Origin of the sequence: Maritimibacter dapengensis, assembly GCF_019218265.1 — a bacterium.
Lineage (GTDB): Bacteria > Pseudomonadota > Alphaproteobacteria > Rhodobacterales > Rhodobacteraceae > Maritimibacter > Maritimibacter dapengensis.
In genome coordinates this window covers 958015-1069637 of the sequence record NZ_JAHUZE010000002.1, presented here as the reverse complement: position 1 = coordinate 1069637, position 111623 = coordinate 958015, and the positions used below count along the sequence as shown (strand labels likewise).

Here is a 111623-nt window from a genome sequence, read left to right as displayed (position 1 = left end):
CGATGCGGGCGCGCTGGCGGCCTATCTGAACCTGTCGAAACAGGCCAACGCGTTTCTGACCGAGGCGCAGCTTCGGCAGGCGCTGAGCCAGGGACAGACGCAGATTCAGCGGGGCCTGCGTGAAGCCTTCGTCATCGACGGCGATGCGGAAATCCGGGTGCGAGGCGACCGCTCTTACCTCTTTGACTACGAGCCGCCCGCGCCGGAAGACATCGAGCGGGCGCTCGATGGCGATACGGTGGTGATCGAGGATTGGGACATCAACGAGTTCCGAGCACTCGTCCATCTCGAGGCCTATCCGGATCATTTTCTCTATGTCAGCCGCTCGGTGGACGGCGAAGTTCTCAACCTCCTCGATGAGACACAGGAGACGGTGCTGTTCTACCAGCAGCTTGAGAACCAACGGGGCCGGGTGCTTTTCGAGTTCGGCCTGATTTATCTCGGCTTTGCCGCGATCCTGATCCTCGCGGCCACCTGGCTTGGCATGTGGTTCGCGGAACGGCTTGCGACCCCTGTCGGGCGGCTCGCCGGGGCCGCTCAACGGGTCGGTGAGGGCGATCTGGACGTGCGGGTTCTGGAAGAAGAAGGCGACGACGAAATCGCCACGCTGGGTCGTCAGTTCAACGCCATGACGCGCGAATTGCGGGGGCAGCGCGAGGCGCTTTTGGAAAACACCGAGCAGATCGAAGAGCGGCGGCGGCTGTTCGACAGCGTGCTATCCTCTGTCACGGCGGGCGTCGTGGGGTTGGACCCGGATGGCAAGGTGACCTTCCTCAACCGTGCCGCCGCGCGGCTTCTCGATCTTGCCGGGCCGGACCCGAGCCATGTGCCGCTCTCGCTTCTGATCCCGGAATTCCTGCCGCTCTTCGACCGTCTGCGTGACGCGGCCCGCAGTCAGGTGCAGGAGGAGTTGGGGCTTACCCGGATGGGCAAGGCCGAGCGGCTTCTGGTGCGCATCGCGCGGCGGTATTCCGACGATGGCGAGCTTGAGGGCTACGTGATCGCGTTTGACGACGTGACCGACCTCGTCTCGGCACAGCGCATGGCGGCCTGGGGCGACGTGGCGCGGCGGATCGCGCATGAGATCAAGAACCCGCTGACCCCGATCCAGCTGTCCGCCGAGCGCATAAAGCGGAAGTTCGGGCGCAAGTTGGAGGGCGAGGACGTCGAGGCGCTGGAGGCGCTGACCGGGGTCATCGTGCGCCAGACCGAGGATTTACGCCGGATCGTGGACGAGTTCTCGAAATTCGCCCGGATGCCCGAGCCGGAACGGCGGCCCACCGACCTCGCCAAACTCCTGCGCGACGCGGTGACGCTTCAGGAAGCCGGGCAGGAGAACGTGCGCTTCGTGGCCGACATCCCGAATGAGTCGATCCCGGCATCGCTGGATGAGACGATGATCGGTCAGGCGCTCACAAACCTGATGAAGAACGCGGGTGAAGCCATTGAAAGTCTGTATGAAAAGGGTGCGCCAGAAGATCACGTTCCGGAAATCCGCGTGACGCTCACCCAATCCGGCGACGAAGCCCATCTGACCATTTCGGATAATGGTGTCGGGCTTCCCGAAGACCGCGCGCGGCTGTTCGAGCCCTATGTCACGACGCGCGAAAAGGGCACCGGCCTTGGCCTGCCCATCGTGAAGAAGATCATCGAGGAACATGGCGGCACGCTGACCCTGACCGACGCCGAGGATTTCGGCTCCGGTCAGCGCGGCGCGCAGGCCAATATCACACTCCCCCTGCCACAAACCGCGGGCGAGACCCGCGCCGCGGAATGAGAAAGGCGACGACTACATGACCGATATCCTGATCGTTGACGACGAACGCGACATCCGGGAACTGATCTCGGATATTCTCGAGGACGAGGGCTACACGACGCGAAAAGCCGGCACGTCGGACGAGGCGATGGCGGCGGTCAAGTCGCAGCCCCCCGCGTTGATGATCCTCGATATCTGGCTGAAAGACAGCACGATGGACGGGATCGACATCCTGAAGGTCGTAAAGCGGGAATACCCGGAAGTGCCGGTCGTCATCATCTCGGGCCACGGCAACATCGAAATCGCTGTCGCGGCGATAAAACAGGGGGCCTACGACTTCATCGAAAAGCCGTTCAACATCGACCAGCTCATGGTGGTGATCTCCCGCGCGATGGAGACTTCGCGCCTGCGTCGCGAGAATGTGGAATTGAAGCGGCAGGGCACCGGGCCGGTCGAGATGATCGGGGCAAGCGCGTCCTTCAAGTCGTTGAAGAGCAATCTGGAAAAGGTGATGCGCTCGAACGGTCGGGTGCTTCTCACCGGGCCTGCCGGGTCGGGCAAGGAGCTTGCCGCGCGCACCATTCATGCGGGTTCGGACCGCGCCGGTGCGCCCTTCGTCATCGTCAATTCGGCGGCCGTCGAGCCGGACCAGATGGAGGATGTTCTGTTCGGGCGCGAAAGCTCGGACCGAGGGATCGAAGAGGGACTACTGGAAAAGGCCAATGGCGGCGTGATCTATTTCGACGAGGTGGCCGACATGCCACCCGGCACGCAATCGAAGATCCTGCGGGTTCTGGTCGAACAGAGCTTCACCCGCGTGGGCGGTAGCGACAAGATCGACGTGGACGTGCGGGTGATTTCGTCCACCACGCGCGATTTGCAGGCCGAGATCGCGGCCAAGCGGTTCCGCGAGGAACTCTATCACCGGCTGAACGTCGTCCCGATCGCGGTGCCGCCGCTGTCGGACCGTCGCGAAGATATTCCGGTTCTGGCGAGCTATTTCATCGAGGTGTTCAACGCCACGCAGGGCCTTCCGCTGCGCGACGTGTCCGAAGAAGCGGTCGCGATGCTTCAGGCCATGTCCTGGCCGGGAAATGTGCGTCAGTTGAAGAACGTCGTGGAGCGCGTGCTGATCCTTGGTGACGGGACCGGGCCGATCGAGGCGGGCGAACTTCCGGGTGCCGAGAGCGGCGGTGACGACGGCGCGGCCACGCCGGGGACCATCGCGCTGCCCACTGCGCTTGCCACGCTGCCGCTGCGCGAGGCGCGCGAGGCGTTCGAGCGCGAATACCTGATGACCCAGATCAACCGGTTCGGCGGCAATATCTCACGCACCGCAAATTTCGTCGGGATGGAACGCTCGGCGCTGCACCGCAAGCTCAAGAGCCTCGGGATCGTGACCGGCAACAAGTCCGGTGCGCGGGTCGCTTACGTGGCCGAGGACGGGAGCGATCAGGCCGAAGCCTCCTGACCCCCGCCGATTGACGCCCGCGCGCCAAGGTGACAAGGGTTGAGCGACCACAACCGGAGAACATTGGATGAAGGTCATCATCTGCGGCGCGGGTCAGGTTGGCTGGCAGATCGCGCGCCACCTGTCGGGCGAGAATAACGACGTCACGGTCGTGGACAACAACCCGGACCTCGTCGCCCGTGCGACCGAGACCCTGGACGTCCAGGGGATCACGGGCTTCGCTTCCTACCCTGACGTGCTCGACCGGGCCGGGGCGCGTGATGCTGACATGGTGATTGCCGCGACCTATTCGGACGAGGTGAACATGGTGACCTGCCAGGTCGCGCATTCGGTCTTCGCCATTCCGCGCAAGATCGCGCGCCTCCGGGCGCAGAGCTACCTGAATGCGATCTACCGCGACCTTTATCGCCAGAACCACCTGCCGATCGACGTCGTCATCAGCCCCGAACGCGAGGTGGCCGAAGCCGCGCTGCGCCGGTTGCAGGCGCCCACCGCCTTTGACACCGAGCGGTTCCTGAACATGCGCGCGACCCTGCTCGGGATTGCCATCGACGACGATTGCCCGGTCGTGAACACGCCCTTGCGCCAGCTCACCGATCTGTTTTCGACCCTGAGCGCGCTCGTCGTCGGTGTGAGGCGTGAAGGGACCCTGTTCGCGCCGGACCCGAATGATCAGCTGTTTCCGGGCGACCAGATCTACGTTTTCTCGGAAACCAAGGACGTGAACCGGACGCTCGAGATTTTCGGCAAACAGGTGCGCCGCCAAGAGCGGGTCGTCATTCTGGGTGGCGGCAATGTGGGCCGGGCCGTGGCCGAGGCGCTGGAGGCGCGGACAGACCGGGTGCGCGCCAAGATCATCGAACTTGACCGGGGCGTGGCCGAACGCGCTGCCGACGCACTTGAACGCACCGTCGTGCTGCACGGCAACGGTATGGACCGGGAGCTTCTGAAAGAAGCCGGGATCAGCCGCGCCGACGCGATCCTCGCCGTGACGTCGGACGACAAGGTAAACATGCTGTCCTCGGTGCGCGCCCATGAGATGGGGTGCCCGATGTCGATCTGTCTTGTGAACGACCCGTCGCTCGTGCCGCTGATGGAGCCTTTGGGGATCGACGCCTATATCAACCCGCGCCAGACCACCGTGTCCTCGATCCTGCGCCACATCCGGCACGGTCGGGTGCGTGGGGTCTATTCCATCGGCGATGCCGAAGCCGAGGTGATCGAGGCGCAGGTCCTGTCGACATCGCCCATCGCGGGGCAGGCGGTGCGCGATATCGACTTCCCCGAGGGCGTGCTGATCGGCGGCGTGCTCAAGGGCGAGGATTACATCAAGCCCGCCGGCTCCACCCGGATCGAAGAGGACGACGTGGTCGTGATCTTCGCCATGGCGGGCGACGTGCCAGAGGTCGAGCGCCTGCTCCAGGTCTCGATCGACTATTTCTGAGGCCCGCCGGTGTTCGACCAGATCGCCAAACTGCCGCTGCTGGTGATCGTGATCGGCCTGTCGGCCATCGCCATGCTCTTGCCAGCCTCCCACGCCATGTCGGTCGGAAACGATTGGGTGGCCGGCACGTTCTTTCTGAGCGCCGTGCTCTCTGGCTTTCTTGGACTGTTTCTCGCCCTGGCGATGCTTGGACGCGAACGGTCCGACAGGCCGCGCCGGCACCTTCTGTCGCTGCTCGTGCTGTTCGTGGTCCTTCCCTTGCTCTACGCGGTCCCGTTCCACCAGGCCGTGCGGAATACGAGCTTTCTGAACGCCTATGTCGAGATGGTATCGTCGCTGACGACGACCGGCGCGACGCTGTTTCCCAATCCCGACCGCCTGCCGCCTTCGGTGCATCTGTGGCGCGCGACGGTGGGCTGGCTGGGGGGGCTTTTCGTCTGGATCAGCGCGATTGCGATCCTCGCGCCGATGGCGCTTGGCGGGTTCGAAGTGCGTGCGCGGCGCATCGCGACGCACGGCGCGCAGATCACCCAGATCGAGAAGGTGGCGGACCTGTCCGCGCGCCTGCGCAAATACGCCGCCCGCCTGTTTCCCCTCTACACCGGTTTGACGGGCATGCTCTGGCTCGGCCTGATCCTCGTCGGTGATCCGCCACTCGTCGCCCTCTGCCACGCCATGTCGACGCTATCGACCTCGGGGATCTCGCCCGTCGGCGGGTTGTCGGGCGACACGGCCGGGTTCGGGGGCGAAGTGATGGTCGCGGTCTTCCTGATCTTTGCCATCTCGCGGCTCGCGTTTTCGCGCGAAGGGCAGGGGTCCGAGATGACTGCGTTTCGAAACGACCCCGAAGTGCGGCTGGCGCTCGCGATCATTTCGGTCGTGCCGCTGTTTCTGTTCATGCGCCATTTCCTGGGCGCGTTCGAAGTGGACAGCGACATGACGCTCTGGTCGGGGCTCGGGGCGCTCTGGGGGTCGGTCTTCACGGTGTTGTCGTTCCTGACGACGACGGGGTTCGTCAGTGCGGCGTGGGAATCCTCGCAGGCCTGGTCGGGCCTGTCGACGCAGGGTCTTGTTCTCATGGGGCTGGCGCTTGTCGGGGGCGGGGTTGCGACCACGGCGGGGGGCGCGAAGCTTCTGCGCGTCTATGCGCTTTATCAGCATGGGCGGCGCGAACTCGACAAGCTGGTGCATCCGAACTCGGTCGCCGGGTCCGGCTCGGAAGCGCGTCACCTGCGGCGCGGGGGCGCCTACATGGCCTGGGTGTTCTTCATGCTCCAGACGCTTTCGGTCGCGCTCATCATGGCCGCGTTTTCGTTCACCGGCGAGACGTTCGAACAGGCAGTGGTGCTGACGGTGGCGGCGCTCACGACCACCGGCCCGCTGGCCGAGATCGCGGCCTCGGCCCCGATCAACTACGGCGATCTTTCGATTTCCGGCAAGGCGGTGCTCTCCGTCGCGATGGTGCTGGGTCGTCTTGAAATGCTCGCGATCATCGCGCTTCTCAGTCCCGACATCTGGCGGTCGCGTGGGCGACAACGCGCCTGAACCATGCATTTACAGAATCGCCCAAAATCGGGGCTTTAAATTCGGAAATTGTTAATTACTATCGGGTGTGTAAGGATTTCTGCCGGGGACGGCAGCTCGATAGAACAAGGGAAACAAGCGATGGCTGCCGACAGACAGAACCTGCAGGATGCATTCCTGAACCATGTGCGCAAGGCAAAGGTCCCCGTGACCATTTTTCTCATCAATGGCGTGAAGCTACAGGGCGTCATTTCGTGGTTCGACAATTTCTGCGTGCTGCTGAAGCGGGATGGTCAGAGCCAGCTCGTCTACAAGCATGCGATTTCCACGATCATGCCTTCTCAGCCGATCGACCTGTACAACGGTGACGATACCTAATTGGAACATGAGCTGGGGCCGGGGATTACCCGCGCCTATGTGATCCATCCAGAACTCACGGCGGACCGGGATCGGCGCGATGCCGGCCCTGCGCTGGAAGAGGCCGTCGCGCTTGCGGTCGCGCTCCCCGGACTTGAAGTCGCGGGGCAGGAGATCGTGCGGCTCGCCAAGCCGCATCCCGGCCACCTGTTCGGCACCGGCAAAACCGAGGAACTGGCCGAGCGGATCAAGGCGAACGAGGTCGAGCTGGTCCTCATCGACGGGCCGGTGAGCCCGGTTCAGCAGCGCAATCTGGAACGCGAATGGAAGGTGAAGATCCTCGACCGTACCGGGCTGATCCTCGAGATCTTCTCGGACCGGGCGGCAACCCGTGAAGGCGTGCTTCAGGTCGAGATGGCGGCGCTGTCCTATCAACGCACGCGGCTTGTGCGGGCCTGGACCCACCTTGAGCGGCAGCGGGGCGGGCTCGGTTTTGTCGGCGGCCCAGGTGAAACCCAGATCGAGGCGGACCGGCGTGCCATCGACGAACAGCTCACCCGGCTGCGCAAACAATTGTCCAAGGTCGTGAAGACCCGCGAATTGCACCGCGCCGCGCGCGCCAAGGTGCCGTTCCCGGTTGTCGCGCTGGTGGGATACACGAACGCAGGCAAATCGACGCTCTTCAATCGCATGACCGGCGCCGAGGTGATGGCAAAGGACATGCTCTTTGCCACGCTCGATCCGACCATGCGCTCGATCGACCTGCCGGGCGGGCGTCAGGTGATCCTCTCGGACACGGTGGGGTTCATCTCGGACCTGCCCACGCAACTCGTCGCCGCCTTCCGCGCGACCTTGGAAGAGGTGCTGGGCGCGGACCTCATCCTCCATGTGCGCGACATTTCCCATGACGAGACGCAGGAGCAGGCCGAGGACGTTCTGGCGATCCTGACCGAACTTGGCGTCGAGGACGACGTGCCTCTGATCGAGGTCTGGAACAAGATCGACCTTCTGGATGGTCCGGCGCATGACGCCCTTGTCACACAAGCCGACCGCACGGACGAAGTCGTCGCGATCTCGGCGCTGACGGGCGAGGGGCTTGATGCGCTTTATGCCGTGATCGACGAGGCTCTGTCGGTGGACACGAAGGATGAGACCCTGTCGCTGACCTTCGCCGAAGGCCGCAAGCGCGCCTGGCTGCACGAAGCCGGTGTCGTCGAAGCCGAACGCCAAAGCGAGACCGGATGGGATCTCGACCTGCGCTGGAGCGCGAAACAGGCGGCGCAGTTTTCAAAAGATTTCGGATGAAACGGGCATAGGTCGTTCCCCCGCAAGAGGGCACGAGCGGGCGAACGACCTACCACCGTGAGTGACGGCTGACCTCCAGGAGCAGGGCTCCTATGAGGCTGCGCTCCATATGCAGATGGTGAGGCTGTTTGGCTAGGGTGTTTCGAGCACGTTAATGATTGGCCGATAACGCGTATTTCGGGTAATTATTTGACCAAAAGGTAAAATATATCGACATTTCAAAGCGGTATCAGAGGCTTTGTTTTACAGGGACATTACAGTGACGTTACGTAATTATCATGATAAATATGGCGGGAATTCGCCGGGTTTTCTCAATTCCCTGCTGGGCGGAGAATCGTGGTGCCGACGGCGGCTGCGCGGGCAAGCTCGGGATCGAGTGACATGGGGATGTATTCGCCCCGCCGCCAGAGTTCTCCGAGGTCTTCGTAGTGGCGTGACAGGAAGTGTCCGGACTGCCCCGTCGAGGTCACGAAAAGCGAGCTGTCAGGGTCGGCGAAGTCATAGACGCCGCGATAGGTGGCGCCGTGGACATTGTTGAACGGCTCCGGCCCACGGCCCGACGTGCGACCGCGCAGAAGCGTGTTGTCGCCGCCCGATGTGGATTGCCGGATGTTCACGAACCATCTGAGCACCGGCACGTCGCCCAGAACCTGATGGTCATGGGTCGCCTGATGCGCGTCGCCCCAGCGCAACGCCTCGGTTTCACCGCCGTAATGCTCGTCGATCCACAAAAGCGCGTCGTCGAGCGCGACGCGGGCGATCTCGGTGCAGGTTTCGGTCGGGGCCGATTGGCGCACGTCGCACCACACGCTCGCGCCGTTCACGTCGCGGAAAACCCGCTCGATGAAGATCGGTTCGACATGGGTGAAGGCATTGGCCAGCGGGCCAAGCTCGTCACGGATCAGCCGGGTCTGAAGCGAGCGCATCCACGCCATGTAGATGAGCGGCTCCGGCAGATGCTCGGACATTTCGCCGTTCCAGTTGGCCAGAAGCTCCAGAGCGCGCTGGCGGGCGCGTTCGGGTGTGCCGTCGGGCGCGGCCTCGCCGGTGAACCACAGGTCCGCGCCTACCAGCGGAAGAAGATTGCGCGCGGTGATCGACACGGTGTCGAGCTGCGCTTCGATGAAACTCTCGCGGGTGTGGACTTCACGGTTCTGCATCAACGCCTGCCATCGCTGCACCCGTTGGCTGTCGCCCCAGTCCCAGCTGACGTGGAGCGGGAAGGGGCGTTCGAGGAGCTTGTTGTTGGTGTTGCCGACGATGCCGCCGGACGGGGCCACGAATTCGGGGTTCGCGGCGTAGCTTTCGCGCCCGAGCCAGATGTTTTCCTTGCGCCAGCCGGGAGCGGGCAGGCGGCCGAAGGTCATATGGTCGGCATCCCGGCGCGGCATGTGTCCGAAGGTCTTGAGCGCGATGGTTTCGCGGTCGATCATCGTGATGTTGAGGCTGGGAGCGACCGAGCCTTCGCCTGCCGCGATACCATCTTCGACCGACTTCGCCCGCATGAGCTTCATCGCGGCGGTCATCGAGGAATCGTCGGAGGTCAACAAGGTCCATTGCAGGGCTGCGAGGTGGCCGGGTGGCGTCACGGCGCCGAGGTTGTAGTGGTTGCCGGGAATGATCGGACCGTTCGGCGACCATTGCAGGGTCAGCGTGACGGGCGCACCGTCCTTCACCCGGATGATCGAGGGACGCTCGGTCAGGGTGGCCCAGCCGTCCGGGGTCTGGACCTGTTTCGGGTCGTCGGGGTTCTGGCGTTCGATCAGCACGTCCTGATCGTCCATGTAGGACGAGGTCGCGCCCCATGCGAAATCCGCCGACCGGCCGAGGATCAGCGCGGGAACGCCCGGAATCGACGCGCCGATCACGCCGCCTGAGGCGAGGTCGAGCCGCGCGAGATACCAGATCGTCGGGGCGGAGAGGCCAAGGTGCGGATCGTTCGCCATGAGCGTCGCCCCGGCCGCCGACCGGGTCGCATCCGCCGCCCAGGCGTTCGACGCGCCAGCCAATCCGCGCTCGGGGCTGGGATAAAGCATCGAGGGCGGGTCGGCGGGCCGCAGGGCCGCAAAATCGCGCTCCCGGTCGGCTTCTGGAAACATCGACGCGAAGTCCGGCAGGGCCGCGGTTCCGGATCCGGGTATGTCGGGGAGGATGTCCGCCACCCGCGCGTCTTCCAGCGCCAGCGAAACCTGGGCACGCAGCACTTCCTCGTTCAGATGGCCGGTAAGCTGCACACCCATGAGTTTGAGGATCGCGATGCTGTCCGCCGGGCTCCAGGGCGAAATGGAATTGTCGAACAGGAAAAACTCGGGCGCGCCGCGACCCAATGCCTCGGCATTGACCCGGTCGAGCCATGAATTCACGCCACGGGAATAGGCCTCCAGCGCGCGAATGGTATCGGCGTCCTGCGCCGAGACGGCGCCCTGCGCGAGCCGGTACAGGTCGAGCCTGCGCATCAGTTCGTCCGCTTTCAGCGTGCGTTCGCCGAACACTTCCGACAGCCGGCCCTGCACGGTGCGCCGCAGCATGGTCATCTGCCACAGCCGGTCCTGCGCGTGGGCGTAGCCCAGCCCGAAGAACACGTCCGCGTCGCTTTCACCGAAGATATGCGGCACGTTGGAATTGTTGCGAACGATCTCGACCTCGGCCTCGATCCCGAAAACCTCGCGTTCCGCGTCGTAATCGGGCAGGGACCGGGAGGCGAGATAATAGGTGAAAAGCAGCGCGAGCGCGGCGAGGATCAACACCGCGCTGACCGCGCGCACCAACCATTTGAAGAGAGACGACATGGGGCCCCTTTGTTGACCTGTCCGCTGAGGGTGTTCATTAAAGGCTCCAAAGAACAGGTGCAATCAAGGGAGTTCGGTCATGGCGAAATGTGCATTTCTGGGGCTGGGGGTCATGGGCTATCCGATGGCCGGGCATCTGGCCGCGAAAGGTCACGAAGTGACGGTCTACAACCGCACGTCGGCCAAGGCCGACGCCTGGGTGAAGGAACATGGCGGAGCCTCTGCGCCGACACCGCGCGAGGCGGCGGAGGGCGCGGAGTTCGTGATGGCCTGTGTCGGCAATGACGACGACCTGCGCGCGGTGGTGACCGGCGACGACGGTTCGCTGGCGGGCATGGCGAAGGGCGCGACTTTCATCGACCACACAACGGTTTCGGCCATGGTGACGCGCGACATGGCCGAGGCCGCGGGCAAGACCGGCGTCGCCTATATCGACGCCCCGGTCTCTGGCGGTCAGGCGGGTGCCGAGAACGGCGTGCTCGCGATCATGTGCGGTGGGGAAGAAGCGGCGTGGAACGCGGCTGTCCCGGTGATGGAAGCCTATGGCAAGTCGATCAAGCGGCTGGGCGAGGTCGGCGCGGGCCAGTTGACCAAGATGGTCAACCAGATCTGCATCGCCGGACTGGTGCAGGGGCTTTCCGAAGGGCTCGCGTTCGCACAGAAAGCAGGACTCGACGGGCGCGCGGTGATCGAGGCGATTTCGGGCGGAGCTGCGGGAAGCTGGCAGATGGTGAACCGGCACGAAACCATGCTGGACGACCATTTCGATCACGGTTTCGCGGTGGACTGGATGCGCAAGGACCTGGCCATATGCCTCGCAGAAGCCGAACAGACCGGCGCGGCGCTGCCGGTCACGGCCCTGGTCGACCAGTTCTACAAGGACGTTCAGAACATGGGCGGCAACCGCTGGGATACCTCGTCCCTCATAAAGCGGTTGAGATGAGGGCACCCGACCGGGGAACGACACACAGGATTGTTGCAACCTTTCAGAGGGCATGATCGTATCTCAAGAAAAGAAATACTGTTTGGGAGGGGTCTCATGTCCCGATTTCTGCTCGCCTTGCCTTTTGTGATGATCGCCTCGGCGGCCTTTGCGCATACGGATGGCGAAACCGGAGGGTTCATCTCCGGCTTCACGCATCCGATCCTCGGCTGGGACCACGTCATCGCGATGGTCGCGGTCGGCCTTTGGGGGGCCTTCCTTGGCAAGCCTGCGATCTGGATCCTGCCGGTTGTGTTCCCGCTGGTCATGGCGGTCGGCGGCGCGCTTGGCGTCATCGGCGTGCCGCTCCCGGCGGTCGAAGCGGGGATCGCACTCTCTGGTGTGATACTTGGCCTTCTGATCGCCTTCGCGGTGCGCGCGCCGCTTTGGGTTGCGGGCGTGATTGTCGGGGTCTTCGCGATTTTCCACGGCCACGCACATGGCACCGAGCTTCCGGAAGCGGCAAATCCTTTTGCCTACGGTATCGGCTTTGTCATCGGCACGGGTCTTCTGCACCTGATCGGCATCGCCTTCGGTCTCCTCGTCGGGAGCAGCACGGGCCGGATGGTCGTGCGCGGCATGGGCGTCGTGATCGCGGCTGTCGGCGGAGCGTTTCTGTTCGGTATCGCATGAGGCGGCTTGCGCTCGCGGCTCTGCCCGCACTTCTGGCCGGGCGTGCTCATGCGCATTCCTTCACCGCAGGTGCGGACGCCTATGGCGCATTTCTGGAGGGTGCCGGGGTGATCTTCGGCACGCCCGGTCTCATGCTTCCGCTGGTGGCTCTCGGCCTGCTCGTCGCGCTGTGGCAGATCGAAGGGCTGCTGACGGCATGGCCGATCTTTCTGGGGGGGCAGGTGGCCGGCATGATCGCAGCACCCCTGGTTGGACCTTCGGCGGCGCTTCTTCCGATCTCTTTCGGGCTGGTGCTGGGCGCACTGGCGGCATTGGTCCCGTTGAACCGTCTCGGGCGCGCGGTGCCCGTTCTTGCAGGTCTCATGGGTCTTGTCGTCATGCTCGCAGGTCTCGAGGGCCACGCGTGGGGTGAATTGACGATCCCGATCTATCTTGGGCTGCTGTTCGGCGCGAATGTGGCGGTGTCGGCCACTGCGGGGATCGTCCGGGTCTGTCGCGAGACCTGGCCGGGGGAGGCCACGCGCATAGGCGCTCGGATCATCGCGTCCTGGGTTGCCGCGATCCTCGTGCTCTATCTCGCTTTCGCCCTGAGCGGCACGCCGGCAGCTTGACACCTCAACGCGAAACGCCCGCAGGACAGGGTCCGGCGGGCGTTCCGTCGTCTGTTCGCGACCGTTATCAGGGGATGATGCGGGTGTATTTGGAGCCTTCGAGGCTCGCCCCGACGATCAGACCCGCCGTGCCGAAGACCATTGCGACGATGGGATTGCCGGTCGCGAAGGTATCGGCTGTGAACCGGTCGCCGTCGTTCAGCACCGCATATTTGATGTCCGCACCCGCCGACCAGCCGGAGGCATAACGGAACTCGCCCAGTGCGTCCTCGGTCATGAAGAACAACACATGCGCGTATTGCTGCGCGCCGATCTGAAGCCCGAAACTGGCCTTCGCCTGGCTGTAGTAATCCACCGTCGCGCCGCCGACGCGCAGGGCGCCGCGCCCATACGCGCCACCGACGCCGAACCCGGCCTCGGTCACCAGCGGCATGACGAGAATACCGTTGGCCTTGTCGGCGAGCGACCGGGCCTCGGGATATGTGGAATAGAGATAACGCAGAGTTTCATCGACCCGCGCGTCAATGGTCGCGCCGCCGCTTGACCCGATGCCGTTCGCGCATCCTGCGAGCCCGAGGGTCGCGCCCCCCGCTGCCACGATGAAACCTCGTCTGGAGTAATTTTGCATTGCCTGTGCCCCGCTTGCTGCTCGGCCGGGTCTTTGCCCGGTTCGCGGAAAGGATAAGCGAATCCCCGCTGCCTGTCACGAAGCGAATACCGGTGGGCGAAAACCCGCGCGGCGTGTCAGGGGATGCGGAGCACCATGAGGACGGCGGCGTAATGCGTCACGGCGGCGGCGAGCACATGGCCGTGCCAGATGGCGCGCGCGTAGGGCAGGGCCTTGTGATAGAAATACGTGCCTATCGTGTAGACGACGCCCCCGATCACCAAAAGCACCATCGCAGCGACCGGAAGCGCGGCCACGATCGGCCCGATGGCCGCGAGGCAGAGCCAGCCTTGCGCGATGTAGAGGATGAAGCCCAGTTTCTCGGCCCGGTCGAACCAGACGAGTTTCATCGCCACGCCGATGAGCGCGATCACCCAGCTTGCGGTGGCGAGCGCGATGCCCCAGCCGCCGCCAAGACCGACCAGCGCGACCGGTGTGTATGTGCCCGCGATCATCACGTAGATCGCGGCATGGTCGAACCGGCGCAGAACCGCGCGGATCGGGGCATGGAGCGTCATGTTATAGGCCGCCGAAAACGCGAAGGTGGCAATCAGCCCGAGGACATAGGGCACCGCTGCCGCGATGCGCGGCGCGTCGAGCGAGAGCGCGGCCCAGGTCACGAGCGCGGCCGCTGCTGCGACGGCGAACACCACGCCGATGACGTGCAACACGCCGTCGGCCACATGTTCGCGCCAGGTTTCTTCGAGGATGAAACGGGTCATGAGGTCCAGCTTACCGCAGGTTTCTTGCAAAGCCAGCATGACGTGGGGGCCTGTGCCTCTTGGCGCAACCTGTCGCCTACCAGCTTCCTGACGCCCCGCCGCCCGAAGACGACCCGCCGCCGAACGATCCGCCCGATGATGACGAGGATGTGACCAGCGGGATCACGAAGGGCGCGGTGGAATGGTAGCCGCAATGCGGGCAGTCGGTGGTCTTCTGGCCGTGACCTTTGCGCGAGCGGGTGGCACGTTGCAGGGTCTGGCGCGTCGTGTGGATGCCGCGTTCGCCACATTGCGGGCAGCGCGAGAAGCGGTCGCGGATGCGGTGCCAGAAAATCGCGAACACCGCCGCGATCACGCCAAAGATGCCAAGGGTCGCGCCGACCCCGACACCGACCGGATCGGTGCTCGAGCTTTCGGGCGGTGCGCCGCCCTCGGCGTGGACGCGCGCGATGCGCGAGATCACCGCATCGGTCCCGTCCTCGATCCCGTCGGCGTAATTGTCGTTTCGGAAATCCGGCAGGAACACCCGGTCGATGATGTCCTGTGCTTCGCGGTTGAAGCCTGACGGGTAGCCCGATCCGAGTTCGATCCGCATCTGGCGGTCATTTCGGAGCACCATGATGAGGATGCCGTCGTTGCGCGACGCGTCCCCGATGCCCCAATGGTTGAACAGGCCGGTGGCGAATTCTTCCATCGTCCCGGTCGGGGTGTAGCCCTGACGCGTCGGCAGGGTCAGAACCGTCGCCTCGACGCCCGTGTCCTCGCGCAGAACCTCGAGCGAGCGGGTGATGCGGGTTTCCACGTCATCGGGCAGGAGATTGGCGTAATCGTTGACAAAGGTCGACTCATAGATCGGCCAGGCTGCGCCGCCATCCTGCGCGACCGCCCAGCCGGGCAGGCAGAGAAGAACAAGGGCAAGAAGACGATGGGTCATAGGCTTTCGGAAATCTCTCGCAACACGTCGGGGACCATCATGACATCTTCGCGGGTCACGTCAAACTGGCCGACCTGCATCCGGATCACGAAGGCGCTGTCGTGGCTGGTCTGGGTGAGGTAGATACGCCCGTCGCGGTTGACCGCATCGAGCAGGCGTTCGGTCGTGGCGTCGTCGCGAAAGCGGAAGGTGAAGAGCGACAGGATGGGTTCGGTCACGATCTCGAAACCGGGAAGAGCGGCGATGGCGTCGCGGGCGTCGTGCGCCCAGGCCACGTGATTTCGGATGCGGGCGCGCAGGCCGGACAAGCCCTCGGCACGCAGAAGGAACCACAGCTTCAGCGCCCGGAACCTGCGGCCGAGCGGCAGGGTCCATTCGTTGAAGTTCGTCACCTCGTCGTCGCCCAGCGTTTGCAGGTAGGCGGGGCGCAGGCCCATCGTACGCACCTGCGGAGTCGGGTCGCGCAGAAACTGGATCGACAGGTCGAATTGTGCGCCAAGCCATTTGTGCGGATTGAAGACGACGCTGTCTGCCTGCTCGACGCCGGCCCAGAGATCGCGAAATTCCGGGCAGATCATCGCCGACCCGGCCCAGGCGGCGTCGACGTGGGTCGGCAGGTGGTGGTCCCTTGCCACCGCAATGGCGGCGTCGAGGTCGTCGCAGGCGCCAATCGCGGTGCCGCCCGTGGCGAGCACGACACCGATGGGGGTGTAACCTGCGGCCTTGTCTTCGCGGATCAGCCGGTCAAGCGCCGTGGGGTCCATCGAGAAATGCGGATCACCGCGCCGCCCCGGCACCTGAACGAGGTTCTCCGCGCCGATCCCGGTCAGCCGTGCGGCCTTCGTGACCGAGGAGTGGGTCTGCGCGGAGGCATAGAGGCGCAGGCGCGGCCCGCCGTGGAGCCCCTGCGTCACACCCTCATAATTCAGGGCCTGTTCGCGCATCGTGGCGACGGCGGAAAAGGTCGCGGTGGTTGCGCTGTCATGGATCGTGCCGGTGAAGCCTTCGGGCAGGCCGAGTGCCTCGCGCATCCAGTCGATCACCAGCTCTTCCATCTCGTTCGCCGCCGGGGCGGTCTGCCACAGCATCGCCTGCGCGGCCATGGCATTGGCGAGTTGCTCGGCCAGCATCGAGGCCGGCGCGGCATTGGCTGGGAAATAGGCGAAGAAGCGGGGGTGCTGCCAATGGGTCATCGCATCGGGCACGAGCCGGGTGAAATCGTCGAAGATCGTCTCGATCGGTTCAGGGTCTTCGGGGAGCGGAGCGTCGATCAGCGCGCGGAATTCACCGGGCGCAATGTTCGGGCGCACGGGTCGGTCGCGGAGCGTTGCGTGGTAGTCGCGTGCCCAGTCGGCGGCGCGTTTTGACCAATGGGCGAGGTCGTCATGATCCATGGGGCGGGCTCAGGATTTTTCGAGCGCGTCGATGATCGGCCCGAAATCCTCGGCCTTGAGCGATGCGCCACCGACCAGCGCGCCGTCCACGTTCGACACGCCGAAAATCTCGGCGGCGTTTCCGGGTTTGACCGAGCCGCCGTAAAGGATCGGCGTCGACCGCCCGACGCCCGCGCCGAACCTGCGCTCGAGCCGCGAGCGGATGAAATCGTGCACTTCGCCAATCTCGTCGAGCGTCGGGGTCTTGCCGGTCCCGATGGCCCAGATCGGCTCATAGGCGACGACGAGGGTCTGTCCGGTCACGAGGTCCGGGATCGACCCGGCGAGCTGACCCCCGATGATGTCGAGCGTATTGGCCGCCTCACGTTCTTCAAGGCTCTCGCCCACGCAGATGACGACGGTCAGACCCGCCGCGAGCGCGGCCTTGGCCTTGGCGCGGACGTTTTCGTCGGTTTCCTCGTGGTCCTCGCGCCGCTCAGAATGGCCCAGGATCACGTAAGTTCCGCCTGCATCGCGGATCATCTCGGCCGAAATGTCGCCGGTATGGGCGCCGAAGGCCTCGGCATGGCAATCCTGCCCGCCGATGGCGATCTTGTCGCCGGCAATGTCACGTGCGGCGGTCAGGAGCGTGGCGGGTGGGCAGATCAGCACATCCGTGTCGACATCACCGTGGCTTTGGACGAGCGTCTTCAATTCGTCCAGCGATGCCATCAGACCGTTCATCTTCCAGTTTCCCGCCGCGAGTTTGCGCGTCATTGCGATCTCCTTTTCTGCCGCAGGGAAAACCTAACGCGCCTGATCGGGAGGGCAAGGGGAATGGCGGTGGGGCGTGAGGCGATCGGGGTTCGACCGGGCTGACGCGCGAGGCAAAAAGGAGTGAAGACGGCGGCGCAATGCGCAGCGTTACGGGTTAAAGTGCCGCCAGCCCGCGTCTGGCCCAGTCACAGGCGAGCTCCGGGTCGTCCAGCGCGGCGTCGGGCAGGGTCCAGTAATTCATGCCACGCCCGTCCTCCATCTCGAACTTTTCGGCACCCTCGGCCGCCAGTTCGTCTGCAAAGGGGCCGGACGCTTTGAGAAACACGCGTCCCTCGGCCGATAGGATCGCGAAAATCTGGCCGTTGCAGTAGAACGACGCGCCGCCCATCATTTTCCGGTGTGACAGACCGCCGACATCATCGAACAGCTCATAGACCCGTTCGATGTCGCCGTCGGTGACGCTCATTCGCCTGCCGCGAGCTTCTCGTCGAACTTGATCGACTCACCGCAGCCGCATTCGTCGACCACGTTCGGGTTGCGGAACTTGAAGCCGCTTTCCAAGAGCGAGACCTCGTAGTCGATCTCGGTTCCGAAGAGGAACATTTGCGCCATGGGCGCGATCATCACGCGCGCGCCGTCCTGTTCGACGACCTCGTCGTTCTCGTCGACCGCATCGACATAATCCATCGTGTATTCCATGCCCGCGCAGCCGCCTTTCTTGACGCCGATCCGCAGGCCCTGATGCCCGTCCTTGTCCATCAGTTTCGCGATCTGAGCCGCGGCCCGATCGGTCATGGTGACAGCTTGTTTTCCGGGTATGCCAAACATGGGTCTCTCCTTCAGCTTCTACCTAAGCCTTTGGAGCCTATGCATCAAGAACCGAAGCGCGCCGGATCGGTGAGCAGATGCACGGGTGCATGCGTCTCTGCGCGCATCGGGAAGGACGCTCCCGACGCGTCGATGGGCGTGGCCGGATCAGCCGCCTATGGGTGGCAGCGCCCCGCGAAGGGCGATGATGCCGTATGCCACGAGGATCGCCCAGCCGAACGAGGCCAGCGTGCCGATGATCGTGTATTCCGCCACGCCCTGATGCTGGTCCTTCGAGGTGTCGAAGCGCAGGATGGATTTCGCGGCGATCAGGAAGCCGACGCCGCCGGGCTGTCCGACCAGCACGAGGAGATAGATCAGTCCCCGCTCCAGGTATCCGATCATCATGCCCCCGTTCTCCAAGCCTTCGGGCAGGTTGTCGGACGCGAATTCCGACATGAGTTTGCCGACCACGAAACCGCCCGTGCGGATCGTCAGGATCGCGCCCGCGGCTATGGCGAAAGCCTGCGGGATCCATGCGCCGTAGGGCGCCCAAAGCCCGTCGGCGTAGAGTGTGGGGGCATAGGCCGCGACCACACCGAGCGTGACGAGATGGGCGGATTGGTCGATCAGATGGGCACTTGCCCTGTCGAACTTGCCGAGTGTCTTAACCGCGTCGATGGCCAGATGCGCGGCGGTCAGGGCGGCGATTTCCCAGGCGTCCCAGCGGCCCAGCGCAAGGCCTGCCGTCACCAGGACGACGAGGCCGTGAAGCGTGAAGGCTGCGACCGATGCCTTGTGATCCACCATCCAGCGCGTCTGGGCCACGTAATCCGCGACCGCATGGGCAAGGAGGAGGGCGGTGAAAGTCTCGAACATCTGGGAGGCCCGTAAGCGGTTTTACTGTCATTCACGTTCGGGAAGCGTATCGGCTTGCAGAGCGGGTGTCACCCGTCCGCTTCGTAGGCGTCGAGCGCGCGGGCGATGTGATCGTAATCGGCCGCGGCAAGGGCCTGACTGACCGCCGAGCGCGATATGCCCAGCGCCTTCGCGACCTCTGCGTGGGTCGGCGGGTCCGGGGCAAGCATCGGGGCCAGCGCGCGGGCCTGTGCAGGCGTCCAGCCGAAGCTGAGCGCGTCGGCAAAGAGCGTGGCCGCGCCAAGTATGCCGCCGGAGGTGTGGACCATGGTGATCTCGTCTTCCATCGCGTCGAGCGCGTGTCCGGCCTTGGTGAACGCCGGACCGTGGGCACGGTTCAGGTCGCGCCCCGGCACCTCACCCTCGCCGCGCGCAATCGCGATGCGTGTCGCGAAGGTCTTGCCTTCGACACGCAGCACCGCCCGCATCGCAAGCGCTGCGCGCAGGTCCATTTCGGGGCGATGAAGCACCATCTGCCAGCCATCGCCACGATTGCGGGTATAGGCGGTCGACCCGCCCGACCAATCGGCGACCCGGTCGGCCTGCGCCGCGAGCGCGTGATGCGCGCGGTCCAGATCGCCGGGCGACCAATCGCCCGACCCGATGAAGTCTCCTGTGAGAACGGCAAGCATTAACAATTACCTCCGGTGAAGGTAAGTATATATGCTTACTTTTAAGAAAGGCAAGCGAAAACGCTTACGTCACATGAAGCCGAGTTCCAGCCGTGCTTCGTCCGACATCATGTCCATGCCCCAGGGCGGGTCCCAGACCAGTTCGACCTGCACGTCCTTGACGCCTTCGACCGGGCTGATCGCGTCGATGATCCAACCAGGCATCTCGCCTGCCACCGGGCATCCGGGCGCGGTCAGGGTCATGAGAACGAACACTTCGTTCTCGTCATTGATGTCGATCGTATAGACGAGGCCGAGATCGTAGATATTCACGGGAATTTCCGGGTCATAGACCGTGCGACAGCCCTCCACGATCTTCTCGTAGAGCGGGTGGTCGGTGCTGGAGGGTTTGATGAGGGGCGCGCCCTCCACCTTGTCCGGTTCGCTGTTCATCGCGGGCCTGTCCTTGTATTCCTGACTGAACATATAGGTTTTTCGAGAGATGAGGTCCAGAGGGGCGAGGAATCGTGAGATGATAAATTGCCGGCAAAGTGTCGCGGCGTCCGATCCCGTCCTGCGCGGGGTGGAATCTGCGCAGCTCGGTCAAAGGCAGAGTACGCGCGATAGGCGCGAAGGGACTTCACATGCAGATATGAACCTCTGCACCACTTGGATCGTTGAAACCTCACAACCAACATGAAGGGAGGGAAACCATGACGGATCTTGCAAGCAAATCCTGCGCCGATCTCGGCGAGTTGACGGCACTGAAGGGCGATGATGCCGAGAAGCTGCGCGCCGAACTGGCCGGCGGATGGAAAATATCGGGCGACACGCTCAAACGGCGGTACAAGACCAAGAGCTTCGCGCCGGCCCTGCGTATGGCGAATGTCGTGGGTTTCGTGGCCGAGAAGGAAGGGCACCACCCCGATATTTCGCTGGGCTGGGGGTATCTCGAGGTCGCGTTCACCACCCATGACGTCGGCGGTCTGTCGGAAAAGGATTTCATCTGCGCCGCGAAACTCGACGCGATGGAGCTCGGGTGACGTTCCCTCTCGCAGGCGCGACGGTCGCGCTTGCGACCTGCCTTTAGGCCGATTTCTTGCGCCGACGTTTTGGCTCCGGCCGGGCGCGCCGCTCGATCTCGTCAAAGAGCAGGCCGACGAGGTTCTTTTCGGTCGCCTTTTCGATGCCCTCGAAACCGGGCGATGAATTGACCTCGAGCACCTTGGGTCCGGTCTCGGATCGAAGCAGGTCCACGCCCGCGACAGACAGACCAAACGCCCGCGCTGCTCGGAGCGCCGTGCGCCGTTCCTCGGCGGAAATGCGGACCTTCGTGGCCGAGCCGCCCCGGTGCAGGTTCGAGCGAAAATCGCCGTCGGCCCCGGTGCGCTTCATCGCGGCGACGACCTTGGCCCCGATCACGAGACAACGAATATCTTCGCCCGCCGCTTCCTTGACGAAATGCTGCACGAGGAAGTTGGCCTTCAGCCCGCGAAACGCGTCGATCACGGATTCGGCGGCCTTGCGGGTCTCGGCCAGCACCACGCCGCGCCCCTGGGTCGATTCGAGCAGTTTCACGATCATTGGCGCGCCGCCCACCAGCCCGACGAGGTTTGCGTTGTCCTTGGGCGAGGCGGCGAAAGCGGTGTCCGGCATGCCGATCCCGGCCTTTGCCATCTGCTGATGCGCGAAAAGCTTGTCGCGCGAGCCGGAAATGCCGACCGAGCCGTTCAGGCAATAGGTGCCAATGGTTTCGAACTGCCGCACCACGGCGGTGCCGTAGGGCGTGATCGACGCGCCGATGCGCGGGATCACCGCGTCATAGACTGGCAAGCGTTGACCGTCGTAATGCACCTCGGGGGCAAGTGCGTTGATCGCCATGTAACAGCGCGTGGTGTCGATCACCTCGACCGCATGGCCGCGTCTTTCGCCTTCCTCGACGATGCGCCGGGTCGTGTAATTGTCTTCACGCGACAGCACACAGACCCGAAGCGCGCGTTTCGGCTGCGCCTTGGCCACGTCGGAGGTGTGGTAGATGTCATAGCCCAGTTCGGGCTGGATCAGCCGGTCATGGGCCGAGATCGAGATGTGATCCAGAAGCGCCTGACGCCCGACCAGCATTCGTGACGCCATGGTTTCGCGGTTGGTGAGCGTGACCTCGATCGGCCAGCTTTGTCCACCGACCGAGAGCGTCGTTTCGATCACCACGCGGTTCTCGCTCTCCCCATTGGAGGAGGTGACTTCGCGCCGGTCGACGACATTGGCGGAACAGGGGATCACGATGTCATCGCGCCCCGGCACGGGTCGCACGGTGAAGCGCACCTTCGGCTCCGACGCGGGCCCGAAGGTCTCGATATCGTCGGCATGTAGCGCCGATGTGCGCGCGCCGGTGTCGATCTTGGCCTTGACCGACGGGATGCCGAGGTCGGGCAGGGCGAGCCACTCTTCCCAGCCGAAATGAAGCGGTGTCGTGGTCATGCGTTTTACTCCCTGCCAGCCCCGGGCGATTCCCGCCTCTCGGATCACCAGCCATAGCACGTCCGGCGCGCTGCGCCACAACCGGTCCTTGCCCGTGAACCGTCCGGCGCGTAAAGGACGCGCCATGACAGAGCGTTTTTCCTTCACCCTCGAAGCCGCGGACGGTCGCGCCCGAAAAGGCGTGATTTCCACACCGCGCGGCGAGATCCGCACGCCCGCGTTCATGCCGGTCGGCACGGCGGCGACGGTCAAGGCGATGATGCCCGAAAGCGTCGCGGCGACCGGGGCGGATATCCTTCTGGGCAACACCTATCACCTGATGCTGAGGCCGGGCGCGGAGCGGATCGAACGTCTCGGTGGCCTGCATCGGTTCATGAACTGGTCTGGCCCGATCCTGACGGATTCCGGGGGGTTCCAGGTGATGAGCCTCGCCGAATTGCGCAAGCTGACCGAGGAGGGCGTGACCTTCCGCTCACACGTGGACGGATCGCGCCACATGCTTTCGCCCGAGACGTCGATGGACATTCAGCGCCAGCTTGGGTCGGACATCGTCATGTGTTTCGACGAATGCCCCGCGCTTCCAGCCGATCATGACCGGATTGCCGAGTCCATGCGCCTGTCGATGAGATGGGCCCAGCGCTCGCGCGATGCCTTCGGGGATCGTCCCGGCCACGCGCTCTTCGGCATCCAGCAGGGCGGGGACGTCGAGGATCTGCGCGGCGAAAGCGCCGAGGCGCTGCAAGAGATCGGGTTCGACGGATACGCCATCGGCGGGCTCGCCGTGGGCGAGGGGCAGAAGATCATGTTCCAGGTGCTCGACTACGCCCCCGGTATGCTGCCCGCCGATAAGCCGCGTTACCTGATGGGCGTTGGCAAGCCGGACGACATCGTGGGCGCGGTGAAACGCGGCGTCGACATGATGGATTGCGTTCTGCCGTCACGGTCCGGGCGCACCGGGCAGGCATGGACCCGCCGCGGGCAGGTCAACATCAAGAATGCGCGCCATGCCGACGACCCGAGGCCGCTTGACGAGGCCTGCACATGCCCTGCCTGCACGAACTACTCACGCGCCTATCTGCACCATGTGTTTCGGTCTGGCGAGATCATCTCGTCCATGCTGCTCACATGGCATAACCTGCATTATTATCAGGAGCTTATGGCCGAAATGCGTGACGCGATCTCGGCGGGGTCCTTCGACGCGTTCGAAGCGGATTTCAACGCCCAGCGCAGCGCGGGGGACATCGCGCCGCTTTAAACTTTCGCGGTGACGGCGGATCGTTCGGCCGGCTGACGACAGCGTTCCGGCCCTGTGTGTCGGTCCTGCTGTCGTGCCACCGTGTCGATGAGGTCGTTCAGGTCTTCGGGCGCCTGCCGCGCCTCATGGGATTTCGCCCTCGCCGCGGCCACCGCGCGCTCTACCAACCTCAGACGGTGGTCCATCACCCGCCCGAGCGTGTCGTCGACACAGGCGGTCATCATGCGCCTCAACGTCGGTCGATGCACGTCATGCGTCACCTCGATGCGGCGTCGGTGGCCTTCGTCGGACAGACGGAACGCCATGACGCCCGCATCCCTCGTCTGTCCACGCCCCTCAGGCTTTTCCAGCCGCAATCGCACCGAAACCATCGGGGTGATTTCCTCGATATGCAGCCATGTCACGGACGACAGCCTGTCCGGTTGCCAACTGACCACGCGGATGATCCGGCGCCCAGGATCGGCGAACTCGACCGAGATGATGTTGGGGTCGGGGCACTTGTCCATGTGACCCGGCATCGGAACCAGCCCGAACCAAAGTTGCTCGACCGTCAGGCTGGAATACGCCCTGGCGGTCTCGGTCATCGTGCCGGGCTTGCGAAAACGGTCCGACCACGACCCCCGGAGAAGGAGCGCCGAAAGCGCAATCACAACGAGATACAGCAACAGGGCTGAAAGCGGGTTCACAGCCGGATTGGCGAGGTTGAAGTTCAGGTTCGGAAAGAACCGGCCGATCGCGACGAAGACAAGGTTCGATATTGCGGCGAGTTCCACCGCATGGCGTTGCTTCGGGAACGTGCATGTCACCAGGGGCAGCGCAGCGATGATCGCAATCATGATCAGCGTCTCGGAGGGCAGGCTCGGCACCATATCGGGAACGAAGTCGTATCCGGCAAACGTTGCCAGCGCCACGAGCGCGGATGAAAACGCCAGCCTCCGGCGGTCGCGATACAGGGCGTTTCTGACTCGTTCGAACATGGAAGCCTCCTGAGGCTGCGCAGATGGGAGCGGATCTGGGCGAGAATAAGGCGAACTGCGTGCCGAATTATTAAATGGTTAACAACGGCCTAGGGCAGGAAGGTGAGAACGGGCCTGCGCTTGCCTATTCTGCGGCCAGCCTGTCGTGCTCTTGCCTGCGTTGCGCAGCGCGCCGGATACCTCCGACGTCGGGTATCCCGCCTTGATCAGCCTTCTTGCTCCGCGCGCGTGCAACGGCACGTTCCAGATGCGAGATCTTGGAATCCAGACGGCGGCCCAGCGCATCGTCCAGCCAGTCGAACAGCACATGGCGCGCTGCGCGGTCATGCCGGTATTCGGTTATGTAGACCACGCGCCTGTCGACGAGGTCGATGACCTTGATCGCACGGATGCCTTTTTCGATCCGCTCGGTCCCCTTGATCTCGTTCACGTAGGAATAGAGCACGTAAGTGTCCGAAAGCATGTCCTCGACCTGTATGTATTCTTCGTATTTCGGAAGCGGCGGGGTCCAGCGGATCACACGCACGCGCGTCCGGTCGCGATCCACCCAGTCGACAGAAAGCACGTCTGGGTCGTGCAGATCTTCTCGGCGCCCTGGCGTGGGGACGAGTCCATGCCAGAGCGCCTCGGCCTCGAGCAGTGAGGTGGCGCGTGCCGTCACCTTCGACCGCCCTGACCGAAACAGCCGATCCGTCCATCGCCCATAGAAGATGAGGTGAACGAAAAGGCCGGTCGTGATAAGGCCCGCGATGACGCGGACTCCGCCCTCGGTGATGGTCAACAACGAGAAGGCGGAGCCGGGAAACACCCGACCCAGAACAGCAGAACCGAAAAGCGTGAACGCAATCGGCGCGAACAGATGGCGCATGCTCGGAGCCGCGATGCCGATGCCGAGCATGAGCGATCCGACAAGGGTCATCAGCCCGAAGCCCGCGATGAACTCCAGCACACCGGGAGGGAAGACGTGGAATTTACCCCAGACCTCGATGCTTCCCGCGAGAAACAGCAAAACGAAAGCCACCGCGAACCTGCGGCGGTCTCGATTCAATCGTCTCAGAAGGCGGATCAGCATCCCCAGAGCCCTTGTCGTTTCATGGCGACCATGCGCGAACAAAAGGGCGTATATTGGGCAAATATTGCCGAATCTGCGGAAAAAACGGGGTGATTGTCGGGCGTTAGGCAACAGAAGCGGGTTTCTGATCGGTCTGTCGCGAACCGGGAAACGACCGAGAACTGCGAATCTCCCGCGATGCCGCTCAGATCCGGATCAAAGTGGCCAAATTGGGCCGCAGATAAAGAAATGTGTGGCCTTTGACGCAATCTCTTGTCGTTTGCATGTGCAGAAGGCACAATGTCTGGAATACGCCAAGCCGGCATGTGCGCTTGAAACCGCACCGTGGATTACCCACGTAAGATCGGCGAACAGGAGGCGGTTCGGGTCGCCGCAATTGGGGCCGACCGTCTGCCGCAGATAAGGACGAGACATGACCGAGCAAACACTCAAAATCCATCCGGTGCTTCCACTGCGTGACATCGTGGTGTTCCCGCACATGATCGTGCCGCTCTTCGTGGGGCGCGAGAAGAGCGTGAAGGCGCTGGAAGAGGTGATGGCGGACGACAAGCAGATCCTGCTGTCGAGCCAGATCGACCCGGCCGAGGACGATCCCACCGAAGACGGCATTTACCGCACCGGCGTTCTGGCGAACGTGCTTCAGCTTCTGAAGCTGCCCGACGGCACCGTGAAGGTGCTTGTCGAAGGTCAGGCGCGCGTGTCGATCCGGGAATTCATCGAGAACCCGGACTTCTTCGAAGCCGAAGCCGTGATCCTTGAAGAAAAGATCAACGATGAAGCCGCCGCGGAGGCGCTTCTGCGCTCGGTGGGCGAGGAGTTCGAGCGTTACGCCAAGGTGAAGAAGAACATCCCCGAAGAGGCGCTCGCCGCCGTTTCGGAAACCCGCGAACCGGCCAAGCTGGCCGACCTCGTCGCGGGGCATCTGGGCGTCGAGGTGGACCAGAAGCAGGAGCTTCTGGAAACGCTTCCGATCGACGAGCGGCTTGAGAAGGTCTTTGGCCTGATGCAGGGCGAAATGTCGGTGCTCCAGGTCGAGAAGAAGATCAAGACGCGTGTGAAATCGCAGATGGAGCGCACCCAGCGCGAGTATTATCTGAATGAGCAGATGAAAGCCATTCAGAAGGAACTGGGCGAAGACGGCGAAGGCCAGGACGAAGTGGCCGAACTGGAGCGCAAGATCGCCGAGACGAAGCTCTCGAAAGAGGCCCGCGAAAAGGCCGAGAACGAGGTCAAGAAGCTCAAGAACATGTCGCCTATGTCCGCAGAGGCGACCGTGGTGCGCAACTACCTTGATTGGATGCTGTCGATCCCGTGGGGCACGAAATCCCGCGTCAAAAAGGATCTGGGCAACGCCGAGAAGGTGCTCGATGCCGATCATTACGGGCTCGAGAAGGTCAAGGAACGCATCGTCGAATATCTCGCCGTGCAACAGCGCTCGAAGAAGCTGAAGGGGCCGATCATGTGCCTCGTCGGGCCTCCGGGCGTCGGTAAGACCTCGCTCGGCCAATCGGTCGCCAAGGCAACGGGGCGCGAATTCATCCGCATCTCGCTGGGCGGCGTGCGCGACGAGTCCGAGATCCGCGGTCACCGCCGGACCTATATCGGCTCCATGCCGGGCAAGATCATCCAGGCGCTGAAAAAGGCCAAGACGACGAACCCGCTCATCCTGCTCGATGAAATCGACAAGATGGGGCAGGATTTCCGGGGCGACCCGGCGTCGGCCATGCTCGAAGTGCTGGACCCGGAACAGAACTCGACCTTCGTGGACCACTATCTCGAAGTGGAATACGACCTGTCGAACGTCATGTTCCTGACCACGGCCAACAGCTACAACATGCCGGGGCCGCTGCTCGACCGGATGGAGATCATCCCGCTCGCGGGCTACACCGAGGACGAGAAGCGCGAGATCGCGAAACAGCACCTTGTCGCCAAGCAGATCAAGAACCACGGCCTCAAGAAGGGCGAGTTCGAGCTGACCGACGAGGCGCTGACCGACATGATCCGTTACTATACCCGCGAGGCGGGGGTGAGGAACCTGGAACGCGAGATTGCCAAGACGGCGCGCAAGGCCGTGACCCGCATCGTGCGAAAGCAGGATGAGAAGGTCGTGGTGGCGCCGGACAACCTCGAGGATTTCCTCGGCGTGAAGAAGCATCGCTACGGGCTGGCCGAGAAGGAAGACCAGATCGGCGTCGTCACCGGGCTTGCCTGGACGCAGGTCGGGGGCGATCTGCTTCAGATCGAAGCGCTCCGTCTTCCGGGCAAGGGTCGGATGAAGACCACCGGCAAGCTGGGCGACGTGATGAAGGAATCGATCGACGCGGCGAGTTCCTTCGTGCGCTCGGTCGCGCCCGACATCGGCGTGAAGCCTCCGCAGTTCGAGAAGTGGGATATCCACGTGCACGTGCCTGATGGGGCGACGCCGAAGGATGGCCCATCGGCCGGGCTTGCGATGGTGACCTCGATCGTGTCCGTGCTGACCCGTATCCCGGTGCGCAAGGATATCGCCATGACCGGCGAGGTTTCCCTGCGCGGCAACGCCATGCCCATCGGCGGGCTGAAGGAAAAGCTGCTCGCGGCGCTGCGCGGCGGGATCAAGACGGTCCTCATCCCCGAGGAAAACGTCAAGGATCTGGCCGACATACCGGACAATGTAAAGGAAGGGCTTGAGATCATTCCGGTCACCAATGTCCGCGACGTGCTCAAGCTGGCGCTGGTGGAACAGCCGGAGCCGGTGGAATGGGACGAAGCCGCCGAAGAGGCCGCCGCAGCGGCGATGAAAAAGGATGGCGAGGCCGCGCAGATCGCGCATTGACGCCACGCCAGACGTTGCAAGATATCGGGGCCGGGCACAGCATATTGTGTCCGGCCCTATACTTTGCCGAAACAATCCTTTCCGACCCCTTTATTTGTTAACTAATTGAAGATAAACTAGTGATAGGCGTCAAACCCGGAAGCGCCGGGACGCCACTTCATCAGAACCGGCCGCAGAAGCCGGGCTAGGACAGGCAAACCAATGGCTACGACCAAGTCATCGTCGAAATCGACGACGAAGAAAACGACGCGGAAAACCGCCGCGCGTTCCACGAGCAAGAGCATCAAACCCAAGACGAGCGAACCCGAATTCGAGCCGCAGGACGACGAGGTGTCGGCGTCGGAAGTCTCCGCTCTCGTCGCGCTGGACGTAGAGCCGGAGCAGGCCGCCGCACCGGTGCAGGGCGTGACCCGCGCCGTAACGGACGGGTCCGCATCCGCGGTCGACAAACTCGTCAAGAAGGATCTGGTGGACCGGGTCATCGCGCGGTCCGGCGTCAAACCTCGGCACGCCCGCCAGGTGACCGAGGCGCTTCTGACGGAACTCGGTGCGATGCTGGAAGAGGCGGAAACACTGCAACTTCAACCGCTTGGCAACCTCAAGGTGCAGCGGCGCAAGGATCTTGACGATGGCGAGGTCATCATCACCAAGCTACGGCGCAAAAAGCCCGAGACGGAGATCAAGGACCCTCTTGTGCCGGCGGCGGAGTGACGCTAAATAGCCTGCCAACGGGTGATTAGCTCAGTGGTAGAGCGCTTCGTTCACATCGAAGATGTCAGGAGTTCAAATCTCTTATCACCCACCATTCACCCCTCTTCATGAAGATTGAATGACAGGGCACAGGGCGCGGCGAAAGCCGCGCCTTTTGCGTTTCGGCCCTTGTGTCTCTCGGGCCGAACCATCACGACAGGCTCCTTGATCTGTCCGTTTGCGCAGGTTTGGCGGACCTCAGTCGACATGGCGCATTCGTAGCGCAAAGCAGGGGTTGTCAGCGCGTTCTCAACCCGCTAAATCCCCGCCTCACGGGTGGTTAGCTCAGTTGGTAGAGCGTCTCGTTTACACCGAGGATGTCGGGGGTTCGAGCCCCTCACCACCCACCATTTTCCCCAAAGACCCCGTCTGCAAACCGGCGCATCGTCCGGCCCATGCCGACATTGCAGGCCACTTCCGGAGCCGGGGAAAAAAATTCGGAAAATGCGCCAATCTCCCGCTTGACGAGGTCGGCCGACGCGCCTAGAAGCACCGGACGCAGCGGGCGGTTGTAGCTCAGTTGGTTAGAGTGCCGGCCTGTCACGCCGGAGGTCGCGGGTTCGAGCCCCGTCAACCGCGCCACTGCTGCAAAAAGGCTTCCTTCGGGAAGCCTTTTTTGTTGGCCAACGCACAGGGTGCGACCGCATGGCCCTGCGACCATATGCACCTCGCATCCGGCGCCATGCCGGACTTACGCTAAGCTCAAAGGAACAGGTGCGCCATGGCATTCCTCGACGACATACCACTGGGCTTCGTGCTGCTCTTCTGTGTGACGCTGGGGCTGGCCCCGTTCACGCCGCCGCATGTCTGGGAAAAGCTGAACATGCTCGTCGACGGGACGCTGGTCGCGCCGATCGACATCTTCGATTTCCTCATGCACGGCGCGCCATGGCTGGTCCTGATCGCGAAGCTCGCGCGGATGGTCTTCGTGCGGACACGAGGCTAGGGCAGGGCGTATCCCATCGCCTCTTCCAGCCGCGCATCGAGCGTGCTTGCGAAGAATGCGCGGTCGTCTTCGGAGATCTTTTCAGGCAGTGCAGGCCGGGTTTCGACATTCGGCAGGAACCGCGACCCGAGCCGCCGCGTGATCGGGCGGAACGCATCGGTCGCCGGAAGATCGAAGGCATCGCTCACGGCGGTGACGAAAGCTTCCGGGTCGGCCTGTACCGCTTCGAGCCGGCAGAGCACCAGATTGCAGCCCCTGTGGCGCATCCCCAGCAGATAGGCGGCCTTGGCGCTGCGCAGTGCTCCGAGATTGGCGAAGGGTTTGCCCGTGACAGGGTGACGATCCTGTTGAAGCAGGGTGCCGACGGTGCCTTGCGGCCCCGCGCCGGGGAAATACCGTTTCCGGTCGATGACCGTGGCCCATTCGGCGCGCAGGAAGGCCGAGAGATCCAACGCCTGCATCGCGGGCGGGCAATGCCACGGCTTGTCGTACATCGACCGTGCCCAGTCCAGGGGTTCGCGCACCACGCCGACGATCAAGCCGCGCGCACCGATTCCGGTCATCTGCGCGAAGCCATGTTTCCAGCCGTAGTGGTCCACCGGCGTGAGCGTCGTGTTCCGCTTCAGAAGCGTCTTGACGTAATTCGTACCGGACGAGCGTTCACCGAAAACCTGCACATGGTCCGGAGCGGGCCTGTGGCGGCGGTGTATCTCGATCCCCGAAGCGGCAAGTGTCATGCGCGCAATCTGCCCCGGCTTCGGGCGTGAATAAAGCCAATTCAACGCTTTGCCTGTGATGCGAAGCTTTCTATTCTCCCGACGGGAAAGACTGGGGACGGACGATGCAGGACATTGCCGCCGCGCTGACCATGGTGCGCGACGACGACTTTTTTCTCGAACGCTGGGTCGCGTATTATGGCGACCGGCTTGGGCGCGAGAATTGCACGATCATCAATCACGGCAATCAGGATGCGGTCAATCGCATCGGCGCGGGATGCAACATCATCGCGATTCCCGACAAATCCGAGAAGTTCGACCAGCGGCGGTGGCGCCTGTTCAACGGGATTCAGTCAGGGCTCCGCGGCTACTACAAATACGTCATCGTGGGAGACGTGGACGAATATGTCGTCGTCGATCCGGCGCTCGGCCTGGACCTCTTGGATTTTCTCGCGAAAGCGCCCCGGCGGAAGATCCTGACGCCCCTTGGTCTGGAGGTCCTGCACCGGATCAACGAAGAGACCGAGCCAATCACCGGTCCGATCCTCGGCCCGCGCCGTTACGCGCGGGTGAGCTACCATTATTCGAAGCCTTGCGTTCTGGGCGCGCCCGGCGAAGTGTCGCGCGGCGGCCATTTCGCCAAGTACGACCAGTTACACACACCCGAGGCGCTTTATCTCTTTCACATGAAATATTGCGATGTCGCGCAATACACCGGTTTGATGGACCGCCGGAACGCGAGCGTGGGAAAGTCCGGGCTGCAAAAGGGCGAGACCGGAATCGGCGGGCATTGGTTCCCCGAGGAACGCGGCGACGACAGGGCGCTCTTCGAGGGGTTCGTCTCGCGGCCCATCGTGCGCGGGTTCGAGATGTCGCAATACCGCGCCAAGATGCATGAGACCTTTGCCGAGCGCGGCCACGGCCTCTGGCATTTCCAGCGCGGCACCTATGCACTTAGTCACGAAGTGCCGGAGCGGTTCTTCGGCCTCGTCTAGCGCGCCCGGCGTCAGACCGCCCCGGACAGCGCCCCGAGGATACGCACCCAGCTTCGGATTCCCTTGTGGAAGCTTTCGACGTCGTATTTCTCGTTCGGGGAGTGGATCGCATCGTCATCCTTGGCGAAACCGATGAGCATCGCGTCCATGCCGAGGATGTCCTTGAAATGCCCGGCAACCGGGATCGAGCCGCCAGCCCCGACAAAAGCCGCTTCCATTCCCCATTCGTCCGAAAGCGCCTGTCGCGCGGTCTCGAACGCCGGGTCGTCGGTGGACATGACGCTTGCGGGCGCGCCGTGGCCATTGCCGAATTCGGCCGTCACATCCTCGGGCAGGCGGGCATTCACGTGCTCCATGAACGCGGCGTGTATCTTCTCCGGGTCTTGCGTGCCGACGAGCCGGAAACTAATCTTGGCATGGGCCTCGGCGGGCAGCACGGTCTTGAACCCGTCGCCGGCATAGCCGCCCCAGATGCCGTTCACCTCGCAAGTCGGACGCGCCCACATGAGTTCGAGGTCCGAACGCCCCGCCTCGCCGGACCGTGTGGAAAGCCCGACCGACGACAGGAAGTCGTCGCCCTGAAAGCCGAGCGAATCCCACTGCGCTTTCAGGTCGGGCGACAGCTCGTCCACGCCGTCATAGAAACCGGACAGGGTGACAGCGCCGTTTTCATCGCGCAGGTCGGCCACGATTTTCGTCAGCACGTGGATCGGGTTCTGCGCCATGCCGCCGTAGAATCCGGAGTGAAGGTCGCGCGTCGCGGCCTTGAGCGTGACTTCCTCCGCCAGCAACCCGCGAAGCTGCGTGACGATCGCCGGAACCCGCGCGTCGAAAAGCCCGGTGTCGCAGATCATCGCGATATCCGCCCTCAACTCCTCGGCATTCTCTTTCAGGAATGGCACGAGCGAGGGCGAGCCGGACTCCTCCTCGCCCTCAAGGAAGATCGTGATGCGACAGGGAAGCTCGCCATGCACCTCCTGCCACGCCCGCATCGCTTCGATAAAGGTCATGAGCTGACCCTTGTCGTCGGACGCGCCGCGTGCCCGGATCACTTTCTGTCCGGCCACGTCTTCGATTACCGGTTCGAAAGGCTCGGTATGCCAAAGATTCAACGGATCGACCGGCTGCACGTCGTAATGGCCATAAAACAAAAGGTGCGGAAGATCGCCTTCCGCATCCGGCCCGCCATGCGCAACGACCATCGGATGACCGGGCGTCGCGCGTTTCGCAGCCTCGAACCCGATGGTCTGCAGATCCGTGACAAGGAAGTCCGCGGCCCGTTCGCAATCGTCCTTGAAGGCCGGGTCGGTCGAGATCGAGGGGATTTCCAGGAGCATTATGAGCCGGTCGAGGGCGGCATCCAGCGCGCCGTCGACCCGCACGAGTACGGTATCGAGTGCCATGAGGTCTCCGTTTTCTGTTCGGCGAGAACGTAGCATTGTCGTGAGCAGCGTCCAGTCACACTGGCAACCCGAGACATGAAGCCTTATGTTCGCGCCCGAATGCCAAGCGGAAAAGGACAAATCTACATGCGCAAAGCGATGACGGGCCTGGCCCTTGCGATCCTGACGGCCCTGCCGGTGGCGGCGGATCCGATGAACAGCGACGCCGCACGCAAGCAGCTGTTTTCCGCCAAGGACATGATCCTGCATCCGATGGGGCTCGATGCTTTCGGCAATGGCATGAAACGCGCGGTGCGGCTGACGCTCGACCAGATGAAGAGCCGGGGCCAGATGCTCAAGTTTCTGGAAGCCGGATATGGCTATTACGGCGCGGTCGCCTTTCCCACCAACGGTAACGGGGAAGAACCGCCGACGATCATCTCGCAGCTCAATTCGCCCGGCGCGGCGCAGCAGGCGGCGATCAACGCCTGCCAGTCGGCAAACGGATCAACCTGCGCCGTGGCTGCGCTGTTGTTGCCGAAAGGCTATTCCAACCGCGACCTGATGCTCAGCCAGGCGGCAACAGCAAAAGTCGTGAACCAGTGGGACGAGGGGACGCTGCCGAAATATCTCGCGTTTTCGCCCTCGACGAATTCCTGGGGCATCGCGAAGGGGCCGGGTGCAAGCGCGCGCATGGCCGTGGAAAGCTGCAAACGGTCCGATTGCGTGGTTGCAATCGCGGACCAGTGATCGCTGACGCCGGGTAAGATGAAATTTACGTCTTTCCTATTGATATAAGTCAACGCACTGCCTGCGACATCCTGTATCACGGATTTTGCATATGTTTGTGGTGTCCTGTTATGTATGGTGCCACCGCGAACAGGAGAATCGATCCCTGGGAGGGAAACGCGTGAACTACGAGAGCAAACTTGATGCGGCGCTGGGGCGTTTGCATGACGAAGGTCGCTACCGCATTTTCATCGACATTGAGCGTGAGAAGGGCAACTTCCCCCACGCGACATGGCGCAAAGAGGACGGGTCCGAACAGCCCGTGACCATCTGGTGCGGCAACGATTACCTCGGCATGGGCCAGCATCCGGTCGTTCTCGAAGCGATGCACGAAGCCATCGACGCCACCGGCGCGGGCTCGGGCGGGACGCGCAACATCTCCGGCACGACGGTCTATCACAAGGAACTCGAAGCAGAACTCGCCGACCTTCACCACAAGGAAGCGGCGCTTCTGTTCACATCCGCCTACATCGCCAATGACGCGACTCTTTCGACGCTCCCCAAGCTGTTTCCCGGCCTCATCATCTATTCCGATGAGTTGAACCACGCTTCGATGATCGAGGGCGTGCGCCGCAACGGGGGCGCCAAGCGCATTTTCCGTCACAACGACGTCGAACACCTGCGCGAACTCCTCGCCGCCGACGATCCCGACACGCCGAAACTGATCGCCTTCGAATCGATCTATTCGATGGACGGTGATTTCGGCCCGATCAAGGAGATCTGCGACCTCGCCGACGAATTCAATGCGCTCACCTATATCGACGAAGTCCATGCCGTCGGCATGTATGGCCCGCGCGGGGCCGGCGTCGCCGAACGGGACGGTCTGATGGGCCGGATCGACATCATCAACGGCACGCTCGCCAAGGCCTATGGCGTCATGGGCGGTTACATCGCTTCGAGCGCCAAAATGGTGGACGCGATTCGCTCCTATGCGCCGGGCTTCATCTTCACCACGTCGCTCGCCCCGGCGATCGCGGCGGGCGCGGCGGCTTCGGTCCGCCAGCTCAAGACGGAACAATCGCTGCGCGACCGGCATCAGGTTCAGGCGAAGATCCTCAAGACCCGTCTCAAGGCGATGGGCCTGCCGATCATCGACCACGGATCGCATATCGTGCCGGTGATCGTGGGTGACCCGGTGCACACCAAGCAGCTCTCCGACATGCTGCTCGATGGATACGGGATCTACGTCCAGCCGATCAATTTCCCGACCGTGCCACGCGGCACCGAACGCCTGCGTTTCACGCCGTCGCCGGTGCATGGGCCGAAGGAAATGGATGCGCTGGTTCGGGCGCTCGACTCGCTCTGGTCGCATTGTGCGCTGAATCGCGCCGAGCTCTCTGCCTAAGTCCTTACCCCGTGCAAGAATCGTTGTGCCGTGCTAGATAATCGCTCATAGGACGGCATCGGGTCGATTCGAACTCAGGGCCGGATGTTGGGGATAACGCCGGGAACGGCACAAGACTAGGGGCAGGCTGTATGATCAGGCGCTGGATCACGCCTCAGGTCAAAGGCGAAGATCAATCTTCGGGCTTCGACTCTTACGAACTGCGATTGGGCGATGTGATGCGCGGCGAACGGGCCACGCTGGGCAAGTCGCTCCTGGACGTGCAGCGCGAACTGAAGATCAAAGCCACCTACATCGCCGCCATCGAAAACGCAGACGTGACCGCGTTCGAAACCCCCGGTTTCATCGCCGGATATGTCCGGTCCTATGCCCGCTATCTCGGCATGGACCCGGACCTCGCGTTCCAGAATTTCTGTCGCGAAAGCGGCTTCGAAACCGCCCATGGCCTCTCGCCCTCGGCGTCGGTCGTCAAGAAGGCCGAAAAACCCGAGACGAGCGCCGACACGGATCCGCTTGCCAACCCGAACGCGTCCTTCGTGCCGCGCGCGGGCTCGATCTTCGACGGGATCGAACCCGGCGCGGTCGGCTCGGTCGCCGTGCTCGTCGGCATCGTCGGGATTCTCGGGTTCGGGGGCTTCTCGCTTCTGCAGGAAATCCAGAAAGTCGATTTCGCGCCCGTCGAACAAAGCGTCGGCGTGCTCGAAGATCTTCCCGAGCTGGACGCCCCGATCGGAAGCCCGGTCGAACAATCCGACGCGCCTGCGCAGGTGGCCGGCATAAACACTCCGCCATCCACCGAGGCGCTCGATCGCCTTTACCGCCCCGAAGCGCTGGACGTGCCGGTGCTGATCGCGCGCGACGGACCGATCTCGACCCTCGATCCCCGCGAAGTAGGCGTGCTCGCCGCCGAAGGACGCGGCCCGCAGGTCGCGCGCACCACGCCCGGTCTCCAGACGCCCGCCATCGGCGACGGGGTGAGCGACGACAGCCAGCCCGCGCTGGTCGCGGACGCGAGTGCCGTCACCGTGTTCGGACCCGATGCGCCCGAAGTTGCGATTTTTGCCGTGCGCCCGTCCTGGGTGCGCGTGCAGGCGGCAGATGGATCCGTGCTCTTCGAAAAAATCCTCGACGCGGGCGAGCGATACGTTCTGCCCAAGTCCGAACTGCCGCCAGTCCTTCGCACGGGCAACGCGGGCTCGATCTACTTCGCGGTCAACGGCGAAGCCTTCGGCCCGGCGGGCGAGGGCGCTTCGGTCGTTTCCAATGTCGCACTCGCACCCGAGGCGATCTCGGAAAGTTTCGCGGTCGCCGATCTCGACGCGGACGCCGACCTCGCGAATTTCGTTGCGGTGGCGGACGCCAGCCAATAACTCCGGCAATCGGCCTCCGTCCCGAAACTGTTACGTTTCGGGCGCTTGTTTGACCCGGACACGCGCGTTATCTGTGGCGCGAGCAATGTCAGCGAGGCCCCATGTCGCATAATCCGATCCGCCCGTGGCGCAATATCGAACGCCGCAAGTCCCGTCAGATCATGGTCGGCAACGTGCCCGTGGGCGGCGACGCCCCGATCGCGGTCCAGACCATGACCAACACGCTCACCACCGACGTGAAAGCGACCATCGAACAGGTGCAGGCCGCCGCCGATGCGGGGGCCGACATCGTCCGTGTGTCCGTGCCGGACGAGGCCTCGTCCGCCGCGCTGAAGGAAATCACGCGCGAAGTCACGGTCCCGATCGTCGCGGACATCCATTTCCACTACAAGCGTGGGATCGAAGCGGCCGAGAACGGCGCCGCCTGCCTGCGGATCAATCCGGGGAACATCGGCAAGCCCGAACGCGTGCGCGAAGTCATCGCAGCGGCGCGTGACAACGGCTGTTCCATGCGGATCGGCGTGAATGCCGGGTCGCTTGAAAAGCACCTCCTGGAAAAATACGGCGAGCCGTGCCCCGAGGCGATGGTCGAAAGCGGTCTGGAACATATCCGCATCCTCGAAGACAACGATTTCCACGAATTCAAGATCAGCGTGAAGGCCTCGGACGTGTTCCTGTCGGCGGCGGCTTATTACGCGCTGGCCGATGCCACCGACGCGCCGCTTCACCTTGGGATCACCGAGGCGGGCGGGCTGACCTCCGGGACGATCAAATCCTCCATCGGTCTTGGCAATCTGCTCTGGGCCGGGATCGGCGACACGATCCGCGTGTCCCTGTCTGCCGATCCGGTGGAAGAGGTAAAGGTGGGCTATGAAATTCTCAAGAGCCTGAACCTGCGCCACCGTGGCGTGAACATCATTTCCTGCCCGTCCTGTGCGCGGCAGGGCTTCGACGTCATCAAGACCGTCGAGGCGCTGGAACACCGTTTGGCCCATGTCCACACCTCGATCTCGCTGTCGATCATCGGCTGCGTGGTGAACGGGCCGGGCGAGGCGCTGATGACTGATGTCGGGTTCACCGGCGGCGGGGCCGGGCACGGCATGATCTACATGGCCGGCAAGCAGGACCACCGCATCAGCAACGACGACATGATCGACCACATCGTCGAGCTCGTTGAAAAGAAAGCGGACGAGATCGAAGCCGAAAAGGCTGCTGCGGAAGAAGCCGCCGAATAAGTCCGGCGCATCACGCACAAAAAAACGGGAGCCGATCGGCTCCCGTTTTCGTTTATCGCCAGTGGTTTATGATGTCGTCCTGAGGTATTGCGCGAAGCGGATCATCCCTCGCTCGCGCGCACCTCGGCGACAATCTCCTGCATCGAGGCCAGCGGCACGTAGCCGCGCAGCATCTGGTCGCCCAGCACGAAGGTCGGCGTGCCGGAGATCTGCAATCGGTTGGCGAGTGCGTGGTTCTCTTGAATGCGGCGCTCCACTTCAGGATCGTCCATCTTCGCAACGATCTCGGCCCCGTCGAGGCCCAGATCGTCGGCCATGCGTGCCAACACTTCCTCGGTCGGGTTCGCCCGCAGGGTCATTAGCGCATCATGGACCTCCGCATAGGCGTCTTCTCCCGCGGCAAGTTGGGTCGCGATGGCGAAACGCGACGAGGTGATGCTGTCTTCCCCAAGGATCGGGAATTCCTTGTAGATCACGCGGATGTCGCCGTCCGCTTCGATCAGCTGTTTGAGTTCGGGAAACGCCTTGCGGCAGTAGCCGCAACGGTAATCCACGAATTCGATCAGGGTCACGTCACCGTCCGGGTTCCCGCCGACATGGGAATATCCGTCGTCGACGAGGCTTTCCATGTTGGTCGAGACAAGCGCCTTGTCATTCGCAACGGCTTCGGCGGCCTGTCGGCGTTCGAGCACGTCGATCGCTTCCATCAGCACTTCGGGGTTTTCGAGCAGGTAGGCGCGAATCTCGTCGCGGAACATCGACCGCTCGTCTTCGCTCATCGCACCGATGTCGAACGCGGCGGCGGGGGTTGCGGCAAGCCCGAGGGCGAGGGCGGCGGGTGCAAGACGTCTCATGGCCTCTCCATTCCAGTGTCGCGGGCGACGCTAGTCGGGGATGGGGCGAGGCACAAGGCGGCGCGGCAAGGGGCCGCGCATCTTGACCTTTCGCCGCCGACAGGCCACGCACGGGCTGGTTAGCTTCGGAGGGCGCAATGCGCAAATCAACTCGCAGCGAGGTCGATCCGTTCATCGTCATGGACGTGATGGAAGCGGCCCGCGCAGCAGAGGAGGCGGGGCGTCACATCATCCACATGGAAGTGGGCCAGCCCTCGACCCCCGCGCCCAAAGCGGCCCGCGACCGCGTCGCCCGCGCGCTCGACGCAGATGCGCTGGGGTACACAGTCGCGCTCGGTCTGCCGGACCTGCGCCGGGGCATCGCCGCGCTCTATGCTCGCTGGTACGGGGTCGACCTCGACCCGGCGCGCGTGGTCGTGACAGCCGGGTCATCGGGCGCGTTTCTCCTGTCGTTCACGACGCTTTTCGATTCGGGCGACAGGGTGGGGCTATCGGACCCCGGATACCCGTCCTACCGCCAGATATTGAAGGCTCTCGGCCTCACCCCCGTTGGCTTCCCCGCCAGCGCTGCGAACCGGTATCTGCCGGTGCCGGCCGACCTGCCGGACGATCTTGCCGGACTCATGGTGGCCTCGCCGAACAACCCGTCCGGGACCATGCTGGACCGCGCGCATCTCGCCGCACTGATCGAGGCTGCGGCGAAGCGGGACATCTCGTTCATTTCCGACGAGATTTATCACGGCCTGCATTACGAAGACCGCGCTGTCTCGGCGCTGGAAATCTCCGACGACGTGCATGTCATCAATTCGTTCTCCAAGTATTTCTCGATGACCGGCTGGCGCGTCGGGTGGATGGTCGTGCCCGAGGACCACGTGCGCACCGTTGAACGGATCGCCCAGAACATGTTCATCTGCCCACCCCATGCGAGCCAGGTCGCCGCCCTCGGCGCGCTCGAAGCGGTCGATGAGTTGGAGGAAAACCGCGCAGTGTATGCCGCCAACCGGGCGCTGATGCTCGACGGGCTGCCCAAGGCGGGCTTCGACAGGATCGCGCCGCCGGATGGGGCGTTCTATGTCTACGCCGATGTGAGCCACCTCACCGAGGACAGCCGCGCGCTTGCCGCCGACATCCTCGAAAAGGCCGGGGTCGCCGTGACGCCGGGCATGGATTTCGATCCCGAACGAGGGGCGACGACGCTGAGGTTCTCCTACGCGCGCTCGACGGCAGACATCGAAGAGGGGCTTACGCGATTGCGCGCATACATGGAGGCGCGCGGCTGACGCCCCGTGCCGCTTTGCGAGCCTGACCGAAGAAGGTGCTTGGGGTCAGGTCGGGATTCGCTGTAGATTCTGCAAAAACGAGAATGGGCAGGCGATGCTAAGGCTGGGTGTTTTTCTTTTCATGATGATGAGCGCGCCGGGGCTGGCGCAGCAACTGACCGGGCTTGCGCGGCTTTCGGGCGACGGCGTCTCGGTGACATCGACGGAAGCTTCGGTCGAAATCGGCATCCCGATGACCCAGGCGGTGCCGTGGCGGGTGTTCACCCTTGCCGATCCCCCGCGGCTCGTGGTCGACTTTTCCGAGTTGGATTGGGGCGAAACCGATGGCGAGGCACTCGTCTCGACCATTGGCTCGATCGTCACCATGCAGACGGGCCTTTTCCGCCCCGGCTGGTCCCGAATGGTGCTGACGCTGTCCGAACCGCTCGCTGTCGATACGGCCGCGATGCGGCGTGAGGGCGAGGCGGCGCGTGTCGACATCCGCCTGATCCCCACCGATCCGGAGCATTTCGCCGCCAAGGCCGGCGCGCCCGCTTCGGCCCTGTTCAAAGCCGCGCCCATCGCGTTGCAGCGTGATCCGCGCGGAACGGGACCGCTCGTCGTCGTGCTCGATCCGGGTCACGGAGGCCTGGACCCCGGCGCCGAGAAGGAGGGAGTGCGCGAGGCGGACCTGATGCTCACCTTCGCGCGGGAATTGAAAGACGTGCTCCTGCGCAGCGATGGTGTAGATGTCGTTCTGACCCGCGACGAGGACGTGTTCGTGCCACTGGAGGAACGCGTTTCTATCGCCCGCGCCGCCGGGGCCGACCTGTTCATCTCGCTCCATGCCGATGCGCTGGCGCAAGGGCGGGCGAACGGGGCCACGGTCTATACCCTCTCCGAGGATGCCACCGATATCGCCTCGCAGAAGCTGGCCGAACGCCATGACCGGAGCGATCTGCTTGCAGGCGTGGACCTGAGCGAAACCGGAGACGAGGTCGCGCTGGTGCTGATGGATATGGCGCGGACCGAGACCGACCCACGGTCGGATGCGTTGGCCGATGCGCTGGTGCAGGGCATTTTCGTGGCGACCGGCTCGACCTACAAGACGCCGCGCATGGAGGCGGGTTTCTCGGTTCTGAAAGCGCCGGACATTCCCTCGGTGCTGGTCGAACTGGGGTTTCTGTCGTCGAAGCGCGACCGGGAAAAGCTGGTGGACCCTGACTGGCGCAGATCGGCGGCCGAGGGGATGCGCGACGCGATCCTGAGCTGGGCTGAAGCGGATGCCGCGGCGGCCGAACGTCTCAGACAGTAGCGCCGCGATACTGGGCCAGCCAGACCGAATGACCCTGACATTGCGGGTCCTCGGGCACGAAAGCGATTTCGTTGAAGCCGCTTTCGGCCATCAGGCCGCGGTATTCCTCCGGGTCGAGCGAGGCATGATAGACGGTTGCGCCGTCCACGGTGCCGGTCGCTTCCCCGGCATTCGGGCCGGAGGTGAACATCAGGACTGTGCGCGGGTTCGCATGGGCGGCGAAGGTACCGAACATGCCGCGCTGATCGTCCGCCGACAGGTGGAACATGCTGTTCCAGGCAAGGATCAGGTCGAAGGTCTCGCCAAGTTCCAGACCACGCATATCGGCATGAACCGCCCGTTCGCGCGGCAGGTTTTCGCGAAACAGAACCAGCATCGACCCCGCTGCATCGACGCCGGTGACATCGCAGCGCCGGTCGGCCAGGTAGGACGCGATCGGCTTGCCCGGTCCGCATCCAAGGTCGAGCACCTTGCGCCCCGGCGCATAGTTGAGCGCACGGTCGAGCCAGGGGCGCTCGAACAGGGTCCGGTCGCGCGAACGGGCAAAGCCGCGCGCAACACGTTCATATGTGGGAATAATATCGTCCGGCCGCATGCAATCTAGCTAGGCATTGATCCACGCCCCGTCCAGAAGATTCGTCCACGAATTTCACGCGATGGCGGGAATCTGCGCATCACGGTGAATTCACCGTGATCGGGGCCGATGGTTTTGACCCCAAGGGCCGGACAGATTATACGAACAACGCACGAAAGGGGCATTTACCGTGATCAGATTCATCCTCGGGCTGTTCGGAGCCATTTTCACCTGGCTCACCCTCGCCGCCTTCGCAGGCGCGTTGACGCTGGGTGCGATCTTCTGGATGTACAGCCGCGGTCTGCCCTCGACCGAGCAATTGGAGAATTACCAGCCCGCCACGATTTCGCGTATCTACAACGGCGAAGGCCAGCTCATGGACGAGTTCGCCAAGGAGCGTCGGCTCTACACCCCCGCCGCGCAGATCCCCGATCTGGTGAAGCACGCGTTCATCTCGGCAGAAGACAAGAACTTCTATTCTCACAAGGGCTACGACCCGCGCGGCATGGTCGCCGCCGCGGTCGAGGCGGCCCGGGGCGGGCGTTTGCGCGGGGCGTCGACGATCACCCAGCAGGTCATGAAGAACTTCCTGCTGTCGTCCGACCGGTCGGCGGAGCGCAAGATCAAGGAGTTGATCCTCGCATCGCGGCTCGAGAAGTCGCTCGAGAAGGAAGATATCCTCGCGCTCTATCTCAACGAGATCTTCCTCGGTCAGAACTCCTACGGCGTCACGGCGGCGTCGCAGACCTATTTCAACAAGACGCTCGATGAACTCGCCCCGCATGAGGCCGCGACCCTGGCCGCGATGCCGAAAGCGCCGTCCGACTACCATCCGGTCCGCAACTACGACCGCCTGCTCAATCGGCGGAACTTCATCCTCAAGGAGATGTACGAGAACGGATACGTCGACGAGGCGACCTATCTTGCGGAACGGGAAAACCCGATCCGCTCGGTCCAGGGCGACGATTTCGAAAGCTTCCGCGCGGCGATGCCCCGCCGTGACTATTTCACCGATGAAATCCGCCGCCAGCTTTCGGGCCGGTTCGGCGAGGAAGAATTCTTCGGTGGCGGTCTGACGATCCGCGCGACGGTCGACCCCGAGATGCAGGAACTGGCCGCGCGTTCGTTGCGCAAGGCGCTCGAAGATTACGACCGGGCGCGCTCGACCTGGCGCGGCACGGGCAAGTCCATCGACCCCGCGACAATCGACGACGGCACCTGGGAAGAGGCGCTGTCCGAGGTGCGTGTGGCACGCGACATCTGGCTCGAGAACAAGTGGCATGTCGCGGTTGTCGACGAGATCGGCGATGCGCAGATGAGCCTTCGGATCGAGGGCAACCCCGAACCGTCGCCCCATGTCGTGCCCCGTGAGGACATCAAGTGGATCAGCGGTTCGTTCCGCGACAATTTCGAACGCGGCGATATCGTCCATGTGCGCGCGATGACCACCGGCGACGAGGGCGAGGGCGATTTCATGCGCTGGTCGCTGCGTCAGATCCCGGAAGTGCAGGGCGGCTTCATGGCGATGGACGTGAACACCGGCCGCGTGATCGCGATGCAGGGCGGCTTCTCATATGAGAATTCGACCTTCAACCGCGCCACGCAGGCAACCCGTCAGCCGGGTTCGACGTTCAAGCCGTTCGTCTACGCCTCCGCGCTGTCTTCCGGTTTCTCGCCCGCCTCGATCATCATCGACGCGCCGATCGAGGTCGAGACCGGGGCAGGGATCTGGCGTCCGCAGAACGCCTCCAACCAATTCTACGGTCCGACGCCCCTGCGCACCGGGATCGAACGGTCGCGGAACCTCATGACCGTCCGCATCGCGCAGGAAGTCGGGATGGATACGGTCGCGCGCTATGCCGAACGCTTCGGCGTCTATGACGATCTGCCGCCCTACCTCGCCAACTCGCTCGGCTCTTACGAGACGACGCTGTTCAAGATGGTGTCGGCCTATGCCATGTTCGCCAATGGCGGCGAGCGGCTGGAACCGACGCTGGTCGACCGGGTGCAGGACCGCTGGGGGCGCACGATCTACCGCCATGACCAGCGCGATTGCGAGGATTGCAAAGCCGCGCGGCTTCCGGCCGGTGAAGCGCCGAGCATCACCTCCAACCGCGAACGCGTGATGGACGCGGTCACCGCCTACCAGCTTACTTCGATGATGCAGGGGGTCATTCAGCGCGGCACGGCGGCAGGGCTCGTGAGCCTTCCCGTGCCGACGGCGGGCAAGACCGGCACGACCAACGATTCCAAAGACGTCTGGTTCATCGGCTTCACGTCGAACATCGTCGCGGGTTGCTACATCGGCTACGACCGCCCGCGCAGCCTGGGCCGCGCCTATGGCGGCTCCACCTGCGGCCCGGTGTTCCAGCGCTTCATGACCGAAGCGGTGAAGAAATACGGCGGCGGCAAGTTCAAACTGCCACCGGGTGGCCATTTCGTGAAGATCGACCGCTATTCCGGCGCGCGCTTGCCCGACAGTGCATCGGGCCCGCATGTGGTGGCGGAATACTTCCGCGACGGCGAAGAACCGATCTTCGGCATCGTCTTCGACGGCGGTTTCGCGATGGGGTCCAACCTGCCGCTCTTCGGTCGTGGCGAAGATGGCAGCAACGTTCAGGTGCAGACCTCGACGGGCGAAACCGTGGTCATTCCCGGCAAGGCGAATTTCGGGTCGCTTTCGTCCGGCGGTCTGTATTGACCTCAGGTCTGGCCGTCACGCGCACCTTCGCTCGCTTTGAAAACAAGGCCGGGACGCAGGACCGCCGCTTCGCATGTAAGTGAGGGATTACGCGATTTCCGCACCCCCGGAGCATTTTCGCCATTGCCCTGACCCCGCCTCAAACCATATGAAGAGGGTGAGGCACTCCCTGCGGAGTGCCCGAAAGTTTCGACCGACCGGCACCATGCACCGCGCGAAGGACGCGAATGAGCCGGGACGGACCGAGTTGGCCGAAAGGCCGCATTGTGCGGGCAGACCGCACACGACATCTGTCCGGAAACGATACGTTCCGCCGGACCCGAATTGGTCGCGGACGACAACCGTGACCGGAGAAGAAACGCGATGAGGCGCGAGACGACACTGATAGCAAGACGGACGGGCGATCTGCCCGCCCTTGCGCCTGTGTTCGCCGCGCCGCTGTTCGCCCTGACAAGTCACCTCAACCGTTTGGCCGCTCCTCCGGGAGGGGCCGATACCCGTTGTGGTGCAAAGAGACAAAATGGCAAAGAAAATGCTCATCGACGCCACGCACGCGGAAGAAACCCGCGTCGTCGTGGTGGACGGCAACAAGGTCGAAGAATTTGACTTTGAATCCGAAAACAAACGCCAACTAGCCGGAAATATCTATCTCGCCAAGGTCACGCGCGTGGAGCCGTCGCTCCAGGCCGCCTTCGTGGATTACGGTGGAAACCGCCACGGTTTCCTGGCCTTCTCGGAAATCCACCCGGATTACTACCAGATCCCGGTCGCCGACCGCGAGGCGCTGCTCGAAGAAGAACGCGCTTATGCCGAGGCGATGGCTGCGAAAGACGACGAAGACAAACCCTCGCGCTCGCGCCGCCGGGCGTCATCGAAGGCCGAGGACGTGAAGTCCGACGACGAAGTCGCGACAAAGGATGTCGAGCCGTCCGGCATGGACGTGATCGACCTTGACGAGGGCGGCGACGCTGACGAGGCGCAGAGCCCGATGGAAACGGTCGAGGAAACCCCGGTTGAAGAACCGTCGGACGATGTGACCGATGCGGATGCCTCTGGCGAAGACGCCGTCTCGGACGACGAAACTGCCGAAGAGACCGAGGACAAACCCAAAAGCCGGTCCCGCTCGCGTTCACGCCGGTCCTCGCGCTCGAAATCCCAGGATGACGAGACCGAGGAAGCCGCACCGCAAGATGCCGCTTCCAAGGATGAGAACATCGAATCGGTCGCCGATGACGACGACCACGAGGACATCCGTCCGCCACGCAAACCGCGTCCGCGCAAATACAAGATTCAGGAAGTCATCAAGGTCCGTCAGGTCCTGCTCGTGCAGGTCGTGAAGGAAGAGCGCGGCAACAAGGGTGCGGCGCTGACCACCTATCTCTCGCTTGCGGGTCGCTATTGCGTGCTCATGCCCAACACCGCACGCGGTGGCGGGATCAGCCGCAAGATCACCAACGCGACCGACCGCAAGAAGCTCAAGGAAATCGCGGGCGAGATGGAGGTGCCGAAAGGGGCCGGGCTGATCGTGCGGACCGCCGGAGCCAAGCGCACCAAGTCCGAGATCAAGCGCGACTATGAATACCTGCAACGCATGTGGGAGCAGATCCGCGAGTTGACCCTGCAATCCACGGCGCCCGCGAAGATCTACGAGGAAGGCGACCTCATCAAACGCTCGATCCGCGACCTTTACAATCGCGACATCGACGAAGTGCATGTCGAGGGTGACGCGGGCTACCGCGAAGCCAAGGACTTCATGAAGATGATCATGCCGTCCCACGCCAAGAACGTGAAACATTACCACGACGGCCTGCCGCTCTTCGCCCGTTATCAGGTGGAAAGCTACCTGTCGTCTATGTTCAACCCGACCGTGCAGCTCAAGTCGGGCGGTTACATCGTCATCGGCGTCACCGAGGCGCTCGTCGCGATCGACGTGAACTCGGGCCGGGCCACGAAAGAAGGCTCGATCGAGGATACGGCGCTCAAGACCAACCTCGAGGCCGCCGAAGAGGTGGCGCGCCAGCTTCGCCTGCGCGACCTCGCAGGGCTCATCGTGATCGACTTCATCGACATGGAAGAGCGCAAGAACAACGCCGCTGTCGAGAAACGCATCAAGGACAAGCTCAAGACCGATCGCGCCCGCATCCAGGTGGGCCGCATCTCCGGTTTCGGCCTGATGGAGATGAGCCGCCAGCGGCTTCGCCCCGGCATGATCGAGGCGACGACGCAGCCTTGCGCCCATTGCCACGGCACGGGCCTGATCCGTTCGGACGACAACCTTGCGCTGACCATCCTGCGCCAGCTTGAAGAAGAGGGGACGCGCGGACGCTCCAAGGAAGTGCTGGTCAAGGCTCCGGTCGCGATCATCAACTACCTGATGAACCAGAAGCGCGAACATATCGCGCTGATCGAAGCCCGCTATGGCCTGTCGATCCGGCTCGAGGCCGATCCGTTCCTGATCTCACCCGATTACGAGATCGAGAAATTCAAGACCGCCACGCGGGTCGTTCCCGAGCGTGACACCGCCGTGGTGTCGGTCAGCGCATCGTTGATGGAAGACATCGACGACGAGGTCGAGGCAGACGAGGACGAAGCACCCGCCGCACCGGGCACGCCCGAGGCGGACGCCGAGAACGACGAGGACGGTCAGCCCAAGAAAAAGCGCCGTCGTCGTCGTCGTGGAGGCCGCGGCCGCGGTCGCAAGAAGACCGAGGGCGAAAACGGCGAGACGGGCGAGTCCGACGATACCCAGGACACCGAAGGTGCCGATACGACGTCGGAGACGCCTGAGGAATCGCCCGTAGCGGTTGAGGCAGAACCGGCCGCCGCCGAAGAAAAGCCTGCGGAGAAGCCGAAGAAGACAAGCACCCGCTCGCGCAAGAAGGCATCCGACGAGGCGCCTGCCGAGGCATCCGACGCCGTAACCGCGGAGGACGCCGCGCCCGACGCCGACGCCAAGGCACCGCCGAAGAAGAAGAGCACCCGTTCGCGCAAGAAGGCGACCGACGACGCACCTGCCGAAGAGTCCCCCGAGGCTGCGGAAGCAGAGGAAAAACCCAGGAAGACGACGCGGAAACGGACCACGAAGAAAAAGACCGAAGACGCGCCCGTCGAAGCCGCGCCTGCGGAAACGGCCCAGGAACCCGCGCCTGAATCGGCACCCGAGCCGACCCCTGAGCCGGTTGCCGAAACGCCGGCAGAGCCGGTGGCCGACAAGTCGCCCGAACTGGCCGAAGCCGAAGGCGCCAATGCCGACGAAGCACCAAAGCCCAAACGGCGCGGATGGTGGTCGCGCTAGAGCGGGACAGAACATGGACCTGGATCAGGGCGGTGCAGAAATGCGCCGCCCTTTTTCGTCCCGATGGTAAGGTGCGGCAGAAACCGTCTCGGGTCAGCCCGTGCCTTTTTCGATCAGGTAATAGGTCACGCCATCCGCTTCGGACGTCTCGACCAGTCGATGCCCATGCTCGTCGCAGAAATGCGGCACGTCGATCACCGCCACCGCATCGGTCGCCGCAAGCCGCAGGCGTGCGCCGGGGACCATGCCGCGCAGCGCCTTTTGCGCCTTCAGCACAGGCCAGGGGCACAACAGCCCGATCGCGTCGATATCGAGAGGGTCGCTCATGCCGCTCCCTCTATCCGCGCCACTGTAACAAGTCCATCGCCTGCATGTGACATGTTGCCGGGTGACGGCGGGCGCAAGGCCGGATAGAGGAGGGTCATGTTCGGGATAGACCTCATCGACGCCTCCCTGCTGCCGGCCATGACCATCGCGCTCATCGCCGGTCTTCTGTCGTTTCTGAGCCCCTGTGTGCTTCCCATCGTGCCACCCTATCTGGCATATATGTCCGGTACGTCGGTCAGCGACCTGTCGGTGGGCACGGGTGAGAGCCGAAAGGCCACCTTCGCGGCACTGTTCTTCGTGCTGGGCCTGTCCACGGTGTTTCTGTTCCTCGGCTTCACCGCCTCGGCCTTCGGCGCGTTCTTCCTGCAGAACCAGCAATACTTCAACGTCGGAGCCGGGGTGGTCGTGATCGTCTTCGGGCTTCATTTCCTTGGGCTCATCACCATTCCCTTCCTCAACCGCGAAGCGCGGCTCGACGCGGGCGACCAGGGCGGATCGGCCTTCGGCGCTTACCTCTTGGGCCTTGCCTTCGCCTTCGGCTGGACCCCCTGTATCGGCCCGCAACTGGGCGCGATCCTGTCCATGGCGGCGTCCGAGGCGAACCTGACGCGCGGCACGTTGCTGCTTGCCGTCTACGCTGCCGGGCTGGGCATCCCGTTCCTGCTGGTCGCGGCGTTCTTCCCGCGCATGACCGGTCTGATGAACTGGATGAAGCGGCATATGAAGGCGATCGAGCGGATCATGGGCCTGCTCCTCATCGCCGTCGGTGTCTTGATGCTGACCGGCGGGTTCGCCGCCATGTCCTACTGGCTCCTCGAAACCTTCCCGTTCCTCGCTACGCTCGGCTGACACGTCTGCGGGCCGACATGGGCTTATTCCCGCCGGATTTTGCGGCTAAACTGCCGGAAAGTTTGGACGAACCGGTATGAGTAACGGGCAAGCAGAGCGGCAGGTCAGGCGGCGGCGGGTGTTCTACATTCCCGGCTACGACCCGATTCACCCGCGCCGTTACCGCGAACTCTATCGCAAGGAAGGCACCGAACAGGCCCGCATTTCCGGCTACGAGATCGGTCTCGTCGGGCGTCAGGGTGGCGCGAGCTACGGCTGGCAGGTGAGCGGGCGCATGGAAGGCGCGACAAGTGAGGCGGAATTCGACGTGCTCGTCTGGTCCGACATCGTGCGCGACTCCATGGACCTAAACATCGCGCAGACCTACCTGCTCATGGCGCGCACGGCCTGGACCTATATCTCTACGGGCGCGCTGCGTCGGCTGATGCGGCTCAGGAAAGGGCCGCTGATCGCCGCGCTCTATCCGGTGGGGATGCTGATCCTGCAAGCGCTCGTGGCGCTGCTCGTGGGCGCGATCGCCGCGATGCTCGCGATGTGGCTGTCGGATCTCATTGCCCGGCGAATCGTCGATTTCGACTACCTCTTCGGCCCGTTCTTCGTGACGCGAATTCTCTTGTCGCTCCTCCTCGGTGCCGCTGCTGCAGTGCTCGTGCTGCGGTATTTCCGCAAGATCGACAACCGGCTGTTCGTCTACTACCTGATGCACGACTACGCCTATTCCGCGCGCTCGCGCGGGGCCAATCCTCCGGCGCTCGAGGCGCGTCTGGCCGAGTTCACGGAACAGATCGCCGCGGCGCTCGACGAGGACGTGGACGAGGTGCTGATCGTCGGCCATTCCTCCGGCGCGCATCTGGCCATCTCGATCCTCGCCGATCTCGACCGGGCAGGGCGTCTCGCGGTCGCGCGCCCCGCGCTCGGGCTCGTCACACTAGGGCAAGTCGTGCCGATGGTCAGCTTTCTGCCCGATGCGAAACGTCTACGCCGCGACCTGCACGATCTCAGCACCTCGCCGCACCTCTTTTGGCTCGACGTGACCGCACCGGGCGACGGCTGCGCCTTCGCGCTCTGTGACCCCGTCGCGGTGTCGGGTGTTGCGCCCGAAGGCAAGCGTTGGCCCATCGTCATTTCGGCAGCCTTCACCCAGACGCTCAGCCCGAAACGATGGGCCGAATTGCGCTGGCGCTTCTTCCGCCTGCATTTCCAATATCTCTGCGCCTTCGACCGCCCCGGCGACTACGATTACTTTCGCATCACAGCAGGCCCCCGCACGCTCGCCGACCGGTTCGAGGGCCGCCCCCCGTCGAAAAGCCGCATTGACGCGGCGGTCTCGAAATACACCGATATGGCATGACCTTTCAGCCGCCGAAACCACCCGCCCGACCGGGGCGCGTCAACCTCTGGCGCTACGCCCGGTTGTTTCGCCAAGACATCCTGTCGGCACAGCCCGCACGGCTCTACCGCGCGTGGATGGCCGAGTTCCGAACCCCGTTCTTCCGCTCGTATCTCTGCAACGACCCCGCGCTCGTCGATCTGGTGCTCAAGGAGCGGCCAGACGATTTCCCCAAGTCCGACCGCATTCGCGAAGGGCTCGCCCCGCTTCTGGGCAACTCGGTCTTCGTCACCAATGGCGAGACGTGGAAGCGACAGCGGCGCATCATAGACCCCGCCTTTGAGGGCGGGCGGCTCAAGGACACGTTCCCTGCCATGTGGGATGCGGGCTGCTCGGCGGTCGACCGTCTCGCCGCGCGTGCCACCGGCGACCCGGTCGAGATCGAGGCCGAAACAAGCCATGTCGCCGCCGACGTGATTTTCCGCACACTGTTCTCCATCCCGATCGAGAACGACACCGCAAGCGCGGTCTTCGCCAAGTTCAAGGCCCACCAACGCGCCCAGCCGGTCCTGAACCTCGGGGCGGTCCTTCCGCTCCCCAAATGGGTCCCGCGCTTTCATTCGCGAGAGACAAAGCGCACGGCGCGCGACATCCGGGCGCTTATCACCGCGCTCACCACCGAACGGATGGCGCGGATCAGGGCAGGGGACGCCCCCGACGATCTGGCGACCAAGATCATGACGACACGCGACCCGGTGACAGGTGACACCTTCCAGACCGAAGAAATGGTCGATCAGGTCGCGATCTTCTTTCTCGCCGGGCATGAGACATCGGCCTCCGCGCTCGCCTGGGCGCTCTATCTGCTCGCCATGCATCCGGAGTGGCAGGACAGGGTCGCGCGCGAGGCGACAGAGGTTATCGACCCCGAGAAGATCTATTTCTCGACCGTTGGCAAACTGCGCGTCTCGCGCGACGTGTTCCGCGAATCCCTGCGCCTCTATCCTCCGGTGCCGATGATGGTGCGCGAAGCGACCTGTCCCGAACGGTTCCGGGACCGCGACGTGAAACCCGGCGCGCAAATCGTCCTCAGCCCCTGGCATCAGCACCGCCACGAACGGCTCTGGGACCGCCCGGACGCGTTCGACCCGTCCCGCTTCGCGACCGAGAATGGCAAGTCCTGCCTGCGCAACGCCTATATGCCGTTTTCGGCAGGTCAGCGGGTCTGCACCGGGGCCGGTTTCGCGATGGTCGAGGGGCCGCTTCTTCTGTCCATGCTGGTGCGCGCCTATCGGTTCGACCTCGTGCCCGACCGTCCGGCCATGCCCGTGGCCCACCTCACCGTGCGCGGCAAGGACGGCATCTGGCTAAAGATCACGCCGCGATAACACTGCCGCCAAAAGAAAACGCCCGGACCGCTTTGGGTCCGGGCGCAGTGGTCTTTTCGTCTTTTCGGGCGATCAGCCGTCGTAGTCGACTTCCTGCGTGATGCGGAGCGCGTCGGGGCGCAGCTTCGCGACATCCATCAGGTTCACGTCATCGGCCTCGAAATCACCCCAGCTCTGCACGAGTTCCGAGGCTTCGACAGCGGTATCGACCGGATATTCATAGACCGCTTCCGCATAGATCGCCTGCGCCTGATCCGAAGCGAGGAATTCCATGAAGGCCAGCGCGTCTTCGCGGTTCGGTGCGGCCTGCGTCATCGCCATGCCGGACAGGTTCACGTGGGTTCCGGCGCCCTCGAACACCGGGAATTCGATCCGCACGCTGTCGGCCCATTCCTGCTGTTCCGGGTCGTCGAGCATCTGGCCCATGTAATAGGTGTTGCCGATCGAGATGTCGCATTCCCCGGCCCAGATCGACTTCACCTGTGCCCGGTCGTTGCCCTGCGGCTTCTGCGCGAGGTTGGATTTCAGCCCTTCGAGCCAGGTTTTCGCATCCTCTTCACCCATGTGATGGGTCGCTGCCGAAGTCAGCGCGACCATATAGGCGTGCGTACCCGAGCGGGTGCAGATCCGGCCTTCCCATTTCGGATCCGCCAGATCCTCATAGGTCGTGACCTCACCCTCCGCCACGCGCTCCTTGGAGGCATAGACGACGCGCGCGCGCTTCGTCAGCCCGAACCACTGGTTGCCGGGGTCACGGAATTCGGCCGGGATCTTTTCGGACAGGACATCGCTTTCCACCGGCTGCGTGACACCGGCGTCCACGATCTCGGCCAGGCGCGAAATGTCGGTGGTCAGGATCACATCCGCGGGCGAGCGTTCACCCTCGGCCTGAAGCCGCTCGACCATGCCCTGGTTCAGGAAGGCCACATTGACTTCGATACCGGTTTCCTCGGTAAACGCCTCGACCACCGGCGCGATCAATTCGGGCTGGCGGTAGGAGTAGACGTTGACCTCGGCAAAGGCGGGAAGGGCGGTGGCGGCCATCAGGCCGGCAAGCATCGGTAGGCGGAACATGAGAGTCTCCACATTTGTCGTTTCCATCGCGGCGGACAAAATCCGAGTATTTCTGTCGGGTCAATAGCTGATTTTTTGGGTCAGGTATTTTTCGCCGCCTTCTCCTCGGCCTTCACCGCGTCCCAAAGCGCGTCCATCTCCGCAAGGTCGCTGTCCTCCGGGCGTTTACCCTTCGCGTCCAGACGCGCCTCTATCCCGCGGAAACGACGCAGAAATTTGTCATTCGCGCCGCGCAAGGCCGCTTCCGGGTCAACGCCCAGATGCCGCGCCACGTTCGCCATCACGAACAGCAGATCGCCGAATTCCTCGACAAGCGCCTCATGGCTCAATTTGTCGCGCGCCTCCACGACCTCGCGCGTCTCCTCGGCCACCTTGTCCAGAACCGGCGCAAGGTCCGGCCAGTCGAACCCCACCCGCGCGGCCCGCTTCTGAAGCTTCACCGCCCGCATCAGCGCGGGAAGCCCCAGCGCCACGTCGTCGAGCGCCCCGCCACGCGCCTTCGCCGCGCGTTCGCTGGCCTTGATCGTTTCCCAATCCACGGTTTGCTGATCCGCCGACTTGTCCCGGCTTTCGTCGCCGAACACATGCGGATGTCGCGTCACCATCTTGTCCGCCATCCCGTTCGCCACGTCGTGGAACGAAAACAGCCCGCGTTCCTCGGCCATCTGCGCATGAAACACCGACTGGAACAAAAGATCGCCCAACTCGCCCTTCAATTCCCCCCAGGCCTCGCGCTCGATCGCATCGGCCACCTCGTAGGCCTCTTCGATCGTGTAGGGCGCGATGGTCGCGAAATCCTGCTCGATATCCCAGGGGCACCCCGTCTCGGGGTCGCGCAGCCGCCGCATGATCTCCAACAACCGGGGCAACCCGCCCTCGGGGTCATGCACGATCTCGTCCGACGTCTGGCTCATCTGGCGCTCCCATCCATTTCCCCGTAGAGCTAGCAAAGGCCCACCCGAGAGACCAGATGGGAGCGGACAATGGCACTGGAAGACGCCCAGAACGAAATCGACGCGGCCTTCACGCGCGACAACCTGAAAGGGCCGGGGTTCGAAAACACCTTCGCGGGCGCGACCTCGTTCCTGAGGCGGCGGTATACCAAGGATCTGGCGCAGGCCGACGTGGCGGTCACCGGCATCCCCTTCGATCAGGCCGTGACCAACCGGCCCGGTACCCGGCTGGGTCCACGCGCGATCCGCGAGGCGTCGGCGCTCCAAAGCCCCGATGCGCCTTACGGTTGGGGCTTCGACGTGATGAGCGAATTCGCCATCGCGGATTACGGCGACATGGCCTTCGATTACGCCAAGCCCGCCGACGTGCCTGCCCGGATCGAGGCTCATATCGCGGGCATCCTCGCGCAGGATTGCGCGGCGGTGACGCTCGGCGGCGATCACTCCATCACGCTCCCCATCCTGCGCGCCCATGTCGCCAAACACGGCCCCCTTTCGCTGATCCAGTTCGACGCGCATACCGATAGCTGGGCAGATGACGACGACACCCGCGTCGACCACGGCACCTTCGTCTACACGGCGGTCAAGGAAGGGCTGATCGACGTGACGCGCTCCGTCCAGATCGGCATCCGCACCACCAACGACGACCCGCTCGGCATCACCATCATCGACGCCCCTGAGGTCCATCGCATCGGCCCGACCGCGACCATCGACATTATCCGCGAGGTGGTGGGCGACGCGACCGCCTATCTCACCTTCGACATCGACGCGCTCGATCCGGCCTTCGCCCCCGGCACCGGCACACCGGTCTGGGGCGGGCTGACCTCGCCGCAAGCCGCCGCGATCCTGCGCGGCCTTGCGGGGCTGAACATCGTCGGCGGCGACATCGTCGAAGTCTCGCCACCATTCGACACTTCGGGCGCGACCGCCATCGCGGGGGCCCATGTGGCCACGGAAATCCTGTGCCTGTGGGCCTATCCGCGCCGCTGAACTCCGGCTTTGCCCCAAACCCCCTGTTTCCTGTCTGGAAATATCCCAGGGGGTCCGGGGGACTGGTCCCCCGGTCGGTCGGACGGGCAACCGCCCGTTCGAAACCTCTTTTCGACCCGAAAGCCGCCCCTTAGGCTGACCCCAAAAGGAGCCACACATGGCATGGAAAATCATTCTCGGCGTCGCGATCCTGCTACTCATCGCAGGCGTCTGGGTCCGCGTGGCACCGCTGCCGAAGTCACGTCTCACCGCCAAACCCGGCCCGATGGAGCCGGGTGCGCATCCGATGATGGGCGGGATCAAGGTGGTGCGCCCGTTGTCCGAGCTCCCGCCGGACGCGCAAGCGCGGATCATGGACATCGCCGCGGCCACGCCCCGCACCGAACGTGTCGGCACGGGAGACGATCCGGCGGCCTTCGTCACCCGCTCGAAACTCTGGGCCTTTCCCGACATCGCCACGATCTGGACCGCGGACGAGAACCTCCACGTCCATTCACATCTGGTGTTCGGCAAGGGCGACATGGGCGTCAACGCTGCCAAGGTCGCGCGCTGGTTCAAGGCGCTGGAGGCGCCCCCGGAATGACACGACGCAATCCTCGCCGGTCTGCCGCCACATGGGAACGTTCTGGCTCATCTCGCAGCGCGCCATGAACGCGCGCCCGTCGACCTGAAGGCAGATCACCTGACCCAGTTCCACCCGCGCGCCGGTGCGATCCGTGCAATAGCACTCCGGGTCCGCCATCGCGGGCCCGGCCAGGAGGATGAAGAGAAATATCCAGCGCATATGCGATGATACACCGGCAGAGGCCCTTGACCAAACCCCGGTGATGCGTAACGAGCAGGCATGGTTCCGATAGAGAAACTCAATGCGATCACCGAACGCTTCGAATTCCTCGAAGCGAAGATGGCCCAAGGGCTTGCCGGTGACGACATCGCCGCGATCGGGCGCGAATATGCCGAGTTGAAGCCGGTGGTCGAGGAAATCGCGAAATATCGCCAGCTTCTCGACGATCTGGCCGAGGCCGAAGCGATGCTGGACGACCCCGACATGCGCGAACTGGCGGAAGAAGAGCTTCCGCTCCTGCGCGACCAGCTTCCCGAGATGGAACAGGCCATGCGCGTCGCGCTCCTGCCCAAGGACGCCGCCGACGCCCGCCCCGCGATGATCGAGATCCGGCCCGGCACGGGGGGCGACGAGGCGTCGCTCTTCGCGGGCGATCTCTTGCGCATGTATCAACGCTACGCCGAACGGCAGGGCTGGTCTTTCGACATCGTCGAGCAGCAATTGACCGAGCTTGGCGGGGTGAAAGAGGTCGTGGCCCACGTGAAAGGCGACGGCGTCTTTGCGCGGCTGAGATTTGAAAGCGGCGTCCACCGGGTGCAGCGCGTGCCGGAAACCGAAAGCGGCGGGCGCATCCACACGTCGGCGGCCACCGTCGCCGTGCTGCCCGAGGCCGAGGACGTCGATATTCACATCGACCCATCCGACATTCGCATCGACACGATGCGCGCGTCCGGGGCAGGGGGGCAGCATGTGAACACGACCGACAGCGCCGTGCGCATCACGCATATGCCCACCGGTATCGTCGTCGTCAGCTCCGAGAAGTCGCAACACCGCAACCGCGAAATCGCGATGCAGGTGCTCAAGACCCGGCTCTTCGACATGGAGCGCCAGAAAGCGCATGACGCACGCGCCGCGTCGCGCAAGTCGCAGGTCGGCTCGGGCGACCGCTCGGAACGCATCCGCACCTATAATTTCCCGCAAGGCCGCATGACCGATCACCGCATCAACCTCACGCTCTACAAGCTGGGCGAGGTCATGGCGGGCGATCTGGACGAAACCATCGACGCGCTCATTCAGGCGGACCAGGCCGAGAAACTGGCCGACCTCGACGCATGATCCTGCGCAACGTTCTCGCCATGGGCACGATCCGGCTGCGCGAGGCGGGGATCGAGGGCGCGGCGCGGGACGCGCAGCTTCTCCTGGCCCACGCCCTGCGAATCGACGTGATGCATCTTGCGCTCGAAGGTGGGCGCGATGTGCCGCCCGCCGATCTTCTGACCTATGAACATCACCTTGACCGCCGCATGGCGCACGAACCGGTGTCGAAGATCACCGGCACGCGGGCCTTTTGGGGCCGCGATTTTGAGGTGACGCGCGACGTGCTCGACCCGCGCCCGGAAACCGAAACGCTGATCGCCCTGGCGCTTCAAGACGCGCCGCCCGCGCGTTTGCTCGACCTCGGGACGGGCTCCGGCATTCTCGCCATCACGCTTCTCGCCCAATGGCCCGAGGCGCGCGGTGTCGCGGTGGACATCTCCGACGCCGCACTTGGCGTCGCGCGCCGCAACGCGACACGCCTTGGCGTCGCGGACCGGCTCACGCTCGACCGGTCGGATTGGTATGGAACGGTCGGCGGGCGGTTCGGCCTCATCGTTTCGAACCCGCCCTATATCGCGGCGTCGGAAATGCCCTCGCTCGCGCCGGAGGTGCTAGGCTACGACCCCGAACTTGCCCTCACCCCCGGCGGCGACGGGCTTGCGCCGTACCGGGTGATCGCCGCCGGCGCAGGGCGACACCTCGACCCCGGCGGGCGGCTCATGGTCGAGATCGGTCATCGGCAGGGCCCCGCCGTGGCAAGTATTTTCCGCGACGCAGGGCTTGAAGACATCGCCATTCACCCCGACCTTGATGGAAGAGACAGGGTCGTCACAGCACGATCCAAGCACGAAAGCACGCTCTCGTAAGGGTTTTCGCGCCACAATTGGCCAAATTTCCCGCTGATGCACAGGAAATCGACAGAATCACCTTGTCAGGCAGGCGGTCGCATGTTTAGTCAGAGGTAGCTCCTGACGAGGGATCACCCTCTCGGAGCGATAGCCGAAAAGCCGAACCGCATTTCCGCAGCACAGGGCTGACAGGGTTCGAGAGCCAGAAAACAGGCTGGATACAGGAACATATGAGATCTTCGAAATCACGCTCGCGCGGCAAGGGTAACCGTAACCGCTCACCGTCCAACAACATCAACCGGGTGTTCGACAGCTCCGGTCCCGAGGGCAAGGTGCGCGGCACGCCGCAGCAGGTCATCGACAAATACACGCAGCTGTCTCGTGACGCGTTCCTCGCGAATGACCGCGTGGCGGGCGAGAACTTCCAACAGCATGCCGAGCATTACGCGCGGCTTCTGTCCGAAGCGCAGCGCGACGCCGATTCCAAGCGCCAGAACCAGCAGAACCAGCAAGGTCAGCAGGGCGGCAATCAGAACGGCAACAACGGCAACACCGCCGGCAATGAAGGCGGCAAGCCGAACGGCAAGTCCGACCGTCAGGACCGGGATGCCCAGCGTCGCCGCGAAAAGCAGGCGAACCGCGAACAGCAGGAAAACTTCGACCCCGGCTCCGCCCCCCAGCCCGACGTCTATGAGCCGGAAGCCGAGGCCGACAGCGGGTTGGTCGAAACGCCGGAAGAAAAGCCCAAGAAAAAACGCGCCCCCCGCAAGCCCAAGGCCGAAAAGGCCGAGCAGCCCGAGGCCGAAGCGGTCTCAGGGGACGACACCGACGGCGCACCCGAAGCCGCCGAGTAATCTTGGCTCAAGATTGAGATTAAGGCCGCCTTTCGGGGCGGCCTTTCTTGTCTCTTGACGGGGTTGGACCAACCACTGTGTCTCGTTGCGATAACCGGACCGTGTCGGTCAATTCGCTGTCGTAGGGTCCATGATGGAAGTGACTTCCGTGATGCGGCTGGCCGGAAATCCACTCAACTTTGCATGTTCATGGATGACGCCCTCGTTCTCGGCCAGATAGACACAAAAGGTTTTCTCGCCGGTAACGTAGGAATGTTCCCATTGCACACGAGGCGCAAGCTCTGCGAGCGCAGTGTTCGACGTCTTCGCCGCCTCGCACAATTGTGCCGGACTGAATGTACCCACGGACGGGATATCCCGCTCGATGACATAGCGCTTCATGATGCGTCTCCTTTTAGTTGGGCTCGTATTCGGACTTGTCTTCCTTGTGCGATTCATAGCGTGCAGATAGCATCCATCAAAGCCACGAATGAATCGCAATCTTTAAGCTGGGCTATAAATTGACCGACCTCGACTGGAACCGATTGCCGCCGCTTTCCGCGCTCCGGGCGTTCGAGGCGACGGCGCGCCTTCGCGGGTTCTCCCCAGCGGCGCGGGCCTTGAACGTGACGCCCGCCGCCATTGCTCAGCAGGTGCGCAAGCTGGAAAAGGAACTGGGAACGGCGCTTGTCCGTCGGGAAGGCCGGGGCGTCGTACTGACCTCTGCCGGGCGACACTTGGCGGGATCCTTGCGCGCGGGCTTCGCGATGCTTTCGGACGGTGTCGAGGAGGTCCGCAGGCTGGAGGCCAGTCGCGGTATTCGCGTCTCTACGACCCAGTTTTTCGTCGATGCCGTGATCCTTCCGCATCTTGGGGATTTCTGGACCAGGCATCCGGGCGTTCAGGTGACATTCGCACCCGAAGGGAACCGGCAGCCGATCGACCTCGATGCATTCGACATCTGCATCAGGGCGCGGCAAGACCCCGGCGAATGGACCGGCTCCACGACCCAGCGCCTTTTGGCCTCCCCATTTATCGTGTGTGCCGCGCCTTCATTGCTGGAATCGTCCGGCCGCGATCTTTCAGCCTTGCCGTGGCTCTACGATCCGCACAACGTGGACGCATTGGACTCCATCCTTCGGCAGGCGGGCCTCGACCGCGATGCAATTGAGATCGTCGATACGGGAAGCCCCCATCTGGAGCTTGAAGCCGCTGTCGCCGGCTACGGTCTGTCGATTAGTACCGAAATCCTCATCAGACCCCATGTCGCGGACGGGCGTCTCGTGGTGCTGGACAAGACCCTGTCGCACATGACGACCTATTACGCGATATCTCGAAAGGGGCCGAAGCCGGCTCCCGTCACGCATTTTCTCGAATGGCTGAACGCACTCTGCCTCGAACAGGGTGTCACGATGGACGACACGGCGCGGACCTCCTGATCGTCCCGCTACGATCCGCCCGAGGTCAATCCGCGTAGAAACAGCCGGGCAGGGCGGGGCAGTCGATATCGTTGGCGAACCGGATCGCAACCCCGTTGATCTCCACCACCACTGCCGAGGCCGCGAGCCACCATCGGCCGGACCCCTTGCCGGGGCTGTAGGCATCGCAATCCTTGCCGAGGTAATAGGTCGCGCCCGGTTCGATGGTGTTTTGTCCGAGCACCAGAACCGCACCGTTCGCGTTACAGGAAATGTCGAGATCGGCGGGCGTGTTATGCGCCTCACCAAAGGCCGGAACGGCGAGAACCAGTCCCAGCAGGGTTACAAATCGTTTCATTCTGAAATCCCCCAAACATGTCCGAACAGCACAGACCAAGCCTTTTCCCCTGTCAAGGAACGCGCGCGGGGGAAAATGAAAACGGGGCCGTCCTGCGGCCCCGTTCCATTCCTTGCTGCGACGCGGGATCAGGCGTCGGCTTTGGCGTTTTCCTTGAGCCAGGCGAGAACCGTCTCGGGGCTCGATTCGCCATAGGGGTCCTCGGGGTGATCGTCCGATTGACCCGGCTCCACGAAAAGCGCTTCGATCACGCCGTCGTTGACGATCGCCGCATAGCGCCAGGACCGCGCCCCGAAGCCGAGGTTGTCCTTTGCCACGAGCATCCCCATCGCCTTGGTGAATTCGCCGGACCCGTCCGGGATCACCTTCACATTGGACAGCCCCTGATCGAGCGCCCATTTGTTCATCACGAAGCTGTCGTTCACCGACATGCAGTAGATCGCGTCGATGCCCTGCGCCTGAAAATCGCCAAAGCCCTTCTCGAAGCCCGGAAGCTGGTAGGTCGAACACGTCGGGGTAAATGCGCCCGGAAGAGAGAACAGGACGACGCGCTTGCCCGCGAAATAATCGTCCGAGGTCATGTCCTGCCAGCGAAACGGGTTCGGGCCACCCACGGCCTCGTCCCGCACACGGGTCTTGAAGGTAACGGAAGGGACCTTGTCGCCAACTTGCATCGGAAAACTCCTGCTAAATCATATCCAGATGAGCCTGCCGGGAATCGCCCGACAGTTTATAACGCTTCTAAAATCACACATTCCCGGGGCGCTCAATGCTGCGGGCGCGAAAAGCCGTGCATACCGGCTTTGTCCTTGTGAGGATTGTCAAATTTCGGGCAAAAGGCCGAAGCACCGCCCCGTCTCGCGGCAGCGCGGATAAGGCGAGGTTCACGCAAAAAAAGGGCGCGACGTTTCTGCCGCGCCCCTCGTGTTCCTGTCGTCCGGCTCAGGCCAGATCGAAGCGGTCCGCCTCCATCACCTTGGTCCAGGCCTTGATGAAATCGTTCACGAACTTCTCGCCCGCATCCGCCTGTCCGTAGACTTCGGAAATCGCGCGAAGCTGGCTGTTCGAGCCAAAGACGAGGTCGGAGCGCGTCGCGGTCCAGCGCCGCTCGCCCGACTTGCGATCCACGCCTTCAAACACCTGATCGTCCTCGATCGCATCCCACTTCGTCTCCATGTCCATGAGGTTCACGAAGAAGTCGTTGGTCAGCTTGCCGGGGGTTTCGGTGAACACGCCGTGGCCGGTGTCGCCATGGGTCACGCCCATCGCGCGCAGGCCACCGACAAGCACCGTCATCTCCGGCGCCGACAGACCCAGAAGCTGTGCCTTGTCGACCATCAGCTCTTCCTGCGTGAGCGAGAACTTCTGCGCCTGATAGTTGCGGAAGCCTTCCGAATGCGGCTCGAGCGGCTCGAAGCTTTCGGCATCGGTCATCTCGTCCGTGGCGTCGGTCCGGCCAGGCGTGAAGGGCACAGTGACGTCATACCCCGCATCCTGCGCGGCTTTCTCGACCGCCGCGACACCGGCCAGCACGATCAGGTCGGCGAGCGAGATCTTCTTGTCGCCTTCCGCATCGAACCCGTCCTTGATGCCTTGCAGGGTGGAGAGCACCCGGTCGAGCATCTCCGGCTCGTTCGCGGCCCAGTTCTTCTGCGGGGCAAGACGGATGCGCGCGCCATTGGCACCGCCCCGCATGTCCGACCCGCGGAACGTAGACGCCGCATACCACGCGACCTTCGCCAGTTCCTGACGCGTCACGCCCGAGGCGATGAGCTTTTGCTTGAGGTCCGCGACATCTCCGTCATCGACAAGCGGATGGTCGACGGCGGGCACCGGGTCCTGCCAGATCAGGTCTTCCTCCGGCACGTCCGGGCCGAGATAACGCGTCTTCGGCCCCATGTCGCGATGGGTCAGCTTGAACCACGCACGTGCAAAGGCATCGGCGAACTTGTCCGGGTTGGCGTGGAAATCGCGGCTGATCTTCTCATAGATCGGGTCTTCCCGCATCGCCATGTCGGCGGTGGTCATCATGGTCTTGACCTTCTTGCCCGGCGTATGCGCGGCGGGGGCCATGTGGTCCTCGTCCACATCCACCGGCTCCCACTGCTGGGCGCCTGCGGGCGATTTGGTCAGCTGCCATTCGTAGCCGAACAACATGTCGAAATAGCCCATGTCCCACTGGGTCGGGTTCGGCGTCCACGCGCCTTCGATGCCCGAAGAAATCGTGTCGTCGCCGATGCCTGATGCGTGCTGGCTGGCCCAACCGATGCCCATCGCGGCGATGTCCGAACCTTCCGGGTCGTTGCCGACAAGCGCCGCATCGCCTGCGCCATGCGCCTTGCCGAAGGTATGGCCACCAGCGGTCAGCGCGACGGTCTCCTCGTCGTTCATCGCCATCCGCGCGAAGGTGTCGCGGATATCGAGTGCCGAGGCTTTCGGGTCGGGGTTTCCGTCCGGGCCTTCGGGGTTCACGTAGATGAGGCCCATCTGCACGGCCGCCAGCGGGTTTTCCAACTCGCGCTCACCGGAATACCGGCTATTCTCGCCGCCCGACAGTTCGAGCCATTCCTTCTCGGCGCCCCAGTAGACGTCTTCTTCCGGCTCATAGACATCCGCGCGGCCCCCGGCGAAGCCAAAGGTCTTGAAGCCCATCGATTCCAGCGCGATGTTCCCCGTAAGGATGAACAGGTCGGCCCAGGACAGGCTGTTGCCGTATTTCTGCTTGATCGGCCAGAGCAGGCGACGCGCCTTGTCGAGGTTCACGTTGTCCGGCCAGGAGTTGAGCGGCGCGAACCGCTGCTGGCCCGAGCCGCCGCCGCCGCGACCATCGGCCGTGCGGTAGGTCCCGGCAGAGTGCCATGCCATCCGGATGAAGAAGCCGCCGTAATGCCCGTAATCGGCCGGCCACCATTCCTTGGAATCGGTCATGAGCGCGTGAAGGTCTTTCTTCACCTCTTCAAGGTCGAGTTTCTTGAACGCTTCCGCGTAGTCGAATTCCTCGCCCAACGGGTTCGAGGCGGGGCTGAACTGATGCAGAACCTTGAGATTGAGCTGTTTTGGCCACCAATCCGCGTTGCTGGGCCCGTGGCTCGCGGTTGCGCCCGAGAACGGGCAGGCGGCGGGTTTCGATCCGTCCATGATATCCTCCACTTGAGATGTGCCTTTGGCAGGTTGTTTTCGGCAGCAGGGCGCGCGGCACCGCTGGCCACACGCCCTGTCATGCACCCATCATGACCCGAAGATGTGATTAAGAGAAATTGCAACTATTCATGAGTTTGATAATCTGGGGTTATGAATATCACCCTGCGCCAACTCTCCTACCTCGTCGCCCTCGCCGAAGAACGCCATTTCGGGCGCGCTGCTGCCCGTGTGCATGTCAGCCAGCCCGCGCTTTCGACCCAGATTCGCGAACTCGAAGACCGTCTCGGCGCGCCGCTCATCGACCGCACCGACCGGGCCTTTCGCCTTACGCCAGCGGGGCGCGACGTGCTCGAAGGTGCGCAGCGGATCATGGGCGAGGTCGAACGGATCGAGACGCAGGCGCGCTGGCAGGCCGGGCTCTCTGGGCGTCTGAAACTCGGGATCATCCCCACTGTCGCGCCTTATCTTCTGCCGGTCGCGCTGCCGCGCCTCAGAATGCGCGACGTGACACTCGACCTGCGACTCACCGAAGCCAAGACCGAGCGGGTTCTTGCGGCCCTCGCGGACGGCGAACTCGATGCGGCGGTCGTCGCGATCCCCGCAGGCATGCCCGGTCTGGTCGAACGACCGCTTTTTCGCGACCGCTTCCTGCTCGCCGCCTCGCGCAGCTCCGTTGAAAAGCTCGCCGCGCGGGGCGAGCGCCCGGTGCCCTCGACTCTCAATCCCCACGCGCTCCTGCTCCTCGATGAAGGCCACTGCCTCGCCGATCAGGCGCTCGACGTCTGCGGCACGCGCCGCGCCGAAACCCGCGTCGATCTGCGCGCCTCGTCGCTCCCCACGCTCTGCGGGATGGTCGCGGCGGGGTTCGGCCAGACGCTCTTGCCGGAAATTTCGCTCGCCAAGGAATGCGCCGCCGTGCCCGATATGGACGTGATGACATTCGCCGATCCGCAACCCTACCGCACCATCGGCCTCGTGCGCCGTGATCTGGGCGGCCCGGACACATGGTTCACCGAACTTGGCGACATCCTCGCCGATGCGGGGCAGGCGCTCCTGGGGCATGACGCCGCTGCATAGCGGATTACGGGATTTCGCGGAGACATTCGGAATAGTTTAGAGTTAAACAACGGGCAACGGAGGACCATTATGCGTGATCTGAAAATCCCAGCCAGCCGCCACCCGGAAAAGGCGCATCGCCCGGACAACGCCCAGCCGAAGAAACCCGACTGGATTCGCGTGAAGGCCCCCGGTGGCAAGGGCTACCAGGACACCCACAAGATCATGCGCGACCACGGGCTCTCCACGGTCTGCGAAGAGGCCGGGTGCCCCAACGTCGGCGAATGCTGGTCTCAGGGCCATGCCACCATGATGATCATGGGCGAGATCTGCACGCGCGGCTGCACCTTCTGCAACGTGGCCACGGGCCGCCCCGACGCGCTCGACGTGTTCGAGCCGGGGCGTGTCGCCGATGCGGTGAAAAAGCTTGGCCTCAAGCATGTGGTCATCACCTCGGTCGACCGCGATGACGTGGCCGACGGCGGTGCCGAACATTTCGCCATGACGATCCGTGCCGTGCGCAAACAGGCCCCCGACACCACGATCGAGATCCTGACCCCCGATTTTCTGAAATCCGACCCCGGCGCGCTGGAAACCGTGGTCGGGGCGCGGCCTGACGTGTTCAACCACAACCTTGAAACCGTGCCGGGACTTTATCCCTCGGTGCGCCCCGGCGCGCGGTATTTCCATTCGCTTCGCCTGCTGCAGCGGGTGAAAGAACTGGACCCTTCGATGTTCACCAAGTCCGGCATCATGGTAGGGCTTGGCGAGAACCGGGAATCGGTGATGCAGGTCATGGACGACATGCGCGCCGCCGACATCGACTTCCTCACCATCGGCCAGTATCTGCAGCCGACCCCGAAACACCACGCGGTCGACCGGTTCGTGACGCCGGATGAATTCAAGGCGTACGAAAACGCGGCTTTCGGCAAGGGCTTCCTGATGGTCTCGGCCACGCCGCTCACCCGGTCCTCCTACCACGCAGGCGACGATTTCGCGCGTTTGCGTGCCGCGCGTGAGGCCAAACTGGGTCTCGCATGACCGACGCCGAGATCGAGAAACTGGGGCGCGACATCCTTGCGCGCCAACCGTTTTCGCAAAACCTCGGGGTGGAGATGGTGTCGATGGGTGTTGGCCGCGCTGAATTGCGCCTGCCCATCCACGACGATCTGACCCAGCACCTCGGCATGGTCCATGGCGGGGTGATCGCGACGCTCGCGGACATGGCGCTCGCCTTCACCGGCGGCCCTGTGATGGGCGAGGGGTCGGTGACGCAGGAGTTCAAGATCAACTACCTGCGCCCCGGCAAGGGCGATGCGCTCGTCGCGCGGGGCGAGGTGATCGCCTCCGGGCGCAATCAGGCGGTCGTGCGCGCCGATGTGCTCGCCATCGACGGCGACACCGAAAAACTTTGCGCCACCGCGCAAGGCACCATCATGCGCGCCGCCCGGTAGGTTTTCCGCAATCTGCCCAAGCGCGAAACCGTGTTAGTCTCTCCTCATCAGGAGGCGAACATGGACCTGAAAATCCTCTCGTGGAACGTGGAGCATTTCACCGGCAAAGGCACCGGCAGCCGCTCTGAGCGTGTGCGCCGCGTGGCCGAATACGTGGCCGGGGAAGCGCCCGACATCTTCGCGATCATGGAGGTGGAATCGGGGCGGGTGTTCGAGGCTTTCGTGACCCGGATGCCGGAGTACGTCTTCGCCATCACCGAAGGGCCGCAGACGCAGGAAACGCTGATCGGGATCAGGCAGGGCATCACCGCCTTCATGACCCAGAAGAACGAATTCAAACGCAACAATCCCGGCCTGCGCCCCGGCGCGCTCGTCACCGTGACCGCGCCGGACGGAAGCCATCTTCCGATCCTGTTCAACCACCTGAAAAGCCTACCAAGCCCCGAAGGTTTCGGCCTGCGCGACGCGATGTTCGAGAAGGCGTTCGGGCTGAAACGCACGCTCGACGGCGTGTCCGACAGCCTGGGGCAGGAAACACGCTTCATCCTCGCGGGCGACCTCAACACGATGGGCATGAACCTCAAGGACAGCGATCAGGACATCGCGGGGACCGAAGAGATCGAACGTCTCGACCGCCGGTTTGCACGCTACGGCATGGTCCGGCTGCCCAAAAGTCACGCCACGACCTTCAACAACGGCTCCACATCGAGCTATGCGCCCGCCGATCTCGACCATGTCTTCGCGACCGAAACCCTGACCTTCGCGGACCAGGGGCAGGGCGCGCGCGTCCATGTCGGGGGCTGGGCCACCTTGGCCGATGTCACCTAGGCCGATGAATGGATCGCGGCCTTCTCCGACCATGCGCCTCTGACCTTCACGGTCACAGGGCTCTGATCCTCACTGGATGGGGAGCGCCTTGACGTAAGCGGCCACGGCGGCGCGATCCTCTGCGGTCAATTGCGCGAAGTTCTCCACGACGAGCGCCATGTGACCCCCAGCGCTATCGAATTCGGGCGTGAAGCCGGAATTGAGATATTCCTCGATCTCGCCCGCCGACCAGTCGAGCGTCACGAGGTCGGGGAACGTCCCACGACCGGCCGGATTGGGCGCGCCGGACATCCACTCGGCCCCTGTCTTGTGCCCGCCAAGCAGGTTGCGCGGCGTATGACATTCGGCGCAATGGCCCATCGCCTCGACCAGCTCGCGGCCCCGCGTCAACTCCGGCGACAACTCGCCCTGCATCACCCAATCGTCATCGAGAAACAGCAGTTTCCATCCGCCGAGGCTCGCCCGGATGCTGAACGGAAACGGTACGTCATGGGGCTCGGACGGCGTGGCATCGGCGGGGAGCGTCATCATATAGGCGTGCAGGTCCACAACGTCCTGCGGCTCGAGGTGGATATAGGCGGAATAGGGCAGGACCGGGTAGTAATGCGACCCGTCAGGCGACGTGCCGTGGTGCAACGCGTTCCAAAGGTCGATCGCCTCCCAGTCGCCAATGCCGGCCTCGGCGTCGGTCGAGATATTGGGCGCGCGGAACGTCCCGAATTGCGACGGGAACGACTGTCCGCCCGCCAGCACCAGCTTGGCCTCATCCGTTGCACCTTCGACCATGTGACAGGATGCGCAGCCCGAGGCGATGAAAACCTCCTCGCCATGCGCCTCATCCGCGGTGAGACCCGCGAGCAGGTCCGCGTCGTCGGTCTTGGGCCGCGTGACCCAGAGGCCGATTGCGACTACGACAAGAGCGAGAAGGATAAAGTTGACCAGCCAGCGCATGCGCGTCTCCACTTGTTAACGGCGAGGGGCGCATCCACGCCCCTCGAAGAACATGCGCGCCTATTCGGGTTCCCTGTATTCCTTGTGGCATGCACCGCAGGCTGCGCCAAGGTCCTTCATGGCGGCCTGAAGCGGCTCCAACCCTTCCGCGGCCGCGGTTTCCATTGCCATCGCGGCTTCGTTCAGCGCCATGGCCTTGGAAATCACGTCATCCATGTTCTCCCAGATCGCGGGCAGGGCGCGGCTGGCCTCGACGGCATCGGCCCCGGTGCCGGGGGCCCACATCGGTCCGGCCGCGAGCGTGGACAGCTTCACGATGTTGCCGGCCGCAGCGGTCGCGGCATCTGCGTCGTAATCCATGTTGCCCTGCACCATCGCGCCGAGCGTGCCGAGGTTGAACGCGTAAAGCTGCATCTGCGCCTTGCGTGCTCCGACGGCAGGCGGGGTCTCGGCATGGCTTTCGGCAATGGCTGCGCCTGCGACGAGCGCGGCAGTCGCAAGGCCGAGGGCCAGGGGTTTCATCATGGTCATGTCATGTTTCCTCTCAATAGCTGGCGGTCGCGCGGGCTTGACTTGTGAAAACAGGCTACCTCCCCGATAAACGAAAAGAAGTCTCCAATTGCGCGAAGGGTCTGTGCAAAATGAAACAGATGGATTGGGATGACCTGCGCTTCGTCCTCGCCGTGGCCGATGCCGGGTCGCTCTCGGGCGCGGCGCGGCGTTTGGGCGTGAACCACGCCACCGTGCTGCGGCGGATCGACGGGTTCGAGAACCGGGCAGGTCTGCCGATCTTCGACCGGACCCCGCGCGGCTACCGCGTCGCCTCGCAACGCCGCCGGGTGATCGAGAAGATGCGCGAGGTGGAAACCGCCGTGCTCGGCGTCGAACGCGCCATGACGGCGGCCTCGGCCCCGCTCGCGGGCGTGGTGCGCGTGACCTCGACGGATTCGCTCTGCATCGGCGTGCTCCCGGCAATCATCGGTGCCCTCGAAAGCGAAGCGGAGGGGCTGGTGATCGACCTGTCGTCGCAGAACCTCCACGTCGATCTCGCGCGCCTCGATGCCGATATCGCCGTGCGTCCCGCGCTCGAGCGCCCCGAAGGCTTGATCGGCGAAGAAGCCGCGCGGATGGGCTTCGCCGTCTACCAGGCCGCGGGATCGAACACCGCCACCTGGCTTGGCTTCACCAACGGGCTGGCAAAGATCTGGCTCGCCAGGGCGTTCGATGACATGGCGGGCGACGATCCGATGGTCGCGGGGTCGGACAGCTTTCTGGTCCTGCGCGAAATGGCGGCGACGGGGCGGGGGCGCGCGATCCTTCCATGCGTGCTGGGCGATCCCGATCCCCGTCTGTCGCGGGTCGAAGGTCTGACCGACATCCCGTCCACGCCGCTCTGGGTGGTGAGCCACCCCGACCTCGCCGACGTGCCCCGCATCCGAACCGTGCGCGCCATGCTGGGGGCCGCGCTCGCCGCACACACCGACCGTCTTGCCGGGGTTCCTAACGCTTGAGGCGTCCCCCCGGCGCTTCGTCCATCGTCAACCACTCCGGCCAGCCGAACATCCGCTCGAACCCGAACAGCAAAAGACAGATCGCCAGCACCGCGAACACGAGCTTCACCCGCTTTTCCCCGGGCGGGTTGCGTGCCCATTTCGCCATACGGAACGCGTGGCGCATGTTGAACCGCATCAGGCGTCCTCGGTGAACCGCACCGCGCCGATGAACGGCAGGTTGCGGTTGCGTTGCGCGAAATCAATGCCGTAGCCCACGACGAATTCGTCCGGGATCTCGAACCCGACGTAATCGGCCTTCACGTCGACCTCGCGCCGCGACGGTTTGTCGAGCAGCGCGATGGTGGCAAGACGCGCGGGCGCGCGCGTGTTCAGGAGCTTCGTGACATGGGACAGCGTGTGGCCGGTATCCACGATATCCTCGACGACCAGCACGTCGCGTCCCTGAATTTCACCGCGCAAATCCTTGAGAATGCGCACTTCCCGGCTGCTTTCGGTGGAATTGCCGTAGCTGGACGCTTCGAGGAAATCGACCTCCACCGGCATGTCGAGTTCGCGCACCAGATCGGCGATGAACACGAAAGACCCCCGCAGAAGCCCGACCACGACAAGCTTGTCGGTGTCCCGGAAATCGCGCCGGATGTCGCGGGCGAGCTCCTCGATCCGGGCGGCGATCGCCTTGGCCGAAATCAACTCGTCTATGACATATGGCCGCGCCATCGTGAGCCTCCCCTTGCAAGTCGTGGCCACTCTATGTGATTTGACGGCCAAGTCACTAGCGCAGAGGACGACATGCCGACACATGGCGAAACGCGGGTGGTGCCCTATTCGGCACAGCAGATGTACGATCTGGTAGCGGATGTGCGCCGCTACCCTGAATTCCTGCCCTGGAACTCCGCCGCCCGCGTGCGCAGCGTCACCGATCAGCCCGACGGGACGCAGGTGATGGAGGCCGACCTCGTAATCTCGTTCAAGGTGTTCCGGGAAAGCTTCGGCAGCCGCGTGGTGCTCGACCCCGAAGCGAAACGGATCGACACCGAATATCTCGACGGGCCGTTCAAATACATGAAGAGCTACTGGCAGTTTCATGAAAAGGACCAGGGCTCGGCGATCGAGTTCTTCGTGGATTTCGAGTTCAAGAACGTGGTCCTGCAACGCGCCATCGGTGTCGTATTCAACCAGGCCATGCAGCGGATCGTGCGGGCCTTCGAGGACCGGGCAAAGGCGCTTTACGGCTGACAGGTGTTGCGCCGCGGGCTGTCGCCCACGTCGCGGGGCGGCGCTGGCGCGCCGCTCGGGGGCGTTGCCCCCGAACCCCCAAAGTATTTTCGGAACAATGAAGGGGATCAGTCGTCGCGTTCGGCCAGCGGGTGATGCGTGAGGACGAGGTCTTTGAGGCGTTCCTCCAGCACATGGGTGTAGATTTCGGTGGTCGAGACGTCGGCATGGCCGAGAAGCGTCTGGATCGCGCGCAGGTCCGCGCCATTGGCGAGGAGGTGCGTGGCGAAGGCGTGGCGCAAGCGGTGTGGCGTGACCGAGGCGGGCGAGATGCCTGCCGCGACGGCGATCTCCTTGATCAGCGCGTGGAAGCTCTGACGCGTGAGGTGGCCGTCCTTGCTCGATGACGGAAACAGGAAGCGGGAGGGTTTTGCTCCGCGCTCGATGCGCGCCGCTTCTTCCGCCGCATCGCGCGCGGTGAGCCATGCCGCGAGCGCCGTGCGGGCCGCGCCCGAAAGCGGCACCATCCGCTCCTTGCCGCCCTTGCCGAGTACGAGCAGCATCCGCGGGTCGCCCCGTGCGGCCGCGACGGGCAGGGACACAAGCTCGCTCACGCGCATTCCCGTGGCGTAGAGCAGTTCCATCAGACAGGTGTTGCGCAGGCGGTCGGCCTCGTGACGCCCCAGGGTCGTGGCGGCGGTCAGGAGCGCCTGCACTTGCGCCTCCGACAGGGTTTTCGGGAGCGACTTGGACTTTCCGGGGCCGGATATGCGCAGGGCCGGGTTGTCGGTGCGCCAGCCTTCTTCGAAGGCGAAGCGGTAGAGTTGCTTCACCGCCGAGAGGCGACGGGCGCGGGTCGACGCCGCGAGGCCCTCTGCCTCGCATTCGACCATGTAGGCCTCGATCGCAGGTTTGTCGGCGGCTGCAAAATCACTTCCCCGGCGCGTGAGGAAATCGGCAAAAGACCGGAGATCGCGCCCGTAAGCGAGCAGCGTGTTGCGTGCAGCGTCAAGTTCCGCCGCCTGTGCTTCCAGAAACGCAGAGATCCAGCGGTCTGCGGCGGCGGGTGCGGTCATCCGCGCCGTTCCAGTATGAGATATTCGAGCGCCACGCGCCGCGCGGTGCCTTCGAGCCCGACGGCGCGCAGAAGCGCCAACGCACCCGCAAGATCGTCGAGATCGCCTTGCGCTCCGTCGTCCAGACGGTTCAGCGCCCGAAGCAACGCTTCGCCGAGCTTGCCGTCTTCGACCAGCGCCGACAATTCTTCGGGGGGCGCCATGCCCGAGAAGCCGTCAGCCACGGCGCGCGCGTCGTCTCCGGGCGGTGTCACACCGGACACATCGCCTTTCGCCACGGCCACGAGAAACCGGTCGATGTCGGTTTCCGGCTCGGCCTGTTGCGCCACGGTTTCATAATCCTCCGACAAAAGCCCCATTCGAAGCGCGATTTCGCCCGCCTGACCCGGCAGGTCGTGGGCGGCGAGGGTCGGGCCATGAATGCGTGCGATGGGCACTTCGGTTTCCGCTTCCGACAGGGTCTCCCAGAGGTCCGGCAAGAGCGTGGCGAGCGCGTCCGGGTCGTCCAGCGCGGCCTCGAGCGCCTGCACCGCGCGCACGCGCTCCCATATGCCGCCGGAGGCCGCCGCTTTCTGCTGCGTGTAAAGCCCGAGGAGTTGGTTGTCCGAGACCGCCCCGGTGCGCGCCAGCCGTTCTGCCGCTTCGACCTGCGCCTTCCATCCGATGTTGGACCGCAGGTCGGCCTGGGCGAAGGCCAGTGGCAGGGTCGTGGTCGGGATCGAGTCGCCGAACGCCTCGAACAGGCGGAAGGTGAGCGGTGTCACCCTGCGCGGCACCGGCAGCGCATCTTCGCCCTCGAACAAGTCCGGGTCCAGGAACCGCGACAGCCGCGCATCCTCTTCTTCGGTGATGAGACCCAGCGCACGCGCCGTGCCCATCAGCAGAACCGCGCCATCCCAATCGCCCGACCGGGCGAGGCAGAAGATGCGCGCCGGATAGGTGGGCGTCAGGTCCGGAACCTCGTCCATAGCCGTGCAGACTTCGTTCTCGGCCCCGATCAGGAGCGCCGTATCGAACCAGCGGCGCGTGACATCGGCGGTCGCGGTGCCGGCGCGGGTCAGGAGCGCATGGGCCTGATCGAGCGCGCCCATCTGCAGGAGCTTGTCGATCCGCGCCAGAAAAACGGTATCGCCGTCGGTGTCGTCGCTGTCCGGCGGGTCGGTTTCGGCCAGCAGGATCTTCAGGAGGAGCGCCTGTGCCGCCGGAAGCATCGCGGTCTGTTCCTCGCGGATCAGCCTTGCGATCACGTCGGCCTCCGACGCTCCCCACAGATCTGCCGGGAGCCCCGTCATGTGTGGTGCGAGCAATCCGATCGCGTCGGGCCGGGGTTCCTGTTCCGCGCCTAGTGGTGTCACCGTCACTTCGGCGACACGCGCGCCGCCCTCGACGGGCGGTTCCTCTGGGCCGATCTGTGGCGGTGTCGCCAGGCTGTCGGACAACCAGTCGATCGCCGACATCGGCGCGCTGTCCTGCGCCATCGCCAGCCCTGGCATCAGCGCAAGGAAACAGGCGGCCAACCTAGTCATCTGTCAGGATGACGGGCTGGGAATTCTCGACCGCGGGCGGACTGAGATCCCCGATGAGAGCGTATCCTGCAATGCCGATGGCGCCCAGCACCACGACGATGAGGATGAATTTGATGAGCCTGCCAAGCATCCGCGACCCCAAGCCTCTTGTTCTCGTTTCGGGTTTTGCCCCGCGACCAACTCATATATGGCATGTTCGGCAAGGTCACGCCATGAGGGGCCGGGGATTTTCGATGGGCAAGGCGCTGCCGTTTTGACACTCGTATTGAAGAAACCGGTGACGGTGGTCGGCATGATGGGCGCGGGCAAAACCGCGGTCGGCAAGGCGCTAGCCGCGCGTCTCAGGGTGCCGTTCCTAGACAGTGACGCCGAGATCGAGGCCGCCGCCGCCATGTCCATCGCAGAGGTGTTCGAACGGGATGGCGAGGCGTTCTTCCGCGCACGTGAAGGCGAGGTCATCGCCCGCCTGCTTGCCGCCGGCCCGATTGTGCTTTCGACCGGCGGCGGGGCGTTTCTGGCCGAACGTAACCGCGAAGAGATATCGCGCGCCGGGGTCAGCCTCTGGCTGCGCGCCGATCTCGAACTTCTGTGGCAGAGAGTGCGCCACAAGACGACGCGCCCGCTTCTGCGCACCGCCGATCCCAAGGCCACGCTGCGTGAACTCTACGAGGCGCGCAAAGGCATCTACGCGCTTGCGGACCTCGCGGTGGACGCCGATCCGAGCTATTCCATCGCCGATATGACCGACCACGTGATCCGGGTGCTGAAGACCCGGCCCGACGTTCTGGAGACCAGACCATGACAGATGTCCGCGTCGCGCTTGGCGACCGTTCCTACGACGTGCGGATCGACACCGGCCTGATCGACCGGGCCGGGGCCGAAATTGCACCGCTCCTGAACCGTCCACGTGTCGCGATCGTGACCGAGGAACATGTCGCGGCGCTGCATCTCGACCGGTTGCGCGAAGCTCTTGCGGCCGAAGGGATCGACAGCGAAGCGCTGGTTCTCCCGCGAGGCGAGGGCACGAAGAACTGGGAAAACCTGACGCGCACCGTCGAATGGCTGCTGTCCGAGAAGATCGAGCGCAAGGACGTCGTCGTCGCTTTCGGGGGCGGCGTCATCGGTGATCTCGCGGGGTTCGCCGCGGCGATCCTGCGCCGGGGCGTGCGGTTCGTGCAGATCCCGACCTCGCTCCTTGCTCAGGTCGACAGCTCTGTGGGCGGCAAGACCGGGATCAACTCGCCGCATGGCAAAAACCTCGTCGGCGCGTTCCACCAACCCTCGCTGGTGCTGGCCGACATCGACGTGCTCGGTACGCTGAGCGAACGCGATTTCCTCGCAGGCTACGGCGAGGTCGTAAAATACGGTGGGCTCGGCTCGCTCGATTTCTTCGAATGGCTCGAGGTGAACGGACCGGCGCTGGCCGCTGGCGACAGCCCGCTTCGCACCGAGGCGGTGCGGCGGTCGGTCCAGATGAAGGCCGATATCGTCGCGCGGGACGAAACCGAACAGGGCGACCGCGCGCTTCTGAACCTCGGGCATACGTTCGGCCATGCGCTCGAAGCGGCCACGGGATATTCCGACCGGTTGTTGCACGGAGAGGGGGTCGCCATCGGCTGTGCGCTCGCGTTCGAAACCTCGGCACGCATGGGTCTGATGAGTCAGGAAGCGCCGTCGCGGTTCCGCGAGCACCTTGCCGCGATGGGGATGAAGCGGGATTTGTCCGACATTACAGGCGACCTGCCGGATGCCGCCGGGCTGATCGAATTGATGATGCAGGACAAGAAGGTCGAGGCGGGACGGCTTCGCTTCATCCTCGCGCGCGGGATCGGCGAGGCTTTCGTTACGGATGACGTGGACCCGGCGCTCGTGAAGGATATCCTGACCGACGCCCTGTCGCGCCGCTGAAAAACACCGCCGCCGATTATCGCCCTTGCGCGCCCTGGATCACTGCGCCCGCGCTTTCGGGCGTTACGACACCGGCGACATCGCCCTGTGGCGTCACCGCCAGCACGATCCTGTCGCGCCCCACGGCTTGCAGCACCTTGCCCAGCGGAGCCGTGACCGGGACGCCCGCGACCTTTCGCGACATGATGTCCGCGACCCGTTCGGCACCGGGGTTTTCCCGCAACGCGTCGCGCGTGACGACGCCGACGACCTTGCCGGTCGCGAAATCCTTGACGACGCCGACCGACTGCGCCGCGCCCGTCAGGCTCTGGAGCGCCACCTCCGGCCCGTCGCCGGGGCGCAGCACCACGTAATCCTCGATCATCGCATCGCGCGCCGTGCGCCCTTCGATCGAGGCGCGCAATTGCACGTCGCTCGATTCCGCCCGCGCCCCCATGAAGATGAACACCGCGATCAGGACGAGGATGAATTGCCCGGTCCAAAGGCCGTAGGCGCCGCCGAGCACCGCGACGGCCTGACCAGTGAGCGCCGCGACCCGCGTCGCCGTGACCCGTTTCATGAAGAAGGACAGGAACGCGCGCAGCACCCGTCCGCCATCCATCGGGAAGGCCGGGATCATGTTGAAGAGCGCAAGGATCAGGTTCAGCGTCGCGATCTGCGCGGGCAGGGAGGCAAAGCTCAGACCGTCCGACAGCGGCGGTTCCGGGCTGACCCCCACGATGAGCCACAGGACGGCGAAAATCACCACGTTCACGGCCGGACCCGCCAGCGCGACGAGGATTTCGCGCCCCGGTTTCTCGGGCATACGTTCGAGCCGCGCGAGACCGCCGATGGGCAGTAGCGTGATGTCGGGCGTGCGGATGCCGAACCGCCGCGCCATCAGCGCGTGACCGTATTCATGGGCGACGACGCAGGCGAAAAGCGCCAGAACGTAGACGATGTTGTAAATCGCCGCGTTCGGGCCGCCCGCCATGAACGCCGCGCCGCCGATCCAGATGAGAAGCAGAAAAAAGGTTCCGTGAATCCTGAGCTCAGAACCCAGAAGGCGCCCAATGGGAAATGACCATCTCATCACCGCGTAACGCGCATGGATGCGTCAGGTTCCACCGATCAGAACGGGATCTCGTCGTCGAAACCGCCGCCGCCGCCCGCCGGGGCCGGGCCAGAATCGCCGCCGCCGCCGTAGCCGCCACGGTCGCCGCCGCCGCCTCCATAGCCGCCTTGCGACGTGCCACCACCGTAAGTGGTGCCGCCGCCATCACCGCCGCCACGCGAATCGAGCATGGTGAGTTCGGATTGATAGGGCCGCAGCGCCACTTCGGTCGTATAACGATCCTGGCCGGACTGGTCCTGCCACTTGCGGGTTTCGAGCTTGCCCTCGATGTAGATTTTCGAGCCCTTGCGCAGATATTGCTCTGCCACACGGACCAGCGGTTCGGAGTAAATCTCGACCCGGTGCCATTCGGTGCGCTCCCGGCGCTCGCCGGTGTTGCGGTCCTTCCAGTTCTCGGAGGTCGCCAGCCGGAGCGAGCAAACCTTTCCGCCATTTGGGAAATTCCGCACTTCCGGATCGGCCCCGAGGTTGCCGATAAGAATGACCTTGTTCACCGAGCCCGCCATCTGGACCTCCCGAATCTGGAAAATTTGTTTCAACGTTTACATCACCCGAGCGCGGTGAAGGAAAGGTTAAAATCCCGACGAGAATGCGGTCGGGGTGGTGGGCGCCTGTGCGTGCGCCAAGGGTGGCGGCAGGTCTCGTTTGCGGATATAGTGCCGCAAAACGGAGATCTGGGGCGTGAGGACAAAACTCCTGACAGGCGCATGTGCGCTGACGATGGCTTGGGGTGTGCCGGTGACGGCGGACACCCTGTTTTCGTCGTCGAATGGACGGTCCAACTTCAACAAGGCGCTCGAACTTCTCGATGGCCGCGCCTCCGATCAATACGCCGGGTCCGTGCGGTATCAGCCGCGCCCGAAAGACGATCAGGTGCCGCGCTATTCCGGAAAGTACAAGGGTCTCTACCTTGAAATGGCCCGGACGGTTGCCAAGCAGCATTCCATTCCCGAAGACCTGTTTTTGCGGCTCGTGCAGCAGGAAAGCGGGTGGAACCCGCAGGCGGTCTCCCATGCAGGTGCGATCGGGTTGGCGCAGCTCATGCCCGAAACCGCCGCACGTCTGGGCGTCGATCCGTCCGACCCGAAGCAGAACCTCGAAGGCGGGGCGCGTTATCTGCGGCAGCAGTACAACAAGTTCAGGTCGTGGAAGCTTGCATTGGCGGCCTACAATGCCGGTCCCGAGGCGGTGACGAAATATGAGGGCGTTCCGCCCTATGCCGAGACCGAAGGCTACGTGAAAGCGATCCTCGGCGGCTGACCGGATCTGCGCTTCCTGAAATTTTCGTTGATGGTGCGTTCAGGATTTCTGACACGGCGAACACGTATGTTCATCCATACGTTTGCCATACGTATTCCATACGCGTTCCATATGTGCGGATTTGCGTTGCGCCGAAAGGTTTACCCACCGCGCCGGAACTGGCTGGGGGTGCGACCCGTGTGGTTCTGGAACGCCCGCGTGAAATAGGCGGCAGAGGCGAAACCGAGCGAGGAGGCGATGTCCTTGATCGGCATATGCGTCTCGGTCAGCAGCCGCCGCGCCTCATAGTGGACCCGGTCCGCGAGGATGGCCGATGCGGGGCGTCCGCAGGCCTTGTTGCAGACGCGGCTGAGATGCGTCGGCGTCACGCCGAGGTCCTTCGCATAATCCCGCACCGACTTGGTCGAGTGGAAATCCTGCTCGACCAGCGCCGAATACGCCGCCGCGAGCCGCGATGAGGCATCTTCGTCCGGCTCTTCGATGTCGAGCGCGCGCATCTGCCGTTCGATCCAGACGGACAGGAGCCCGGCGTGGCACAGCATCGCCCGGTCGGATGCGAGATTGCCGCTTTCCAGCTCGGTCTGGAGGTTCTCGATCAGCCGGTTCAACTCGATATGCTGATCGGCTTCATGCAGACGCAGGTGAACAGGCTCCTCGGGCAGCGACAGCTCACGCTCCACACCCACGGGGAACACGACGATCATGCCGTGAACGGTCGAGTTCATCTCGAACCCGTGCATCGTGCCCGCAGGCACGAAAATGGCGTTGTGTGAGGTGTAGCCGGAGGTCTTGCCGTTGATCGTGATGCGGCCTTGACCGCGGGTGAACCAGAGCAGGACAGGAGCGCCATAGCTTCGCATCGCTTCCGTCCGCCAGCGCCCCCCATTCGCGAGTCGTGCCAGTGGAATGACGCGGAATGGCGAGGAAAGCAGCGTGTTGGCGGTGTCCATGTGTCTTCGGTCCCCCGTTGTTCGTTCTTTTTATCCGCCTTGTCCCAAGTCGACATGCTGCAAGAACTGAATGGTTCCACGGACACTCCCAAATGCCCGGCGCGATGTCATAAAATCCCTTGGTTCAGGCGGGAAACCAACGGAACCCTTCCTGATTACCCGATTCCCGCCCACCTGTCGCGCGACTTTTCCACAGTCCAGCGGAAATCGTGTGGATAAGTTCAAGGTCACGCGCGGATGTTCCCGATGGGACACAGTTTACGCCCGTCAATTTCCCCCGGGAAGCGGTATCTGGTGCCATTTAGACATGCGAGAGCGGAACCATGTGCGTTGTCGCTTGGCATATTGTTGCGAAGAGACAATTGATGCCTCCCGCGCTTCGTCGATTGTCCACGTCCCGCGCAGGTGCGCGATGAGTTCCTTGGCCCCGATCGCCTTGGCCGACGGCAGGTCCGGCGAAAAGTTATCCATATTCGCGCGAGCCTCTTCGAGCGCCCCGGCGGCGAGCATCGCGTCGAAGCGTCGGGCGATGCGATCACGTAGCCAATCGCGCTCCGGCATGAGGACGAGTGGGAGGGTGTCCGAGAGTTCGAGCCTTGGCGCCGGGGTGTCGTCCTGCCAGTCCGCCAATCCGCGACCGGTGGTCTTCTGCACCTCCCACGCGCGGGCGACGCGGGCCGGGTTCCGGGTGTCGATCCTTGACAGCGTGTCCGGGTCCAGCTCCGCCAGAAGGGCTTCTATGCCGCTTTCTGCCAGACGTGCCTCGCCTTCCTGTCGGACCGAGCCGGGCGTCGGCGGAATTTCGGCCAGCCCCTCGGTCAGGGCCGAGAAGTACAGCCCGGTTCCGCCGACGATGATCGGGCGACGGTCACCTTGAAGGATTGGTTCCAGGTCGCGCAGCCAGTCGCCCACGGAATAGAGCGCATCGGCGGGCAGGAAGCCGTAGAGTTCGTGTTTTGCGACTTCTTCCTCGGCGGGCGAGGGCCGCGCGGTGAGAATGCGCCAGTTTTCATAGACTTGCAGGGCATCTGCGTTGACGATCACGCCGTCATGCTCACGCGCGATTCGAAGTGCGAGGCCGGATTTGCCAGACGCCGTCGGCCCCGCGATCAGAACCGGACGGGACGGTGGCAGGGGATCGAGCAGCGCGTCGATTTCCGTGTCGTCGAGATCGCTGCCGTTCATGCGTCGCCCGTTGATGCCTGCCTCGCCACCGGACAACCGATCACGGATTGCGCCCGCCCACGATTTCCGACATTTTGCAGCGCAATCCATACATGAGCCGCGAGGACGACGCAAAGACATGACCGAGGACGCCCAAGCCGCCCCCGCCGACGACCAGCAACCGACCTATCGCCGGGTGCTTCTGAAAATCTCCGGCGAGGCGCTTATGGGCGACGCGGGATACGGGCTGAACCCGCCCACGGTCCAGAAGATCGCCGAAGAGGTCAAATCCGTCCACGACATGGGCGTCGAGATCTGCATGGTGATCGGTGGCGGCAACATCTTTCGCGGGCTCGCCGGCAGCGCGCAGGGGATGGAGCGGACCACGGCGGATTACATGGGGATGCTCGCGACTGTGATGAACGCGCTGGCCATGCAATCCGCGCTCGAGGGTCTAGGGGTGTTCACCCGCGTGATTTCGGCCATTCGAATGGACGAAGTGGCAGAGCCGTATATCCGCCGCCGCGCGGTGCGCCACCTCGAGAAGAAGCGGGTGGTGATCTTCGCTGCCGGAACTGGCAACCCCTATTTCACGACCGACACAGCCGCGACGCTCAGGGCCAACGAAATGGCCTGTGAAGCGATCTTCAAGGGCACGAAGGTGGACGGGGTCTATGACAAAGACCCGAAGAAGTATTCCGATGCCGTGCGTTACGACGAAGTGAGCTATGACGAAGCGCTGGCAAAGCGGCTTGGTGTCATGGACGCCTCGGCCATTGCGCTCGCCCGTGACAACAACAAGCCGATCATCGTGTTCAGCCTCGACGAGCCGGGTGGCTTCAAGGGCATACTGGCGGGAGAAGGCACCTATACGAAGGTCACGAACAAGAAGGGCTGATAGCGCAATCATCGGGCCGGGATGAATCCGCGCGAGCGGTCCGGGCGAGGCTATACAACCGCGGAACGTTGGGGCTATACAGCGCGAAACGACCCGCAGGAGGCGGGATACAGGAGGTAAGAGCCATGGCTGACGGCGATATCGAGATTGATCTGGACGACCTTGAACGGCGCATGGAAGGCGCGATGGGCGCTTTGCGCACAGAGTTCGCGTCGCTGCGCACGGGCCGTGCATCGGCCACGATGCTGGAGCCGATCCATGTCGAGGCTTATGGTCAGCGCACGCCGATCAACCAGGTCGGCACGGTGAACGTGCCCGAGCCGCGCATGGTGACGATCAACGTGTGGGACAAGAGCCTCGTGAACGCCGTGGAAAAGGCGATCATGGAATCGGGTCTGGGTATCAACCCGCAGACCAACGGCACCATAATCATGCTGCCGATCCCGGAGCTGAACGAAGAACGGCGCCGCGAGCTTGCCCGCGTCGCTGCGCAATACGCCGAACACGCCCGCGTCGCGATTCGCAACGTGCGGCGCGACGGCATGGAACAGCTCAAGAAAGCCAAGAACGACGGCATGAGCGAAGACGATCACAAAATCTGGCATGATGAGGTGCAGGAGCTGACCGACAAGTTCATCAAGAACGTGGACGGGGCGCTCGAGCACAAGCAAGAAGAGATCATGCAGGTCTGAGGTCTCACCGAGATCACACCGGGCAACCAGCCAGGGACGGGCAGGTCAGCGAGGGTAGGACAGTGAACGATCAATCCGGCATCGAGGGGAACAGGCAGAAGGATCTGCATGTCGCCTTCATCATGGACGGCAATGGTCGGTGGGCGAAGGCGCGCAGGCGTCCGCGCCCATTCGGGCATCAGGCGGGCGCAAAGCGCACACGCGAAGTCGTGGAGGCCTGTCCCGACCTCGGCGTCAAATACGTCACCCTCTATGCCTTCTCGACCGAGAACTGGAAACGCTCGCGCACCGAGATCACGGCGCTCATGGCGTTGTTTCGGCATACGATCCGCAAGACGGCCCGCGAATTGCACGCCGAAGGTGCGCGGGTGCGGTTCATCGGGGATCGGACGCCGCTTGACAAGAAGCTGTTGAAACTGATGGACGAATTGGAAACGCTCACCGCGGGCAACGACCGGGTGCATGTCACCGTGGCGCTGAACTATGGCGGGCGGGACGAGATCCTGCGTGCGACCCGGCGGATGGCCGAGGCCGTGAAAGCGGGCGAGTTGGAGCCGGATGCGATCGACGAGCACACGTTGGAAGGGTATCTCGACACGGCTGGAATTCCCGACCCGGACCTCGTGGTGCGGACGTCGGGCGAAAGCCGCACGTCGAATTTCCTGACATGGCAGTCGGCCTATGCGGAGTATGAATTCACCGAGACGCTCTGGCCCGATTTCGGGCGGGAGCAGTTCGCAGAAGCGCTCGACAAGTTCGGGTTGCGCGAACGGCGTTACGGTGGTGCGGAGAGCTGATGGCTGACGGCGCCACGTCACAAGGCAAATGGAATGATCTGAGCACGCGGGTCATCTCGGCAGGGGTGATCCTCGCGCTGTCGCTGGCGGCGTTGTTCGTCGGTCCGTGGGCATGGTCGGTGTTCGTGCTGATCGTCTACGTGCTGATGCTGCGCGAGCTGGCGAAGCTCTGCGAACCGGGCATCCCGACACTGCGCCGCTGGATCATCGCGCTCAGCCCGCTGGCCGTGCTCGTCATCGCGTGGCTTCTGCCGTTGGTGGGGGGCGACGACCCCGAGGGGCTGGACGAAGTCTGGACCGCGTTCCGGCTCGGTATCCTGCGGGTGCTTCTGGTCGGCCTGGTGCCGCTCGCCTTCGGTCTGTTGGTGTTGCGTGACGGACATCGGACGTGGCTGGCCTATGGTCTCGTGCTGGCAGGGGCCGCGATGGCGCTGACCTATGGGCAGGTCGTTGTCGGTCCGCGTGGCATTCTCGTCCTTGTTGGAATCGTGGTGATTTCGGATGTTGCCGGGTATTTCGCGGGCCGCGCCTTCGGCGGCCCGAAGTTCTGGCCGAAGATCAGCCCCAAGAAAACGTGGTCCGGCACCGTCGCGGGCTGGATCGGGGCTGGCATATTCGGTGCGATCCTTGGCCCTTCGGTCGTGGAGCTCACGCCGCTTGTCGCCGGGATCGTCGCCATGGTGCTCGCCTTTGCCGGGCAGATGGGCGACATCGCGGAAAGCTGGATGAAACGCAGGGCAGGGGTGAAGGACAGTTCGTCGCTCATCCCCGGTCACGGCGGCGTTCTCGACCGGCTCGACGCGCTTGTCGCCGTTGCCGCGCTCGCCGGGGTCGGCTGGCTGATCTGGGGAGTGAGCGCATGACGCGGCGCATTTCGATATTCGGGAGCACCGGCTCCATCGGTCTGTCGACGATGGACCTGATCGCGCGCGACCCGGAGGCATATCAGGTCGTTGCGCTGACGGGCGGGCATAATGTGGCGCGGCTGGCGGAACAGGCGAAGGCGTTGAACGCCGAGGTCGCCGTCACGGCGCATGAGGACAACCTCGACGCGCTGCGCGATGCGCTTTCCGGCACCGATATCGAGGCAGCGGCGGGCGAAGCGGCCATCGAAGAGGCTGCGCGCAGGCCTGCGGACTGGGTCATGTCGGCCATCGTCGGTGCCGCCGGGTTGCCACCGGGTTTGGCCGCGCTGGAAGAGGGGGCCTGCCTTGCGCTTGCGAACAAGGAAAGCCTTGTCACCGCGGGGCCGCTCATCATGGGGACCGCCCGGAAACACGGGAGCCGCATCCTGCCGGTCGACAGCGAACATTCCGCCGTGTTCCAAGGGCTCGTAGGCGAAGACATGGACGCGGTCGAGCGCATCATCATTACCGCTTCGGGCGGGGCGTTTCGTGACTGGCCCTTGGAAAAGTTGGCCGAGGCCACGCTGGAGGAGGCGTCGAGTCACCCGAACTGGGACATGGGCCAGCGGATCACCATCGATTCCGCCTCGATGTTCAACAAGGCGCTGGAGCTGATCGAAACCAAGGAGTTCTTCGGGATCGACCCTGCGAAGATCGAGGTCATCGTGCATCCGCAGAGCCTGATTCACGCGCTGGTCGGGTTCAACGACGGGGCGCTCATGGCGCATGTCGGCCCGCCGGATATGCGCCACGCCATCGGCTATGCGCTGAACTGGCCCGAGCGGCGGACCTTGCCTGTGGACCGGCTCGACCTTGCCGCCGTGGGGAGCATGGATTTTCGCGCCCCGGACGAGCGCCGCTGGCCGGCGCTGCGGCTTGCACGAGAGGTCATGGAAGCAGGCGGCATGGCCGGGGCGGTGTTCAATGCCGCCAAGGAAAGCGCCCTCGACGGGTTCATCGGCCACCAGATCGGCTTCCTGCGCATGTCCGAAGTGGTCGAGGAGGTGTTGACGGCCTTGTCAGTTGACCAGAGCCTTATGAACGCCGCATTCACACTTGATAACGTCCGCGCCGCTGACCAGATGGCACGCATGCGCGCAAGAGAGATCATCGCCGGGGGCTGACCCCGCGAAAGGAGAACCGTCCCTTGGACCTGACCAGTTTGATCCCGTCATTCGGGAACGTGGCCTTTACGCTCGTCGCTTTCATCATCGCGCTGACGATCATCGTCGCGATCCACGAATACGGCCATTATATCATCGGCCGGATTTCGGGCATCAAAGCGGATGTGTTCTCGATCGGGATCGGGCCGGTCCTGGCCAAGAAGACCGACAAGCACGGCACGCAATGGCAGATCGCGGCGCTTCCCGTCGGCGGATACGTCAAGTTCCGGGGCGATGCGAACGCGGCGTCGGCGGGCGTGGACGAAGACGCGATGGAGGGTCTTTCGGACGAGGAGCGGCGGCATACGATGCATGGCGCCCCACTCTGGGCGCGGGCGGCCACGGTCGCGGCGGGGCCGGTGTTCAACTTCATTCTCTCGGCGATCATCTTTTTCGGGATGGCCTATCACACCGGGATCGCGACCGATCCGTTGACCGTCGCGCGGCTGACGCAAGTGCCGGGTGTCGAAGGGCTGGAACCCGGTGACCAGATCCTGTCGATCGGTGGGCAGGAAACCCCGAGCCTCGAGGAATTCGGGGATTACGTGGGCGAATTGCCCAACGAAAGCCCGCTGGAATACGTGGTGCTGCGCGACGGGCAGGAAGTGACCGTCGAGACGCTGTATCCCTATCCGCCCTATGTCGGATCGGTCACGCCGCAATCGGCGGCGGCGGATGCCGGGCTGGAACAGGGCGATCTCATCACGCAGGTGAACGGAGAGGCGGTTTCGACCTTCGAGGAACTGCGCACCATCGTCGGTGAGGGGGACGGCGAGGCGCTCGACCTGACCATCAATCGCGGTGGCGAGATGATCGACGTGTCGTTGTCACCGCGTCGCGTGGACCTCCCGCTGCCGGAAGGTGGGTTCGAGACCCGCTGGCTGATCGGCGTGTCCGGCGGGATGATCTTTGAACCGGCGACGCGCGCGCCGTCGTTCGGCGAGGCGATCACGTCCGGCGTCAATCAGGTCGGGTACATCATCACGTCGTCCCTGTCGGGCCTTTGGCACATGATCACCGGCGCGATTTCGAGCTGTAACCTGCGTGGACCCATCGGCATTGCCGAGACGTCGGGGGCGGCGGCCAGCCAGGGCGTGTCGAGCTTCATCTGGTTCGTGGCGGTGTTGTCCACTGCGGTCGGGCTTCTGAACCTTTTCCCGATTCCCGTGCTGGATGGCGGCCATCTGGTGTTCCACGCCTATGAGGCTGTCGCAGGCAAACCGCCCAGCGATGGCGCGATGCGAATCCTGCTGACCATCGGCATCGCGCTCGTACTTGGGATCATGCTGCTGGGCGTGACGAACGATCTGTTCTGTCCCTGACATCTTTGTCCCGGCCCGCATAAGGGTCCGGCCAGCGCAAATGCCCCGAATTTGCCGCAATTCGGAAATGCTTGCGCCCGAATCCCGGATCAATGTCGCATTGAATTGGGACAAAGGGACATCGAGATGGACTACATCCAACAGGGTTATCGCGGCCTTCACCTGCTTTTCGACCTGAACTGGGACCGACTGCTTTACGTCGGAACGCTGGTCGCCGCGCTCGGCTGCGGCGGTCTCGTGGGCGCGATTCTCAACTGATCCGGCCTGTCCCGCTTGGTCGGGACAGACGCGCGCGAAACGCAAATGTTTCCGGGCCGCCATAGTGCGGCCTTTTCGCTGCTTGCACGCTTTGACATCACGCGGCTTTGTCGTTAGTCACACTAGGGACTGGGATGTCTGAGCGGATGATAACAACATGACGTATAACGAGCAGCGCGCCGCCCGTTTGAATGGCCTGCGCAAATCCGTCTTCGCGCCAGCGGCGACTGCACTTTTCCTCGGTGTATCAGGGGCTTCCGTGGTAACGCCGACCGCCGTGATCGCGCAATCCTACAGCTTTTCATCGGTCCAGATCGTCGGCACTGAGCGAATCTCCGCCTCGACGGTTCTGTCCTACCTGGGAATCGGCAAAGGACAGACCGTGTCCGCCGCCGAACTGAACGACGCCTACCAGCGCCTGACCGGGTCGGGATTGTTCAACACGGTCGAACTCCAACCGCGCGGCAGCACGCTGGTGGTGCGGGTGCAGGAATACTCGATGATCAGCCGGATCAACGTCGAGGGGAACCGCCGCAAGGAAGACGACGAGCTGATCGCGCTGATCCAGTCGCGTCCGCGCGATGTCTTTTCGCCTTCGGTGGCCGAACGTGACGCGCAGATCATCGCTGAGGCCTATGCGGCCGACGGGCGCATTTCGGCAGAAGTCGTGCCGCGCATCATCCGCCGTGGAGGCGGGCGCGTGGATCTCGTGTTCGAAGTTGTCGAAGGCAAGAACGCCGAGATCGAGCGTCTGTCCTTCTCCGGCAACAGGGCGTTCACGGATTCGCGGCTTCGCCGTGTCCTGACTTCGAAACAGGCCGGCATCCTGCGCGCCTTCGTGCGCGCCGATACGTTCGACCCGGCCCGGCTCGAGTTCGACAAGCAGGTCCTGACGGATTTCTACAATTCTCGTGGTTTCGTCGATTTCGAGGCGACTGCCGTTTCCGCGGAAGTGCCGCAATCGCGCGATGGGTATCAGGTGACGTTCCAGATCACCGAAGGCCAGCAGTTCTCGCTCGGCAAGGTCGACACGATTTCGGAAATCGACGGGCTCGACCCTGCGGAGTTCGAACGTGTCGCGCGGCTCAATCCCGGCACGATCTACAACCCGACCAAGGTCGATCAGGCCATTGCACGGATGGAGCGGCTCGCCGCACAGAAAGGGCTGACCTTCGTCAATGTCGAGCCGCGGGTCACCCGCAACGACCGTGAAGGCACGCTGGACGTGACGCTCGCCATCGTGCGCGGTCCGCGCGTGATCGTCGAGCGGATCGACATCGAAGGCAACCAGACGACGCTGGACCGCGTTGTACGCAGCCAGTTCCGCACCGTCGAAGGCGATCCGTTCAATCCGCGCGCCATTCGTGACGCGGCCGAACGCATCCGGGCGCTTGGCTACTTCGCGAACGTAGACGTGCAGGCGCGGGAAGGGTCCGCCAGCGACCGGGTCGTGGTCGATGTGGACGTGGAAGAGCAGGGGACGGGGTCGCTCTCGTTCGGGGCGGCGTATTCGACCGCGACCGGCTTTGGCCTGAACGCATCGTTTCAGGAAACGAACTTCCTGGGTCGTGGGCAATTCATCAAGGCGGCCTTCAACGGTGGTGTGACGGCGCGCAACTACGAGTTCTCCTTTGCTGAACCCAACCTGTTCGGACGGGATCTGGTTCTCGGCATCGACGCGTTCTATACCGAGACGACCGCGAGCGCCTATGCGATGTTCGACTCCACCAACGCGCGGATCGAGCCGTATCTCGAGTTTCCGGTATCGGCGACCAGCCGTGTCGCCGTCCGCCCGTTCGTGGAAGGCGGGCGAATCTCGAACGTGGATCCCGCGAGTTCTGCCGTGCTGAGCGCGGAAGCGGCGCGGGGCTGGCAATTCGGCGCAGGTGCCGGGCTGACCTATACATTCGACACCGCTCGCAATGCCATCGACCCGACGTCGCGCGCATTCCTGCGCCTGACCGGCGATGTGGGCGGCCTGGGCGCCGACAACCAATACATCAAGGCGACCGCACTTGCGCGTGTTCAGACCAAGGTTCTGAACGACGAAGTGACGCTGCGGGCCGAGGCCGAGGCCGGTGCTGTCTATTCCCTGAACGGGGCTGGCAGCCGGATCACGGACCGGTTCCTGCTCCCGGCAAGCCAGCTTCGCGGGTTCGCACCCTACGGCGTGGGACCGCGTGACCTGACCGCAGGCAACATGGACGCGCTTGGCGGCAATTACTTTGCCGTGGCGCGGGCGGAAGCACAGTTCCCGCTCGGACTGCCCGAAGAATATGGGATCTCCGGCGGTGTGTTCGCGGATGTCGGCACGCTCTGGGGGCTCGACAACAATCTTGGCGGAACGATCGACGATTCGATGTATCTTCGTGCCACGGTCGGTGCGTCGTTGTTCTGGGACACGCCTGTCGGACCGTTGCGGTTCAACTATGCGATCCCGCTGCGCAAACAGCCCTATGACAACGAAAACCGGTTCGAAGTCACCATCTCGACCTCGTTCTGACCGATTGCGCAGCATAAGGGGATGACCCCATGCGCCTGATGTCACTTGTCTTTTCTGTTGCCCTCCTGGCCGGTTTCGCCGGGCCAGCAGGGGCGCAGAGCCTTGGCCAGGTCGTGTCACCGATCCTGACCATCGACCGCGACGCGCTGTTTGCCGATACGATGTTCGGACAACGGGTCAACGACCAATTGGAAGCCGAGTCCAACGCGCTTGCCGAAGAAACGCGCGGTATCGAATCCGCTTTGGAAAAGGAAGAGCGAGCGTTGACCGTGCAACGCGAAACGCTCACGCCGGAAGAGTTCCGGGCGCTTGCGGACGAGTTCGACGAGAAGGTCGTGGCGCTCCGGAACGACCGCGACACCGCGCAACAGAATTTCGTTCAGAGGTACGAAGAGGCGCAACGCAGTTTCTACAATCAGATCGGACCCGTGCTTGGTCGTCTGATGCAGGAACGCGGTGCGGTCGCCATTCTCGACAAACGGTCGGTGTTGTTGTCGGTCAACGCGATCGACGTGACCGAAGAAGCGGTCGAACGGATCGACGAAGAGCTTGGCGATGGATCCGACGCGGCCGCCACGGACAATCCGGCGCCCGCGCTCGATGTCACGCCTGTCACACCAGCGCCGGACGAGACGCCTGAGTTGCCGGACGACTGACGGTTTTTCTTGTGGCCGCCCGCAGGCTTTGCGAGAACGAAAGGGACGAAAGGTCGCCGCGCAGAACGGCCCGACCACCGGAAGGACATGACCATGACCGAAGTGCCAAGCACTGCCGATATTCACCTGATCCAACGCTGCATTCCGCATCGCTACCCGTTCCTGTTCGTGGACAGGGTCGAAGACATCGTGGCGAACGAGCGGGCAGTCGGCATCAAGAACGTCACCTTCAACGAACCGCATTTCCAGGGCCATTTCCCGGCCACACCGGTCATGCCCGGTGTCACCATCGTCGAAGCGATGGCGCAGACTTCGGCGGTTATGGTGTCCTTGTCACTCGATCTCGTCGACAAGGAGCCGCTGGTCTATTTCATGGGGATCGACAAGGTGAAGTTCCGGCGCAAGGTCGTGCCCGGTGACGTTCTTAGGATGGAGATCACCACGATCCGGGGCGGGTCGAAGATCTGGAAATTCAACGGAGTCGCGACGGTGAACGGCGAAACGGCCTGTTCCGCAGAGTTCTCCGCGATGATCGACCTCAGCCAATCGCAGGGTTGAGGCGCGCGGGCCGAGCCGTCAGGCACCGGCCCAGATCCAACCACCACCGAACACCCGGCTGCCATCGGGTGCGTAGAAGACGCAGGCCTGCCCCGGGCTGACGCCTTCTTCCGGCGTCAGCAGTTCGACTTCTGCCTCGGTGTCCGACAGGGGCCGGAGGATCGCTTCGCGCGGCGGACGCGTGGAGCGGACCTTGACGGACAAGTGCCATTCGTCACGGTCGGTGAAAGCCTGGTCCCCGAGCCAGTTGACCTCGCGCACCGGAATGATCCGTGTGGCGAGCATTTCCTTCGGCCCGACGATGACCTGCCGGTTCTCGACGTCGAGTTTGACCACGTAGAGCGGGTCCGACAGCCCACCGATGCCGAGGCCACGGCGCTGTCCGATCGTGTAGTGGATGACACCCTCGTGGGTGCCGAGCACACGACCATCCACATCGACGATTTCACCCGGTTCAGCAGCACCCGGCCGCAGTTTCTCGATCACACCGGCGTAGTTCCCATCCGGCACGAAGCAGATGTCCTGGCTGTCCGGCTTGTCGGCTACTTCGAGCCCGAACTCGCGGGCAAGGGCGCGGGTTTCATCCTTGGTCTTGAGATGCCCGAGGGGGAACCGCAGGAAATCGAGCTGTTCTGGGGTGGTCGAGAACAGGAAATAGCTCTGGTCCCGAGCCGGGTCTGCGGCCATATGCAATTCCGGCCCCGTCTCGCCGACGAACCTCTGGATATAATGGCCCGTTGCCATGCAATCGGCATCGAGATCCTGCGCCGTGGCGAGCAGGTCCTTGAATTTCACGCGTTCGTTGCACCGGATACAGGGCACCGGGGTGGCACCGCCAAGGTAGCTGTCGGCGAATTCCTCGATCACGGCTTCCTTGAAGATGTTCTCATAGTCGAGCACGTAATGCGGGAAGCCCATTTCCTCGGCCACGCGGCGCGCATCATGAATGTCGATGCCCGCGCAACATGCGCCTTTCTTGGCCAGCGCAGCGCCGTGATCGTAGAGCTGAAGCGTCACGCCCACCACGTCGTAACCTTCGCGCGCGAGCTTTGCGGCGACGACCGAGGAATCCACGCCGCCCGACATCGCGACGACGACGCGCGTCTCGGATGGCGGCTTGGCGAAGCCGAGGGAGTTCAGCATCTGGGTTTCATCGAGGCTCATGGCCGCTCCATGCCCGCAAGGGCGCCTGGGTGCAAGAGGCAGGGAATATAGAAAAATTCGAACTAACGACAATACCCTGTTTCACGCAAACTTAAGCACCTCGCGCGAATGTGTCCCGGAAAGTTCACGAGGGACGCTGTGATGTACCTTAAAAAGATTGATGGGCCGCGGGCGGTGCGGTTGCCCGATGGCAGCCATTTGACGCGCGCCGACCTGCCACCTTCCAATACGAAAAGGTGGGTCGCGTCGCGCAAGGCTTTGGTGGTCAAAGCCGTGAAGTTCGGCCTCCTGACGATGCCCGACGCCCTGACGACCTACGGTCTGTCGGAAGAGGAATTTCTGGAATGGCGCAACGCGGTGGAAACGCACGGCGAAGCAGCGTTGAAGGCCACTGCACTGCAAAAGTATAGACAACCTTAGGTAGAGTGCGCTAAATGTTCCGCAGGGGTAACCCGGTGTTAACCATTTGCGATGATTGTCTTTATGACCGGAACGGGAACTTTACTGGAGATTGACCAATGCGCATTCTGCTCGTCGAAGACGACCCTACCACCTCGCGTTCGATTGAGCTCATGCTCACCCATGCGAACCTCAACGTCTATTCCACCGACCTTGGGGAGGAAGGCGTCGATCTCGCCAAGCTCTATGATTACGATCTTATCCTGCTCGATCTGAACCTGCCTGACATGAACGGGCACGAAGTGCTGCGTCAGCTTCGCATGAGCCGGATCGAAACGCCTATCCTGATCCTCTCGGGCTCGGACGATACCGATAACAAGCTGAAAGGTTTCGGTTTCGGGGCTGATGACTATATGACCAAGCCATTTCACCGCGACGAACTGGTTGCGCGGATCCATGCGATCATCCGGCGGTCCAAAGGCCATTCTCAATCGGTCATCCAGACCGGGCGTGTGGCGGTCAATCTGGACGCGAAATCCGTCGAGGTCGACGGGCGTTCCGTGCATCTGACCGGCAAGGAATACCAGATGCTCGAGCTTCTCTCGCTTCGCAAGGGCACGACGTTGACCAAGGAAATGTTCCTGAACCACCTCTACGGCGGCATGGACGAGCCCGAACTGAAAATCATCGACGTCTTCATCTGCAAGTTGCGCAAGAAACTCGCGGAAGCGACCGGCGGCGAGAATTACATCGAAACCGTCTGGGGACGCGGCTACGTTCTGCGTGACCCGGAGGTTGAAGTTGCCGACCTCGATCCGAAGGTCGCCCTCGGCGCCTGATCACTCTTTCCCTCCGTTCATCGTACACTTCCCCGGCAGCCTCTCTGCCGGGGTTTCTTTTGCGCTCTGTTTCATGTTTGCGGGTGGACGGAGGTCATGGGCAAATCTATTTCTTGAAAGGCAGGAATTTGGAGGCGCCGATGGCCGATCTGGCTCGCAAAGACGCAGACAAACTGGACGAGGATGAAGCCCGGGCCGAACTCGCCCGGCTGGCCGACCTGCTCGCCAAGGCGAACACGGCCTATCACGCTGAGGATGCGCCCTTCATTTCGGATGCCGAGTACGACGCGGCCAAGCAACGCAATGCACGGATCGAGGCACGCTTCCCGGGCCTCAAGCGCGAGGACAGCCCGAGCGAACAGGTCGGCGCGGCCCCGTCGGAAGCCTTTGCGAAGGTGCGTCACCGGGTCAAGATGCTTTCGCTGGGCAACGCTTTCGACGACGACGACGTGCGCGAATTCGATGGCCGCGTGCGTTCGTTCCTCGGACTGGGGCCGGACGCGCCGATGACCTATACCGCCGAGCCGAAGATCGACGGTCTCTCGCTCAACCTGAGATACGAAAACGGTCTTCTTGTCGAAGCCGCCACGCGCGGCGATGGGGCCGAGGGCGAAAACGTCACGGCCAATGCGCGCACGATCGACGATATTCCGCAACGGATCGACGGCGCGCCGGATGTGCTCGAGGTTCGGGGCGAGGTTTACATGAGCCACGCGGATTTCGCGGCCCTGAACGAAAGGCAGACCGAACGCGGCGGCAAGACCTTCGCCAATCCGCGCAACGCCGCGGCCGGATCGTTGCGCCAACTCGACAGCCGGATCACGGCCGAGCGCCCGCTGAGGTTTTTCGCCTATGCCTGGGGCGAGGTGAGCGAGCCTTTGGCCGACACCCAGATGAGCGCGATCGGACGGCTCGCAGCCCTCGGGTTTTCGACGAACCCGCTCACGGCTACGGTCGACGGCCCCGACGCGATGATCGCGCATTACGAAATGATCGCCGAGCAGCGCGCGACGCTGGGCTACGATATCGACGGCGTCGTCTACAAGGTCAACGATCTCGCGTTGCAGGAGCGGCTTGGCTTCCGCTCCACGACCCCCCGCTGGGCGACGGCGCATAAATTTCCCGCCGAGCTGGCCTGGACCTGGCTCGATGCCATCGACATTCAGGTCGGACGCACGGGGGCGTTGTCGCCGGTCGCACGGTTGACGCCAGTGACGGTGGGCGGGGTCGTGGTGTCGAACGCCACGCTGCACAACGAAGATTATATCGCCGGACGCGACTCGAACGGGCAGGAGATCAGGGGCGGCAAGGATATTCGCGTGGGAGATTGGGTGCAGGTTTACCGGGCCGGCGACGTGATCCCCAAAATCGCCGATGTGGACCTCGACAAGCGCCCCGGCGATGCGGTGCCGTATGCGTTTCCCGAGACCTGCCCGGACTGCGGGTCGGAGGCGATCCGGGAGCCGGGGGATGCGGTGCGCCGGTGCACCGGCGGCCTGATCTGCCCGGCGCAGGCGGTCGAGAAGCTCAAGCATTTCGTCTCGCGCGCGGCCTTCGACATCGAGGGGCTGGGCGCGAAGCAGGTTGAGGCGTTTTACCACGACGAGTCTTTGCCAGTGAAAGAGCCCGCCGACATCTTCACGCTTCAGGCCCGCGATGCCGAAACGATCGCGAAGCTCAAGAACCGGGATGGATGGGGCGAGAAATCGGCCGCGAACCTGTTTGCCGCCATCGACGAACGGCGCAGGATCGAACTCAACCGCGTGATTTTCGCGCTTGGCATCCGGCATGTGGGCGAGAACGCCGCCAATCTGATCGCGCGGCATTACGGTGACTGGGCGACATTCGAGGCCGCGATGACCGAGGCGACGCCGGGTGACGGCGCGGCGTGGGACGAGCTTCTGAACATCGACGGGGTTGGCGCGGTCATGGCCACATCGCTCGTCACGACCTTCCATCAGGAGCGCGAGCGCGCTTCGATCGACCGGCTCGTCGCCGAACTCGACATCCAACCCGTCGAAGCGCCTTCGACGGAAGGAAGCCCGGTGGCCGGCAAGATCGTGGTGTTCACCGGCACGCTTGAAAAGATGACACGCGCCGAAGCAAAGGCCACGGCGGAACGGCTGGGCGCGAAAGTGTCGGGGTCGGTCAGCGCCAAGACGGACCTTGTCGTCGCAGGACCGGGGGCGGGATCGAAGGCGAAGAAGGCCGAGGAACTTGGGGTCGAGATGATCGACGAGGACGGGTGGCTCGCCCTGATCGGCGAGGCATGACGACCCGTCCCGAAATCCTTTTCCCGCTCTTTGCCGATCTCGAAACGCTGGGCGGGATCGGGCCAAAAAGTGCGAAATCCTACGCGGCGCTGGATATCGAAAAGCCGCGCGACCTGTTGTTTTCGTTGCCTTATGCGGGGGTGGACCGCTCGTTCCGCGCCTCGGTGACCGAGGTTCAGGCGCCTGCCACCGTAACGGTCGAGGCCGAGGTCGGACGGCATCTTCCGCCGTCGGGGAAAGGACGCCCGTATCGTGTCGAGATGCACGATGCGCTGACCACCTTCCTCGTCGTGTTTTTCCACGGCAACCCGGACTGGATCATGAAACAACTGCCCACCGGGCAGCGCAGGATCGTCTCGGGCAAGGTCGAGCTTTTCGACAATGTCGCGCAGATCGTTCATCCGGACCACATCCTGCCGCCGGGCGAGGCGGACCATATCCCGGAGTTCGAGCCGGTCTATCATCTTGCCCAGGGCATCACCCAGCGGCTGATTTTCAAGGCGGTGGGCGAGGTTCTCATGCGGGTTCAGCCGTTGGCCGAGTGGGTCGATCCGGCCCTGAAGACGCAGGAGCATTGGCCCGACTGGCACGATGCGGTGCGCAAGGCCCATGCGCCAGAAGGTCCGGACGACCTGTCGCCACAAACGCCGGAGCGACGGCGGCTGGCCTATGACGAGTTCTTCGCCCATCAATTGACGCTCGCGCTTGCGCGGTCGCGCATCCGGCGCAGCAAGGGGCGTGCCTCGGTTGGCACCGGGGCGTTGCAGGACAAAGTGCGCGCGGCGTTGCCGTACCGGCCGACCGGCGCGCAGGAGCGGGCGATTGCGGACATTTCCGCCGATCTGGCGGACGGCAAACGCATGAACCGGCTGCTTCAGGGCGACGTGGGGGCGGGCAAGACGCTGGTCGCGTTCATGGCGCTGCTCACCGTTGTCGAGGCGGGCGGGCAGGGGGTGATGATGGCCCCGACCGAAATTCTCGCGCGTCAGCATCTGGAAAGTCTGCGCCCTATGGCGGAACAGGCGGAGGTCGTGGTGGAGTTGCTCACCGGGCGGGACAAGGGGCGGGACCGGGCGGCCAAGCTCGACGCGCTTCGGCGCGGGGACATTCACATCCTCGTCGGCACCCATGCCGTGTTTCAGGACGATGTGGAATATCACGACCTACGGCTTGCCGTGGTCGATGAACAACATCGGTTCGGGGTGACCGAACGGATGCGGTTGGGGAAGAAAGGCCAGGCGGCGGATGTGCTTGTCATGACGGCCACGCCGATCCCCCGGTCCTTGGCGCTCGCGCAATATGGCGACATGGACGTGTCGGTGCTGGACGAAAAGCCGCCGGGGCGGAAGCCGATCACCACGTCGGCGATCCCGACGAACCGGATTGGCGACGTCGTGGCACGGCTGCAATCCGCGACCGCCGAGGGGCGGCAGGCCTATTGGGTCTGTCCTCTCGTCGGTGAAAGCGAGGTGAGCGAGCTCACCGCCGCAGAGGAACGGTTCAAATACCTGCGGGCCGCGCTTGGCGAGGGCGTCGTAGGGCTTGTCCACGGGCAGATGCCTCCGACGGACAAAGACGCCGCGATGGCGGCGTTTCAGCGGGGCGAGACCAAGGTTCTGGTCGCCACGACCGTAATCGAGGTCGGGGTGGACGTGCCGAATGCGACGATCATGGTGATCGAGCGGGCCGAGCATTTCGGGCTGGCGCAGCTTCATCAGTTGCGGGGGCGCGTGGGGCGCGGGTCCGCCGCTTCGACGTGCCTGCTGCTCTATCAGGCTCCGCTGAGCGAAAACGGGAACAAGCGGCTCGGGATCATGCGCGACACCGAGGACGGGTTTCGGATCGCGGAGGCGGATCTTGAGATGCGTGGGGCGGGCGACGTCATCGGCACCGCGCAATCGGGTTTGCCCCGGTTCATGGTCGCAGATTTGGAACATCAGGCGGGGCTCATGGCGGTGGCGCAGAAAGACGCGCGCAAGCTGTTGGCAGATGATCCTGACTTGACCAGCCCCAGGGGAGAGGCGGCGCGTGTTCTCCTTTGGCTGATGCGGCAGGATGAGGCAATCCGTTTGATTTCCGTGGGTTAACCCGATCTGGAACAAAAAGTTCGCAAATGTTCTAAAAAAGTTCTTGCCAGAACGACCAGTAATATGTGAACAAAGCGTTAACAGAGAACAAAAACAGCACACGGCTTGGCCGGTCAGAGCAGGAGAGCGAAGATGTTGAACGAGATCAAAGGTATTTTGACGCGGTCGCATGCAACGATCTGGCAGGACATGATCGGCGGCACCGCTCTTATGGTCGGACTTGTCGGTGTGCTTTATTTGCCCGGTCTTCTCTGACGCCAGTTTCTGCCTGCGGATCAAGGGTCCGGCATCACGTCCCAAACCCGATGCCCGGCGTTCCCCGCGCCAGTTGTCCTACCCCGGTTTTCTGCCTCTATCCGCCGGGGGTGACCCGATCACCGCACAACTCACCGCCGCCTCCCGCCCGGAGCGCGGCGGTTTTTTTATGCGGCGGCCTGTGCTTCGTCCATCGCGGCGAGAACGGCCTCCCAGGCCAGAAGAATCGAAGGGTGACGGTTTTTGAATTCGCGGGCCGGGCGCAGGACTTCGAGATCGTCGAACGGAGCAGGCGGCGTTGGTCCGTCTTCTTTCAGCATTGCGACGATCATATCGCGGGTTTCGGCCAGCGTTTCGCGGTCCTGCCCGATCACATGCGCGCCAAGGATCGAGGCGGACGCCTGTCCAAGCGCGCAGGCTTTGACGTTCTGGGCGAAGTCGGCGATCTTGCCGTCCTGCACCACGACATCCGCCGTCACGGTGGAGCCGCACAAGGGCGAGCGTTGTTTCGAGCTGCCCTGAGGCGCATCGAGTCGGCCCGCATGGGGAATGTCGGCGGCCAGCGCGAGGATGCGCTTGGAGTAGAGCTTTATCAGGTCCGCGTCGCTCATGGCTTTTCCTTCGTCTTGCTTCCCCCTAGATAGGACGGGCGCGCGGATTTGGAAAGGAAGTGCCATGCCCTTCGACACCACAACTTTGCGATTTGACGCAAATGGGCTGATCCCCTGTATCGCGCAGGATGCCGGGACCAGCGAGGTTCTCATGATGGCGTGGATGAATGCCGAGGCTGTTCAGCGGACGCTGGAGACGGGGCGTGTCACCTATTGGAGCCGTTCGCGACAGAGTTTCTGGGTCAAGGGCGAGACGAGCGGTCACACGCAGGAGCTGGTGGATTTTCGCGTCGATTGCGACCGCGATTGCCTTCTCGTCACGGTGCGGCAGGAGGGTCCGGCCTGCCACACGAACCGGCGGAGCTGTTTCTACACGGCGGTGCGCGACGGTGCGGAAGTCGAGTTGATGGAGCCGATGGGCTGACAGAGACCGTTTACAGACCGATGATCCGACGCAGGTCCGCGGGCGTGGCGCCTTCGTCACGGAATGCACGGATTGCCTTCGAGTGAGAGATTTTCGCAAGCCGCTCGCCCGCCTCGTCGCGGATCAGGTCGTGGTGGTGATAGGTCGGGACCGGCCAATCCATCAGGCTCTGGATCACGACGTGGAGCGAGATCGCGTGCCATAGGTCAGCGCCGCGCACGACATGGGTCATCTCCTGCACGGCGTCGTCATGCGTGACGACGAGGTGATAGGCCGGATCGCCCGTTTCACGCCGCTTGAGCACCGGGTCTCCGATCTGCGTTAGGGTTTCCTGCGGGTCGATGGTGTGCGTCCCAGCTTGAAGCGGTCCGGTTTCATGGATCGCGGGCAGGGGGCCGGCGGCTTCGATGGCTGCGGCGAGGTTGAGGCGAAGCGCGTCGCCGGGGCGCACGTCGGACATGCTGCGGGCGCGACAGGTGCCGGGGTAGACGATACCGTCCCAGCCTGCTGTGCCGCCCGCGTGTTTTATATCGCTCCGGCTGCAGGAACAGGGGTAGAGCAGGCCGCGTTCAGCGAGGTCAGCCAACACCGCGTCATAATCCGCGACGTGATCGGAGGCGCGGCGCACGGGGGTGGGCCAATCGAGGCCGAGCCACGCGAGGTCGTCGTAAATCGCCTGTTCGTAGACCGGTTTGCAGCGCTGGCTGTCGAAATCTTCGATGCGGAGGAATGCGGTCCCGCCCGTCGCAGCGGCCACGTTCCAGACCGTCAGCGCCGAATAGGCGTGGCCGAGATGGAGGTAGCCCGTGGGGGACGGGGCGAAGCGGGTGCGCACGTCAATCAATCTCCACCACGTAGACGCGGGATTGCGAGCCGAGGCCGGGGATATGGTCGCCCGTGTTTTCGGTCACGATATGAGCGCGGTCCTCGGTCACGGCGGCGAGCGCGTCCATGTATTCCGGGTCTTCCAGCGTGTGATCGTTGAAGGAGAAAGCAAAGAGCGTGCCCGGAGCCATCTGGTCCACCAATTGCCCCAGCACCTGCGGCGGTGCTGCCCCGGTCGAGATCACGCCGACGGCGGCGACGAGCGGGTAATCTGAGAGCGCGAATGGTAGCGCGCCATTCTCGGACGTGTGCCAAAGGCGGCGGTAGATGCCCTTGTCCTGCGCTTCTTGAAGCATGCCGTCCGATACGTCGCACCCGTCCAGCGTGGTAAATCCGACCGCCGATAGGGCGGCACCGCCAAGCCCGGTGCCACAGCCGAAATCCATGAGGGGCAGGGACTGGTCGGGCGCAACGGAGGCGAGCGTTCGGGCGAGGCGTCCTGGGGTCGCATAGCCGTGGCCTGTCAGCTCGCCGTCGTAGCCTTCGGCCCAATCGTCATAGAGGCCGGTGAGGTTTTCGGGCCTGGTTCCGTAGACCTTGTCGAGAAACTTGTCTGCCATAGGTGCAGCGTAGAACGCAGCACGGGTCGCGTCCACCGCGTCAGTCGCGGTTGGCGCGCTCCATGCGCCGCAGGCGACGGTCCTCGCCGGATTGATAGATCAGGATCCAGGCGAGGATGATGAACATCGGATGGGTCAAGCCGCCGGTAAAAATGATCGCCGGAACCCAGACGAGGAAAATGATGATCGCGACGATGGGTCGACCTGTGAGCAGGATCGACAGCGGCGGGAGCAGAAGGGCAAGCACGTAATTCATGCGACCTCAACGCTCTGCGCTGCGAGCCAGTTCCCCCAAGCTTCCTTTGCACGATCGGTATAGGCCTTGTACCGCGCGGGCCGGTTCTTGCGCCCGCCCTTGAGGTCGACGGGCGGGAACAGCCCGAAATTGACGTTCATGGGCTGGAAGGTCTTGGCCTCGGCCCCGCCGGAGATATGGGTGACGAGTGCACCCATCGCGGTGGTTTCGGGGACCGGGGGCAGAGTTTCTCCGGCAAGTTCGGCAATGGCGAAGCGCGCGGCGAGCAGACCCATGGCCGCGCTTTCCACGTAGCCTTCGACGCCGGTGACCTGACCGGCGAAACGGATGTTGGGCCGGGCGCGAAGGCGCATTTCGCCGTCGAGCAACGTCGGCGAGTTCATGAAGGTGTTGCGGTGGATGCCGCCGAGGCGCGCGAAACTTGCGTTCTCCAACCCCGGGATCATCGCGAACACTTCTTTCTGTGCGCCGTATTTCATCTTCGTCTGGAAACCGACGATGTTGTAGAGCGTACCCAAAGCGTTGTCGCGGCGAAGTTGGACAACGGCATAGGCCTTTTCCTCGGGCTTGTGCGCATTGGTGAGACCGATGGGTTTCATCGGGCCGTGGCGCAGGGTTTCGCGGCCGCGTTCGGCCATGACCTCGATGGGGAGGCAGCCGTCGAAATAGCCTGCGGTTTCGCCTTCGTGGAATTCGGTCTTGTCGGCAGCGAGCAGCGCGTCGATGAACGCTTCGTACTGGTCCTTGTTCATCGGGCAGTTGAGATAAGCTTTGCGCTCATCCTCGGTCTCGCCTTTGTCATAGCGGGACTGCGCCCAGACGACGTCCATGTCGATGCTTTCGGCATAGACGATGGGGGCGATGGCATCGAAGAAGGCGAGCCGGTCCGCGCCCGAGATGTCCTGAATGGCCTGCCCCAGAGCGGGCGAAGTCAGGGGGCCGGTGGTGAAGAGCCAGTGGCCGTCGGTGGGAAGCGCGGTGATCTCTTCATCGACCACAGTGACATTCGGCAGGGCGCGCAACGTGTCGGTGACATATTGCGAAAACGGTTCGCGGTCGACGGCGAGCGCACCGCCAGCGGGGAGACGGTGCTTGTCGGCCGACGCCATGATGAGCGACCCGGCCTCACGCATTTCCCAATGCAGAAGCCCGACTGCGTTCTGTTCGCTGTCATCCGAGCGGAAGGAATTGGAGCACACCATTTCGGCCAGCTTGCCGGTTTGATGCGCGAAGGTTTCGACCTTGGGGCGCATTTCGTGGATCACCACGTCCAGCCCGGCCTGTGCCGCCTGCCATGCCGCTTCGGACCCGGCCATGCCGCCGCCCACGATGTGTAATGTCTTGTCGCTCATGAGCGGGAGATAGGCGAGCGGGACGCAAAAGAAAAGGCCCGCTGCGGGGGCGGGCCTTGGTATCGTGTCGATGGCGATGACGGGGCCGGTCAGCTCTCGGCGGGCGTTTCGGCCTCGGTTTCCTCGTCATCGGCTTCGGCGATCCAGGCGACAGAGACGACGCTTTCGCCCTTGCCGGTGTTGAAGACCTTGACGCCGCCGGCGCTGCGCGAGCGGAAGGAGATGCCGCTCACCGGGCAACGGATCGACTGGCCTTTGGAGGTCGCAAGCATCACCTGATCGTCCATCCCGACGGGGAAACAGGCCACGAGATCGCCGCCCGGCATCGCCTTGGTGAAGGCCGTCACGCCCTGACCGCCGCGCCCGCGCACGGGGTAGTCATGGGACGAAGAGAGCTTGCCAAGCCCGCGTTTGGTGATCGTCAGGATCAGTTCCTCGGCGGCCTGCATTTCCTCGAACCGTTCGGGCGTGATCGCACCTTCAACCTGAGGCTCATCCTCGTCATCGCCGTTCTCGGTGTCGTCCGCTCCGGCCATCTGGCGCCGCATCTTGAGATAGGCTGTGCGCTCTTCAGAGGTGGCGTCGAAATGGCGGATGACCGACATCGACACGACCTCGGCATCGTCCGAGAGGAGCTTGATCCCGCGCACACCAGTCGAGGAGCGCGAGTTGAACACGCGCACGTCGGGCACGGGGAAGCGGATCGCGCGGCCCTTGTTCGTGACCAGCATCACGTCGTCGTTTTCGTCGCAGATACGCGCGTTGATGAGCCGCGTGTTCTCATCCTCGCCTTCGAATTTCATCGCGATCTTGCCGTTGCGCATGACGTTGGTGAAATCCGACAGGCGGTTACGGCGGACCGACCCCTTGGAGGTGGCGAAGACGATCTGAAGGTCGTCCCACTCTTCCTCGTCCCGATCGACGGGCATGATCGCGGCAATACCGACCCCGGTGGGGATCGGCAGGATGTTCACGATCGCCTTGCCGCGCGACGTGCGACCGCCCAGCGGCAATTGCCATGTCTTGAGCTTGTAGGCCATGCCATCGGTGGTGAAGACCAGAAGCTGCGTGTGGGTATTGGCGACGAAAAGCGTGGTGATCACGTCTTCGTCCTTGGTCGCCATGCCAGACAGCCCTTTGCCGCCGCGTTTCTGTTCGCGGTAGTCTGCAAGCGGGGTGCGCTTGGCCCAGCCGGACTGAGTGATCGTGACCACCATGTCCTCACGCTCGATCAGGTCTTCGTCGTCCATGTCGCCGGACCAATCGACGATCTCGGTGCGACGTGGCACGGCGAATTCCTCTTTCACCTCTCGCAACTCGTCGGAGATGATGCCCATGATCCGTTCGCGCGAGCGCAGGATGGCGAGGTATTCCTTGATCTTACCGGCCAGCTCGGCGAGTTCGTCCGTGACTTCCTTCACGCCGATCTGGGTGAGGCGCTGGAGCCTGAGTTCGAGGATCGCGCGGGCCTGGGTTTCCGACAGGTTGTAAGTGCCGTCATCGTTCATCGTGTGGCTCGGGTCGTCCACCAGACGAATGTAATCCGCGATGTCTTCGGCAGGCCAGCGGCGTGTCATCAGTTTCGATCGGGCCTCGGCGGCGTCGGCGGATTGCCGGATCGTCGCGACGACTTCATCCACGTTCGATACGGCCACGGCCAGACCGCAGAGCACGTGGCTTCTGTCGCGGGCCTTGCGCAGTTCGAACGCCGTGCGCCGGGCCACCACTTCCTCACGGAAGCTGATGAAATGACGCAGGAAATCGCGCAGAGTGAGCTGTTCGGGTTTGCCGCCGTTGAGCGCGAGCATGTTGCAGCCAAACGACGTCTGAAGCTGGGTGAAGCGGAACAGTTGGTTCAGCACCACATCCGGGGTCGCATCGCGTTTGAGTTCGATCACGACACGGACGCCGACGCGGTCGCTTTCGTCCTGGATGCTGGTGATGCCCTCGATCTTCTTGTCGCGCACGAGGTCCGCGATCTTTTCGATCATCAGGGCCTTGTTCACCTGATAGGGGATTTCGTCCACGACGATGGCGTAGCGGTCCTTGCGGATTTCCTCGACGCGGGTCTTGGAGCGGATGATGACGCTGCCGCGGCCTTCGAGATAAGCCTTGCGGGCACCGGAGCGGCCCAGAAGCACACCGCCGGTCGGGAAGTCGGGGCCGGGGACCAGCTCCATGAGCCGTTCATCCGAAACGTCCGGGTTCTCGATCATCTCGAGCGTCGCATCGACGACTTCGCCAAGGTTGTGCGGCGGGATGTTCGTCGCCATGCCGACCGCGATCCCGCCCGCGCCGTTGACGAGCATGTTGGGGAACCGGGCCGGCAGGACGACCGGCTCGCGGTCCTTGCCGTCGTAGTTGTCCTGAAAGTCGACCGTGTCCTTGTCGATGTCCTGAAGCAGCGATTGCGCCGCCTTGGCCATGCGGACCTCGGTGTAGCGGAAGGCCGCAGCCTTGTCGCCGTCCATCGAGCCGAAGTTGCCCTGACCGTCGAGCAGCGGCAGGGACATGGAAAAGTCCTGCGCCATCCGCACGAGCGCATCGTAGATCGCGCTGTCGCCATGCGGGTGGTATTTGCCCATCGCGTCGGCCACGGGGCGCGACGATTTCCTATAGGGTTTGTCGTGCGTATTGCCGACCTCGTGCATGGCGTAAAGGATGCGCCGGTGCACCGGTTTCAGCCCGTCGCGAAGGTCCGGAATCGCGCGGCTGACGATCACGCTCATCGCGTAGTCGAGATAGGAGGCGCGCATTTCCTCTTCGATGGTGATCGAAGGGCCGCCGTATACGGGGCGCTCAGGCGGCATTCCGCCTTCTTCTTCAGGGGTTTCGGGGGTATCGTTCAAGTGATCTGCCGTTCTCGTTTCGGACGCTTGCGCGCCCCTGTTCCGCCTGCGATGCGTTCACCACATCTTGTTCGATCCTCTATACCAATATCTAGCTATTGGGTGCAATCAGAACCCTCGGATTTCGGGGGAAACCGCTTGGCATTCCCATGGCCATCCCCGATAGTCCGGCGAAACGAAGAATGGGGGAGCCAATGGCCGAGCCACGCAGCATTTTCGAAGAGGTGAGCGACGGGGAGGAAACGCGCCCCCAACGCCAGACAGGAATGATCGACCGGGGCGGGAACACCGGCGCGCGCAGGTTGGTGCGGGCCTGGTTGATCGCGCTCTTTTCGCTGATCGTGGTGATGATCGTTGTCGGAGGATTGACGCGGCTGACGGACAGCGGGCTGTCGATCACCGAGTGGAACCTCGTCTCCGGTACGCTGCCCCCGATGAACGAGGCGGATTGGGCCTCCGAGTTCGAGAAATACCAGCAAAGTCCCGAATACCGTTTGCAAAACGAGGGCATGTCGCTCGCCGCGTTCAAGTCGATCTACTGGTGGGAATGGGGACATCGTCAGTTGGGGCGGTTCATCGGCCTCGTCTGGATCATCGGTTTTCTGGGCTTTCTCGCGGCGCGCAAGATCCCGAACGGGTGGACGGGGCGGCTTCTGACCGTTGGCGTTCTGATCGGCGTGCAGGGCGCGATTGGCTGGTGGATGGTGCATTCCGGACTACAGGGCGACCGGGTGGATGTCGCCTCTTACCGGTTGGCAACACATCTCGGGCTTGCCTTCGCGATACTGGGGCTCATCCTGTGGTTCATCCTGCTGCTCGGTCGATCCGAGGCGGACAACATGCAGGCGCGGCGGCTGCGTGACCGGGGGCTTTGGGGCATGGGCACGGGCCTGATGCATCTCGCGATGCTGCAGATCCTGCTGGGCGCATTGGTGGCGGGCATCGACGCGGGGCGGAGTTTCGTGGATTGGCCGCTGATGGGCGGGCAGGTGTTTCCACCCGATGCGTTCTCGATCGAACCGGTCTGGCGCAATTTCTTCGAAAACCCCGGCCTCGTGCAGTTCTTCCACCGTATTGTCGGGTATGTTCTGGCGCTTTTCGCGATCGGTGCGTTGTTCCGCGGTCGCAAGGGGGCCACCAAGGGCGTGCGCACCGCGTTCATGCTGGCTAGCGGTATGATCCTCGTCCAGATGGTGCTCGGTATCGTTACGGTCGTGAACGCGGCGATGCTGCATATCGCGATCACGCATCAGGCGGGCGCGATCCTGACATGGTCGCTCATCATCCTCGCGCGTTTCCGCGCGGGCTATCCCACGGCACAATCGGTAAGGGGCTGAAATGGACGCCTACGACGCATTGATGAATTACGAGCGCCAGACGCAGGCGCTCGCGCAGGTCGCCGGGCGACTGGGCTGGGACCAGGAAACGGTCATGCCGCGCGAGGCGGGGCCGCAACGGGCCGAGGAAAGCGAGGCGATGGAGCAGGTGCTTCATGCCCGCCGGACCGACCCGCAGGTGGGCGATTGGCTCGCCGCGATTGACGAGAACACGTTGGACGCCACCGGGAAGGCCAACCTGCGCCATATCCGGCGCGGGTTCGAGCGCACCAACCGGGTGCCTGCGAAACTGGCGGGCGAGCTGGCGCGTGTGACGTCGAGCGCACAGCGCAAGTGGGCGGATGCCCGTGCTGAAGACGACGTGGCGGCATTTGTTCCGGTTCTGGAACAGGTCGTTGCGCTCAAGCGCGAGGAAGCGGCGGCGCTGGCCGATGGCGGCGATCTTTATGATGCGCTTCTGGACGATTACGAGCCGGGCGCGACGCAGGCAGAGCTTCAGGCGATGTTCGATGCGCTGAGGCCACGGTTGGTCGATCTGCGAGACCGGATCATGGGATCGGAGCATCATCCTTCCGCGCTGACCGGGGCGTTCGACGAGCAGCGGCAGATGAAACTTACCCGCGAGATCGCCAAGGCGTTCGGCTACGACATGGCGCGCGGCCGGATCGACAAGGCGGTGCATCCGTTCTCGTCCGGCTCCGGGCTCGACGTGCGGATCACCACGCGCACAAGCCCGACTGACCCGTTTGGGTCGATCTATTCGACGATCCACGAGGTCGGCCATGCCTGTTACGAGCAGAACATCGACGACGACTACCTGCTGACGCCTTTGGGCGCGGGCGTGTCGATGGGCGTGCACGAAAGCCAGAGCCGTATCTACGAGAACCAGTTGGGCCGTTCGCAGGCATTCACCGGCTGGTTGTTCGGAAAGATGTCCGATGCGTTCGGGGGCCTGTCGGTGCCCGATGCGGAGGCGTTCTACGGGGCCGTGAACCGGGTGACGCCCGGTTTCATCCGGACGGAATCCGACGAGGTGCAATATAACCTCCATGTGCTTCTACGCTTCGATCTCGAGCGGAAGATGATCGACGGGTCGCTGGCCGTCGCGGACCTGGAAGAGGCGTGGAACACGCGGTTCGAAAAGGATTTCGGCGTCAGGGTCGCGAGCCCGTCGGAGGGGTGTTTGCAGGACGTGCACTGGTCTGTCGGGTTGTTCGGGTATTTCCCGACCTACAGCCTTGGCAACGTCTATGCCGGATGCCTGATGAAAGCGCTTCGCGCGCAGATGCCGGAGGTGGACACCCACCTCGCGCAAGGCGAGCCGGAGAAGGCGACGAAGTGGCTGACAGACAACCTTCAACGCCACGGGGGTCTGTTCGAGCCGAAAGAGGTCGTCACCCGCGCCTGCGGCGGCGAGGCTCCGACCGAGGAACCGCTGCTCGATTATCTGGAAGAGAAATTCTCGGGGATTTACCGGCTCTAGGCGGCTGCGGGCTACCCGAGCCCCGCCACGATGTTTCCGGCCGCGAATGCCAGCGCGGCGCAGAGCGTGCCGAGGATTAGTGTCTCGCCAATCGCACGGATCGCGGTTTCGGACGTCGCACGCCAGCGGAGGGTTCCGAGCAGTGCGAGTGCCACCAGCGTCATGGCGACCGACACAGCGAATGTGCGCGGCGCGTCAGGGGCGAAGAAGTAGGGCAGGATCGGGATCAGCCCGAAAACGATGAAGGCGGCGAACGTCACGCCGCCACGCAGGACCGGGGCGGCGCCTTCGGGCGCTTCGGTCGCGTAGCGGTGGCGCAGCACGATATCGGTGGCGACCTGCGGTGTATCGGCGAGAGCGTCGGCGGCACGGTGGGCGGCCTCCGGCGCAACGCCCTCGACGATGAAGGTTTCGGCAAGGTCTGCCGTGAGCGCTTCGCGGTCCCGGGTTCGAGCAGCGCGTGAGCGCGCGCGGTAAAGCGCTGCGGTCGAGCGGCTGGACAAGTATTCGCCGAGACCCATCGACACGCCATCCGCCACGAGGTTCGCCATGCCGAAGACGAGCACGGCCACGGTGCCGATGCCGGCCACGCCCTGCGCATCCGCGCCCGCGAAGCCCGCGACGATCGCGAATGTCGTGACGATACCGTCATTTCCGCCGTAGGTGATCTGTCGCAGGAAGGTGCGGATCGCGCCCTGGACCTGCACGCGCGTCAGCCCTGCTGGTCGCGCAGTTGCCCGATGAGTTCCAGCGCCCGTTTCTCGGCCCGACGCACCCGGATCGCCGTCATGTAGGCCTCTTCCAGCGTCTGAGACGAGGTGCCGATCACCTTCTTGATGTCTTCCACGATGTCGGCGTTCCCGGTTTCCTCGACCAGTTTGAGAACTTCGATTGCGACACGGTCGGCAACATCGTCGATGAGCTGCATGGGGCTCTCCTCAGCGGGTGGTCTCGGTCAGGCGACGGCGCACGTAATCGTCCACCGAAGCGAGCATGGTTTCCATGTGATCGCCTTCGTAGAAGTGGCCCGCGCCTTCGATTTCAGTATGAGTGATGGTGATGCCCTTCTGCTCATGCAGCTTGTCGACCAACACGTGCGTGTCGGCCGGCGGGGCGACCCGGTCACCGGTGCCGTTGATGATAAGGCCCGAAGACGGGCAGGGGGCGAGGAACGAAAAGTCATACATGTTCGCCGGGGGTGACACGCTGACGAACCCGGTGATTTCGGGGCGGCGCATCAGAAGCTGCATCCCGATCCAGGCGCCGAAGCTGAAACCCGCGACCCAGCAATGCTTGGCGTTCTGGTTCATCGACTGGAGATAATCCAGCGCCGAGGCGGCATCGGACAATTCGCCCACGCCCTGATCGTATTCGCCCTGCGACCGGCCCACGCCCCGGAAATTGAAGCGCAGGACGTTGAAGCCCATCTTGTGGAACGCGTAATGCAGGTTGTAGACGACCTTGTTGTTCATCGTTCCGCCGAATTGAGGATGCGGGTGCAGCACGATGGCGATCGGTGCGTCCTTGTCTTTCTGCGGGTGGTAACGGCCTTCCAGACGCCCCTCGGGGCCGGGGAAAATCACCTCAGGCATGTGGTCTCGATCTCTCCTCAAGCCCCCCATTTCTTGACGGAAATGAGTGGGCACCATAAAAAGCGGGGCGGCCCGTCCAATGTCGGGCCGCGCGTCCCTGATCACCTAATCGTGTGGGGCCAGTTCGTCAATGTTTCGGGGGGACGCATGAAGCTGTCGACCAAAGGACGTTACGCGATGGTTGCACTGGCGGAACTCGCCATGCAGCCCGAAGGCACGCGAATGTCTTTGACCGAGCTGTCGGAGAAGCAGAAAATCTCGCTGCCCTATCTCGAACAGCTCTTCGTGAAGCTGCGGCGGGCCGAACTCGTCAAATCGGTGCGCGGCCCCGGGGGCGGCTACATGCTGGCACGTCCGGCAAGCGAAATCCGGGTGTCCGAGGTGCTGGCGGCGGTGGATGAGACCGTGAGCGCCATGCACACCGGGGCGGGGGCCTCGGGCGGGACCAGCGGCACGAAAGCACAGAGCATGACCAACCGGCTATGGGAAAGTCTATCAGCCAATGTCTATGTGTTCCTTCACCAGACGCGGCTTTCCGATGTCGTGAAAAACGATCTGGCGCCTTGCCCTGCGGTGCCGAACCTGTTTCACGTCGTCGACGAGGATTGATCCTCCCATTCTTGACCGGATGAAAGGCGGACCCTTTGGCCCGGACCTATCTCGATTACAATGCGACAACGCCTTTGCGTGAGGAAGCGCGTGCCGCGATGATCGCGGCGATGGACGTGGTCGGGAATCCGTCTTCGGTTCACAGTGAGGGGCGCAAGGCCAAGGGCATTATCGAGACGGCGCGACGACAAGTCGCGGCCGCCGTGGGCGCGGAAGGCGCGGATGTGGTTTTCGTCTCGTCCGCGACCGAGGCCGCTGCGCTCGCTCTGGCGGCAGGTGGCATCCATTGCGCCGACGTCGAGCATGAAGCCGTGAGCGCATGGTGTGACACGGACCAAGGGGTCTCGCGAGATGGCGTCGTCACGATCACCGACCCCGGGGTCAGCGCGTTGCAGGTCGCCAATTCCGAGACCGGGATCATTCAAACGCTTCCGCAAGGCCTGCGCATGACCGACGCGACACAGGCGCTTGGCAAGCTTCCGTTCGCCTTTAACTGGTCCGGGGCGGACATGGCCATCGTATCTGCTCACAAGATTGGCGGGCCGAAAGGCGTCGGTGCGCTGATCCTGAAGCGAGGCATCGACATCGAAGCGCGGATCAAAGGAGGTGGGCAGGAGATGGGACGCCGGTCCGGCACCGAAAACGTGATCGGCATCGCCGGTTTCGGGGCCGCCGCAACGGCCGCCTCGCGCGATCTTGAGGCCGGTATCTGGGACGAGATCGCCGAATTTAGAAATATTCTAGAAAAAACCCTTTCAGAATCCGCGCAAGAGACTATTTTTGTCGGGAAAGACGCGAACAGGCTCCCCAACACAAGCTGCTTCATCACGCCGCGTTGGAAAGGGGAGACACAGGTGATGGTCATGGACCTGGCTGGTTTTGCCGTTTCGGCAGGATCGGCCTGTTCATCGGGCAAGGTGAAATCCAGCCGAGTCCTGCGCGCGATGGGATATGACGAGACAGAAGCGGCGAGTGCGCTGCGGGTCTCGCTCGGTCCCACCACAACGAAAGACGAGGTCATGGCCTTTTGCGAGGCGTGGCTACGTGAACATGACAAATTCCGCGCCAGAGGGCGCTGAACCCGCGAGAAGGATGGCTCTTATGGCCGAGGACGGAAAGACAATCGTCAAGGAAGGCGTCGAGCAGCAGACCGTGGATGCGGTCAAGAGTCTTGGCGACAAGTACAAATACGGTTGGGAAACCGATATCGAGATGGAATACGCTCCCAAGGGGCTGACCGAAGATATCGTGCGCCTCATCAGCCAGAAGAACGACGAGCCAGAGTGGATGACGGAGTGGCGTCTGGCGGCCTATCGGCGTTGGCTTCAGATGGAAGAGCCCGATTGGGCGATGGTCGAATACCCCGAGATCAACTTCCAGGACCAGTATTACTACGCGCGCCCGAAGAGCATGGAGAAAAAGCCCAAGTCGCTGGACGAGGTCGACCCCAAGCTTCTGGCGACCTATGAAAAGCTCGGTATTCCCCTCAAGGAACAGATGATCCTCGCCGGCGTCGAGGGCGCCGACGAAGTGCCTGCGGACGGCGCGAATTCGGATCGGAAAGTCGCGGTGGACGCGGTGTTCGATTCCGTATCTGTCGGCACGACCTTCAAAAAAGAACTCGAAGCGGCCGGCGTCATTTTCTGCTCGATTTCCGAGGCGATCCGGGAGCATCCCGAGCTCGTGAAGAAATATCTCGGCAGCGTCGTGCCGCCGACCGACAATTTCTATGCCACGTTGAACAGCGCGGTCTTTTCGGACGGGTCCTTCGTCTATATCCCGCCGGGCGTTCGCTGTCCGATGGAGCTGTCCACCTATTTCCGCATCAACGCCGAGAACACCGGCCAGTTCGAGCGCACGCTCATCATCGCGGACAAGGAGAGTTACGTCTCTTATCTCGAAGGGTGCACCGCGCCCCAGCGCGACACCGCGCAGCTTCATGCTGCCGTCGTGGAGATCGTCATTCTGGACGACGCCGAAGTGAAGTATTCGACGGTTCAGAACTGGTTCCCCGGCGACGAGGAAGGCAAAGGCGGTATCTACAACTTCGTGACCAAGCGCGCCGATTGTCGGGGCGACCGGTCCAAGGTGATGTGGACGCAGGTCGAAACCGGTTCGGCGGTGACATGGAAATATCCGTCCTGCGTTCTGCGCGGTGACGACAGCCAGGGCGAGTTCTATTCCATCGCCATTACGAACAATATGCAGCAGGCCGACACCGGCACGAAGATGACGCACCTTGGCAAGAACACAAAGTCGCGCATCGTGTCCAAGGGGATCAGCGCGGGACGGTCGAACAACACCTACCGCGGCCTCGTCTCGATGCACCCGAAGGCCAAGAACAGCCGCAACTACACCCAGTGCGACAGTTTGCTGATCGGCGATCAATGCGGGGCACATACCGTGCCCTATATCGAGGTGAAGAACCAATCCTCGCGGGTCGAGCATGAGGCGACGACGTCCAAGGTGGACGACGACCAGATGTTCTATTGCCGCCAGCGCGGGATGGACGAGGAAGAGGCCGTGGCGCTTATCGTCAACGGTTTCGCCAAGGAGGTGCTTCAGGCCCTTCCGATGGAATTCGCGATGGAAGCGCAGCAGCTTGTCGCGATCTCGCTCGAAGGCTCCGTGGGGTAGCGCCATGACCGCGCCGCTTTCGCTTTACTGGTGGAATGACGCGATGAACTTCGGGGACGATCTGTCCCGCGAAATCGTTGCGCATGTCTCCGGGCGGACGGTGGACTGGGCGCAGAAACCGCGTGCCGACATGGTGGCGATCGGGTCAGTGCTGCAAGGCGTGCGGCGGCAGTTCAAGGACGGGCCGCCTAAAGGCAAGAAAATCCGCGTCTGGGGCACCGGGCTGATGCACCCGGTCCCGACGGATTTCTTGCCGCATGTGCGGATGCATCTGGTGCGCGGACCGATCACTGCAACGCTTCTGGGGCTGGATCATGACCGGTTCGGCGACCCTGGTCTGCTGGCCTCGGACACGTTCGGGGATCAGGGGACGAGACGCGACCGCATCGGCTTCATCCCGCATATAAACCATGTGGACGACCCGATGGTGGCCGAAGTGCTTGCGGCCGAACCGAGATTGTTCCTCATCGACCCGCGTCGTCCGGCGCGCGCGGTGGTGGCGGAGATCGCGACCTGCGCTCACGTGGTGTCCTCCAGCCTGCACGGGTTGGTGGTGGCCGACAGCTACGGCGTGCCGAACACCTGGCTCGACCCGACCGGTATCCACACCAACGCGGCGCTCAAGTTCTACGACTACGCTGCCGGGATCGAGCGGCCCTTGGCTCCGCCACTAAAGCTGGGCGACTTGCCAGGGATTTTGGGCAGATTGAAAGACAGGCCGTTGGCCTATCTCGACGGAATCGAGAAAGCGCGGGATGCCCTGCGCATGAGTTTTCCCGCCGCGTTGCGCGCCGATGCGCCGGCGATGGCCGGATAGAGAGACACACGGATTGACCGGGCGGGCGCGTGGCGCTGGCCCAATGGAAAGGACGAAAGATGCTGGAAATCAACAACCTGCACGTCAAGCTTGAAGAAGAAGACAAACAGATCCTCAAGGGCGTGACCCTGACAGTACCCGCCGGCGAGGTCCACGCGATTATGGGCCCCAACGGTTCTGGCAAATCGACTTTGTCCTACGTTCTGTCTGGCCGTGACGGATATGAGGTGACCG

Annotated in this window: 110 protein-coding genes and 3 tRNA genes (2 of these 113 only partly in view); 67 read left to right on the top strand and 46 right to left on the bottom strand. The window is 63.6% G+C overall.

Annotated features, from left to right (window positions below; genetic code table 11):
• The 6 genes from KJP28_RS11625 to hflX form a co-directional block, all read left to right on the top strand.
• Positions 1–1777: the 3' portion of a sensor histidine kinase NtrY-like gene (locus tag KJP28_RS11625; protein WP_218392697.1), read on the top strand. It extends 479 nt beyond the left edge of the window; the window shows 1777 of its 2256 coding nt (coding positions 480–2256); its start codon lies off the left edge, out of view; its stop codon occupies positions 1775–1777.
• 16 nt (positions 1778–1793) lie between these two features.
• Positions 1794–3227, top strand: a complete 1434-nt coding sequence (ntrX, locus tag KJP28_RS11620; protein ID WP_218392696.1) for a nitrogen assimilation response regulator NtrX — start codon at positions 1794–1796, stop codon at positions 3225–3227.
• Between the two features lie 67 nt (positions 3228–3294).
• Positions 3295–4671 (top strand): Trk system potassium transporter TrkA, encoded by a 1377-nt coding sequence (gene trkA, locus KJP28_RS11615; RefSeq protein ID WP_218392695.1) that lies wholly within the window; start codon positions 3295–3297, stop codon positions 4669–4671.
• A 9-nt stretch (positions 4672–4680) separates the two neighbouring features.
• Positions 4681–6216: a TrkH family potassium uptake protein gene (locus tag KJP28_RS11610; protein WP_336245329.1), complete on the top strand. Its 1536-nt coding sequence runs from the start codon at positions 4681–4683 to the stop codon at positions 6214–6216.
• A 120-nt stretch (positions 6217–6336) separates the two neighbouring features.
• Positions 6337–6573, top strand: coding sequence for an RNA chaperone Hfq (gene hfq, locus KJP28_RS11605; protein ID WP_218392694.1), 237 nt, complete (start codon positions 6337–6339; stop codon positions 6571–6573).
• Positions 6574–7857, top strand: coding sequence for a GTPase HflX (gene hflX / locus KJP28_RS11600; protein ID WP_255552313.1), 1284 nt, complete (start codon positions 6574–6576; stop codon positions 7855–7857).
• A gap of 311 nt (positions 7858–8168) precedes the next feature.
• On the opposite strand, the gene KJP28_RS11595 is transcribed toward hflX, so the two are convergent.
• On the bottom strand, positions 8169–10646 hold the full coding sequence (locus KJP28_RS11595; protein WP_218392693.1) for a penicillin acylase family protein: 2478 nt from the start codon (positions 10644–10646) through the stop codon (positions 8169–8171).
• A 79-nt stretch (positions 10647–10725) separates the two neighbouring features.
• Here KJP28_RS11595 and KJP28_RS11590 point away from each other — a divergent pair, with 79 nt between their 5' ends.
• The 3 genes from KJP28_RS11590 (at position 10726) to KJP28_RS11580 (ending at position 12872) form a co-directional block, all read left to right on the top strand.
• On the top strand, positions 10726–11589 hold the full coding sequence (locus KJP28_RS11590; RefSeq protein WP_218392692.1) for an NAD(P)-dependent oxidoreductase: 864 nt from the start codon (positions 10726–10728) through the stop codon (positions 11587–11589).
• A 96-nt stretch (positions 11590–11685) separates the two neighbouring features.
• A complete protein-coding gene (locus tag KJP28_RS11585) occupies positions 11686–12261 on the top strand; it encodes a HupE/UreJ family protein (RefSeq protein ID WP_218392691.1) in 576 nt (191 codons plus the stop codon).
• Complete coding sequence (locus tag KJP28_RS11580; RefSeq protein ID WP_218392690.1) at positions 12258–12872, top strand: hypothetical protein; 615 nt, start codon at positions 12258–12260, stop codon at positions 12870–12872. The genes KJP28_RS11585 and KJP28_RS11580 overlap by 4 nt, the downstream gene beginning before the upstream one ends.
• A 67-nt stretch (positions 12873–12939) precedes the next feature.
• On the opposite strand, the gene KJP28_RS11575 is transcribed toward KJP28_RS11580, so the two are convergent.
• From KJP28_RS11575 to KJP28_RS11530, 10 genes are all read right to left on the bottom strand, one after another.
• The gene (locus tag KJP28_RS11575) at positions 12940–13500 is read right to left on the bottom strand and encodes a lipid-binding SYLF domain-containing protein (protein ID WP_218392689.1); all 561 of its coding nucleotides are present in this window, start codon (positions 13498–13500) and stop codon (positions 12940–12942) included.
• A gap of 116 nt (positions 13501–13616) precedes the next feature.
• Positions 13617–14261 (bottom strand): PAQR family membrane homeostasis protein TrhA, encoded by a 645-nt coding sequence (gene trhA, locus KJP28_RS11570; protein ID WP_218392688.1) that lies wholly within the window; start codon positions 14259–14261, stop codon positions 13617–13619.
• Between the two features lie 76 nt (positions 14262–14337).
• Complete coding sequence (locus KJP28_RS11565; protein ID WP_218392687.1) at positions 14338–15195, bottom strand: TPM domain-containing protein; 858 nt, start codon at positions 15193–15195, stop codon at positions 14338–14340.
• Complete coding sequence (locus KJP28_RS11560) at positions 15192–16589, bottom strand: pyridoxal phosphate-dependent decarboxylase family protein (RefSeq protein WP_218392686.1); 1398 nt, start codon at positions 16587–16589, stop codon at positions 15192–15194. Before KJP28_RS11560 ends, KJP28_RS11565 begins: the two co-directional genes overlap by 4 nt.
• Before the next feature lie 9 nt (positions 16590–16598).
• Complete coding sequence (gene tpiA / locus KJP28_RS11555) at positions 16599–17345, bottom strand: triose-phosphate isomerase (RefSeq protein WP_218392685.1); 747 nt, start codon at positions 17343–17345, stop codon at positions 16599–16601.
• Positions 17346–17499: 154 nt separating this feature from the next.
• Entirely contained in the window at positions 17500–17811 is a 312-nt protein-coding gene (locus tag KJP28_RS11550) for a TfoX/Sxy family protein (protein WP_218392684.1), read from the bottom strand.
• Complete coding sequence (locus tag KJP28_RS11545) at positions 17808–18173, bottom strand: HesB/IscA family protein (RefSeq protein ID WP_218392683.1); 366 nt, start codon at positions 18171–18173, stop codon at positions 17808–17810. Before KJP28_RS11545 ends, KJP28_RS11550 begins: the two co-directional genes overlap by 4 nt.
• 147 nt (positions 18174–18320) lie before the next feature.
• On the bottom strand, positions 18321–19031 hold the full coding sequence (locus KJP28_RS11540; protein ID WP_218392682.1) for a DUF3307 domain-containing protein: 711 nt from the start codon (positions 19029–19031) through the stop codon (positions 18321–18323).
• A 68-nt stretch (positions 19032–19099) separates the two neighbouring features.
• Positions 19100–19702 (bottom strand): MarR family transcriptional regulator, encoded by a 603-nt coding sequence (locus KJP28_RS11535; RefSeq protein WP_218392681.1) that lies wholly within the window; start codon positions 19700–19702, stop codon positions 19100–19102.
• Positions 19703–19771: 69 nt separating this feature from the next.
• Positions 19772–20134, bottom strand: a complete 363-nt coding sequence (locus KJP28_RS11530; protein WP_218392680.1) for an SUF system Fe-S cluster assembly protein — start codon at positions 20132–20134, stop codon at positions 19772–19774.
• 260 nt (positions 20135–20394) lie between these two features.
• Between KJP28_RS11530 and KJP28_RS11525 the strand changes: the two genes are divergently transcribed.
• Positions 20395–20724, top strand: coding sequence for a 4a-hydroxytetrahydrobiopterin dehydratase (locus KJP28_RS11525; RefSeq protein ID WP_218392679.1), 330 nt, complete (start codon positions 20395–20397; stop codon positions 20722–20724).
• 43 nt (positions 20725–20767) lie between these two features.
• Here the strand turns inward: KJP28_RS11525 and rimK are convergent, their stop codons facing one another.
• Positions 20768–22159 carry a 30S ribosomal protein S6--L-glutamate ligase gene (rimK, locus tag KJP28_RS11520; protein WP_218392873.1) on the bottom strand — a complete coding sequence of 464 codons (1392 nt, stop codon included), beginning with the start codon at positions 22157–22159 and terminating at the stop codon, positions 20768–20770.
• 124 nt (positions 22160–22283) lie between these two features.
• On the opposite strand from rimK, the gene tgt reads away from it, so the two are divergent.
• The gene (gene tgt, locus KJP28_RS11515) at positions 22284–23414 is read left to right on the top strand and encodes a tRNA guanosine(34) transglycosylase Tgt (RefSeq protein ID WP_218392678.1); all 1131 of its coding nucleotides are present in this window, start codon (positions 22284–22286) and stop codon (positions 23412–23414) included.
• On the opposite strand, the gene KJP28_RS11510 is transcribed toward tgt, so the two are convergent.
• Both KJP28_RS11510 and KJP28_RS11505 read right to left on the bottom strand, forming a co-directional pair.
• The gene (locus tag KJP28_RS11510) at positions 23411–24391 is read right to left on the bottom strand and encodes a hypothetical protein (RefSeq protein WP_218392677.1); all 981 of its coding nucleotides are present in this window, start codon (positions 24389–24391) and stop codon (positions 23411–23413) included. The genes tgt and KJP28_RS11510 overlap by 4 nt on opposite strands.
• Before the next feature lie 124 nt (positions 24392–24515).
• Positions 24516–25412 carry a hypothetical protein gene (locus tag KJP28_RS11505; RefSeq protein WP_218392676.1) on the bottom strand — a complete coding sequence of 299 codons (897 nt, stop codon included), beginning with the start codon at positions 25410–25412 and terminating at the stop codon, positions 24516–24518.
• Positions 25413–25875: 463 nt separating this feature from the next.
• Between KJP28_RS11505 and lon the strand changes: the two genes are divergently transcribed.
• From lon to KJP28_RS11475, 6 genes are all read left to right on the top strand, one after another.
• The gene (gene lon, locus KJP28_RS11500; RefSeq protein ID WP_218392675.1) at positions 25876–28278 is read left to right on the top strand and encodes an endopeptidase La; all 2403 of its coding nucleotides are present in this window, start codon (positions 25876–25878) and stop codon (positions 28276–28278) included.
• Positions 28279–28479: 201 nt separating this feature from the next.
• Positions 28480–28989: an HU family DNA-binding protein gene (locus tag KJP28_RS11495; RefSeq protein WP_218392674.1), complete on the top strand. Its 510-nt coding sequence runs from the start codon at positions 28480–28482 to the stop codon at positions 28987–28989.
• A gap of 19 nt (positions 28990–29008) precedes the next feature.
• Positions 29009–29083: transfer RNA gene (locus tag KJP28_RS11490), tRNA-Val, on the top strand.
• A 219-nt stretch (positions 29084–29302) separates the two neighbouring features.
• Positions 29303–29378, top strand: a tRNA-Val gene (locus KJP28_RS11485).
• Between the two features lie 155 nt (positions 29379–29533).
• A tRNA-Asp gene (locus KJP28_RS11480) sits at positions 29534–29610 on the top strand.
• A 139-nt stretch (positions 29611–29749) separates the two neighbouring features.
• Positions 29750–29974: an RND transporter gene (locus KJP28_RS11475; RefSeq protein WP_218392673.1), complete on the top strand. Its 225-nt coding sequence runs from the start codon at positions 29750–29752 to the stop codon at positions 29972–29974.
• Here the strand turns inward: KJP28_RS11475 and KJP28_RS11470 are convergent.
• Entirely contained in the window at positions 29971–30711 is a 741-nt protein-coding gene (locus KJP28_RS11470; protein ID WP_218392672.1) for a hypothetical protein, read from the bottom strand. The genes KJP28_RS11475 and KJP28_RS11470 overlap by 4 nt on opposite strands.
• Before the next feature lie 104 nt (positions 30712–30815).
• Here KJP28_RS11470 and KJP28_RS11465 point away from each other — a divergent pair, with 104 nt between their 5' ends.
• Positions 30816–31685, top strand: a complete 870-nt coding sequence (locus tag KJP28_RS11465; protein ID WP_218392671.1) for a glycosyltransferase family 2 protein — start codon at positions 30816–30818, stop codon at positions 31683–31685.
• 11 nt (positions 31686–31696) lie between these two features.
• On the opposite strand, the gene KJP28_RS11460 is transcribed toward KJP28_RS11465, so the two are convergent.
• Positions 31697–33088: a dipeptidase gene (locus KJP28_RS11460; RefSeq protein ID WP_218392670.1), complete on the bottom strand. Its 1392-nt coding sequence runs from the start codon at positions 33086–33088 to the stop codon at positions 31697–31699.
• Positions 33089–33214: 126 nt separating this feature from the next.
• Here KJP28_RS11460 and KJP28_RS11455 point away from each other — a divergent pair, with 126 nt between their 5' ends.
• From KJP28_RS11455 to ispG, 4 genes are all read left to right on the top strand, one after another.
• A complete protein-coding gene (locus KJP28_RS11455; RefSeq protein ID WP_218392669.1) occupies positions 33215–33817 on the top strand; it encodes a hypothetical protein in 603 nt (200 codons plus the stop codon).
• A 160-nt stretch (positions 33818–33977) separates the two neighbouring features.
• Positions 33978–35201 carry a 5-aminolevulinate synthase gene (gene hemA, locus KJP28_RS11450; protein WP_218392668.1) on the top strand — a complete coding sequence of 408 codons (1224 nt, stop codon included), beginning with the start codon at positions 33978–33980 and terminating at the stop codon, positions 35199–35201.
• Between the two features lie 131 nt (positions 35202–35332).
• Complete coding sequence (locus tag KJP28_RS11445; RefSeq protein WP_218392667.1) at positions 35333–36571, top strand: helix-turn-helix domain-containing protein; 1239 nt, start codon at positions 35333–35335, stop codon at positions 36569–36571.
• A gap of 101 nt (positions 36572–36672) precedes the next feature.
• The gene (ispG, locus tag KJP28_RS11440) at positions 36673–37806 is read left to right on the top strand and encodes a flavodoxin-dependent (E)-4-hydroxy-3-methylbut-2-enyl-diphosphate synthase (protein ID WP_218392666.1); all 1134 of its coding nucleotides are present in this window, start codon (positions 36673–36675) and stop codon (positions 37804–37806) included.
• A 101-nt stretch (positions 37807–37907) separates the two neighbouring features.
• On the opposite strand, the gene KJP28_RS11435 is transcribed toward ispG, so the two are convergent.
• Positions 37908–38660 (bottom strand): DsbA family protein, encoded by a 753-nt coding sequence (locus KJP28_RS11435; protein WP_218392665.1) that lies wholly within the window; start codon positions 38658–38660, stop codon positions 37908–37910.
• A gap of 137 nt (positions 38661–38797) precedes the next feature.
• On the opposite strand from KJP28_RS11435, the gene KJP28_RS11430 reads away from it, so the two are divergent.
• Both KJP28_RS11430 and KJP28_RS11425 read left to right on the top strand, forming a co-directional pair.
• Positions 38798–39940 carry a pyridoxal phosphate-dependent aminotransferase gene (locus tag KJP28_RS11430; protein ID WP_218392664.1) on the top strand — a complete coding sequence of 381 codons (1143 nt, stop codon included), beginning with the start codon at positions 38798–38800 and terminating at the stop codon, positions 39938–39940.
• Between the two features lie 121 nt (positions 39941–40061).
• On the top strand, positions 40062–41234 hold the full coding sequence (locus KJP28_RS11425; RefSeq protein ID WP_255552311.1) for an N-acetylmuramoyl-L-alanine amidase: 1173 nt from the start codon (positions 40062–40064) through the stop codon (positions 41232–41234).
• Here the strand turns inward: KJP28_RS11425 and KJP28_RS11420 are convergent.
• A complete protein-coding gene (locus tag KJP28_RS11420; protein WP_218392662.1) occupies positions 41224–41829 on the bottom strand; it encodes a class I SAM-dependent methyltransferase in 606 nt (201 codons plus the stop codon). The genes KJP28_RS11425 and KJP28_RS11420 overlap by 11 nt on opposite strands.
• A 169-nt stretch (positions 41830–41998) precedes the next feature.
• Here KJP28_RS11420 and KJP28_RS11415 point away from each other — a divergent pair, with 169 nt between their 5' ends.
• On the top strand, positions 41999–44509 hold the full coding sequence (locus KJP28_RS11415; RefSeq protein ID WP_218392661.1) for a penicillin-binding protein 1A: 2511 nt from the start codon (positions 41999–42001) through the stop codon (positions 44507–44509).
• Between the two features lie 520 nt (positions 44510–45029).
• The gene (locus KJP28_RS11410) at positions 45030–47804 is read left to right on the top strand and encodes an Rne/Rng family ribonuclease (RefSeq protein WP_218392660.1); all 2775 of its coding nucleotides are present in this window, start codon (positions 45030–45032) and stop codon (positions 47802–47804) included.
• A gap of 93 nt (positions 47805–47897) precedes the next feature.
• Here KJP28_RS11410 and KJP28_RS11405 read toward each other — a convergent pair whose 3' ends face one another.
• Positions 47898–48131, bottom strand: a complete 234-nt coding sequence (locus KJP28_RS11405) for a sulfurtransferase TusA family protein (RefSeq protein ID WP_218392659.1) — start codon at positions 48129–48131, stop codon at positions 47898–47900.
• Between the two features lie 96 nt (positions 48132–48227).
• On the opposite strand from KJP28_RS11405, the gene KJP28_RS11400 reads away from it, so the two are divergent.
• From KJP28_RS11400 to KJP28_RS11390, 3 genes are all read left to right on the top strand, one after another.
• Positions 48228–48980, top strand: coding sequence for a cytochrome c biogenesis CcdA family protein (locus KJP28_RS11400; RefSeq protein ID WP_218392658.1), 753 nt, complete (start codon positions 48228–48230; stop codon positions 48978–48980).
• A 76-nt stretch (positions 48981–49056) separates the two neighbouring features.
• The gene (locus KJP28_RS11395) at positions 49057–50331 is read left to right on the top strand and encodes a hypothetical protein (protein ID WP_218392657.1); all 1275 of its coding nucleotides are present in this window, start codon (positions 49057–49059) and stop codon (positions 50329–50331) included.
• Complete coding sequence (locus tag KJP28_RS11390; protein WP_218392656.1) at positions 50328–51695, top strand: cytochrome P450; 1368 nt, start codon at positions 50328–50330, stop codon at positions 51693–51695. Before KJP28_RS11395 ends, KJP28_RS11390 begins: the two co-directional genes overlap by 4 nt.
• A gap of 72 nt (positions 51696–51767) precedes the next feature.
• Here KJP28_RS11390 and KJP28_RS11385 read toward each other — a convergent pair whose 3' ends face one another.
• Positions 51768–52769 (bottom strand): Fe(3+) ABC transporter substrate-binding protein, encoded by a 1002-nt coding sequence (locus KJP28_RS11385; protein ID WP_218392655.1) that lies wholly within the window; start codon positions 52767–52769, stop codon positions 51768–51770.
• Positions 52770–52849: 80 nt separating this feature from the next.
• Positions 52850–53683 carry a nucleoside triphosphate pyrophosphohydrolase gene (mazG, locus tag KJP28_RS11380; protein ID WP_218392654.1) on the bottom strand — a complete coding sequence of 278 codons (834 nt, stop codon included), beginning with the start codon at positions 53681–53683 and terminating at the stop codon, positions 52850–52852.
• Positions 53684–53752: 69 nt separating this feature from the next.
• Here mazG and speB point away from each other — a divergent pair, with 69 nt between their 5' ends.
• The 5 genes from speB (at position 53753) to KJP28_RS11355 (ending at position 58296) form a co-directional block, all read left to right on the top strand.
• A complete protein-coding gene (gene speB / locus KJP28_RS11375) occupies positions 53753–54712 on the top strand; it encodes an agmatinase (protein ID WP_218392653.1) in 960 nt (319 codons plus the stop codon).
• Positions 54713–54869: 157 nt separating this feature from the next.
• Entirely contained in the window at positions 54870–55295 is a 426-nt protein-coding gene (locus tag KJP28_RS11370) for a DUF1499 domain-containing protein (protein ID WP_218392652.1), read from the top strand.
• 261 nt (positions 55296–55556) lie between these two features.
• Complete coding sequence (gene prfA, locus KJP28_RS11365; protein ID WP_218392651.1) at positions 55557–56612, top strand: peptide chain release factor 1; 1056 nt, start codon at positions 55557–55559, stop codon at positions 56610–56612.
• Positions 56609–57460, top strand: a complete 852-nt coding sequence (gene prmC / locus KJP28_RS11360; protein ID WP_218392650.1) for a peptide chain release factor N(5)-glutamine methyltransferase — start codon at positions 56609–56611, stop codon at positions 57458–57460. The genes prfA and prmC overlap by 4 nt, the downstream gene beginning before the upstream one ends.
• A 212-nt stretch (positions 57461–57672) precedes the next feature.
• Positions 57673–58296 carry a DUF4167 domain-containing protein gene (locus KJP28_RS11355; RefSeq protein ID WP_218392649.1) on the top strand — a complete coding sequence of 208 codons (624 nt, stop codon included), beginning with the start codon at positions 57673–57675 and terminating at the stop codon, positions 58294–58296.
• Between the two features lie 108 nt (positions 58297–58404).
• On the opposite strand, the gene KJP28_RS11350 is transcribed toward KJP28_RS11355, so the two are convergent.
• The gene (locus KJP28_RS11350) at positions 58405–58677 is read right to left on the bottom strand and encodes a DUF4242 domain-containing protein (RefSeq protein ID WP_218392648.1); all 273 of its coding nucleotides are present in this window, start codon (positions 58675–58677) and stop codon (positions 58405–58407) included.
• Positions 58678–58796: 119 nt separating this feature from the next.
• Between KJP28_RS11350 and KJP28_RS11345 the strand changes: the two genes are divergently transcribed.
• Entirely contained in the window at positions 58797–59714 is a 918-nt protein-coding gene (locus KJP28_RS11345) for a LysR substrate-binding domain-containing protein (protein ID WP_218392647.1), read from the top strand.
• Positions 59715–59739: 25 nt separating this feature from the next.
• On the opposite strand, the gene KJP28_RS11340 is transcribed toward KJP28_RS11345, so the two are convergent.
• The 3 genes from KJP28_RS11340 to katG all read right to left on the bottom strand — a co-directional run bounded on the left by KJP28_RS11340 (position 59740) and on the right by katG (position 63189).
• The gene (locus KJP28_RS11340; RefSeq protein WP_218392646.1) at positions 59740–60051 is read right to left on the bottom strand and encodes a hypothetical protein; all 312 of its coding nucleotides are present in this window, start codon (positions 60049–60051) and stop codon (positions 59740–59742) included.
• 128 nt (positions 60052–60179) lie between these two features.
• The gene (locus tag KJP28_RS11335) at positions 60180–60725 is read right to left on the bottom strand and encodes a peroxiredoxin (RefSeq protein WP_218392645.1); all 546 of its coding nucleotides are present in this window, start codon (positions 60723–60725) and stop codon (positions 60180–60182) included.
• Positions 60726–60993: 268 nt separating this feature from the next.
• Entirely contained in the window at positions 60994–63189 is a 2196-nt protein-coding gene (katG, locus tag KJP28_RS11330) for a catalase/peroxidase HPI (RefSeq protein WP_218392644.1), read from the bottom strand.
• Positions 63190–63342: 153 nt separating this feature from the next.
• Here katG and KJP28_RS11325 point away from each other — a divergent pair, with 153 nt between their 5' ends.
• From KJP28_RS11325 to KJP28_RS11310, 4 genes are all read left to right on the top strand, one after another.
• Complete coding sequence (locus KJP28_RS11325; RefSeq protein ID WP_218392643.1) at positions 63343–64269, top strand: LysR substrate-binding domain-containing protein; 927 nt, start codon at positions 63343–63345, stop codon at positions 64267–64269.
• 69 nt (positions 64270–64338) lie between these two features.
• On the top strand, positions 64339–65289 hold the full coding sequence (gene lipA, locus KJP28_RS11320) for a lipoyl synthase (protein ID WP_218392642.1): 951 nt from the start codon (positions 64339–64341) through the stop codon (positions 65287–65289).
• A complete protein-coding gene (locus KJP28_RS11315) occupies positions 65286–65702 on the top strand; it encodes a PaaI family thioesterase (protein ID WP_218392641.1) in 417 nt (138 codons plus the stop codon). Before lipA ends, KJP28_RS11315 begins: the two co-directional genes overlap by 4 nt.
• A gap of 60 nt (positions 65703–65762) precedes the next feature.
• Positions 65763–66530, top strand: coding sequence for an endonuclease/exonuclease/phosphatase family protein (locus tag KJP28_RS11310; protein ID WP_218392640.1), 768 nt, complete (start codon positions 65763–65765; stop codon positions 66528–66530).
• A 69-nt stretch (positions 66531–66599) separates the two neighbouring features.
• Here KJP28_RS11310 and KJP28_RS11305 read toward each other — a convergent pair whose 3' ends face one another.
• Both KJP28_RS11305 and KJP28_RS11300 read right to left on the bottom strand, forming a co-directional pair.
• On the bottom strand, positions 66600–67481 hold the full coding sequence (locus KJP28_RS11305) for a c-type cytochrome (protein WP_218392639.1): 882 nt from the start codon (positions 67479–67481) through the stop codon (positions 66600–66602).
• Positions 67482–67541: 60 nt separating this feature from the next.
• On the bottom strand, positions 67542–68012 hold the full coding sequence (locus tag KJP28_RS11300) for a c-type cytochrome (RefSeq protein ID WP_218392638.1): 471 nt from the start codon (positions 68010–68012) through the stop codon (positions 67542–67544).
• A gap of 110 nt (positions 68013–68122) precedes the next feature.
• On the opposite strand from KJP28_RS11300, the gene KJP28_RS11295 reads away from it, so the two are divergent.
• Positions 68123–68992, top strand: a complete 870-nt coding sequence (locus tag KJP28_RS11295; protein WP_218392637.1) for a LysR family transcriptional regulator — start codon at positions 68123–68125, stop codon at positions 68990–68992.
• Here KJP28_RS11295 and KJP28_RS11290 read toward each other — a convergent pair.
• Together KJP28_RS11290 and hpt are read right to left on the bottom strand one after the other, a co-directional pair.
• Positions 68982–69170, bottom strand: coding sequence for a hypothetical protein (locus tag KJP28_RS11290; protein ID WP_218392636.1), 189 nt, complete (start codon positions 69168–69170; stop codon positions 68982–68984). The genes KJP28_RS11295 and KJP28_RS11290 overlap by 11 nt on opposite strands.
• Positions 69170–69712: a hypoxanthine phosphoribosyltransferase gene (hpt, locus tag KJP28_RS11285; protein ID WP_218392635.1), complete on the bottom strand. Its 543-nt coding sequence runs from the start codon at positions 69710–69712 to the stop codon at positions 69170–69172. The genes KJP28_RS11290 and hpt overlap by 1 nt, the downstream gene beginning before the upstream one ends.
• Before the next feature lie 72 nt (positions 69713–69784).
• Between hpt and KJP28_RS11280 the strand changes: the two genes are divergently transcribed.
• Positions 69785–70231, top strand: coding sequence for a type II toxin-antitoxin system RatA family toxin (locus tag KJP28_RS11280; RefSeq protein ID WP_218392634.1), 447 nt, complete (start codon positions 69785–69787; stop codon positions 70229–70231).
• Between the two features lie 107 nt (positions 70232–70338).
• Here the strand turns inward: KJP28_RS11280 and KJP28_RS11275 are convergent, their stop codons facing one another.
• Genes KJP28_RS11275 through KJP28_RS11265 form a run of 3 tightly spaced genes read right to left on the bottom strand, consistent with a single transcriptional unit; the run spans position 70339 to position 72942 of the window.
• The gene (locus KJP28_RS11275) at positions 70339–71286 is read right to left on the bottom strand and encodes a site-specific tyrosine recombinase XerD (RefSeq protein WP_218392633.1); all 948 of its coding nucleotides are present in this window, start codon (positions 71284–71286) and stop codon (positions 70339–70341) included.
• On the bottom strand, positions 71283–72812 hold the full coding sequence (locus tag KJP28_RS11270) for a hypothetical protein (RefSeq protein ID WP_218392632.1): 1530 nt from the start codon (positions 72810–72812) through the stop codon (positions 71283–71285). Before KJP28_RS11270 ends, KJP28_RS11275 begins: the two co-directional genes overlap by 4 nt.
• Positions 72805–72942, bottom strand: a complete 138-nt coding sequence (locus tag KJP28_RS11265) for a hypothetical protein (RefSeq protein ID WP_218392631.1) — start codon at positions 72940–72942, stop codon at positions 72805–72807. The genes KJP28_RS11270 and KJP28_RS11265 overlap by 8 nt, the downstream gene beginning before the upstream one ends.
• A gap of 123 nt (positions 72943–73065) precedes the next feature.
• Between KJP28_RS11265 and KJP28_RS11260 the strand changes: the two genes are divergently transcribed.
• Complete coding sequence (locus tag KJP28_RS11260) at positions 73066–73614, top strand: shikimate kinase (protein WP_255552308.1); 549 nt, start codon at positions 73066–73068, stop codon at positions 73612–73614.
• Complete coding sequence (aroB, locus tag KJP28_RS11255) at positions 73611–74720, top strand: 3-dehydroquinate synthase (RefSeq protein ID WP_218392629.1); 1110 nt, start codon at positions 73611–73613, stop codon at positions 74718–74720. The genes KJP28_RS11260 and aroB overlap by 4 nt, the downstream gene beginning before the upstream one ends.
• A gap of 16 nt (positions 74721–74736) precedes the next feature.
• On the opposite strand, the gene KJP28_RS11250 is transcribed toward aroB, so the two are convergent.
• Positions 74737–75792 (bottom strand): site-2 protease family protein, encoded by a 1056-nt coding sequence (locus tag KJP28_RS11250; RefSeq protein WP_218392628.1) that lies wholly within the window; start codon positions 75790–75792, stop codon positions 74737–74739.
• Positions 75793–75830: 38 nt separating this feature from the next.
• Positions 75831–76340, bottom strand: a complete 510-nt coding sequence (gene ssb / locus KJP28_RS11245) for a single-stranded DNA-binding protein (RefSeq protein ID WP_218392627.1) — start codon at positions 76338–76340, stop codon at positions 75831–75833.
• A gap of 214 nt (positions 76341–76554) precedes the next feature.
• On the opposite strand from ssb, the gene KJP28_RS11240 reads away from it, so the two are divergent.
• A complete protein-coding gene (locus tag KJP28_RS11240; RefSeq protein ID WP_218392872.1) occupies positions 76555–77094 on the top strand; it encodes a lytic transglycosylase domain-containing protein in 540 nt (179 codons plus the stop codon).
• Between the two features lie 140 nt (positions 77095–77234).
• On the opposite strand, the gene KJP28_RS11235 is transcribed toward KJP28_RS11240, so the two are convergent.
• Together KJP28_RS11235 and miaA are read right to left on the bottom strand one after the other, a co-directional pair.
• A complete protein-coding gene (locus KJP28_RS11235; RefSeq protein ID WP_218392626.1) occupies positions 77235–78044 on the bottom strand; it encodes an AraC family transcriptional regulator in 810 nt (269 codons plus the stop codon).
• 267 nt (positions 78045–78311) lie between these two features.
• Positions 78312–79229 carry a tRNA (adenosine(37)-N6)-dimethylallyltransferase MiaA gene (gene miaA / locus KJP28_RS11230; protein WP_218392625.1) on the bottom strand — a complete coding sequence of 306 codons (918 nt, stop codon included), beginning with the start codon at positions 79227–79229 and terminating at the stop codon, positions 78312–78314.
• A 118-nt stretch (positions 79230–79347) separates the two neighbouring features.
• On the opposite strand from miaA, the gene pyrH reads away from it, so the two are divergent.
• The 10 genes from pyrH (at position 79348) to fabZ (ending at position 88960) form a co-directional block, all read left to right on the top strand.
• Positions 79348–80106 (top strand): UMP kinase, encoded by a 759-nt coding sequence (gene pyrH, locus KJP28_RS11225; RefSeq protein WP_218392624.1) that lies wholly within the window; start codon positions 79348–79350, stop codon positions 80104–80106.
• 125 nt (positions 80107–80231) lie between these two features.
• Positions 80232–80798: a ribosome recycling factor gene (frr, locus tag KJP28_RS11220; RefSeq protein ID WP_218392623.1), complete on the top strand. Its 567-nt coding sequence runs from the start codon at positions 80232–80234 to the stop codon at positions 80796–80798.
• Positions 80799–80860: 62 nt separating this feature from the next.
• Positions 80861–81595, top strand: coding sequence for a polyprenyl diphosphate synthase (gene uppS, locus KJP28_RS11215; protein ID WP_336245328.1), 735 nt, complete (start codon positions 80861–80863; stop codon positions 81593–81595).
• Positions 81595–82458, top strand: coding sequence for a phosphatidate cytidylyltransferase (locus KJP28_RS11210; protein WP_218392622.1), 864 nt, complete (start codon positions 81595–81597; stop codon positions 82456–82458). The genes uppS and KJP28_RS11210 overlap by 1 nt, the downstream gene beginning before the upstream one ends.
• Positions 82455–83624, top strand: a complete 1170-nt coding sequence (gene dxr, locus KJP28_RS11205) for a 1-deoxy-D-xylulose-5-phosphate reductoisomerase (protein WP_218392621.1) — start codon at positions 82455–82457, stop codon at positions 83622–83624. The genes KJP28_RS11210 and dxr overlap by 4 nt, the downstream gene beginning before the upstream one ends.
• A gap of 23 nt (positions 83625–83647) precedes the next feature.
• The gene (gene rseP, locus KJP28_RS11200) at positions 83648–84985 is read left to right on the top strand and encodes an RIP metalloprotease RseP (protein ID WP_218392620.1); all 1338 of its coding nucleotides are present in this window, start codon (positions 83648–83650) and stop codon (positions 84983–84985) included.
• Between the two features lie 126 nt (positions 84986–85111).
• Positions 85112–85243, top strand: coding sequence for a hypothetical protein (locus tag KJP28_RS19970; protein WP_255552307.1), 132 nt, complete (start codon positions 85112–85114; stop codon positions 85241–85243).
• Positions 85244–85400: 157 nt separating this feature from the next.
• A complete protein-coding gene (bamA, locus tag KJP28_RS11195; protein WP_218392619.1) occupies positions 85401–87746 on the top strand; it encodes an outer membrane protein assembly factor BamA in 2346 nt (781 codons plus the stop codon).
• Between the two features lie 29 nt (positions 87747–87775).
• Positions 87776–88402, top strand: coding sequence for an OmpH/Skp family outer membrane protein (locus KJP28_RS11190; RefSeq protein WP_218392618.1), 627 nt, complete (start codon positions 87776–87778; stop codon positions 88400–88402).
• A 93-nt stretch (positions 88403–88495) separates the two neighbouring features.
• Positions 88496–88960, top strand: coding sequence for a 3-hydroxyacyl-ACP dehydratase FabZ (gene fabZ / locus KJP28_RS11185; protein ID WP_218392617.1), 465 nt, complete (start codon positions 88496–88498; stop codon positions 88958–88960).
• 18 nt (positions 88961–88978) lie between these two features.
• Here fabZ and mnmA read toward each other — a convergent pair whose 3' ends face one another.
• Entirely contained in the window at positions 88979–90124 is a 1146-nt protein-coding gene (mnmA, locus tag KJP28_RS11180) for a tRNA 2-thiouridine(34) synthase MnmA (RefSeq protein WP_218392616.1), read from the bottom strand.
• 141 nt (positions 90125–90265) lie between these two features.
• Here mnmA and sciP point away from each other — a divergent pair, with 141 nt between their 5' ends.
• The 5 genes from sciP to KJP28_RS19965 all read left to right on the top strand — a co-directional run bounded on the left by sciP (position 90266) and on the right by KJP28_RS19965 (position 95977).
• The gene (sciP, locus tag KJP28_RS11175) at positions 90266–90544 is read left to right on the top strand and encodes a CtrA inhibitor SciP (protein WP_218392615.1); all 279 of its coding nucleotides are present in this window, start codon (positions 90266–90268) and stop codon (positions 90542–90544) included.
• A gap of 98 nt (positions 90545–90642) precedes the next feature.
• Entirely contained in the window at positions 90643–91362 is a 720-nt protein-coding gene (gene ctrA / locus KJP28_RS11170) for a response regulator transcription factor CtrA (protein WP_218392614.1), read from the top strand.
• A 140-nt stretch (positions 91363–91502) separates the two neighbouring features.
• Positions 91503–93635: an NAD-dependent DNA ligase LigA gene (gene ligA / locus KJP28_RS11165; protein ID WP_218392613.1), complete on the top strand. Its 2133-nt coding sequence runs from the start codon at positions 91503–91505 to the stop codon at positions 93633–93635.
• Positions 93632–95722, top strand: coding sequence for an ATP-dependent DNA helicase RecG (gene recG / locus KJP28_RS11160; RefSeq protein WP_218392612.1), 2091 nt, complete (start codon positions 93632–93634; stop codon positions 95720–95722). The genes ligA and recG overlap by 4 nt, the downstream gene beginning before the upstream one ends.
• A 132-nt stretch (positions 95723–95854) precedes the next feature.
• Positions 95855–95977, top strand: a complete 123-nt coding sequence (locus KJP28_RS19965; RefSeq protein WP_255552306.1) for a hypothetical protein — start codon at positions 95855–95857, stop codon at positions 95975–95977.
• 167 nt (positions 95978–96144) lie between these two features.
• Here KJP28_RS19965 and KJP28_RS11155 read toward each other — a convergent pair whose 3' ends face one another.
• Positions 96145–96588, bottom strand: a complete 444-nt coding sequence (locus KJP28_RS11155; protein ID WP_218392611.1) for an iron-sulfur cluster assembly scaffold protein — start codon at positions 96586–96588, stop codon at positions 96145–96147.
• A gap of 64 nt (positions 96589–96652) precedes the next feature.
• On the opposite strand from KJP28_RS11155, the gene hisI reads away from it, so the two are divergent.
• A complete protein-coding gene (hisI, locus tag KJP28_RS11150) occupies positions 96653–97012 on the top strand; it encodes a phosphoribosyl-AMP cyclohydrolase (protein WP_218392610.1) in 360 nt (119 codons plus the stop codon).
• Positions 97013–97022: 10 nt separating this feature from the next.
• Here hisI and gluQRS read toward each other — a convergent pair whose 3' ends face one another.
• From gluQRS to gyrA, 5 genes are all read right to left on the bottom strand, one after another.
• Entirely contained in the window at positions 97023–97847 is an 825-nt protein-coding gene (gene gluQRS / locus KJP28_RS11145; RefSeq protein WP_218392609.1) for a tRNA glutamyl-Q(34) synthetase GluQRS, read from the bottom strand.
• Position 97848: 1 nt separating this feature from the next.
• Positions 97849–98457, bottom strand: a complete 609-nt coding sequence (locus KJP28_RS11140) for a class I SAM-dependent DNA methyltransferase (protein ID WP_218392608.1) — start codon at positions 98455–98457, stop codon at positions 97849–97851.
• 40 nt (positions 98458–98497) lie between these two features.
• The gene (locus KJP28_RS11135) at positions 98498–98713 is read right to left on the bottom strand and encodes a hypothetical protein (RefSeq protein ID WP_218392607.1); all 216 of its coding nucleotides are present in this window, start codon (positions 98711–98713) and stop codon (positions 98498–98500) included.
• On the bottom strand, positions 98710–100065 hold the full coding sequence (gene trmFO, locus KJP28_RS11130; protein WP_218392606.1) for a methylenetetrahydrofolate--tRNA-(uracil(54)-C(5))-methyltransferase (FADH(2)-oxidizing) TrmFO: 1356 nt from the start codon (positions 100063–100065) through the stop codon (positions 98710–98712). The genes KJP28_RS11135 and trmFO overlap by 4 nt, the downstream gene beginning before the upstream one ends.
• A gap of 89 nt (positions 100066–100154) precedes the next feature.
• Entirely contained in the window at positions 100155–102914 is a 2760-nt protein-coding gene (gyrA, locus tag KJP28_RS11125) for a DNA gyrase subunit A (RefSeq protein ID WP_218392605.1), read from the bottom strand.
• 194 nt (positions 102915–103108) lie between these two features.
• Between gyrA and ctaA the strand changes: the two genes are divergently transcribed.
• Positions 103109–104251, top strand: a complete 1143-nt coding sequence (ctaA, locus tag KJP28_RS11120) for a heme A synthase (protein WP_218392604.1) — start codon at positions 103109–103111, stop codon at positions 104249–104251.
• A gap of 1 nt (position 104252) precedes the next feature.
• Entirely contained in the window at positions 104253–105734 is a 1482-nt protein-coding gene (locus KJP28_RS11115) for a carboxypeptidase M32 (protein WP_218392603.1), read from the top strand.
• A gap of 11 nt (positions 105735–105745) precedes the next feature.
• Here the strand turns inward: KJP28_RS11115 and KJP28_RS11110 are convergent, their stop codons facing one another.
• From KJP28_RS11110 to KJP28_RS11100, 3 genes are read right to left on the bottom strand one after another with little or no spacing between them, the layout of a single operon-like run.
• Positions 105746–106441 (bottom strand): VIT1/CCC1 transporter family protein, encoded by a 696-nt coding sequence (locus KJP28_RS11110; protein ID WP_218392602.1) that lies wholly within the window; start codon positions 106439–106441, stop codon positions 105746–105748.
• A gap of 5 nt (positions 106442–106446) precedes the next feature.
• The gene (locus KJP28_RS11105; protein WP_218392601.1) at positions 106447–106662 is read right to left on the bottom strand and encodes a hypothetical protein; all 216 of its coding nucleotides are present in this window, start codon (positions 106660–106662) and stop codon (positions 106447–106449) included.
• 10 nt (positions 106663–106672) lie between these two features.
• The gene (locus KJP28_RS11100) at positions 106673–107326 is read right to left on the bottom strand and encodes an alpha/beta hydrolase (protein WP_218392600.1); all 654 of its coding nucleotides are present in this window, start codon (positions 107324–107326) and stop codon (positions 106673–106675) included.
• Between the two features lie 147 nt (positions 107327–107473).
• Between KJP28_RS11100 and iscR the strand changes: the two genes are divergently transcribed.
• The 5 genes in view from iscR to sufC are tightly spaced (at most 59 nt apart) and all read left to right on the top strand, a layout consistent with a single transcriptional unit that may run on beyond the window.
• Positions 107474–107935, top strand: a complete 462-nt coding sequence (gene iscR / locus KJP28_RS11095; protein WP_218392599.1) for a Fe-S cluster assembly transcriptional regulator IscR — start codon at positions 107474–107476, stop codon at positions 107933–107935.
• Between the two features lie 35 nt (positions 107936–107970).
• Entirely contained in the window at positions 107971–109014 is a 1044-nt protein-coding gene (locus tag KJP28_RS11090; RefSeq protein ID WP_218392598.1) for a cysteine desulfurase family protein, read from the top strand.
• A gap of 22 nt (positions 109015–109036) precedes the next feature.
• Entirely contained in the window at positions 109037–110572 is a 1536-nt protein-coding gene (gene sufB, locus KJP28_RS11085) for a Fe-S cluster assembly protein SufB (protein WP_218392597.1), read from the top strand.
• A 4-nt stretch (positions 110573–110576) separates the two neighbouring features.
• Entirely contained in the window at positions 110577–111389 is an 813-nt protein-coding gene (locus tag KJP28_RS11080) for a polysaccharide pyruvyl transferase family protein (RefSeq protein ID WP_218392596.1), read from the top strand.
• 59 nt (positions 111390–111448) lie between these two features.
• Positions 111449–111623 carry the beginning of a Fe-S cluster assembly ATPase SufC gene (gene sufC / locus KJP28_RS11075; RefSeq protein ID WP_218392595.1) on the top strand. The gene runs 581 nt beyond the window's last position, so the window shows 175 of its 756 coding nt (coding positions 1–175); it begins with the start codon at positions 111449–111451; the stop codon falls past the right edge of the window.

What these genes read in the sequence shown, in the direction of transcription:
- ntrX (WP_218392696.1), top strand. Translation starts at nt 1,794, where the DNA reads ATGACCGATATCCTGATCGTTGACGACGAACGCGACATCCGGGAACTG.
- trkA (WP_218392695.1), top strand. Translation starts at nt 3,295, where the DNA reads ATGAAGGTCATCATCTGCGGCGCGGGTCAGGTTGGCTGGCAGATCGCG.
- hfq (WP_218392694.1), top strand. Translation starts at nt 6,337, where the DNA reads ATGGCTGCCGACAGACAGAACCTGCAGGATGCATTCCTGAACCATGTG.
- KJP28_RS11595 (WP_218392693.1), bottom strand. Translation starts at nt 10,646, where the DNA reads ATGTCGTCTCTCTTCAAATGGTTGGTGCGCGCGGTCAGCGCGGTGTTG.
- KJP28_RS11590 (WP_218392692.1), top strand. Translation starts at nt 10,726, where the DNA reads ATGGCGAAATGTGCATTTCTGGGGCTGGGGGTCATGGGCTATCCGATG.
- KJP28_RS11585 (WP_218392691.1), top strand. Translation starts at nt 11,686, where the DNA reads ATGTCCCGATTTCTGCTCGCCTTGCCTTTTGTGATGATCGCCTCGGCG.
- KJP28_RS11580 (WP_218392690.1), top strand. Translation starts at nt 12,258, where the DNA reads ATGAGGCGGCTTGCGCTCGCGGCTCTGCCCGCACTTCTGGCCGGGCGT.
- KJP28_RS11575 (WP_218392689.1), bottom strand. Translation starts at nt 13,500, where the DNA reads ATGCAAAATTACTCCAGACGAGGTTTCATCGTGGCAGCGGGGGGCGCG.
- trhA (WP_218392688.1), bottom strand. Translation starts at nt 14,261, where the DNA reads ATGACCCGTTTCATCCTCGAAGAAACCTGGCGCGAACATGTGGCCGAC.
- KJP28_RS11565 (WP_218392687.1), bottom strand. Translation starts at nt 15,195, where the DNA reads ATGACCCATCGTCTTCTTGCCCTTGTTCTTCTCTGCCTGCCCGGCTGG.
- KJP28_RS11560 (WP_218392686.1), bottom strand. Translation starts at nt 16,589, where the DNA reads ATGGATCATGACGACCTCGCCCATTGGTCAAAACGCGCCGCCGACTGG.
- tpiA (WP_218392685.1), bottom strand. Translation starts at nt 17,345, where the DNA reads ATGACGCGCAAACTCGCGGCGGGAAACTGGAAGATGAACGGTCTGATG.
- KJP28_RS11550 (WP_218392684.1), bottom strand. Translation starts at nt 17,811, where the DNA reads ATGAGCGTCACCGACGGCGACATCGAACGGGTCTATGAGCTGTTCGAT.
- KJP28_RS11545 (WP_218392683.1), bottom strand. Translation starts at nt 18,173, where the DNA reads ATGTTTGGCATACCCGGAAAACAAGCTGTCACCATGACCGATCGGGCC.
- KJP28_RS11540 (WP_218392682.1), bottom strand. Translation starts at nt 19,031, where the DNA reads ATGTTCGAGACTTTCACCGCCCTCCTCCTTGCCCATGCGGTCGCGGAT.
- KJP28_RS11535 (WP_218392681.1), bottom strand. Translation starts at nt 19,702, where the DNA reads ATGCTTGCCGTTCTCACAGGAGACTTCATCGGGTCGGGCGATTGGTCG.
- KJP28_RS11530 (WP_218392680.1), bottom strand. Translation starts at nt 20,134, where the DNA reads ATGAACAGCGAACCGGACAAGGTGGAGGGCGCGCCCCTCATCAAACCC.
- KJP28_RS11525 (WP_218392679.1), top strand. Translation starts at nt 20,395, where the DNA reads ATGACGGATCTTGCAAGCAAATCCTGCGCCGATCTCGGCGAGTTGACG.
- rimK (WP_218392873.1), bottom strand. Translation starts at nt 22,159, where the DNA reads ATGACCACGACACCGCTTCATTTCGGCTGGGAAGAGTGGCTCGCCCTG.
- tgt (WP_218392678.1), top strand. Translation starts at nt 22,284, where the DNA reads ATGACAGAGCGTTTTTCCTTCACCCTCGAAGCCGCGGACGGTCGCGCC.
- KJP28_RS11510 (WP_218392677.1), bottom strand. Translation starts at nt 24,391, where the DNA reads ATGTTCGAACGAGTCAGAAACGCCCTGTATCGCGACCGCCGGAGGCTG.
- lon (WP_218392675.1), top strand. Translation starts at nt 25,876, where the DNA reads ATGACCGAGCAAACACTCAAAATCCATCCGGTGCTTCCACTGCGTGAC.
- KJP28_RS11495 (WP_218392674.1), top strand. Translation starts at nt 28,480, where the DNA reads ATGGCTACGACCAAGTCATCGTCGAAATCGACGACGAAGAAAACGACG.
- KJP28_RS11475 (WP_218392673.1), top strand. Translation starts at nt 29,750, where the DNA reads ATGGCATTCCTCGACGACATACCACTGGGCTTCGTGCTGCTCTTCTGT.
- KJP28_RS11470 (WP_218392672.1), bottom strand. Translation starts at nt 30,711, where the DNA reads ATGACACTTGCCGCTTCGGGGATCGAGATACACCGCCGCCACAGGCCC.
- KJP28_RS11465 (WP_218392671.1), top strand. Translation starts at nt 30,816, where the DNA reads ATGCAGGACATTGCCGCCGCGCTGACCATGGTGCGCGACGACGACTTT.
- KJP28_RS11460 (WP_218392670.1), bottom strand. Translation starts at nt 33,088, where the DNA reads ATGGCACTCGATACCGTACTCGTGCGGGTCGACGGCGCGCTGGATGCC.
- KJP28_RS11455 (WP_218392669.1), top strand. Translation starts at nt 33,215, where the DNA reads ATGCGCAAAGCGATGACGGGCCTGGCCCTTGCGATCCTGACGGCCCTG.
- KJP28_RS11445 (WP_218392667.1), top strand. Translation starts at nt 35,333, where the DNA reads ATGATCAGGCGCTGGATCACGCCTCAGGTCAAAGGCGAAGATCAATCT.
- ispG (WP_218392666.1), top strand. Translation starts at nt 36,673, where the DNA reads ATGTCGCATAATCCGATCCGCCCGTGGCGCAATATCGAACGCCGCAAG.
- KJP28_RS11435 (WP_218392665.1), bottom strand. Translation starts at nt 38,660, where the DNA reads ATGAGACGTCTTGCACCCGCCGCCCTCGCCCTCGGGCTTGCCGCAACC.
- KJP28_RS11430 (WP_218392664.1), top strand. Translation starts at nt 38,798, where the DNA reads ATGCGCAAATCAACTCGCAGCGAGGTCGATCCGTTCATCGTCATGGAC.
- KJP28_RS11425 (WP_255552311.1), top strand. Translation starts at nt 40,062, where the DNA reads ATGATGATGAGCGCGCCGGGGCTGGCGCAGCAACTGACCGGGCTTGCG.
- KJP28_RS11420 (WP_218392662.1), bottom strand. Translation starts at nt 41,829, where the DNA reads ATGCGGCCGGACGATATTATTCCCACATATGAACGTGTTGCGCGCGGC.
- KJP28_RS11410 (WP_218392660.1), top strand. Translation starts at nt 45,030, where the DNA reads ATGGCAAAGAAAATGCTCATCGACGCCACGCACGCGGAAGAAACCCGC.
- KJP28_RS11405 (WP_218392659.1), bottom strand. Translation starts at nt 48,131, where the DNA reads ATGAGCGACCCTCTCGATATCGACGCGATCGGGCTGTTGTGCCCCTGG.
- KJP28_RS11400 (WP_218392658.1), top strand. Translation starts at nt 48,228, where the DNA reads ATGTTCGGGATAGACCTCATCGACGCCTCCCTGCTGCCGGCCATGACC.
- KJP28_RS11395 (WP_218392657.1), top strand. Translation starts at nt 49,057, where the DNA reads ATGAGTAACGGGCAAGCAGAGCGGCAGGTCAGGCGGCGGCGGGTGTTC.
- KJP28_RS11390 (WP_218392656.1), top strand. Translation starts at nt 50,328, where the DNA reads ATGACCTTTCAGCCGCCGAAACCACCCGCCCGACCGGGGCGCGTCAAC.
- KJP28_RS11385 (WP_218392655.1), bottom strand. Translation starts at nt 52,769, where the DNA reads ATGTTCCGCCTACCGATGCTTGCCGGCCTGATGGCCGCCACCGCCCTT.
- mazG (WP_218392654.1), bottom strand. Translation starts at nt 53,683, where the DNA reads ATGAGCCAGACGTCGGACGAGATCGTGCATGACCCCGAGGGCGGGTTG.
- speB (WP_218392653.1), top strand. Translation starts at nt 53,753, where the DNA reads ATGGCACTGGAAGACGCCCAGAACGAAATCGACGCGGCCTTCACGCGC.
- KJP28_RS11370 (WP_218392652.1), top strand. Translation starts at nt 54,870, where the DNA reads ATGGCATGGAAAATCATTCTCGGCGTCGCGATCCTGCTACTCATCGCA.
- prfA (WP_218392651.1), top strand. Translation starts at nt 55,557, where the DNA reads ATGGTTCCGATAGAGAAACTCAATGCGATCACCGAACGCTTCGAATTC.
- prmC (WP_218392650.1), top strand. Translation starts at nt 56,609, where the DNA reads ATGATCCTGCGCAACGTTCTCGCCATGGGCACGATCCGGCTGCGCGAG.
- KJP28_RS11355 (WP_218392649.1), top strand. Translation starts at nt 57,673, where the DNA reads ATGAGATCTTCGAAATCACGCTCGCGCGGCAAGGGTAACCGTAACCGC.
- KJP28_RS11350 (WP_218392648.1), bottom strand. Translation starts at nt 58,677, where the DNA reads ATGAAGCGCTATGTCATCGAGCGGGATATCCCGTCCGTGGGTACATTC.
- KJP28_RS11340 (WP_218392646.1), bottom strand. Translation starts at nt 60,051, where the DNA reads ATGAAACGATTTGTAACCCTGCTGGGACTGGTTCTCGCCGTTCCGGCC.
- KJP28_RS11335 (WP_218392645.1), bottom strand. Translation starts at nt 60,725, where the DNA reads ATGCAAGTTGGCGACAAGGTCCCTTCCGTTACCTTCAAGACCCGTGTG.
- katG (WP_218392644.1), bottom strand. Translation starts at nt 63,189, where the DNA reads ATGGACGGATCGAAACCCGCCGCCTGCCCGTTCTCGGGCGCAACCGCG.
- KJP28_RS11325 (WP_218392643.1), top strand. Translation starts at nt 63,343, where the DNA reads ATGAATATCACCCTGCGCCAACTCTCCTACCTCGTCGCCCTCGCCGAA.
- lipA (WP_218392642.1), top strand. Translation starts at nt 64,339, where the DNA reads ATGCGTGATCTGAAAATCCCAGCCAGCCGCCACCCGGAAAAGGCGCAT.
- KJP28_RS11315 (WP_218392641.1), top strand. Translation starts at nt 65,286, where the DNA reads ATGACCGACGCCGAGATCGAGAAACTGGGGCGCGACATCCTTGCGCGC.
- KJP28_RS11310 (WP_218392640.1), top strand. Translation starts at nt 65,763, where the DNA reads ATGGACCTGAAAATCCTCTCGTGGAACGTGGAGCATTTCACCGGCAAA.
- KJP28_RS11305 (WP_218392639.1), bottom strand. Translation starts at nt 67,481, where the DNA reads ATGCGCTGGCTGGTCAACTTTATCCTTCTCGCTCTTGTCGTAGTCGCA.
- KJP28_RS11300 (WP_218392638.1), bottom strand. Translation starts at nt 68,012, where the DNA reads ATGACCATGATGAAACCCCTGGCCCTCGGCCTTGCGACTGCCGCGCTC.
- KJP28_RS11295 (WP_218392637.1), top strand. Translation starts at nt 68,123, where the DNA reads ATGAAACAGATGGATTGGGATGACCTGCGCTTCGTCCTCGCCGTGGCC.
- KJP28_RS11290 (WP_218392636.1), bottom strand. Translation starts at nt 69,170, where the DNA reads ATGCGGTTCAACATGCGCCACGCGTTCCGTATGGCGAAATGGGCACGC.
- hpt (WP_218392635.1), bottom strand. Translation starts at nt 69,712, where the DNA reads ATGGCGCGGCCATATGTCATAGACGAGTTGATTTCGGCCAAGGCGATC.
- KJP28_RS11280 (WP_218392634.1), top strand. Translation starts at nt 69,785, where the DNA reads ATGCCGACACATGGCGAAACGCGGGTGGTGCCCTATTCGGCACAGCAG.
- KJP28_RS11275 (WP_218392633.1), bottom strand. Translation starts at nt 71,286, where the DNA reads ATGACCGCACCCGCCGCCGCAGACCGCTGGATCTCTGCGTTTCTGGAA.
- KJP28_RS11270 (WP_218392632.1), bottom strand. Translation starts at nt 72,812, where the DNA reads ATGACTAGGTTGGCCGCCTGTTTCCTTGCGCTGATGCCAGGGCTGGCG.
- KJP28_RS11265 (WP_218392631.1), bottom strand. Translation starts at nt 72,942, where the DNA reads ATGCTTGGCAGGCTCATCAAATTCATCCTCATCGTCGTGGTGCTGGGC.
- aroB (WP_218392629.1), top strand. Translation starts at nt 73,611, where the DNA reads ATGACAGATGTCCGCGTCGCGCTTGGCGACCGTTCCTACGACGTGCGG.
- KJP28_RS11250 (WP_218392628.1), bottom strand. Translation starts at nt 75,792, where the DNA reads ATGAGATGGTCATTTCCCATTGGGCGCCTTCTGGGTTCTGAGCTCAGG.
- ssb (WP_218392627.1), bottom strand. Translation starts at nt 76,340, where the DNA reads ATGGCGGGCTCGGTGAACAAGGTCATTCTTATCGGCAACCTCGGGGCC.
- KJP28_RS11240 (WP_218392872.1), top strand. Translation starts at nt 76,555, where the DNA reads ATGGCTTGGGGTGTGCCGGTGACGGCGGACACCCTGTTTTCGTCGTCG.
- KJP28_RS11235 (WP_218392626.1), bottom strand. Translation starts at nt 78,044, where the DNA reads ATGGACACCGCCAACACGCTGCTTTCCTCGCCATTCCGCGTCATTCCA.
- miaA (WP_218392625.1), bottom strand. Translation starts at nt 79,229, where the DNA reads ATGAACGGCAGCGATCTCGACGACACGGAAATCGACGCGCTGCTCGAT.
- pyrH (WP_218392624.1), top strand. Translation starts at nt 79,348, where the DNA reads ATGACCGAGGACGCCCAAGCCGCCCCCGCCGACGACCAGCAACCGACC.
- frr (WP_218392623.1), top strand. Translation starts at nt 80,232, where the DNA reads ATGGCTGACGGCGATATCGAGATTGATCTGGACGACCTTGAACGGCGC.
- KJP28_RS11210 (WP_218392622.1), top strand. Translation starts at nt 81,595, where the DNA reads ATGGCTGACGGCGCCACGTCACAAGGCAAATGGAATGATCTGAGCACG.
- dxr (WP_218392621.1), top strand. Translation starts at nt 82,455, where the DNA reads ATGACGCGGCGCATTTCGATATTCGGGAGCACCGGCTCCATCGGTCTG.
- KJP28_RS19970 (WP_255552307.1), top strand. Translation starts at nt 85,112, where the DNA reads ATGGACTACATCCAACAGGGTTATCGCGGCCTTCACCTGCTTTTCGAC.
- bamA (WP_218392619.1), top strand. Translation starts at nt 85,401, where the DNA reads ATGACGTATAACGAGCAGCGCGCCGCCCGTTTGAATGGCCTGCGCAAA.
- KJP28_RS11190 (WP_218392618.1), top strand. Translation starts at nt 87,776, where the DNA reads ATGCGCCTGATGTCACTTGTCTTTTCTGTTGCCCTCCTGGCCGGTTTC.
- fabZ (WP_218392617.1), top strand. Translation starts at nt 88,496, where the DNA reads ATGACCGAAGTGCCAAGCACTGCCGATATTCACCTGATCCAACGCTGC.
- mnmA (WP_218392616.1), bottom strand. Translation starts at nt 90,124, where the DNA reads ATGAGCCTCGATGAAACCCAGATGCTGAACTCCCTCGGCTTCGCCAAG.
- sciP (WP_218392615.1), top strand. Translation starts at nt 90,266, where the DNA reads ATGTACCTTAAAAAGATTGATGGGCCGCGGGCGGTGCGGTTGCCCGAT.
- ctrA (WP_218392614.1), top strand. Translation starts at nt 90,643, where the DNA reads ATGCGCATTCTGCTCGTCGAAGACGACCCTACCACCTCGCGTTCGATT.
- ligA (WP_218392613.1), top strand. Translation starts at nt 91,503, where the DNA reads ATGGCCGATCTGGCTCGCAAAGACGCAGACAAACTGGACGAGGATGAA.
- recG (WP_218392612.1), top strand. Translation starts at nt 93,632, where the DNA reads ATGACGACCCGTCCCGAAATCCTTTTCCCGCTCTTTGCCGATCTCGAA.
- KJP28_RS19965 (WP_255552306.1), top strand. Translation starts at nt 95,855, where the DNA reads ATGTTGAACGAGATCAAAGGTATTTTGACGCGGTCGCATGCAACGATC.
- KJP28_RS11155 (WP_218392611.1), bottom strand. Translation starts at nt 96,588, where the DNA reads ATGAGCGACGCGGACCTGATAAAGCTCTACTCCAAGCGCATCCTCGCG.
- hisI (WP_218392610.1), top strand. Translation starts at nt 96,653, where the DNA reads ATGCCCTTCGACACCACAACTTTGCGATTTGACGCAAATGGGCTGATC.
- KJP28_RS11140 (WP_218392608.1), bottom strand. Translation starts at nt 98,457, where the DNA reads ATGGCAGACAAGTTTCTCGACAAGGTCTACGGAACCAGGCCCGAAAAC.
- KJP28_RS11135 (WP_218392607.1), bottom strand. Translation starts at nt 98,713, where the DNA reads ATGAATTACGTGCTTGCCCTTCTGCTCCCGCCGCTGTCGATCCTGCTC.
- trmFO (WP_218392606.1), bottom strand. Translation starts at nt 100,065, where the DNA reads ATGAGCGACAAGACATTACACATCGTGGGCGGCGGCATGGCCGGGTCC.
- ctaA (WP_218392604.1), top strand. Translation starts at nt 103,109, where the DNA reads ATGGCCGAGCCACGCAGCATTTTCGAAGAGGTGAGCGACGGGGAGGAA.
- KJP28_RS11115 (WP_218392603.1), top strand. Translation starts at nt 104,253, where the DNA reads ATGGACGCCTACGACGCATTGATGAATTACGAGCGCCAGACGCAGGCG.
- KJP28_RS11105 (WP_218392601.1), bottom strand. Translation starts at nt 106,662, where the DNA reads ATGCAGCTCATCGACGATGTTGCCGACCGTGTCGCAATCGAAGTTCTC.
- KJP28_RS11100 (WP_218392600.1), bottom strand. Translation starts at nt 107,326, where the DNA reads ATGCCTGAGGTGATTTTCCCCGGCCCCGAGGGGCGTCTGGAAGGCCGT.
- iscR (WP_218392599.1), top strand. Translation starts at nt 107,474, where the DNA reads ATGAAGCTGTCGACCAAAGGACGTTACGCGATGGTTGCACTGGCGGAA.
- sufB (WP_218392597.1), top strand. Translation starts at nt 109,037, where the DNA reads ATGGCCGAGGACGGAAAGACAATCGTCAAGGAAGGCGTCGAGCAGCAG.
- KJP28_RS11080 (WP_218392596.1), top strand. Translation starts at nt 110,577, where the DNA reads ATGACCGCGCCGCTTTCGCTTTACTGGTGGAATGACGCGATGAACTTC.